This window comes from Acidovorax sp. Leaf78 (assembly GCF_001422735.1).
In the GTDB taxonomy this organism is placed as follows: domain Bacteria; phylum Pseudomonadota; class Gammaproteobacteria; order Burkholderiales; family Burkholderiaceae_C; genus Acidovorax.
The window spans coordinates 338802-452237 of the sequence record NZ_LMLZ01000001.1; the positions used below are offsets into that span (position 1 = coordinate 338802).

The window sequence follows — 113436 nt, forward strand, 5'->3', positions numbered from 1 at the left end:
GCGGCTGGCGGCCGGTTGCGTCGTTTTCGTGATGCTCATGCCTGGCCTCCGCCGCGGGCTGCGCGGTGGATGGCCACCCGGATGCGCGTGTAGGTGCCGCAGCGGCAGATGTTCCCGGACATGGCTGCGTCTATCTCGTCATTCGTGGGCGTCGCGTTCTGGCTGAGCAGCGAGCACGCCGACATGATCTGCCCCGACTGGCAGTAGCCGCACTGCACCACGGATTCATCCAGCCAGGCTTTTTGCACGGCGCGCCCCACGTCAGTGTCGCCAATGCCCTCGATGGTGGTGATGCGCTGGCCGGCCACGGCGGAGATGGGTGTCTGGCAAGAGCGGATGGCCGCGCCGTCCAGGTGGACGGTGCAGGCACCGCAAAGCGCCAGGCCGCAGCCGAACTTGGTGCCTGTCAGCCCTTGCACATCACGCAGTGCCCACAGCAGGGGCATGTCGGCCGGCAAGTCCAGCGCCACGTTGCGGCCGTTCAACTCGAATTCCACCATCGCTCACCCCACCGCAATGGCTTCGACTTCGATCAGCCAGTCCGGGTGGACCAGCCCCACCTGCACCACCGACATCGCCACCTTGTGGTCGCCCAGGTAGCGCTGGCGGATGTCGGCGCCCAGGCGCCAGTCATCGTAGTTGGCCAGCCAGATGGTCAGTTTCGCCAGATTCTTGCGGTTCATGCCGGCGGCCGCGAGTGTGGCCTCGATGTTGGACCAGACCCGGTGGGCTTGTGCTTCGAAGCCCTTCGCCAGACTTCCGTCCGGCTCCAGCCCCATGGTGCCGCTGATGAAAAGCAGGCGGTTCACGGAGATGGCTTCCACGGCCTGGGCGTAGGGGCCGATGGGTGCAAATATGTCGGGTGGGGTATGCGCTATCAACATGGATGTCCTTGACTGGCGGGGTTGCATGAACGTCCATTAGAGGAGCGAATCCGTGATGGCCCGATGCCGAATCACGATCTCATGCCATCTGTTTTTTGCATGGATGACGGCGGCGTGGCGTGCCCATGAGGCCGCGAAAAGCGTCAACGCGTGCGCCCCGGATGGTGTGGCTGAGACGTGGCCAATCTGGGTGGAAGATGCAGCAATCCCACGCGAACATAAGTTGCTTGTGCTGTTTTGCACTGTTATGGTGCAATTTTTGTGGTTTGTGATGCTCGCAAATAGCGGGTTCTACGAACGAACAATCAGGCCAAAAACGCTACCATTGGTTACCGTTGCCACCGCCTGAGGGCGGGCGTCTTTTCCCCCAGGTCCCAGGCCATGCTCAAGCGCATCCAAATCGAACACCTCACCCTGGGCATGTACCTGCACGAGTTCTGCGGCTCGTGGATGGAGCATCCCTTCTGGCGCGCCAAGTTCCTGCTCAAGGACCCCAAGGACCTTGCCCGCATCCAGTCCACCGCCATCCACGAGTGCTGGATCGACACCGACAAGGGCCTGGACGTGGCGCCAGGCACCGCCTCCGTCTCGCGCGAGGAGGCCGACGCCAAGATCGAGACCGACTTCAGCCGCCTGGAAGACCTGCCCACGCTCAAGGTCACGCTGCCGCCCCCACCGCCGCCGCCCCAGCGCGACCGGACCGCCACGGACATGAAAAGCGAGCTCAAGCGGGCCGCCGCCATCTGCACGCAATCCAAGGAGGCGATGGTCTCCATGTTCAACGAGGCGCGCATGGGCCGTGCAGTGGACGCCGCGGGCGCGCAAAGCCTGGTCGAGGAGATCACCGACTCCGTCACCCGCAACCCCGGCGCCCTCATCAGCCTGGCACGCCTGAAAACCGCGGACGACTACACCTACATGCACTCGGTGGCGGTGTGCGCGCTCATGGTGGCGCTGGCCAAGCAGCTCAAGCTCAAGGACGACCAGCAGCGCCTGGCGGGCATGGCGGGGCTCTTGCACGACCTGGGCAAGGCGGCGATCCCGCTGGCGGTGCTCAACAAGCCCGGCAAGCTCACCGACCAGGAGTTCACCGTGGTGCGCAGCCACCCGGTGGAGGGCTACCACATGCTCAAGGAAGGCTCTGGCGTGCCCGAGGCGGTGATGGACGCCTGCCTGCACCACCACGAAAAGGTGGACGGCACGGGCTACCCGGACAAGCTCAAGGGCGACGGCATCAGCATCATCGCGCGCATGACGGCGATCTGCGACGTGTACGACGCCGTGACGTCCGACCGGCCGTACAAGCGCGGCTGGGACCCGGCCGAATCGCTGCGGCGCATGGCGGAGTGGACGAACGACCACTTTGATGCGCGGCTGTTCCAGGCCTTCGTCAAGAGCATCGGCATCTACCCCGTAGGCTCGCTCGTGCGGCTGACCTCCGGGCGCATCGGGGTAGTGACGGAGCAGGCGCCGGCAGCGCTCACCACACCGATCGTGAAGGTGTTCTTCAGCACCAAGTCCGATCTGCGCATTCCGCCGGAGCTGGTGGACCTGGCAGCACCAGGGTGCACCGAAAAGATCGTGGCGCGGGAGGACCCGGACAAGTGGCGGTTCCCGGATTTGAACGAGCTGTGGTCGGGGTCCATCGACAAGGTCTGGTGAGGCACTGGCATGAAGCTGCCCGCCCCCGCCGCTGCATACACCGGCCTGCGTGCATGAACCGTCGCGGCTTGGCACCACTGCGCCCATGAAGAGTTGGCTCCACCCGATGTTTCGCACGCGGCTGTCCCTGGCGTTTGCGGCGCTGCTGGCACTGGTGTGCGTGCAGGCCGCTTTCGTCTACTGGGGTGCCTACCGCGTGAACGACTACGCGCGCCACAGCCGCCTTACCAGCGACATCCTGTCGGAGCTGCTGGACCTGTCGGCCAACAAGCAGCGGCTGCGTGTGTGGGCCATGCAGCGCCTGATGAACGCCGACGCCGTGCCCGAGGTGCGCGAGCGGCTGATCGAAAACATGCAGCGCAGTGCCACCGCGTTGGAATCACTGGCCGTGCAGGACGCGGCACTCTGGCGTGAACTGGCCGAGCGCGACGGCATCGCGGTGCCGCAGGAGGTGCACCAGCTCGTGGGCGTCTCCGAGCTGCTCAAGGACAACATAAAGGCCGTCGATGCGCGGCTGAAACCTTTGAACCCCCTGGAGCCAGGCGCCGAGTTTGCTGTACTGTGGGGCGAGATCAACCAGGTGTTCGACATGGCCAAGGGCCGTGACCTGCGCGAAGTCCTCAACGGTGCCATCGACCGCCAGCGGCTCACCGTGCCCGTGGCGCGGGCCGCGACAGAGCGCGCGCTGGCCGCCCTGCGCGAAAAAGCCATCGCCATGGCACTCATCACCCTGGCGGCTGCGATCGTCATGGCCTTGAGCCTGAGCCGCCGCCTGCAGCAGCCGCTGGACCGCCTGCTCGCCGGCACCCAGGCCCTGCAGGCGGGCGCGCTGGATCACCGCATCGCCACCGAGTCGCGCGACGAGTTCGACCACGTGGCGCAGAGCTTCAACGCCATGGCGCAGGAGCTGCAAAGCCACCGGTCTGCAGCCGATGCGGCGCGGCACGACCTGGAGGTGGCGGTGCACGACAGGACGCGGGAGCTCAGCGCCGCGCACGACACCCTCAAGCAACTGGACGAACGGCGCCGGCAGCTGTTTGCCGACCTGGGGCACGAGCTGCGCACCCCCGCTACCGCGATCCGCGGCGAGGCCGAGATCGCGCTGCGCGGCAAGGACAAACCCACTGCCGAATACCGGCAGGCACTGGGCCGCGTGATCAGCGGCATCGACCAGATGACCGGCCTGATCCATGACCTGATGCTGATCGCCAAGGCCGAGGCGGACCAGCTCGTCATGAAGCCGACCACCACCGACATGCCTGCGCTGCTGGCCGAGGCGGTGGACCAGGCCCGAACCCTGGGCGCCGACCGCCGGGTCGATGTGCAGCTGGATCTGGGCGGTGCGGCGGCAGGCCCGGTGCGCGTGCATGCCGATGCGAACAGGCTGGTCCAGGCGGTCATGATCGTCCTCGACAACGCCGTGCGGTACTCTCCCGAAGGCGCCACGGTGGCGGTCGCGCTGCGCAGCGATCCGTCGGTGGCGACCGTCGTCGTGAGCGATGCAGGAATCGGCATCGACGAGGACGAACTGCCGCATATTTTCGAGCGCTTCGTGCGCGGCCAGCGGGCCCGTGCGCACCGGGCTGACGGCACCGGCATCGGCTTGTCGATAGCCCAGTCCATCGTGCACGCGCATGCCGGGCAGATCGATGTGCACAGCGTCGCCTTGCGCGGCACCACCGTTCGCATCTCCTTGCCGGTCATTGCGGCCGACGCGCCTGAATGGGCCTTGTGACCTTATGAACATCCTGGTGGTAGAAGACGATGCCCGTGTCGCGGACTTCCTGCTGCGCGGTCTGCGCGCCGAAGGCTACCGCGTCGAGCTGGCGCGCAACGGTACCGACGGCCTGGCCATGGCGCGCACCACCGAGCCCGCCATCCTGATCCTGGACCTGATGCTGCCGGGTCTGAGCGGCCTGGAGCTGTGCCAGACGCTGCGTGCTGAAGGGCACCACGTACCGGTGCTGATCCTGAGCGCGCTGGGCAACACGGCGGACAAGGTGCAGGGCCTGCGCCTGGGCGCGGACGACTATCTGACCAAGCCTTTCGCCTTCGACGAACTGATCGCGCGCATCGAAGCGCTGATGCGCCGGGGTCGCGAGCAAAAGCCGCGCTCCACCCTGCTGCATGTGGCAGACCTGACCCTGGACCTGGAGCGGATGAGCGCCAGCCGTGCCGGCCAGACCATCACGCTCACGGCCAAGGAGCTGGCGCTGCTGGAGTTGCTCATGAATTCGCCAGGCCGCGTGTACAGCCGCGAGCGCATTTTGTCCAACGTGTGGGGCACCAGCCAGGACCCGCTGACCAATGTGGTGGATGTCTACGTGCGGCGCCTGCGTGCCAAGATCGACGAAGGCCAGCCGCTCGCCCTCATCAAGACGGTGCGGGGCTTTGGCTACCGGCTGGACGACCTGCCGGAGTGAAGCGTCTGGCATCTGGCGTTGGCGCCGGATTCAAGCCCGTCAGGCCCACGAGCTGCCGGGCAGCGGTGACACGTTGGGCAAGCTCGTCCTCGTTCCTTGAAAGTGTCGAGCCCTTCACCATGAGCGCCCCCTTTCGCCACGCTGAACCTGTGCGCAGAGTAGGAATTGAGTAAAAATGGCACCTACCGCTTGTTGGTAGCCATTTTTTTGCTATCAATTCAATAGTATTGTGCTTGGGCCACTCAGTCGGTAGCGACCGGCTCGGCAAGGCCCGGCAGCACCAGCCTGAATTCCGTCCCGCGCCCCACCTCGCTGTCCACCTCCAGCGTGCCCCCGTGGCGCTGCACCACGGTGTGCACCAGCGCCAGGCCCAGGCCCACGCCGCCCACGGCGGGATGGCTGCGGTCGTGCAGGCGCTGAAAGGGGGCGAACAACCGGCCTCGCAACTGCGGCGCAATGCCAGGCCCCTGGTCCCGCACCGACACCACCCACTGCGTGCCGCGCGGCGCGATCGCGCACTGTACGGTGCTGCCCGCCGGGCTGAACTTGATGGCGTTGTGCAGCACATTGACCAGCGCGCGGACCAGTAGCGACCGGTCTCCCAGCGCAGGGGCCGTATCCGGAGCGGTGGTGATCATCACGTCGACGCCCCCGTCGCGGGCCAGGGCCCAGGTGTCGTCCACGGTTTCCGCGAGCATCGCCACCAGGTCCAGCGGCGCCCTGCGGTACTCCTGCGACTGCGCGCTGGCCAGGTGCACGAAGTTCTCGGCCATGCCCAGCGAGGTGCGCGCATAGCGCCCGATGCGCTGCATCATTTCTTCGTGCGACATGCGACCGGGGTAGGCGCGCTGCATCTCCAGCAGCGTCAGGATGGACGCGTTGGGCGCGCGGATGTCGTGCGAGATGAAGTTCAACGCCTGGTCGCGCTGCTGCTGCGCATGCCGCATCTCGGTCAGGTCGACCAGCGTGATCAGCCAGCCCGCCTTGGCCAGGTCGGTGAAAGGCTTGCACTGCACCAGCAGGCTGCGGCCCCGTGCATCATGCCCCTCACTTTGCTCGGGCATCGTTTTGGAGTGCAGGTTCTCCGCCGTGACCAAGGGCTGGCCGGTGCCGGTGTGGACCAGGTCGTGCAGCAGCTCGGCCACCGACTGGCCCTGCAGCGGCAGTGCGATGTCTCCGCCCACATGCCGGCGCGCAGCCATGTTGGTGAGCAGGATGCGGCCCGCAGGGTCGCACACGATGGTGGGCGAGGGTAGCTGCTGCAGGCTCTCGCTCACGAAGTGGTGCAGGTCACGCAGCTGGCGCGACGCGCGCTCCACGGCGTTGATGCGCTTTTCCAGAAAGTCGCCGGTGTCGCCCGCGCGGGTCGGCAGCCGCAGCGACAGGCCGTCGCGCTGCAGGCGCTCCATCTCCTGCCGCAGAAAATGCGCGGCAGCGCTCAGGCGCCGCCAGCTCCACAGCGGGTAGGCCAGCACCAGCCCCAGCATGGCCGCCGCAGGGGCCAGCTGCAGGCCCAGCCACCAGGGCAGGGCCACGCTCAGCAGCAGGGTTCCCACGGCCAACAGTGCGCTGGTCAGCAGGGCGACGAAAGGGCCGGCCAGCAGCAGCGCCAGCAGCGCGCACGCCACCGGGACCAGATTGAAAAGCGTGTTGGCCACCGCGCCGGCAGGCCGGATGCCGGCGCCCGACAGCCGGCTGTCCAGCACATGCGCCACCACCTCCACGCCGGGCATCAGCCGCGACTGCTGGCTGACCGGCGTGGCGAACATGTCGCCCAGGCCCGATGCCGCAGCGCCGACCAGCACATACTTGCCGCGGAACGCATCTGCCGGCACCTGGCCGCGCAGCACGTCGATGTACGAATGGGTGGGGAAGTGGCCTGGGCCGCCCGCGTAGGCGATGAGCGTGCGGTCGTTGCGCTGCCAGTCGCTGGTGGGGCCTGCGGGGCCGGTGGGGACGGTGCCCGCGGCGGCGGTGGTGTCCACCGGCTTGACCAGCGGGGTGCAGCCTGTGGCACCGGGCTGGCCCACGCAGTGCAGCGCGGTGCCGAAGTGGGGCCAGGGCGCTGCCCCGGGGCCTTCGGTCAGGTAGAAGCTGCGCACCACGCCATCGGTGTCGGGCGCCACGTGCACATGCCCCAGGCGGGCTGCGGCCTGGGCCAGCGGCGGCCACGGCAGGTCGGCCTGGCTGGCAGCAGGTCCGTAGCCACGACGCATCATGGGCAGCACCATGCGGCCGCTGCGCGCCATGGCATCGGCCAGCAGGGCGTCGTCTTCGGGGTAGTCCTGGTCTTCTTCGCCAAAGAGCACATCCATGCCGATGGCGCGGGGCGCCTGCGCCGAGATGCGCGAGATCAGCTCGGCATGCAGTGCACGGCGCCAGGGCCATCGGCCGATGCTGGCGATGCTGCGGTCATCGATGGCGACGATCACGATGTCGGGGCGCGCAGGCCGCGACAGCAAGCGCAAGCCCGCGTCCTGCACCAGATGGTTCACCCGGCCCAGGCTGGCCGGTGGGCTGAGCCAGGCCACCAGCGCGAGCAGGGCCACGGACAGCAGGCTCCATTCCAGGCGCCGCTGTCGGCCGCGGCTGCGTGCAAAGGTCCACATGGATCAGGCCACCCGGTAGACGGGTGGAACACCCTGCCCAGCCGCGCTCAAGGGCGCGCCAGCGGCTGGCCGCTGGATGTGGACACCGGCAGGCCCGCCCCGGTGCGGATACCCGATCCGACGCGGATCTGGCGCGCAGGGGAGAAGTCGCTGCCCAGGCCCGTGGGGTCCAGCACCTGAATGCGGACCAGGTACTCGCCCGCTGGCAGGTCGCTGCCTGTCCACTGCGGCGCATCGAGCACGGTGTCGAGGGTCACAGCGTCGAACGCGGGGTCGGTGGCGGCCGCCAGTTGCAGCCGAAAGCGCTGGCCGGGCTGGGCAGGCCAGTGCAGGTGCACGGACGTGTCACCGTCCTGCGCCTGCAGCGACTGTGCAGACAGCGTGGCAGGCCGCTCGGCCACGGTGAAGGGCTGCGGCGGTGCAAAAGGCCCCTGGTCGGCCTGGCCGCCCGGCAGCTCCAGCAGGCTGGCAACGCGCCAGAGGTACTCCCCCGCTGGAAGGCCCGCAATGGGCAGACGGCATTCGGTCAGGCGCTGCTCGTCGAGCACGGGCTGGCTCCAGGCGCGCTCGCCAGCTGCGGTGGCCGTGCTGGCCGCCACCTGCACGCGGAACCAGCGCGCACCGGGCACCTGCGTGCACCGCAGTTCCGCGGCGCCGCGCGCCACCACGGCGCCGGGCGCGGGGCTTTGGTACAGCGGCGGCACGGGCCGGGTCTTGACGGCAAAGGGCAGCACGGCGGGCACACCAGGGATGCCCGCGTCATCCAGCGCGCGCACCGACAGGTAGTAGCGCCCGTCCTCCAGCGCCTTCCAGCGCAGTTGGCCGTCGGTAAAGCGCCCGTGGCGCACCACCTGGGTGAAGTCAGCGTCCCGCGCGACCTGCGCTTCATAGCGCGCAGCGCCTGCGAGCGGCGGCACGTTGATGGCCAGCAGGCCGGCATCTCCCAGCGTGGTGGGGACGGCCGAGGTGTCGGGTGCGGGCAGCAGGGCGCGCGGTGCGCCCACCGTGCCGTCGGCTGCCACGGCCAGGCCCTGGCCGGGCGATAGCAAGGCCGTGGGGGCCGAGGGGTCGGGCTGGGCGGTGGGCGTGTCGCCCTGGCGCGGCTGCACGGCCACAGACCCATTGAGCACCGACGCCGCGGTGCTACCCGTGTCCGTCATGGCCACGCTGAAGTGGGTGCCGCGCACGCTGGTCACCGCCAGCGGCGTGCGCAGCTCGAACCTCCGAAACGGCTCTGCACTGGGCGGTACCGACGACTCCACCGCGCCGCTTCGCATCTCCAGCACCGACTGCACGCTGCCCGCGCGGCCGCGACGGCGCAGCTGGCGCAGTTGCAGCTCGGAGTGGGCCTGCACGCGCACCACGGTGCCGTCGGCCAGCTTCACGGCCACGAACGCGTCGGGGCCCACCTGCAGCGCAGTGCCCTCTTCGAGCTTGCCGCCCTGGACCACGGCCGTGCGCGCGTCGCCAGCGGGGCCCTGCGCTGTGACCGTGCCGTGCACGAACTCCACCGTGGCCGACTCCGCGGGCTGCAGGCGCACGGGGATCCACACCACCGAGCCCGGTTGCAGTCGCCGTGGGTTGGCGACCTTGTTGCGCGCCTGCAGCAGCGGCCATTGCCGGGGCGCATCCAGGTAGGCGCGGGCCAGGCCCTCCAGCGTGTCGCCGTCCTGCACGGTGTGGGCGATCTCGTCGCCCTGCGGGTGGGGCGTGTCGGCGTGCGCGGCGGGTGCCGCAAAGCCTGCCATGCACAGGGCAAGGCTCAAGGCCGACAGCGGGCGCAGGGCCTGACAGGTGCCGTGCCCCTTGTCACACCGGGTGGCTTGCCCGCTGTCACATCGGCTTTTACGTCGGCTGTCACGTTGGGTGGGGCGGTAAGTGCTGGCCAAATCAAAATCTCCTGGTGTCCGCCGGGTGGGCGGGGCGCGGGCGGCCTCAGGGTAGCTGGCCGCCCATGGCCATGGTCGTGCGCGCCTCAGGCCCTTTTCTGGGCGTCCACCGCTTCAAAGCGGTACCCCACACCGTACACCGCCGAGACGATGAAGCCATTGGCAGGGCGCAGGTCGAGCAGGGTGCGAAGGCGCGAGATGTGGGTGTCCAGCGAGCGCGACATCACATCCGCCACCTGGCCCCAGATGATGTCCTTGAGGTGGTCGCGCGACAGCAGCCGGCCCATGTTCTGGAACAGGAACAGCGCCAGGTCGTACTCGCGGTTCTTGAGCTCGACGGCCACGCCGTCCACCTCGATGGACCGTGTTTCCGGCAGAAAGCGGTAGCGCCCAAACTCCAGGACACCACCGGCATTGTCGGGGTAGGCGCGGCGCAGCAGCGCCCACACGCGCGCGGTCAACTCGCCGATGCGCACGGGCTTGACCATGAAGTCGTCTGCGCCGCTGCCCAGGCCCTCCACGATGTCGCGTTCTTCCTGGCGGTGGGTGACGAACAGAATGGGCAGCTGGGTGCCCACGTTCTTGCGCACCCAGCGCACCACTTCGGGACCGGTGGTGTCGGGCAGGTGCCAATCCACGATCAGCAGGTCAAACGTTTCGCGGCGCAGTTCGCGCAGGAAGTCGGCGCCGTTCAGGTGCGTATGGCACACATGCCCCATGGCCTCGGTGGCCTGCTTGATCAGATCGAGCTGCAGCGCGTCGTCGTCCAGTGCGGCAATTCGCATGGTGTCCCCTGTCCAAAATGTCCAACCTCGGATTATTTGCGAGAACAGGCGCTGCATGCAGGCGTTGCCCGAAGGGCGTCAGCCGGTTGACATTTGTTGACGGTGGGAGGGAGGGCGCAGGCGCATCCTGCGCTATCGGGGGCCGCGCAGACGCCGCCCCGCATTCCGTCCGCGCGCAGGAACAGAGGGCGCTGCGTAGAGGGGAGCGGCCGCAAGCAAGGCTGGGTCAGCGCCGGGCCGGGGCGGGCGCTTCGATCTCGCGCACCAGGCGCATGCCCACCAGCGTGTAGCGTGTCTCCGGGCTGTTCCAGTTGCGGTAGCCGCAGCGCGCATAGAACGACCACGTGTGCCACGAGCCTCCCCGGCGCACGCGCACCGAGCCTTCCGCCGGGCCCTGCGGGTCGTCGGACGGAGACGTTGCGTAGTAGTCGTCCCCATGCCAGTCCGACACCCATTCCCAGGCATTGCCCAGCATATCGTGCAGGCCGAAGGCGTTGGGCGGGTAGCTGCCCACCGGTGCGGTGAACGCGTGGCCGTCGTTGCCCGCCAGGGCGTGCTGCTGCCAGCGGGCCCAGTAGGGTGCCGCGGCTTGGTCGAACACGTTGGCAGACCGCACCAGCGCCTGCGGGTCATCGCCGTGCGGGTAGCGGGTGCGGGTGCCGGCACGGCAGGCGTATTCCCACTCGGCCTCGGTGGGCAGGCGGTAGCGTTGGCCTTCGGTGCGGCTCAGCCAGGCGGCCAGCGCCTGGGCGTCGTTCCAGGTGACGTTGACGACCGGATGGTCGTCGCCCTGCGCAAAGCCGGGGTTGCGCCAGGAATAGCGCGGGTCGCGCCCCTCGAAGGCGTCGCCCCGGCGCGTGGTGGCAGGGTCGTACTGCGCGTTGTAGCCGTAGCCGCCGGTGCCGTCCGCCACCGACTCGGGCACGTAGCCCGAGGCGTCTAGGAAGCGCCGGAACTGCCCCACAGTGACCTCGTGCTGACCCAGGTAGAACGCGCGGCGGATGTGCGCCGTGTGGGCGGGCTGCTCGTCGGCCAGGTCGGTAAAGCGTTTTGCCTCCAGCGTGGGGTAGGCCCGGGCCAGGGTCTCGGGCGGCTCCACGCCCCCCATGGTGAAGCTGCCAGCGGGCACCTGCACGAACACCATGCCCAGGCTGTTGGTCCAGGTGGTGGTCCGGGTGGGGGCGTCGGCCTCTGTCGCTCCCCCGGCGCCGGCCCGCGGTGCGGAGGGTGCGGCACAGCCCGCCAGCACGGTAGCCAGCGCCATGCACCCGAATGCCCGGGCGGACTGGCTCATGGCTGGCCGTTGGGGGATTCACTCACGCATTCAAAGACCAGGCGCGAGCCGTCGTTGCGCAGCAGCTTGGGAAACAGCATGAGCTTTTGGCATTCGCGCGTGGCGGCGCCGTAGGCCGGCGCGGTGTCCGTGCCATAGACCGGCACGCTGAAGGTGCGGTCCCGGCCCGACGCCATGGCCGACGAGGGGTGGTTGGTGGTCGCGTTGCAACCCGCCAGCAGGGTGATCACGCAGAGCGAGGCGGTCAAAAGCTTCATGGCATCTCCAGGTCCAGCGGACAGATGGAGCCAGTTTAAGCACAACACGGTGCGGAATGCCATGGTGTGCAGGCACCGTTGCGGCGCTGCATCTTGGAGCGCTGGCGCAGCAGGGGTGCGTGCGTGGTGCGTCGGCATTGAGCAGTACCAGCACGTGAGCTCTGCTCTCCCTCGTCAAGGGGGCGGTGATGGGAGCGGTGACGGTGGCGCTTTGGGACGAGGGTGGCCGGTCGTGGCAGGAATTGAGGCTTTTCAGGGCCTTCCGCTTGCCAGTCATGCGCTACCAGCTATAAAAAGGAGAGCAAACGAAAAACCCGGCCAGCGGCCGGGTCGGTGTGGGGGCGGTTGGGGATGTCAGGCCGCGGCTGCAGCGTCTGCCAGTGCCTGCAGCGCCGCACTCACGTCGGCCGCCTGCACGCCATCTACCGGGGCCAGGCGCGGGGCCAGGGCCTGCAGGGCGCCTGCGTCCTTTTGCAGCTGGGCGATGGCTTGCCCGGCGTCTTTGGGCGCGTCGAAGCCGGTGCTCTGCAGCAGCAGGCGGCCATCTGCCGCCACCAGCTTGAAGTAGAACTTGCCGTCGGCTTCGCGGTACTGCTTGAACGAGGGCAGGGCGGCTTTGGTGGCCTTCACCGGCTTGGCGGCGGTGGCAGCCTGGGCCAGGCTCCGCAGGCCCACGGCGGAGCGCAGCTCGCGGATGAACGGCGTGGCGAGGCCGCGGGCGCGCTCGGCGCCAGCCAGCAGCGTGGCTTCGATGCGCGCGGGGTTGTGGATGAGGTCTTCGTACTTGGCGCGCATGGGCGCAATCACCTGGTCCACGCGCTCGAACAGGGTGTTCTTCGCGTCTCCCCAGGCAATGCCGTCGGCATAGGCCTTGCGCAGTGTTTCGGTCTCTGCGGGCGTGGCAAAGGCCTGGTAGATCTGGAACAGGGCCGAGCCCTCGACCTCCTTGGGCTCGCCGGGTGCGCGCGAGTCGGTGAGGATGGAGCCGATCAGCTTCTTGAGCTGCTCGCGCGAGCTGAACAGCGGGATGGTGTTGTCGTAGCTCTTGCTCATCTTGCGGCCGTCCAGCCCGGGCAAGGTGGCCACGTGCTCGTCGATGGCCGCCTCGGGCAGCACGAAGTGTTCGCCATACAGATGGTTGAAGCTCGCAGCCATGTCGCGCGCCATCTCGATGTGCTGGATCTGGTCACGGCCCACGGGCACCTTGTGCGCCTTGAACATCAGGATGTCCGCGCCCATGAGCACGGGGTACATGAACAGCCCCGCCGTCACTCCGTCATCGGCCTCGCGCCCGGCCGCCAGGTTCTTGTCCTGCGATGCCTTGTAGGCGTGGGCGCGGTTGAGCACGCCCTTGCCGGTCACACACGAGAGCAGCCAGTTGAGCTCGGGAATCTCGGGGATGTCGGACTGGCGGTAGAAGGTGACGTGGTCGGGGTTCAGGCCCGCCGCCAGCCAACTGGCCGCGATCTCCAGCGTGGAGCGCTGGATGCGCACCGGGTCCTCGCACTTGATCAGCGCGTGGTAGTCGGCCAGGAAGTAGAAGCTCTGCACGTTGGGCGACAGGCTGGCCGCCACCGAAGGGCGTATCGAGCCCACGAAGTTGCCCAGGTGGGGCGTGCCCGTGGTGGTGATGCCGGTGAGAAAGCGCGTGGTGCTCATGGGGACGAAATCAGCAAATGGAGGACAAGGAGACGGTTGGACATTGCACGATGCCAGAGGTGGAGTGCGGCACGCGAGACGGGCGCGGCGCCTGCCAGTGCACCCGTGGAACTGGCTCTGCCAGGCCACCGGGTGCGTCCCCCTCCCGAAGGAGAGGGGGAAGGCGCCACAGGCGACTCAGGGGGTGCGTCATTTCAGCAGGGCTGTGAGCGGCGTGAGCAGAAACTGGATGACGGTATAGCCCACCGACATCAGCGGGCGCAGCCACAGCGCACCCACCACACCCGCCACCACCAGTGCCAGCACGATAAAGAAGCCGTAGGGCTCGATGCGCGAGACCATGTGCGCCTGCTTCCAGGGCAACAGGCCCACCAGAATGCGCCCGCCATCGAGCGGCGGCAGCGGAAACAGGTTGAACGCCCACATCACCAGGTTGACCAGCACGCCGGCGCGCGCCATCTCGATGAAGAAGCGCTCGTCCACGCCCGAGCCCACCAGCGCCACCAGCAGCACCGCCCAGAAGATCGCCTGGAAGAAATTGGACGCCGGCCCGGCCAGGGCCACCCAGATCATGTGCCGCTTGGGGTTGCGCAGGTTGCCGAAGTTGACCGGCACCGGCTTGGCGTAGCCGAACAGGAACGCGCCCGAGGTGGCGAAGTACAAGAGCAGCGGCATCAGGATGGTGCCGACCGGATCGATGTGCTTGAGCGGGTTGAGCGTGATGCGGCCCATCATGTACGCGGTGTTGTCGCCGAAGTGGCGCGCGGCGTAGCCATGGGCTGCCTCGTGCACCGTGATGGCAAACAACACCGGCAGGGCGTAGATCAGAACGGTTTGGATGAGATTGGAGATGTCCACCCGTCGATTGTCTCAGACGCACGGAACACGCTCAGAGGCCAGGGAAAGCGCAGGCCCTCCACGCAGGGTGATGCGGTTGTACGACAGCGTTACACCCTCCGCGCTCAATCGTTGATAGCATGTGGCACGGAGTAACAAAATGCATCGCAGGTTTGGGGTGCTGTTTCTCGTTGCGCTGCGGCCCATACTCATACAAAACACCCTTTCGGAGACATCCCGTGCCCCTGGATCACCTCAAAATCGGAACCCGCCTCGTTCTTGCCTTTGGCGGCATAGCGCTGCTGATGGCGTTGATCATGGGCATGGGTTTGTCGCGCATCAGCCGCGCCGAAGACACCTACCGCAGCGCGGTGTCCACCGCCACGGACGGCGAGCGAACGTCCAAGGCCACCCAGGCGCAAGAGCATTTGTCCAGCGCCCGCTCCTGGATCGTGGGCGGCGGCATTGCGGTGTTTGCGCTGTCTCTGGTGGCCTTTCTGACCCTGCGCAGCGGCATCGTGAGCCCGCTGAACCAGGCCATCCTGATCGCCGAGACCGTGGCCTCGGGTGACCTGAGCCAGGAGTTCAGCTCCGACCTCGAAGGCGACTTTGGACGGCTTCTGGACGGCCTGGGCACCATGGAGGACACCCTGACCGACCTGGTCTCGCGCATCAAGCAAAGCACCGACTCCATCACCGCATCGGCCGCCGACATCGACCGGGGCAACAGCAATTTGTCGCGCCGCGCGGAAGACCAGGTCTCCAGCCTGACCGAAACCGCCGCCAGCATGGAAGAGCTGACCGCCACCGTGCGTCAGAACGCCGAGCGCGCGCATTCGGCCAGCGGCCTGGCCGTCAAGGCATCGGCCATCGCCGAGCAGGGCGGCGCGGTGGTGGGCGAGGTGGTGCAGACCATGCAAGCCATCAGCGGCAGCTCGCGCAAGATCGTGGACATCATCCAGGTGATCGAAGGCATCGCGTTCCAGACCAACATCCTGGCGCTGAACGCCGCGGTGGAAGCGGCCCGTGCGGGCGAGCAGGGCCGCGGTTTTGCCGTGGTGGCCAGCGAAGTGCGCAGCCTGGCGCAGCGCAGCGCCGTGGCCGCACGCGAGATCAAGGCGCTGATCAGCGCATCGGTCGAGCAGGTGGAAAGCGGCGCCGGTCAGGTCGGCAAGGCTGGCAAGACCATGGAAGAGATCGTGGTGGCCGTGGGCCAGGTGAGCACGCTGCTGGGCGAGATCTCGGTGGCCCTGCGCGAGCAGAGCGAAGCCATCAGCCATGTGAACACCGCCGTATCGCACATGGACGGTGCCACGCAGGAGACGGCGGCGCTGGTGCAGAACGCGGTGGCCACGGCCTCGGCACTGTCGGCACAGGCCAGCGACCTGGAGCAGGCGGTCGGCGCATTCAAGTTGTAGCCCCCTGAGCCGCTGCGCGGCTTCCCCCTCAGGGGGACGCCACCCCTGGACTGGCGGAGCCAGATCCACGGTGGCACTGGCCTTGGGCCGCGCCAGTTTTGGGCGCTGCAATCCAAAAAAGGACTCTGAGGCTCAGCACGGTCTTCACAGGCGCAGAGGAGGGGGCCGAGACTTCAGTTCTACAACCCCAGCGCTTGCAGGCTTCCGCGGCCTTCGCGGATGACTTCGGGGTCGCCGCCGGCGCCCATCGGGGTCAGGTCGATCACGGTGGTGGGCTCCAGGGGGCAGGCGCCAGCGTCGACGATGGCGTCGAGCAGTTTTTCGTAGCGCGCGCGGATGTCCTGCGGGTCGTTCAGGGGTTCGGTTTCGCCTGCGGGGATCAACGTGGTGGCCAGCAGCGGGGCGCCGTGCAGCTCCAGCAGCAGTTGCAGGCCCTTGCGGTCGGGCACGCGCAGGCCGATGGTCTTGCGCGAAGGGTGGCTCACGCGGCGCGGCACTTCCTTGGTGGCTTCCAGGATGAAGGTGTAGGGGCCGGGCGTGCCCAGCTTGAGCAGGCGGTACTGCCGGTTGTCCACGCGGGCGTAGTTGGCCAGCTCGGACAGGTCGCGGCACAGCAGCGTGAGGTGGTGCTTGTCGTCCACCTGGCGGATGCGGCGCAGGCGGTCCACCGCGTCCTTGTCGTCCAGGTGGCAGACGAGTGCGTAGCTCGAGTCCGTGGGCACGGCCACGATGCCGCCCTTTTGCAGCAGCAAGGCGGCCTGCTTGAGCAGGCGGGGCTGGGGATTGTCGGGGTGGGCTTCAAAATACTGGGCCATGGTGGGGCGGTCTCAAGGGTTCACAAAAATACGAAGTGCACGGCGCGCAACGGCCGACCCGCTGCAGTCGAGGCCAGTGCACCGCACAGTGCGGTCTCGGCCCTTCGGTCCGCCGACCGGGGCGCACCCCACGCTGCAGACGGCCGGTGGTGCACGCTGCGCCGCGCAGCGGCTGGCTGCGCCAGGGCGGGTTCTATCGCTGGATTTTGTCGGCCAGCAACTCCCACACGGGGGTCAACTGGCCCGGCAACATCGGCAGCGTGCCCAGGTCGGTGTGCGATTCGTCGGGGCTGTGGAAGTCGCTGCCGCGCGAGGCGGCCAGGCCGAACTCCTCGGCCATCGCGGCGTAGGTCACGTATTCGGGCGCGCTGTGGCTGCCGGTGACCACCTCCACGCCGCGCCCGCCGTGCTGCTTGAATTCGGAAAACAGCGCGAACTCTTCATTGGCGCTGAACTTGTAGCGGGCCGGGTGGGCGATCACCGCCATGCCGCCGGCCTCGGTGATCCAGCGCACGGCGTCGCCCAGGGCCGCCCAGCGGTGGGGCACATAGCCGGGCTTGCCTTCGGTGAGGTACTTGCGAAAGACCTCGGGCGTGTCGCGGCAGACGCCGGTTTCCACCAGAAAGCGGGCAAAGTGCGTGCGCGAGATCAGCGCGGGGTTGCCCACGAACTGCAGGGCGCCCTCGTAGGCGTTGTGGATGCCTACCTGCGCCAGCTGGGCCGCCATGTCCTTGGCGCGTTCGCCGCGCCCGCCGCGCGTGGCGGCCAGGCCGTCGACCAACTGGGCGTTGTCGGGGTCGAACCCCAGGCCCACGATGTGGACCGTGGTGTCGGCAAAGGTGACGGAAATCTCGACGCCCGTGAGGTAGGGCATGCCCTGGGCGCGCGCTGCGGCCAGGGCGCGGTGCTGGCCACCGATCTCGTCATGGTCGGTCAACGCCCACAGCTCGACCCCGTTGGCCTTGGCGCGGGCGGCCAGGTCTTCGGGCGTGAGGGTGCCATCGGATACGACGGAGTGGCAGTGCAGGTCGGCGTTGAGAATGGTTGTCACCGGTTCATTTTAGGGCTTGTACCGATAACGCGCGCTGCCGAACCCAGCAACACTGCCAGTAGGGGCATGGACCCATGCTGCGCACCGGTGCCTTCGGCGTCGCCGCAGCGGCAGCGCGGTGATCTGCGCTGCGCCAAGGAGCGAGCATGAAATTCAACGACCTGCGCGTGGCCCACAAGATGTGGAGCGTTGTTCTCGGTCTGCTGGCACTGATGCTGGTGACCACCCTGTGGACCCAGTGGTACGGCCGACAGGTCTCCGCCGCCACCGAGCAGTCGGTCGACAAATACGAGGAAGCGATCACCACCGCCGTGACCTGGCGGGGCCTGGCCGAGGTGGCGGTGACCATGTCGATGGCCAGCTTCGTCACCACCGACCAGGCCCTCAAAGCCGATTTCGATGCGCGCGTGGCGGCGCTGACGGCGCGCATCACGCCAGTGCAGGAGCAGATTGGCAAGACCTCGGTGTCCGCAGCGGACAAGGCCGCATTGGCCAACGTGGCCGCCGCGCGCGCGGACATCCGGGGCCAAACCGACAAGCTCAAGGAGCTGACCGACGCGGGCGATGCCGCCGCCAAACAGGCGTACCTGGCCAGCACCTACCGGCCCAAGGCCGTGGCGTACCTGGAGTCCATCGACAAATTCGTGGCCGCGCAGCAACTGCAGCGCGACGAGGCCGTGAAGGCCGCCCGCGACACACGTGGCAATCTGGTGGTGATCGGACTCACGGCGGCGGTGGGCGTGGTGCTGCTGGGCATGCTGATGGCATCGCTCCTGGTGCGCTCCGTCACGCGGCCGCTGGACCGTGCCGTGCTGCTGGCCGAGGCGATCTCGGCGGGCGACCTGACCCAGAACATCCACGACGACCGCAAGGACGAGCTCGGCACGCTCACCCGCGCGCTGTCGGCCATGTCAGACCGCTTGCGCGGCGTGGTGGGCGAGGTGCGCACGGGCGTGAACTCGGTCTCCTCGGCATCGGTGGAGATCGCCAATGGCAACCACGACCTGTCGGCACGGACCGAACAGACCGCCTCCAACCTGGAAGAGACCGCGGCCAGCATGGAGCAACTGACCGCCACGGTGAGCCAGTCGGCCGACACCGCCCGCCAGGCCAACCAGCTGGCCAGCACCGCAGCCCAGGCTGCAGCGCGCGGCGGCGAAGTGGTGGGCCAAGTGGTGACCAGCATGCAGCAGATCACCGACAGCAGCAAAAAGATCAACGACATCATCGGAGTGATCGACGGCATCGCCTTCCAGACCAACATCCTGGCGCTGAACGCGGCGGTGGAAGCCGCCCGTGCTGGCGAGCAAGGCCGCGGCTTTGCCGTGGTGGCCAGTGAAGTGCGCAGCCTGGCCGGGCGCAGTGCCGAAGCCGCCAAGGAAATTAAGGCGCTGATCGGTGCCTCGGTGCAAAACGTCGAATCGGGCTCGGCCCAGGTGGCACAGGCCGGGCAGACCATGCAGGAGATCGTGGCCAGCGTGCAGCGCGTGAGCGATCTGATCGGCGAAATCACCGCATCGTCCACCGAGCAACGCGACGGCATTGCGCAGGTGAACCAGGCAGTGACGCACCTCGACCAGATGACGCAGCAGAACGCGGCGCTGGTGGAGGAATCGACAGCCGCAGCCACCTCGATGCGCGACCAGGCGCAGCGCCTGGCCGAAGTGGTGTCGGTGTTCAACGTGGGGGCTGTGGCTGTGCGTGCGCCCGCCCCGTCACCCCAGTCCTCCCGGCCCGCCCCTGCGGCAGCACCCCGGCCGGTCTCTGCAGCCACGCCCCGCGTAGCAGGCACCGGAGCCAAACCTGCCGCGTCCGCCTCTACCGCCCGGCCCCCCGCCACCAAGGCCCCGGCAGCGCCGCGGCTGGCGTCTTCCAAGCCCGCCGCGGCATCCAAGGCCGCAGGGACCGCCACCGCGGCTGCGGCCCCATCCAACGCACCGGCACCCCGTGCGACAGCAGGAGGCAGCGACGATGACTGGGAAAGCTTCTGACAGGGCGCCTGATCCTGGGTGGCGGCCTTGGCCGCTCCCGAATTGATAGCTGCTAGCGCATACTAGCCGTGCGGTAGCGGCATTTTTCATCTGAATTCTGACCGCACGCTGCTACCTGCAGGCTTGGTTAGCCGCGTGCAACGCGGGGCCGCGGCCCGTGGGCCTCTGCAGTTTTTAGGGTTTCTGAATGCGGGTTTTTCCCGGTGAATGGCTGGCGCAAGAGGGTGCCTGGCTGGCGTAGGCTATGGGCTGTTGCTGATGTAATCGAATGTTTCCGGGCGAGCCTTGCCTTGCATGAACACACAACAGATCCACCAGGGAAAAACCATGCAATTCGACAATATCCGCGTCTCCCGCAAGCTGTGGGGCGCATTTCTGGGCCTGATGATCGGCATGCTGCTGCTCTCGGGCTTTGCGCAGAACCGGGCCAACACGTCCATGTCTGCCGCCATTGATTCGGTGGTGGAGATCGAGGCACGCATTTCGTCGGCGGTGCGCTGGCGGGGCTCCACCGAAACCGCGGTCACCATGGTCATGGGCGGCGCGGTCACCACCGACGCGGTGCTGGCCGAGCAATACGGCGCCAAGGTCAAAGAGATCATCGGCTCCATCAACAAGGTGCAGGAGTCCATCGTTGCCTCGGCCACCGCGCCGGAAGAAAAGGCGTCGCTCGACAAGGTGCTGGACGCGCGCAAGGCCGTGCTGGCCGCCACCGCCAAGACCTGGGAACTCAAGGGCGCAGGCGATGCTGTGGCGACCCAGAAGTTTGCGGACGACGAGTTCGCGCCCCTGGTCACCAAGTACCTCAAGGCCCAGGACGACTTCGTGGCCACGCTGGAAAAGCGCCGCGATGCCATCCGCGCCGACGCCACCGCGCGCCGCGTGGAGTACGCCATCTGGGGCATCGTCACCTCGCTCGTGCTGATGGCCGTGGGCCTGTTCCTCGCGTGGAAACTGGTGCACTCCATCACCGTGCCGCTGAACCAGGCGGTCGAGAACATCGACGCCATCGCGGCGGGCGACCTGACGCGCGAGATCCAGTCCACCCGCAAGGACGAGTTCGGCCACATGCTGCGCGCGCTGTCGTCCATGTCCGAGCGCCTGCGCGGCGTGGTGGGCGAGGTGCGCACGGGGGTGAATTCGGTCTCCTCGGCATCGGTCGAGATCGCCAACGGCAACCACGATTTGTCGGCCCGCACCGAGCAGACGGCCTCCAACCTGGAAGAGACTGCGGCCAGCATGGAGCAACTGACCGCCACCGTGAGCCAGTCGGCCGACACCGCCCGCCAAGCCAACCAACTGGCCAGCACCGCAGCCCAGGCCGCAGCGCGCGGCGGCGAAGTGGTGGGCCAGGTGGTGACCAGCATGCAGCAGATCACCGACAGCAGCAAAAAGATCAACGACATCATCGGCGTGATCGACGGCATCGCCTTCCAGACCAACATCCTGGCACTGAACGCCGCAGTGGAAGCAGCGCGGGCCGGCGAGCAAGGCCGTGGCTTTGCCGTGGTGGCCAGCGAAGTGCGCAGCCTGGCCGGGCGCAGCGCGGAAGCGGCCAAGGAGATCAAGGCGCTCATCGGCGCTTCGGTGCAGAACGTGGAATCGGGCTCGGCCCAGGTGGCCCAGGCCGGGCAGACCATGCAGGAGATCGTGGCGAGCGTGCAGCGCGTGAGCGATCTGATCGGCGAGATCACCGCATCGTCCACCGAGCAACGCGACGGCATCGCGCAGGTGAACCAGGCAGTGACGCACCTCGACCAGATGACGCAGCAGAACGCAGCGCTGGTGGAGGAATCGACAGCCGCAGCCACCTCGATGCGCGACCAGGCACAGCGATTGGCCGAGGTGGTGTCGGTGTTCAACGTGGGTGCCACGGCAGTGCAGGCCCCCGCCCCGGCACCACGCCCCGCACCCGCCGCGCCCAGGCCTGCCGCCGCGGTCAAGGCCGCCGCGCCTGCCGCACGCGTCGCCGCACCGTCCAAGCCTGCCAGCGCGAACGCCAAGGCCCCAGCCGCGCCCCGGCTTGCATCGTCCGCCGCTCCCGCCGCACTCCCGACAGCCCCGCACGCGCCAGCCCCGTCGCCCGCACCCCGTGCTACGGCCCAGGGCGGAGATGACGACTGGGAAAGCTTCTAAAACGTCCCAAGCTCCGAATGTTTGCGCGAGCTTCAAGAACACACAGACGAAAAAAACAAAGGCAGCCTTGGCTGCCTTTTGCTTTGGTACATCACTGAAAAAAGGATCTGCGCATGCCCCTGGTCAACATCCGCCTCGCCCAACGCGACATCCCCACCACATCCGCCCAGAAGGCCGCCCTGATCGCGGGCGTCACCCGTCTTCTGCAGGAAGTGCTGGACAAAAAACCCGAGACCGTGACCGTCATCATCGATGAGGTCGACCCAGCCAACTGGGGCGTGGGCGGCGAGCAGGTCACCGTAATGCGCCAGCGCAGCCAAGGTCCGCTGCAGGCCTGAATTGCGGATACCGGCACCAGCCCTTGCAACTGTCGCTGCCCCAAGCCAGCGGCAGCCGCGCAAGGGCCGCCCCGCCGCGCCGGCTGCGTCCCCCTTCCCGAATCGCGCAGCGATTCGAGAGAAGGGGGATGGCGCAAAGCGCCTCAGGGGGATGTCACTGAACTTCAGCGCCTTCCACCAAAAACTGCACCCGGCGCTCGCCCTTCCACTCGTTCACATCCAGCCGAAACGCCAGCAGCACCCGCGCCGGCAACTGCTCGGTGTGGCCAAACCATATCGCGTCGATGGGGTTGCCCTGGTGCATGAGCTTGATCGACAAATGGTTCTTGGCCTCGCCCACCAGGCGCTGGCTCACGATCTGCACTTCTTCGCTGAACGTGGGTGGCAGGAAGCCCTGGCCCCAGACCTCGCGGTGCAGCGTGTCCACCATGTCGGCGCGGCAGTATTCCGCCGACAGCGGGCCGTCCGTCTCGATGCGGCGGGTGAGGGTGGAGGCATCCAGCCACTCTTGTGCCACCTGGGCCAGTGCCTGCTCGAAGGTGTCGAACGAGTCCGCATCCACCGTGCAGCCCGCCGCCATGGCGTGGCCGCCGAACTTGAGGATCACGCCCGGATGGCGCTTGGCCACCAGGTCCAGCGCGTCGCGCAGGTGAAAGCCTGGGATGGAGCGGCCCGAGCCCTTGAGCTCGTGCGATTTTCCCGGCGCGCTGCTGGCGGCAAACACGAACGTGGGGCGGTGCAGCTTGTCCTTGATGCGGCTGGCCACGATACCCACCACGCCTTCGTGAAAATCGGGGTCGAACACGCTGATGGCGGGCGGCGGCTCCTCGCTGTCATCGAACAGGCTCTCGGCCATCAGCATCGCCTGCTCGCGCATGCCGCCTTCGATCTCGCGGCGCTCGCGGTTGATGCCGTCGAGCGTGGCGGCCAGCTCGGCGGCGCGGCCCCCGTCGTCGGTCAGCAGGCATTCGATGCCCAGCGTCATGTCGGCCAAGCGGCCTGCGGCGTTGATGCGCGGCCCCAGTGCAAAGCCGAAGTCGAACGTGGTGGCCACGGGTGCCTTGCGGCCCGCGGCGTGGAACAGCGCGGCCACCCCGGCGGGCATCTGGCCTGCGCGGATGCGCTTCAGGCCCTGCGCGACCAGGCGGCGGTTGTTGGCGTCGAGCCGGACGACGTCGGCCACGGTGCCCAGCGCGACCAGCGTGAGCAATGGGTCCAGCTTGGGTTGAGTGGCTGCATCAAAAACACCGCGCGCACGCAACTCGGCCCGCAGCGCCAGCAGCACGTAGAACATCACGCCCACGCCAGCCATGGACTTGCTCTCGAACGTGCAGCCGGGCTGGTTGGGGTTGACGATGGCGTCGGCCGCCGGCAGCGCGGGGCCCGGCAGGTGGTGGTCGGTGACCACCACGGTCAGGCCCAGCGCCTTGGCCTCGGCCACGCCGTCCACGCTGGCGATGCCGTTGTCCACGGTGATCAGCACATCGGCCCCGCGCTCCTTCACGCGGCGCGCAATGCTGGGCGTGAGGCCGTAGCCGTCCGTCACCCGGTCGGGCACCAGGTAGTCCACCTGCTGCGCGCCCAGCATGCGCAGGCCGCGCACACCCACGGCGCAGGCGGTGGCGCCGTCGCAGTCGTAGTCGGCCACGATTACCAGGCGCCGGTTCTGCGCCATGGCGTCGGCCAGCAGACGGGCGGCGTCGCCAATGCCCTTGAGCCCGTGTTCGCCGCTGGGCGGCAGCAGCCGGGCCAGGCCGTCGTCCAGCTCGTCCTTGGCCCGCACGCCACGCGCTGCGTACAGGCGGGCCAGCAGCGGGTGCACGCCGGCCTGCTCCAGCGCCCAGGCGGCACGGGGGGGGATGTCTCTTGCTATTATTTTCATAGCTGGTTGCGCAGGTCCATAAAGCGGGAGGGCTTGAAAAAGCCTTGAATGCGCTGGGTGAGCGTGCGCGGTGCGGAATGAAAGGCCAGGGCGTTGCGCTCGCCGCACAGCGTGAGTTGCACAGCGGTGCCGGCCTCGGCCTGGCGCAGCAGGTCGGCCACAGGGCCTGCGTCGAGTGCGGTCCACGCCGCGCGCCAGGCACGCCAATCGTCGCGCAATGCGGCGTCGCGCAAGGTGGTGGGGTGGGTGGGTGTCACGGCCTTGGATGCGGCCGGGGGCAAAGCCTCTGGCAGCAGGCCGGCGCCATGCACCCAGAACGAGTTGACCACCGGCAGCCCGTGCGCCGTGCGCTCGTCGTTGAAGGCGTGGGTGTACAGCAGCATCTGCATCTCGCTGTGCAGCCGGTGCAGGGTGCGGGCGGCGGGCTCGGCCCGGGCATCGGGCATCCAGGCGCGCACATCGCGCAGCAGCACACGCTCGAGCGATGCGGTGGCGAGCTGCGCAAACAGCGCGCCGCCGGCCAGCCAGCGTGTGGGCTGGTCGTAATGCAGCGTGATGCCGTCTTCGGCAAACCAGGGCGAGACGATGGCCAGCAGCGCGCGCGACGCCGCCTCGTCCAGGCCCAGCGTTTCAGGGTCGCGCAGGGTGACGTGGTCGGTGGTGACCTGCCACTGGCAGGGCGTGAAGAACGCCCACGCCTGTCCGTCGGCGGCCAGGCCCTGCTGGTGGCGGTACCAGGCGGCCCAGGGGATGCGCCCGTCCTGAGCGGGCAGGCCCAGGTCGCGCGCCAGGGCGCGTTCATGGGGCGTGGAAAAGCTGGTGTCTTCGCCGTTGTCGCTCAATGCGGGGAGGGGGCTGAGCCGGGCCAGGAGCCTGTCCAGGTGGGGCAGGGCCAGGTCCTGCAGGGCTTGCTGGCATCCCTCGGAAGCGCTTGCGGCATAGGGAATGAGCAAATGGGTGGTGTCCGACATCCCCCTATTGTCCGGGATGCCACAATCTGCCCCGCCCCGACCAGACATTCCGCGCTGCCGGGGCCTCTTCTTTTTGATCCATGAAAATCCCCTACGAACTGGCCCTGGGCTGGCGCTACACCCGCGCCGGCCGCGCCACCCGGCGCAACGGCTTCATCTCGTTCATCTCGGGCGTGTCCATGCTGGGCATCGCGCTCGGGGTGGCCGCCCTCATCATCGTGCTGTCGGTGATGAACGGCTTTCAGAAGGAAGTGCGCGACCGCATGCTCAGCGTGGTCTCGCACATCGAGATCTTTGCGCCCCAGGGGGCCGCGCTGCCCGACCTGGCGCTCACGCTGGCCGAGGCCAAGAAAAACCCCAATGTGGTGGGCGCCGCGCCGTTCGTCTCGGCCCAGGCGCTGCTGGCGCGCGGCGAGGACATGAAGGGCGCGCTGGTGCGGGGCATCGACCCGGCGCTGGAAGGCGCGGTGACCGACCTGGCGGCCACCAATGAAAAGACGCTCAACCTGCTCGTGCCCGGAGAATTCCGGGTGGTGCTGGGCGGCGAGCTGGCCCGTGCCCTGGGTGTGCGCGCTGGCGATGTGGTCACGCTGATCGCCCCCGCAGGGCAGGTCACCCCGGCGGGCGTGGTGCCGCGCCTCAAGCAGATGACGGTGGCGGGCACGTTCGACTCGGGCCATTACGAATACGACTCGGCCCTGGTGCTGCTGCACCACGAGGACGCACAACGCATCTTCCGGCTGGAAGGCCCCACCGGCGTGCGCCTGAAGCTCAAGGACCTGCACCAGGCCCGCGAAGTGGCGCAGCAACTGGCCAACAGCCTGAGCGGCATGCTGCTGGTGCGCGACTGGACACAGCAAAACCGCACCTGGTTCGCCGCCGTGCAGCTTGAAAAGCGCATGATGTTCATCATCCTCACGCTCATCGTGGCGGTGGCTGCGTTCAACCTGGTCTCCACCCTGGTGATGACAGTGACCGACAAGCGCGCCGACATCGCCATCCTGCGCACCCTGGGCGCCAGTCCCAAAAGCATCATGGGCATCTTCGTGGTGCAGGGCGCCATGGTCGGCGTGATCGGCACTGCGGTGGGCCTGCTGCTCGGCCTGGGTATCGCCTTCAACATCGACGTGATCGTCCCGGCCATCGAAAAGGCCCTGAACGCGAGCTTTTTGCCCAAGGACATCTACCTCATCAGCAAGATGCCCAGCGAGCCGCAAAGCAGCGACATCGTGCCCATCGGGCTCATCTCCCTGGTGCTGGCCTTCGTGGCCACCCTGTACCCCAGCTGGCGCGCCAGCCGTGTGAACCCTGCCGAGGCGCTGCGCTATGAGTGACAAGAACAACAACAACGACAACGGCCACGCCGCCCCTGCTGCGGGCGCCGTGGTTCTGGAAGCCAAGGGCCTGACCAAGCGCTTCACCGAAGGCCGGCTCGACGTGACCGTGCTCAAGGGCGTCGACCTGCAGATCCGCGCGGGCGAGACCGTGGCCATCGTCGGCGCATCGGGCTCGGGCAAGAGCACCTTGCTGCATTTGCTGGGCGGCCTTGACGCGCCCACCGCGGGCAGCGTGCGCCTGAAGGGCGAGGCGATGTCGTCGCTGTCGGCCGAGCGCCAGGGCCAGCTGCGCAATCAGCACCTGGGCTTCATCTACCAGTTCCACCACCTGCTGCCCGAGTTCAGCGCGCTGGACAACGTGGCCATGCCCCTGCGCATCCGCCGCATGCCCGACGCCCAGGCCCACGAGCAGGCCGCCCAGGTGCTCGCGTCGGTGGGCCTCAAGGACCGTGTGCACCACCGCCCGGCCGAACTCTCCGGCGGCGAGCGCCAGCGTGTCGCCATCGCGCGGGCCCTGGTCACCCGGCCCGCCTGCGTGCTGGCCGACGAGCCCACAGGCAACCTCGACAGGTCGACCGCCGATGGCGTGTTCGAGCTGATGCTGCAGCTCGCACGCGACCATGGGACCGCGTTTGTGATGGTCACCCACGACGAGTCGCTGGCCGCGCGCTGTGGGCGGGTGGTGAGGCTGGTGTCGGGGGTTTTGGGGTAATAGGGCGGCAGGGGCCGGGGTCGATGAGCAGTCGATGGCGGCCTCCAGTTGGGAGGCGGATTGCCGATGCCAGGCAATCGAAGTTAGGGAGCGAAAAGAGAAGGGCGCATGCAGCACAGGGTGGTTGCCTTTTCCCCATGTCATGCGAGTCCTCAGCCCTCAGTTTTAGAGTCTAGTCAAACGCGCGCCGTGTGGGTGCTTCAAAAAAAATAGCATCCAGCGCAGGTCAATCAAGCGGTACCTGCCGAAATTGGGTCACAAAATCCGCCCGTACCACCACACCGACAACCCTGCCGCCAGCAAAGCCAGTACGGCCCCCACCAGCGCCAGCAGAGACGATACCTCCGTCTCCTTTTTCTCGACCGTCAGGCGCGAGCTCAGCGTCTCATACACCTTCTTCAAATCCGCAGCGGTCGCTGCGTGGAAGTACTCCGCATTGGTGCGCGTGGCCACGGCTTTCAGGGTTTCTTCGTCGAGCCGCACGCGCATCGACCAGCCTTCGAACCCGATGGTCTCGCCCTGCACCGTGCCCACCCCCACCGTGTACACGCGCACGCCGCGGTCGGCGGCCCACTTGGCGGCTTCGAGCGGGTCCACGCCGGTGGTGCGCTGGCCGTCGGTCAGCATGATGATGGCGGCCGAGTTGTACGAGCCGGGTGCCACGGGCGTGAAGGGCTTGGCCGGGTCCTGCTTGCCGATCTCGTCGATGGGCTTGGGGCGCATGGCCTGGCGGCCGCCCAGGGCGGAGATGTCGATGCCTGCGTCCGGGAACAGCGTGGCCAGCGACAGCATGATGCCGTTGCCCGTGGCCGTGCCGCGCTGCAGTTGAAAGCTGTCGATGGCCTTGACCAGGTCTTCGCGGCTTTGCGTAGGCAACTGGGCCAGTTGGGCGCTGCCGGCAAATGCCACGATGCCCACGCGCACGTGCCGGGGCAGTTCGGCAATGAAGGCTTTGGCTGCGTTCTGTGCGGCGGTGATGCGGTCGGGCTCCACGTCGGAGGCGCGCATGCTGCCCGACACGTCCATGGCCAGCATGATGGTCTGGTTCTGCGAGGGCAGGGTGATGACGGCCATGGGCCGTGCGGCGGCGATCAGCAGCGCAATCAGTGCCAGCAGAAAGAGGGCCGGCGGAATGTGGCGGCGCAGACGCTGGCCCGGGCCCATGGCTTCGCGCACCAGCGACAGGCTGGAGTAGCTCAGCGCGGTCTTCTTGCGCCGGTGCAGCAGCCACCAGTACAGCAGCACCAAGAGGGGCGCAACCAGCAACAGCCAGAGCAGGGTGGGCCAGAGAAAAACCATGGTGCAGGTCCTTGATGGCGGCTTGGGTCAGGCGGCGGCAGGCACACCTGCCCCCAGGGCCGAGGGCGATGATGGTGAAGGCGACGACGATGACACGCTGCGCGGCGTGCGCACGCGGCGCTGGCGCATGTCCATGAAGCGCAGCAGCGCATCGACCAGGTCATCGTCGGTGCACAGCTCGAGCGTGTCGGCACCGGCGCGCGCCAGGCCTTCGCGCAGCACCGCCTCGCGTTCGGCAGCCAGGTTGGCAAAGCGGCGGCGAAAGGCCGCGTCGTGCGTGTCCACCTGCAGCTGCTCGCCGGTTTCGGCATCGCGCAGGGTGATCAGGCCGACGTCGGGCAGCTCCATCTCCAGCGGGTCGAGCAGGCGCACGGCCACGACGTCGTGCCGCTGTGCGAGTTGTGCCAGGGGCTTTTCCCAGCCGGGTGCGCTGATGAAGTCGGACACGACGAACACGGTGGAGCGCCGGCGCAGGTTGGACAGCCCGGCGTGCAGCAGCCGGTGCAGTTCGGTGGCAGCGATTGCGCCCTTTGCGCCCATTGCGCCTTTCGCTCTCGTGGAGCCGTTGGCGCGCGGTGTTGAAGATGTCGTTGCAGGTGCCAATAACCGATGGACCAGATGCAGCACATGTGCGCGGCTGCTGCGCGGCGGCAGCGTGGCATCCACCGCGCGTTCGGCCTGGCCGCTGGCGCCGCCATACAGCATGGCGCCCACCCGGTTGCCGTGGCGGGTGAGCAGGCGCGAGAGCACCGCCACGAAGCCGGTGAGGATGTCCCGCTTGGAGTGGCCTTCGGGGCCGAAGCTGATGGAGGGGCTCAGGTCCAGCAGGAACCAGGCGGTCATCTCGCGGTCTTCGGTAAACACGCGCACGTGGGGCAGGTTCAGGCGCGCCGTCACGTTCCAGTCGATGTGGCGCACATCGTCGTGAGGCTGGTATTCGCGCAGGTCGGCCAGGTCCAGGCCGCTGCCGCGCATCAGGGTGCGGTAGTCGCCCTGCAGCAGGCCGTCGAGCCGCCGGATGACCTTCCACTCCAGCTCGCGCAGCAGGCGGTCGGCCTGCCCCGGCTGGGTCGGCAGCGCATGCACCGTTGCGGAAGAGGTGTCGGGCGGCGTTTTGGCCATGGTGGAGCTCAGGCGGCTTTTTGCTCGTGGTGCAGGGGGCGCGCAGGCGCCGGGATCTTGGCCATGATGCGCTGGATCAGCGCGTCGGCGTCAAGCCCTTCGGACAGTGCTTCGTACGACAGCGCCACGCGGTGGCGCAGCACGTCGGCGGCCAGGTCGGTCATGTCTTCGGGCAGCACGTAGTTGCGGCCGCGCAGCATGGCCAGGGCCTGCGCGCCTTCGGCCAGGGCGATGGTGGCGCGGGGGCTGGCACCGCAGCTGATGTAGGCCGCCAGGTCTTTCAGGCCATGGCGGGAAGGCACGCGGGTGGCGGCCACGAGCTTCACGGCGTACTGCAGCATGGATGGGTCCACATACACGGTGCGGCATTCGGCCTGCAGCGCCGCCAGCTGGGCTGTGGTGGCCACGGGCAGCACCTGCACGGGCAGGTCCAGTGCGCGCTGGGCGATGACGAACTCTTCCTCCTCCGTCGGGTAGTCGAGCAGCACCTTCATCATGAAGCGGTCCACCTGCGCTTCGGGCAGTGCGTAGGTGCCTTCTGTCTCGATGGGGTTCTGCGTGGCCATCACCAGGAAGGGCTCCGGCACCTTGTGTGTCTCGCCGGCAATGGTGACCTGGCGCTCCTGCATCACCTCCAGCAGCGCGCTCTGCACCTTGGCGGGCGCGCGGTTGATTTCATCGGCCAGCAGCAGGTGGGTGAACACGGGGCCCAGCGCGGTGCTGAATTCGCCGGTCTTCTGGTTGTACATGCGGGTGCCCACGAGGTCGGCAGGCACCAGGTCGGGCGTGAACTGAATGCGCTTGAAGCTGCCCTGGATGGTGCTGGCCAGCGTCTTCACCGTGAGCGTCTTGGCCAGTCCCGGCACGCCTTCGACCAGCAGATGGCCCTGGGCGAGCATGGCCACCATCACGCGTTCGAGAAAGCGGTCCTGCCCGACCACCACGCGCTTGACTTCGTAGAGCACCTGCTCCATCAGGGTGGCGGTGTTCGCTGTGGATTCCATGGATGTCTTTCCTTGTCAGTGGTCGAAGATGCGGAGAGTCGCCCAACCCCCAGCTAGAACGGCGGCATGCCCACGGCAGCAGCAGCGTTCTCAATGGGCACGGCAAAACCGATGCCGATGAAGGTGCGCGCGGAGGTCGGGTTCAGGATGGCGGTGACGATGCCCACGACCTCGCCGTCGAGCGTGACCAGCGGCCCGCCGGAGTTGCCCGGATTGGCGGCAGCGTCGAACTGGATCAGGTTGCTGAGCTGGCGTTTGCCTTCAGGCGAGGTGAATTCGCGCTTGAGACCCGACACCACGCCGGCCGAGGCCGACGGTCCGATGCCGAACGGAAAACCCACGGCCACCACATGGTCGCCGGGGCGCAGGTCTTGCGTGGAGCGCAGGGGCGCGGCTTCGAGGTCGTCGGGAACCTTGTGCGCCTGCAGCACGGCCAGATCGTTTTCAGGCTGCGCGCCGGTGATGCTGGCCGTGGTCTCCAGGCCGTCGTGGAAGGTGATGGCAATGCGGTCAGCGCCCGCCACCACGTGCAGGTTGGTCAGGATGACGCCCTTGTCGACGATGACGACGCCCGTGCCCACACCGCGCTCGATCTCTTCCTTGCCGTTTTTGCTGCGGCTGTAGCCCACCACGCGCACCACCGATGGCGCAATGGCCTCCACCGCGCGTGCGGCGGCCGAGGGCGGGGTGGTGGTCTCCAGCGTGCGCAGCACGGCGGCGTCGATGTCTTCCTGGGTGATCCTGTGCGGGGCAGGGCGCTGCTGCACCCACAGGCTGACGGCGAGCAAGGCCGAGAGCAGCGCGATCACGGCCCACAGGCTGTGCAGGTGGCGCCGCGACAGCGCCACGGCCGAAGCGGCGGGCGTGGGTGGGATGGTCGCAGAGGCGCCATCGTCCCCCTGCGGCAGCGCGCCAGGCGCCGCAGAATCCACCGGTGCAGAGGAGGATCTGTCGGAGGGTGCCGCCGCGGCCCCGTCCAGAGGGCGGCGGGCCGGGCGGGAGCTGCTGTAGAGGGCGGGCCGAGGCATCCTGTCACCTTTTCTACTGCGCCGCAAAAAAGCGCATGGTTTTGACGTTAGCACGTATCGATGCCAGATGCACATCCAAGGTTTCGTGCACCGTTGGCTGGCTACGAAGCCGGGGCCCTGGTTCTTGGGGCATCATGCCCGGATGACTGTCTGGATCGACACCCACTGCCACCTGGACGCCCCGGAATTCGACCCTGACCGCGATGCGGTCCGCGCAACTGCCCGCGCACAGGGCGTGGCGCACTGCGTGATCCCGGCGGTGGAGCGCAGCAACTGGGCCACCGTGCGGGAGCTGGCGCACCACCATGGGGACAGCTACGCGCTGGGCATCCACCCGCTGTACACCGGTCGTGCCGACGACGGCGACCTGGAGCTCCTTGAGGCTGAGCTAACGCAGCACCACGCCGACCCGCGCCTGGTCGCCATTGGTGAGATCGGGCTGGATTATTTTGTGAGCGGGCTGGACCCGGTGCGGCAGGAGCGGTTTTACCGGGCCCAATTGCAATTGGCGCGCCAATTCGACCTGCCGGTGATCTTGCATGTGCGCCGATCGGCCGACAAGCTCCTCAAAGGCCTGCGCGAGCTGCCGGTTTGCGGCGGCATCGCGCATGCCTTCAACGGCAGCCAACAGCAGGCCGACGCTTTCATCGGGATGGGGTTCAAACTGGGCTTCGGGGGCGCCATGACCTATGACCGCGCCCTGCAGCTGCGCCGCCTGGCCACCGAGTTGCCCGAGGACGTGCTGGTGCTGGAGACCGACGCGCCGGACATCCAGCCGCACTGGCTCTACACCACGGCTGCACAGCGTGCCGAAGGCCAGCCCCAGGGCCGCAATGCTCCTGCAGAGCTGCCGCGCATCGCCGAGGTGCTGGCGCAACTGCGGGGCCAGCCCGTGCAGGCACTGGCCGCGGCCACCACACGCAACGCGCTGGCAGCGCTGCCCCGGCTGGCGGCGCTGGTGCGGTAGCGCCTGCGTGCCGAGGGCAGGCGCTTGATGACGGAGACCTGCTGCCAGCCCGGTGGCAGGCTGCCGTTGTCTACCCCTGAAACAAGGAGCCACTGAGGAGTTTTGCGCAACGTGGCGCTCGGTTTGCAGCTATCTTTTTTTGTGGGCGCGCAAAGCGCTGTTGCGGTTTCGGCCAGAATCAGTCCATGCCTCTCGTCCCCGCGCCCAGCCCCGCACCATCCCTGGCCGCCACCCGGTGGCAGGGACTGCCGCCCGTGGCGTCTGCCGAGACCGTGGTGCTGGTACTGGGCAGCTTTCCAGGCGCGGCCTCACTGCGGCTTCGCCAGTATTACGCCCACCCGCAAAACCATTTCTGGAAGATTCTGCAGGCGCTGTGGCCCCAGCATCCGCTGCCGCCTGCCGGGGCTGATGACCACTATGCGCGGCGCTGCGAATGGCTGCTGGCGCGCCGGCTGGGGCTGTGGGATGTGTATGAAAGCTGCGAGCGCGAAGGCAGCCTGGACACCGCCATCCGCAACGCCCAGGTGAACGACTTTGCGCGCCTGCACGGACACTGCCCGCGTCTGGCCGCGCTGGCCCACAACGGTGCCGAGAGCTTTCGGCACGCGCCCGCAGCGCTGGCCAGCCTGGAATCGGCGCACCCGACCCGGATAGACGCCGTGCGGCTGCCCTCGACCAGCCCCGCCAATGCCTCCTGGAGCTTTGACCGAAAATTGGCGGCCTGGGGCGAGCTGATGGCTGCCCACGGACTGCTTTGACTGCCTTCCACCCCATCCGAATGACGCGAAAAAAGAATACGACCCCCGAACTGCCCGAAGTCAGCGTCTCCGACGACGGCGAGGTGCGGCACCTTCACCTGGGCACGCCCTGGATCCAGGGCTCCATGCGCGTGGCCGAGCCGTTCGTGCTGGAGCTGGAGTACGTGCAGCGCATGATGGCCTGGCTGTTGTTTGCCGACCCTGCGCAGGTCTCCAAGGGGCACGCCATGCAACTGGGCCTGGGCGCGGGAGCCATCACCAAGTTTTGCCACAAGAAGCTGCGCATCTGCAGCACGGCCATCGAGCTCAACCCCCAGGTGGTGGCGGTGTGCCGGCAGTGGTTCAAGCTGCCGCCCGACGGCCCCAAGCTGCGCGTGGTGCTGGCCGATGCGGCCCAGGAAATCCGCAACCCGATGTGGCTGGGCACCGTGGATGCGCTGGCGGTGGACCTGTATGACCACGATGCGGCAGCGCCAGTGCTCGACAGTCCGGACTTCTATGCCGACTGCCGCGCACTGCTGACGGATACTGGCAGCATGACCGTCAACCTGTTTGGCCGTGCCTTCAGCTACGACCGCAGCCTGCAGAGCATGGCGCAGGCCTTCGGCGAAGACGCGCTGTGGTCCTTCAAGCCGACGCGTGAGGGCAACACCGTGGTGCTGGCCCAGCGCACCCCGACGCGCCCCAAACGCACCGAACTGGCCTTGCGGGCCGAGGCCATCCAGGCGCGCTGGGACCTGCCGACGACGAAATGGCTGCGGGCTTTCAAACCCGTGGCGGGCTGAACGGCGCGGCGTTCATGCAGGGCATGGCAGAGCGCGAGCAGCGCAGACAGCGTAGATGGCGCTGAGAACGTGTACGCACACTGAAAGGTCTCCGATGACGAAGGTTGCAGAAGTTTCCACCGAGCGCGCAGCCGCAGCGCCCTACGTCGGCCCCCTGGATTGGCGGCGCATGGTGCAGTGGCTGAGTGAGGACAAGGTCATCACCCGCGAGGAAGCCCAGCGCACCATCGCCCGCTGCTCGCAGGCCGAGAGCTCCCAGCATGCGCTGGTGCGCCTGGCCAACGTGGCCATGGAACGTGCGTCAGACGGCAAGCCGCTCGACATCGAGGCGCTGTCCGAATACCTGGCGCGGCGTGCCGGGCTGCCCTATCTGCGCATCGACCCGCTCAAGGTGGACGTGGGCCGCGTGGCCGACACCATGAGCGCGACCTATGCCGAACGCCACAAGGTGCTGCCGGTTCAGGTGACATCCAAGGAAGTGGTGGTGGCCACGGCCGAGCCCTTCATTGACGACTGGGTGGCCGAGGTGGAGCGCCAGTCGCGGCGGACGGTGCGCCGGGTGGTGTCCAACCCTGCCGACATCCATCGGTTCACCGCCGAGTTTTTTGCACTGGCCAAGTCCGTGCGCGCAGCCCAGAAGGCTGGCGGGGCCGGCGGCGGCAGCAGCTTCGAGCAACTGGTCGAGCTGGGCAAGAGCAACAAGCAGCTCGATGCCAACGACCAGGGCGTGGTCAAGGTGGTGGACTGGCTCTGGCAGTACGCGTTCGACCAGCGCGCCAGCGACATCCACCTGGAGCCCCGCCGCGAGCAGGGCGTGATCCGCTTTCGCATCGACGGCGTGCTGCACCCCGTCTACCAGATGCCCATGGGCGTGCACAACGCCATGATCTCGCGCATCAAGCTGCTGGGCCGCATCGACGTGGTGGAAAAGCGCCGCCCGCAGGATGGCCGCATCAAGACGCGCAACCAGCGCGGCGACGAAGTGGAAATGCGCCTGTCGACGCTGCCCACCGCGTTTGGCGAAAAGATGGTCATGCGGATCTTCGACCCCGACAACGCGGTCAAGGACCTGGACGCACTGGGTTTTGCGCCGCACGACGCCCAGCGGTGGGAGGACCTGGTCAAGCGACCGCACGGCATTATCTTGGTGACCGGGCCCACCGGCTCGGGCAAGACCACCACGCTGTACTCCACGCTCAAGCGCGTGGCCACCGAAGAAGTCAACGTCAGCACGGTGGAGGACCCGATCGAAATGATCGAGCCCAGTTTCAACCAGACCCAGGTGCAGCCGCAGCTCGACTTCAACTTCGCCGAAGGACTGCGCGCCCTGATGCGCCAGGACCCGGACATCATCATGGTGGGCGAAATCCGCGATCTGGAGACGGCCGAAATGGCGGTGCAGGCGGCGCTCACCGGTCACCTGGTGTTCTCCACGCTGCACACCAACGACGCGCCCTCGGCCATCACGCGGCTGATGGAGCTGGGTGTGCCGCCGTACCTGCTCAACGCCACCATCCTGGGGGTGCTCGCCCAGCGACTGGTGCGCACGCTGTGCAAGCAGTGCAAGCAAAAGGACGATACGACGGACCGCGAAGTCCTGATGGGCGCCGTCAAGCCCTGGAAGCTCAGCGGCGGCTACCAGCCCTACAAGCCCGTGGGCTGCGTGGATTGCCGCATGAGCGGCTTCCGCGGGCGCATGGGCCTTTACGAGCTGCTCACGGTGAGCGAGGCCCTGAAGGAAAAGATCAACCAGGCGCCTTCCATCGACATGCTGCGCCGCCAGGCCGTGCAGGACGGCATGCGCCCGCTGCGCCTGGCCGGTGCGCTGCGGGTGGCCGAAGGGCTCACCACGCTCGAAGAGGTGCTCACCGCCACGCCTCCGCTGGAGTAGGGGCACCAGGTCTCCTGGGCGACTGCCACGCCGCTGGTCCCATTAATGGTGTGCAGTGCGTTACCGGATGTAGGTGGAATCCACATCCGCACGGGGCGCTCTTGGACTGACAATCGCGCAGTCAAGATTTCCGCCTAGGAGACAAATGTGAAAATCAAGAGTCAAAAAGACTTCTTTGCCGGCCTCATGTTCATGGGGATCGGCGTGGCGTTTGCGTGGGGAGCCACCACGTACAACGTCGGCAACGGCGCACGCATGGGCCCGGGCTACTTCCCGCTGCTGCTGGGGATTTTGCTGGCCCTCATCGGGTCTGCCATCACCTTCAAAGCCACCACGGTGGAAACGCAGGACGGCGACAAGATCGGCAAGTGGGCCTGGAAGCCGCTGTTCTTCATCCTCGCTGCCAACTTCGCCTTCGGCATCCTGCTCGGCGGCCTGCCCAGCCTGGGCATCCCGGCGATGGGCCTCATCGTGGGCATCTATGCGCTGACCTTCATCTCCAGCCTGGCTGGCAATGAGTTCAACGCCAAGGCTGTGTTCGTGCTGGCCACCGTGCTTGCCGTCGGCAGCTACGTGGCATTCGTCTGGGCGCTCAAGCTGCAGTTCCCTGTGTGGCCGAGTTTCATCACGGGTTGAGCAGGAGCACCGACCATGGATTTGATCAACAACCTCTCGCTGGGTTTTGGCGTGGCTTTCACGTTCCAGAACCTCATCTACTGCTTTGTCGGCTGCCTGCTGGGCACGCTGATCGGCGTTCTGCCTGGCATCGGCCCCGTGGCCACCATTGCCATGCTGCTGCCTGCCACCTACGCACTGCCCCCCGTGGCCGCGCTGATCATGCTGGCCGGTATCTATTACGGCGCGCAATACGGTGGCTCCACCACCGCCATTCTGGTCAACCTGCCAGGTGAATCGTCCTCGGTGGTGACCGTGATCGACGGCTACCAGATGGCCCGAAAAGGCCGAGCGGGGCCGGCGCTGGCGGCGGCGGGCCTCGGCTCGTTCTTCGCCGGTTGCGTGGGCACGCTGATCCTGGCGGCCTTTGCGCCTCCGCTGACCGAAGTGGCCTTCAAGTTCGGCCCTGCCGAATACTTCTCGCTGATGGTGCTGGGCCTGATCGGCGCCGTGGTGCTGGCCTCGGGCTCGCTGCTCAAGGCGGTGGCCATGATCGTGCTGGGCCTGCTGATGGGCCTGGTGGGTACCGACGTGAACTCGGGCGTGGCCCGTTTCAGCTTCGACATCCCTGAGCTGACCGACGGCATCGGCTTCGTGACCATCGCCATGGGCGTGTTCGGCTACGGGGAAATCATCGCCAACCTGGCCCGTCCCGACGACGACCGCGAAGTGTTCACGGCCAAGGTGCATGGCCTGTTCCCGACGAAGGAAGACTTCAAGCGCATGGTGCCCGCGGTGCTGCGTGGTACGGCCTTGGGCGCTGCCCTGGGTATCTTGCCCGGCGGTGGTGCACTGCTGGCTGCGTTCGCTGCCTACACGGTCGAGAAGAAGACCAAGCTCAAGCCCGGCGAAGTGCCGTTCGGCCAAGGCAACATCCGCGGCGTGGCGGCTCCAGAGTCGGCCAACAACGCAGGTTCGCAAACCTCGTTCATCCCGCTGCTGACGCTGGGCATTCCACCCAACGCCGTGATGGCGCTGATGGTGGGTGCGATGACGATCCACAACATCCAGCCTGGTCCCCAGGTGATGACCAGCAACCCGGAACTCTTCTGGGGCCTGATCGCTTCGATGTGGATCGGCAACGCCATGCTCGTGATCCTGAACCTGCCGCTGATCGGCATCTGGATCAAGCTGCTTACGGTGCCTTACCGCTGGCTGTACCCCTCCATCGTGCTGTTCTGCGCGGTGGGTGTGTACTCGACCAACAACAACACCTTCGACATCTGGATGGTGGGTATCTTCGGTCTGGTGGGCTACATCTTCCACAAGCTGGGCACGGAACCTGCGCCTTTGCTGCTGGGATTCATCCTGGGCCCGATGATGGAAGAAAACCTTCGCCGTGCGCTGCTGCTGTCGCGTGGCGACTGGAGCGTGTTCGTCACGCGTCCGCTGTCGGCCGGCCTGCTGGCTGCCGCGGCCCTGCTGCTCATCATCGTGCTGCTGCCCGCCGTGAAGAACAAGCGCGAAGAAGCGTTCGTGGAAGACTGACCACCGTCCTCTTCTCATCGACTCCATGACGACGGCACCTTCGGGTGCCGTTGTTTTTTGGCGAGCCGTCACCGGGGCTGGCGCTGCGGACCAGCACAATCGGGGCAGAGGTCCGCACGCATGCCCACACCACTGCACGTCACACAGCACCCCCACCGGGCGTTGCTGCACAACGAGATTCACGCCCGCCCGCCCGAGTCCATGACGGCTCCGCTGGCCATTGCGCACATCGTGATGCTGGCCGATGCCGTCGGCCGCGAGGCCAGCCGTGCCCATGTGGCAGCCCTGCTGCGCGACCACCACCTGGCACCCCCCGGCGAGCACACCACCCACCTGCGGATCGACCTGGGGGCCTACCGCCTGCGGTGGGAGATGCACACCGAGTTCGTCTCCTGGACCTTCACGGTGCCCACGGCCATCGACGCCTTTGGCGAGCGGGAGCCCGCCAGCGCCGCCGATGCCGTGCCGCAGGACTGGCTGGCGGCGCTGCCCGGGCAATGCCTGTGCAGCCTGAACCTGTGGGTGCTGCCCACGCATGCCTTCGGCTCGGGCTCGCTCGTCAAGCACGTGCTGCACGAAGACACTTTGGTGGCGTCGACCGTGGCGGACGGCCATGGCGAGGTGTACACCGACTTTGCCATCCATGCCGACGGCTTCTCGCGCATGGTGCTGCTGGCGGGCGGCATGACCCCCCGCCGCCTGGGGCGCCTGGTGCAGCGCCTGCTGGAGATCGAGACCTACCGCATGGCCGCGCTGCTGGGCCTGCCTGCTGCCCGCGAGGCAGCCAACGTGCTGGCCTTTGCCGAGAGCGAGCTGGCCGAACTGGCCAACGCCATCCGCACGGCCAACCGCGACGCAGAGCCCGTGCTGCTGGACCGCCTGACGCGGCTGGCCGGCCAGGTAGAAAGCCAATACGCCGCCACGCATTCGCGGTTTTCGGCCAGCAGCGCGTACTTCGAGCTGCTGGACCGCCGCATCCAGGACATCGCCGAGTCCCGCCTGGCAGGCATGCAGACCATCCGCGAATTCATGGACCGGCGCCTCACGCCCGCACGCAGCACCTGCGAATGGGCGGCCCGCCGGCAGGACGCGCTGTCGCAACGCGTCTCGCGCATGAGCAACCTGCTGCGCACCCGCGTGGAGATCGAGCAGCAGCAAAGCAGCCAGGCGCTGCTGACCACCATGAACCACCGCCAAGACTTGCAGCTCAAGATGCAGTCCACGGTCGAAGGCCTCTCGGTGGCTGCCATCACGTACTACATCGTCGGGCTGGTGAGCTACCTGGCCAAGGGCGCGCAGAAGCTGGGATGGCCCTTGTCTGCGGAGACCACCGCGGCCATTGCGATACCGCTGGTGGCGCTGGCAGTGTGGTGGTCGCTGCGCAGGCTGCACCATCGGATCTTCAAGAAGCACGGGGAGTCGGGGGCTTGATGGCTCGCTGGTGAACGGGTGCGTTCAGCCCGCAGCCGTGGATGGTGCGTTCCAAGGCGGTCACGCTTTCCACAATGGTTCATGCATTCGCCACCGTTCAGGCTGGCTTGTCGACACGCGGATGCAGGCTTCCACGAGCTCAGCCAGAACGGTGATAACGATGTGAAAGGAGGCTTCGTGTCTGTGCGCTGCGCGCGTGCCATGGCAGGCGCCGTTCGGCCCCATCGGCCCATAATGTTCCGATGCCCTTCAGCTACACCCCCTCCTATGCCAGCACCCGCTTGCCGGTGTTTGCGCGCAATGTCGTTTCCACCTCGCACCCGCTGGCAGCGCAGGCGGGGCTGCGGATACTGCAGCAGGGGGGCAACGCGGTCGATGCGGCTGTGGCGGCCGCAGCGGCCATGACCATTTGCGAGCCGGTGAGCAATGGGCTCGGCAGCGATGCGTTCTGCATCCTGTGGGACGGCCAGGCCTTGCACGGGCTCAACGCGTCGGGGCGTGCGCCGGCGGCGTGGACGCCGGAGTACTTTCACCAGCGCTACGGTCAGGGCCAGGCAACGCCACCCACACGCGGCATGGACACCGTCACCGTGCCCGGTGCGGTCAGTGCCTGGGCGGCCTTGTCCGCGCGTTTTGGCAAGCTGCCTTTTGCCGACCTGATGGAGCCGGCCGCCGAGATCGCCGAGCGCGGCTATCTGGTGCCGGTGGTCGTGCAGCACAAGTGGGCGGCGGCAGTGGGCGAACTGCAGTCCCAGCCGGGTTTTGCCCAGAGCTTCATGCCCTGGGGCCGCGCGCCGCAGGTGGGGGAGCTGTTCCAGTTCCAGGCCGCGGCCCGTGCGCTGCGTGCCATCGGCGCGACGCGCGGCCAGGCGTTCTACACGGGTGAGATTGCGCAGGCCCTGGTGGCTTTCTCGCAGGCCCACGGCGGCAGCCACACGCTGGCAGACTTCGCCGCGCACCAGCCGGAGTGGGTCACGCCCATCGCACGCAACTACCGAGGCCACACGCTGCACGAGATTCCGCCCAACGGGCAGGGCATCGCCGCGCTGATCGCGCTGGGCATCCTCGACCAGTTCGATGTGGCCAGCCTGCCGGTGGACAGCGCCGCATCCCAGCACCTGCAGATCGAGGCGATGAAGCTGGCGTTTGCCGACGTCTACCGCTACGTGGCCGAGCCATCGTCGATGGAGGTGACGCCCGCGCAGATGCTCGATGACGCTTACCTCGCGTCCCGTGCCAGACTGATCGACATGAACAGGGCGCAGGACTTCGGTGCGGGTAACCCGTTCAAGGGCGGCACGATCTACCTCACGGCAGCGGACGAGAACGGCATGATGGTCAGCTTCATCCAGAGCAACTACATGGGGTTCGGGTCGGGCTGCGTCGAACCCACGTTCGGCGTCAGCCTGCAAAACCGCGGCCAGGCCTTCAGCACCGACCGCACCGCCGCCAACTCGGCAAACGTGGTGGCGCCGGGCAAGCGGCCGTTTCACACCATCATCCCGGCCTTTCTGACCAAAGACGGCCAGCCGGTGATGAGCTACGGCGTGATGGGCGCCAACATGCAGCCTCAGGGCCATCTGCAGACGCTGGTGCGCATGCTCGACTACGGCCAGAACCCCCAAGCCGCGTGCGATGCGCCGCGTTGGCGCTTCAATGCGGGCCTGGGCATCAATGTGGAGCCGGACATGCCCGCCGCCACAGTACAGGGGCTCAAAGGCCTGGGGCACCGCCTGGAGGCGATGCAGGGGTCGTACCAGGACTTCGGCGCCGGCCAGTTCATCTGGCGCATGGGCGACCCGAAGGTGCACGGCTATGTGGCGGCCAGCGACCCGCGGCGCGATGGGCAGGCGGCTGGCTACTGATGAATCACCCCTGGGCCGCCTTGGGCGCCTTCGTGCTCTCTCCCTTTCTGTCACGCTCCGCCAGGCTGCGTCACACACTGCGCGCCATGGGAAGGGGACGCGGCCCGCGGCCTGGCGCAGCCAGTTCTGCGGCCTCCTCGCCTCAGATCGCGCCAGTGCTTGGGCTGTGCTGCCGCGCTGCGCAACGAACAAGTGAATATTGAAAAAAAGTGGCTCTACCGCAATCTGCACAAGCGCAAGCAGCTACAAAAAGTGTAGCAGCCGGCTTCATTCTCGCGCTTCTGGGCTCCATCGCGTTCAGCGGCAAGGCCATCATCGTCAAGCTGGCGTACCGCCATGGTGTCGATGCGGTGACGCTCATCATGTACCGCATGCTGTTCGCGCTGCCCATCTTCGCCGTGATGGCGTGGTGGGCCAGCCGCGGCAAGCCGCCGCTGACGCGCAAGGACTGGCTGGGCGTGCTGGGCCTGGGTTTCACCGGCTACTACCTGGCAAGCTTTCTGGATTTTGCCGGTCTGGCGTACATCAGCGCGAGCCTGGAGCGGCTGATCCTGTACCTCAACCCCACGCTCGTGATGATGCTGGGCTGGGCGCTGTACGGGCGCAGCATCCGCTGGTCGCAGGCGCTGGCCATGCTCATCAGTTACTGCGGGGTGATGCTGGTGTTCGGGTTCGAAGCCAATCTGCAGGGCACCAACGCGGCCTGGGGCGCGCTGTTGGTGTTCCTGAGCGCTGCAAGCTACGCCATCTACCTGGTCTACAGCGGCGAGATGGTGCAGCGCCTGGGCTCGCTGCGCCTGGTGGGCCTGGCCACCACCGTGGCGTGCCTGCTGTGCCTGGTGCAGTTCGCCGCGCTGCGGCCGCTGAGCGCGGCCCTGGTGGCGCCCGATGTGATCTGGCTGTCGGTGCTCAACGCCACGCTGTGCACGGCCGCGCCCGTGCTGATGGTGATGATGGCCATCGAGCGCATCGGCGCCGGTAGTGCGGCGCAGGTAGGCTTGATCGGGCCGCTGTCCACCATCTTCATGGGCATCTGGTTGCTGGGAGAGCCGTTCACGGTGTGGATCGCCGCGGGCACGGTGCTGGTGGTCACGGGCATTTTCATTTTTGGCCGCGCAGCGCGGCGGCCTGCGGCAGACGCCTGAGAGCGGGCAAGGCACCCCCCCCCACAGCTACGCAGAAAGGGGCCGCCCGCGCCCTTTGGGTGGGTGTTGCCAGCCATATGTCGGTCCCACAGCCTCGCTACCTCGGTACGTCGCTGCCCGACAACTCATCGACTCGTCAACCTATCCACTCATCCGCTTATCCACATCCACTGGGTCGATCACGAGACCTTTTTCTTGGGTGGGGGCGCAGGTTTGCGGGCTGGCGCTGCTGCGGGTGCTGCGCTCGGTGTCGCTGCCGCAGCGGCCTTGGGCTTCACGCGCTGGGCTACCGTCATGGGTGCGCCGCCGGCGAAGCTGTCCAGGTTCTTGCCCATGGCCAGCTCCAGTTGTTCCAGGCGCGCCTGTGCGGGCGGGTGGGTGGCCAGGGCCAGGGTGAACATGGGGTTGTCGGGCTTGGCGGTGCGCAGTTGCTGCAGCACGGCCACCAGGCCGTAGGGGTCGAAGCCCGCCCGTGTGGCCAGCGCCACGCCGGTGCGGTCCGCATCGTATTCGTCGGTCTGGTCGAGGCCGCGCGAGTACAGGTTGCGCCCCAGTTCCAGCAACTGCGAGGCCACCAGATTGCCCACCGCGCTGGTCTTGATCTGAGACGCCAAGAACTGCTTGAACAAACCCGACTGCGCGGTCTTGCGCATGGCGTGCAGGTGGTGCTTGGCGGTGACGTGCGTGATCTCGTGCGCCAGGATGCCCGCCAGCTCTGCCTCGTCGGCGCAGCGGTCTATCAAGCCCTTGGTGACGAAGACATATCCGCCCGGCGCTGCAAACGCGTTGTAGCCCGGGTCATCCAGCACGACGAAGGTCCAGGGCAGGTTGGGGCGTTCGGACTGCAGGCTGATCCAGCGGCCGAGCTGGTTCACGTAGCGCTGCAGTGCCATGTCCGGGTGCAGCGGCTTGCTGCCCAGCAGCACGGCGGACAGCTGCCGGCCGATCTCGATCTCGCGGGGCTCGTCGATGCTCTCGACCGAGCTGGACAACAAGCTGATGAGGTCGTCGCCGCGCGGTGCACTGCCGCCGCCGGTCACGGCGCCCAGCAGCATGTTCATGACGTTCTGGCTCTGGCTGGTCGCAGGCAGCAGAGCCAGGGCGACCGCAGCGCAGGCCGCAGCCAGGCGCCGGTGGTTCAGGAGAGAGCTCGATGGCATGGCAAGGCTCCTCAGTTGGGGCTGAAGTTGGGATCGGACGGGTTGGTCGACGAGCCGGTGGCTCCCGTGCCCGAGGTGGGGCGCGCAGGGGCCGCCAGTGCCGGCACCGTGCGCGGCTGCAGCGAGGCCGCGGTGGCGAACTGCCGCGCCTGGTCCGCGTTCACCCGCAGCGCCTCGGCCTGGCCTACCGCTGCAGGGTTGGGCTGGGCATTGGCGATGTCTTCAGCACCCAGGCCGCGGATGCCGACGGTGGAGGTGGCGGTAGTGCTGGAGCCGCTGTTGCCGCCGAACAAACTGCCCACGCCGCGCAGGCCGCTGGTGGCGGCGTTGCTGCTGGCAGTGGCAGACCCGGACTGGGGGCCCAGGTCGAACATGTGCACCCAGCCCGTCGCGCCCTGCTGGGTGCTGACCTTGGTCCACGCGCCCTTGCGCTCGCTGCCGCGGGTCACCACCGCGTTGGCTTCCAGGGGCGCCACGCTGGCACCGGTGTCGGCTGGGGCATCGCGCAATTGGGTGGCACGTTTGACCACGGCGGTGTCTTGCGCATGCGCAACGCCTGTCAAGCTCCATGCGGCCGATGCCAGCCACACGGCAAGGGCTCCGCGGTACAGCCATTTCATGGTGGTGCCTTCCATTTATGATTTGCCGAAGCGTTATGTGTATCAGTATGCAACTGGGAGATTGTTATGGATTTGGGTATTGCAGGCAAATGGGCGCTGGTGTGCGGCGCCAGCAAGGGTTTGGGCTACGGCAGCGCGCTGGCGTTGGTGCAGGAAGGCGTGAACGTGGTCATTAACGCGCGCAACGCGGAGGCTCTGGCGCTGGCTGCTACTCAATTGATAGCTGAAGGCGCACGCGCAACCAGCGCTGGCGGCCAGAAAAGCCCGCAGGTGCTGGCCGTGGCTGCGGACATCACCACGCCGGAGGGCCGCGAGGCCGTGTTCTTGGTGGCCGGTGGGCCGGGCCGGGACTTCGACATCGTGGTGACCAATGCCGGCGGCCCGCCCACGGGCGACTTCCGCGACTGGAACCGCGACGCGTGGATCAAGGCGGTGGACGCCAACATGCTCACACCCATCGAGCTCATCCAGGCCACGGTGGATGGCATGGCGGCCCGCGGCTTCGGGCGCATCGTCAACATCACCTCCAGCGCGGTGAAGGCGCCCATCGACATCCTCGGGCTGTCCAACGGCGCGCGCAGCGGGCTCACGGGGTTTGTGGCGGGTGTCTCGCGCAGCAAGATCGCGGCGCGCGGCGTGACCATCAACAACCTGCTGCCCGGCAAGTTCGACACCGACCGGCTCGCCGCCACGGTGAACGCCGCGGCGACCAAGGCCGGCAAGAGCGTGGACGAATTGCGCACCACGCAGCAGGCGCAGATCCCGGCAGGGCGCTACGGCACGGCGCAGGAGTTCGGCGCCATCTGCGCCTTCCTGTGCAGCCAGCAGGCGGGCTACATGACCGGCCAGAACGTGCTGGCCGACGGTGGCGCCTACCCCGGCACCTTCTGAGTAAAAACTTTACACAGGGTCGGGATGAACTGCAGCAGGACACCTCTGTTGGCAGTGGGGCTTCCTCTCTGTCCATGTACAGCCATGGATTGATATAAACAGGGTGGCAGCCGCCCCAGCGGGTTCGTGGGCGGCACGTGTTGTCTTCGTGGCTTTTTGCCGACAGCCTTTTCGTCAGGTGGAAAAACTTGGTGAAGAATGGCGGCCTATCACTTGCCATGCAATCAAGGCCCTTCCTGACCCATCGTCCTCGCCTTCGCACTGCGCTCTCCAGTCTTGCACTGGCAGCGCTGTGCTGCCTGCCGCAGGCTGGCGCGCAAAGCGCTGCGGCCACCGGTGGCAGCACTGCAGCGCCCTACCGCCTGCGCATCGTCGGGGGGCTGGCGGGCATCAACCAGTACACCCGGCAGGAAGAGCCCTTCTGGAGCAAAGAGCTGTCGCGCCTGAGCGGCGGCCGTTTCGAGGCCGAGATCGTGCCCTTCGACCGCGCAGGGGTTCCGGGCGCCGAGATGCTGCGGCTGCTGCAGCTGGGTGTCGTGCCCTTCGGCACCACGCTCATGAGCTCCTTCACGGCCCAGTACCCCGAGTACACCGCGCCAGACCTGGCGGGGCTGAACCCCGACATTGCCACGCTCAAGTCCACCCTCACAGCGTTTCGCCCTTACCTTGAAAAGGCCCTGCGGGACCAGCACGGCGTCGAGGCGCTGGCGGTGTACGTCTACCCGGCGCAGGTGGTGTTCTGCAAGAAGCCGCTGCGCACCCTGTCTGACCTGGCCGGGCGCCGCACCCGCGTGTCGTCGTCCACCCAGGCCGATTTTGTCGGTGCCCTGGGCGGGGTGCCGGTGCTCACCGGCTTTGCGCAGATCATGCCCAGCCTCACCGCCGGCAACACCGAATGCGCAATCACCGGCACCATGTCCGGCAACACGCTGGGCCTGCCCACGGTCACGTCGCACGTGCATGCCTTGCCCGTGACCTGGGGGCTGGCGATCTTCGGCGCCAATCAGGCCGCGTGGGAGGCTCTGCCGCCCGATCTGCGCGCGCTGCTGCGGCGCGAGCTGCCGCGGCTTGAAGCCGCCATCTGGGACGAGTCCGAACACGAGACCTTGAACGGCATGGCCTGCAACCGCGGCGCGCCGGCCTGCGTGGGCGGCCGCAAGGGCAGCATGGTGGTGGTGCCCGTGTCTCCGCAGGACGAGCGCAGCCGCCAGGAGATCCTCGCGTCCACCGTGCTGCCGCGCTGGGTGCAGCGGTGCGGCGCGCGGTGCGCCCAGGTGTGGAACCAGACCATCGGCCCCGTGCGGGGCCTGACGGCAGCGCCCGCAAAACCATGACCGACTTGCGCCAGAACACGGCTGCCGTCCCGACACCCCTGCCACGGGTGCGGCCCTGCATCCGGGTGGGCGTACGGACTGAATGAGCGAGTCCACCACCCCGCTTCGCATCAAGGCCTTCGTATGGGCCGCAGTGGCGGTGTTCATGGGGGCCGTGGCGCTGGTGTCTGCCGCCCTGGTGTGGAATGCGCGCCAGGTGGCGTTGGACGACAACGCAGGGCAGGCCACCCGCTTCGTCGCCGGGGCCGAGGCGGCACTCAACCGGTCGCTGCTCTCCGTCGACGTGCTGCTGGCCAGCCTGGATGAACTGCTGGGTCTGTCGACCGCCATGAGTGACTGGATCGACCCCGAGGCCGCGAGCCAGCGGCTGCGCAGTTCGGCTCGGCAGAACCTGATGGTGCGCTACGTGGCGCTGATGGATGCCCAGGGCAAGATCATCGCGTCGTCCGACGCCGCGGGCAGTGCGCTGGCGGTGCAGCTGCCCGTGGGGTTCCTGGAATCGGTGCTCCAGCAGCCGGTCTCCACCCTGTTGATCAGCCCACCCGTGGTGAGCTTTGCCACTGCCGAGCGCGTGCTCTACTTTGCGCGCCATCTGCGCATGGCCGACAGCGCCCGCGTGATCGCAATTGCCGAACTGCCGGTCAGCGCGCTCAGCTCCGTGCTGGTGCAGGGCGTGGACATCAGCGGCCTGCAGGTCACGCTGGAGCGCGCGGCCGGCCAACTGCTGCTGAGCGTGCCGTACCGCGAAGAAAACCTCACGCCGACCTTGAGCCCACCGCTGCAGCAGCTGGCTGCCGACGGCCCGTCGTGGAACGCCCCGGCCCGCCTGAGCGGCGAGCCTGCGCTGGTGGTGTACCGCCCCATCCTGTACCAGGACCTGCGCATTTCCGCGAGCGTACCGCGCAGCGACGCGCTGGCGGGCTGGCGCCAGCAGCGCAATGCCATCGGCCTCACGGGCCTGCTGTTTGCCGCGATGATCCTGGCCGCCGGGTGGCTGGCGCTGCGGTACCTGGAGCGCCTGTCGCAGGCGCGCGTTGCCATCGCGCAGTCCAAGGCCACGCTCGACCAGGCGCTCGAGTCCATGGTCAGCGGCTTTTTGCTGCTGGACGCACAGCACCGCGTGGTGCAGTGGAACAGCCGCTTCGAAGAGATCTTCCCGTGGATGCGCAACGTCATGGCGCCCACGGTGCCGTTTCGGCGCGTGATGGAAGAAACCTCCAAACACCACATGCCACGGGCCAGCGACGATGAACGCATGCGCTGGGTGGAGCTGCGCCTGCTCAAGCAGAACCAGCACCTGGAGCCCCACGAGCAGGTGCTGCCCAATGGCCGCACCATCCAGATCACCGAGCGCCCCACGCCCGAGGGCGGCCTCGTGATCACGTACCACGATGTCACGGCGCTGCGCCGGGCCAGCGCCGAGATCGAGAGCCTGGCCTTCTACGATCCGCTGACCAACCTGCCCAACCGCCGCCTGCTCATGGACCGCATGCAGCAGGTCATCGCGGCCAGCGGGCGCAGCGGGCAGTACGGTGCGCTGCTGTTCCTGGACCTGGACCACTTCAAGACCCTGAACGACACGCTGGGCCACGAAGTGGGCGACGTGCTGCTGCGCCAGGTGGCCGAGCGCCTGAAGACCTGTGTGCGGCGCGAGGACACCGTGGCGCGGCTGGGCGGCGACGAGTTCGTGGTCATGCTGCACGAGCTGTCGCTGCACAGCGAAGAGGCCGCGGCCTATGCGCGCCGCGTGGGCCAGAAGATCCTGCGCAAGCTCAACGTGCCGTATTCGCTCAACGGGCACACGCACCACAGCACGCCCAGCATCGGCGCCACCTTGATGGGCGGCACGCTGCAGCCCTCGGTCGACCTGCTCAAGCAGGCCGACATCGCCATGTACCAGGTCAAGTCGCAAGGCCGCAACGCACTGTGCTTTTTCGACCCCCAGATGCAGATCGCCATCAGCGTGCGGGCCCAGCTCGAAAGCGATCTACAGCTGGCGCTGGCGGGGCGCCAGTTCGTGCTGTATTACCAGCCTCAGTTCCACATGGACGGCCGCATCGTGGGTGCCGAAGCGCTGATCCGCTGGCAGCACCCCGAGCGCGGCCTGATCGCGCCGGGCGCCTTCATCAGCGTGGCTGAAGAGAGCGAGCTCATCGTCCCCATGGGCCACTGGGTGCTGCGCACCGCGTGCGAGCAACTTGCCCAGTGGGAGAACGATGCGCGCTTGCGGCACGTGCAGCTGTCGGTCAACGTGAGTGCGCGGCAGTTCCGCCAGCGCGACTTCGTGGCCCGCGTGGTCGAGGTGCTGCGCGAGACCGGCGCGCGGCCCCACCTGCTCAAGCTCGAGCTGACCGAGTCGCTGGTGCTCGACAACGTGGACGACACGGTCGCAAAGATGGGCCTGCTCAAGACCAAGGGCGTGCGCTTTTCGGTGGACGACTTCGGCACCGGCTACTCGTCGCTGGCCTACCTCACGCGGCTGCCGCTCGACCAGCTCAAGATCGACCAGTCGTTCGTGCACAACCTGGGCGTGCGCCACACCGACGACGTGATCGTGCAGACCATCATCGGCATGGCCCGCAACCTGGAGCTGGACGTGATCGCCGAAGGGGTGGAAACACCCGCGCAGAAAGCCTTGCTGGCCGACTACGGTTGCCTGCTGTTTCAGGGCTACCTGCTGGGTATGCCCGGCCCGGTGGCGGACCTGGAGGCGCTGCTGCGCAGTGCGGCGGGCGATGCGCCTGCGGTGCCAGGCCAGGGCGCGTTGCCCGGCCCAGCGGATGGGAGCGCTGCATCGCCTGAAGCGCGCTCCTAGGACGTTTCAGCGGGCATCTTGCTGCTGCGAAAGTAACAACGGCAACGGCAGGGAAACGGCAGGCGCAGCGCGCTAAGCCTTCCGCGAAGAGACGATGATCCCGCCCACGATGAGCGCGAACGCCACGCCGTGAAACACCTGCGGCGTCTCGCCCAGGAACGCGGCCGACAGCATGCCGGCGAACAGCGGCGTGAGGTTGACGAAAAAGCCCGCCACCGCCGGCCCCGCGCGCTGCACTCCCACGCCCCAGAAGCGGTAGGCCAGCACCGCAGGCCCCACCGCAATGAACACCAGCGCCGCCACCAGCGGCCAGCCCCAGGTCGCATGCGTGTGGCCCGTGGCCCATTCCACGCCCGCAAAGCTGCCCGACCACGCCAGGCCGAACACCATCTGCGCCATCAGGAAGGCGGCCCAGTCGCCGCGGATGGGTGCGGGCTCTGTGGTGCGCGACAGCAGCCAGCTGTAGAACGCCCACGAGATGGTGGCCAGAATCATGAAGAGGTCGCCCGGCACCAAGCGGAAGGCCAGCAGCTGCGCCCACTCGCCGCGGCTGAGCACGATCAGCACACCGCAGATCGACAGCAGCGCGCCCAGCACCTGGCGCTGCGTCACGCGCATTCCGAAGAACAGGCTGCCCACCGCCAGCATCCACACCGGCATGCTCGATCCCACCAGCGTCACGTTGATGGGTGTGGACGTTTGCAGCGCCATGTACTGGAACGCGTTGTACAGGCCGATGCCCAGCAGGCCCAGCAGCGCGTAGCGGCGCCAGTGGGGCCACAGCGGGCTGTCCTTGCGCAGCACGCCATGGGCCAGTGGCAGCAGCACGCCAAAAGCCAGCACCCAGCGGATGAAGTTCAGGGCGATGGGAGAAATCAGCTCGTGCACCAGCCGCCCCACCACGGCATTGCCCGCCCACAGCATCGGCGGAATCACCAGCATCGCGGCCGTGCCGGGCGTCAGTTTTTGTGTCATGGGGCAGCACTGTAACGGTGCGCTGCTGGCGGTGCCGCTGGGCGCGCCAATGCCCTTGGCCGGTGGCGGTCGCCCTGGGGCGGCAAGGCGGCAGGTTTCGTGGCAGGATGGCCGCCGTTGTTGTGCATCCCCCATTCCAGGAGACCCAGTCCATGAGCCTTGCCGTCCAGATCCGCCAGCACGGCGGTCCCGAAGAACTTCACCTGGCCGATGTCACCGTGGGCGAACCCGGCCCCGGCGAGATCCGCATCCGCCACCACGCCATCGGCCTGAACTTCATCGACGTGTACCACCGCACGGGCCTGTACCCGCTGCAGATGCCCGCAGGCATCGGCATGGAGGGCGCCGGCGTGGTCGAGGCGGTGGGCGAGGGCGTCACGCACCTGAAGGCGGGCGACCGCGCAGCCTATGCCAGCCAGCCGCCCGGCAGCTACTGCGAAGTGCGCGTGATGCCCGCCAAGACGGTGTGCAAGCTGCCCGACGCCATCAGCTTCGAGACCGGTGCGGCCATGATGCTCAAGGGCCTGACTGCGCAGTACCTGCTGAAGAAAACGCTGCCGGTGGAAGGCCTGCAGGCCGGAGACCACGTGCTGTTCCATGCGGCGGCGGGGGGTGTGGGCCTGATCGCCAGCCAGTGGGCCAAGGCCCTGGGCCTGCAGCTCATCGGCACGGCGGGCTCCGACGCGAAATGCCAGCTGGCCTTGGCCAACGGCGCGGCGCACGCCATCAACTATCAACGGGAAGACTTCGCAGCCCGCGTGAAGGAGATCACCGGCGGCAAGGGCGTGAAGGTGGTCTACGACTCGGTGGGCAAGGACACCTGGGACCAATCGCTCGACTGCCTGCGGCCCTTCGGCCTCATGGCCTGCTTCGGCAATGCCTCGGGCCCCGCGCCTGCGTTTGCGCCCGGCTCGCTCGGTGCCAAGGGCTCGCTCTACGTCACGCGCCAGACGCTGTTCACCCACATCGCCACGCGCGAGAGCACGCAGGCCATGGCCGACGATTTGTTCGCGGTGGTGGCCAGCGGCCAGGTCAAGATCCACATCGACCAGCGCTACCCGCTGGCCGACGTGCAGCAGGCGCACCGCGACCTCGAAGCCCGCAAGACCACCGGCTGCACCATCCTCACGCTGTGAACGCCGCTGTGCAGAACCCGTCGTTCGAGGCGTGGGTTGCGGGCGCGCGGCAGTCCGCCGAGCGCCCGCCCGCGCAGCCACGCCAGCCACTGGTGGTGGCGGGGCAGGTGGTGGGGTCGGTGGCGGAGGGTTTTTTGAATCAAATCAGCCCCTACCGCTTGCTGGAAAAGCGCTATCAGCTATCAAATCAGGAGCATTCGGGGGCCATGGCATGGTGCATCGATGGGCCGGCCGATGCCACCACCGATGCGCTCAACACGCTGGCTGCAGCCCTGCGCGACGCAGCACTGTGCGGCCCCTGGCGCGACGAGCAGCTGGCCGTGTGCAACCCGGCCGGCGAGGTCGTGGGCACGGTGGAGCGCGGCGCCGTGCGCGTGCTGGGCATCACCACCCGCGCGGTCCACTTGGTGGGTCTGGCGCCGGATGGCCGCATGTGGGTGCAAAAGCGCTCCATGACCAAGCCCAACAACCCCGGCCTGTGGGACACGCTGATGGGCGGCATGGTGTCCGCCGCCGACACGCTGCCCCAGGCCCTCGCGCGCGAGACCTGGGAAGAGGCGGGCCTGCAGGTCGGTGCGCTCACGGCGCTGCAGCACGGCGGCCATGTCGACTTCAGCCGCCCCAGCCGCGAGGGTGGCGGCGCGGGCTACATGCTCGAACGCATAGACTGGTTCCGTGCCGAAGTGCCTGCGGGCATGGAGCCTTGCAACCAGGACGGGGAGGTCGAGCGCTTCGACCTGCTGCCGCCGGGCATCGTGCGCGATCAGGTGGCGCAGGGCCAGTTCACGCTGGAAGCCGGGTTGGTGATTGCGGGGTTTCTGGGGCTGTGATGCCCGATGTGGGCTGCTTGGTGGGCTGCCCTGCGGGCTCTGCGGCAGGGGGCAGGCAGCCCAGGCCTTCCAGCGTGGCCTGCACGGCCGCATCGAGCGGCGTGTGGGGCTCGGTGCCCAGCACCGACCGCAGCCGGTCGTTGGCCATGCGCAGCGGCTCGCGCCACAGGTAGCGCATCTCGCGCAGTTCGCGCAGGGTGGCCACGAAGGGCGACGCCAGCGTGATCAGCCACCACGGAAACGCACGCACCTTGGGCGCCGCGCCGCCGCGTGCCGCCACTGCCCGGCCGATGGCGCCCGCCATCTGCTGGCCGTCCGCGTCCCAGTGCCCAGCCATGTGGAACGGGGCGAACGCCGGCAGGTCGGCGCGGCGCGCGATCAACTGCACCATGGTGCGCGCCACGTCGGGCAGGTAGGACCACTGGTGGCCCACACCCGCGCTGCCGGGCAGCGACACCGCCGCCACCGGCTGGCCCGGCTTGACGAGGCCCTGCGCAAACCAGCTGTTGCCCACCTGCGGGCCGAAGTAGTCGCCCGCCCGCACGATGATCACGCGGCAGGTGGCAGGCGTCAGCGGGTGCGCCACGGTGGCCTGCTGCAGCCGCCGCTCCAGCTCCACACGCACGGCGCCCTTGCGGGTCAACGGGCGCTGCGGGTCGTCTTCACGCAGTACCGGAAACGCATCGGGCCCGTAGTTGTAGACCGTGCCGGGCAGCACCACCGTGGCGCCCACGGCGGTGGCGGCGGCGATGGTGTTGTCGATCATCGGCAGCACCAGCTCGCCCCAGCGGCGGTAGCCCGGCGGATTGACGGCGTGCACGATCACGTCGCAGCCCGCGGCGGCGGCCAGCACGTCCTCGCGGCGCATGGCGTCGCCGCGCAGCCAGGCCATGCCGTCACGCTGCTCGCCCGCCGCCGGCGCACTGCGGTGCAGCGCCACCACCTGCCAGCCCGCGTCGCGCAGCTGGCGCGCCACCTCGCCACCGATGCCGCCGGTGGCGCCCAGAACCAGAACCTTGTTGCCGTTTGCCATGCGTGCACTCCAAACCTTGTTGCGATGCAGGGCAGTGTGCGTGTGGGGTGGGCAAAAGGAAATTGCTGAAAATGAGCGTAAGGCTATACATTTATGTATGACTCAAGCACCTTCGTCCGATAGCCCGGTGGGCTGGGAGCTGTACCGCTCGTACCTCGGCGTGCTGCGCGAAGGCTCGCTCTCCGGCGCCGCCCGTGCGCTGGGCGTGACGCAGCCGACCGTGGGCCGCCATATCGCAGCCCTGGAGCAGGCCCTGGGGCTCACGCTCTTCACCCGGTCGCAGCAAGGCCTGCTGCCCACCGAGGCGGCATTGGCGCTGCAGCCGCATGCCGAGGCCATGGGTCATTCGGCCGCCGCCCTGGTGCGCGCCGCCAGCGGCCATGGCGACGGGGTGAGGGGCACCGTGCGCGTCACGGCCAGCGAGGTGATCGGCGTGGAGGTGCTGCCCGCCATCCTGGCGCAGTTGCAGGCCGACCATCCGGCGCTGTGCATAGAGCTCGCGCTGAGCAACAAGGTGCAGGACTTGCTGCACCGCGAGGCCGACATCGCCATCCGCATGACCGAGCCCCGGCAAGAGGCGCTGATCGCCCGGCGCGTCGGCGTGGTGCAGGTGGGGCTCTACGCGCACACCCGCTACCTGCAGGTGCATGGCATGCCAATGTCGTCGGCCGACCTGCAGCAGCACCGGCTTGTCGGGTACGACGAGGAAACCCCCTTTTTGCGCGCCGCCCGCAAGGCCGCGCCCGCCTGGCGTCGCGAGGCCTTTGCCCTGCGCAGCGACAGCGACCTGGCGCAACTGGCCCTGGTGCGCGCGGGGTGCGGCATCGGGGTGTGTCAGATAGGCCTCGCCGCCAAAACGCCCGACATGGTGCGCGTGCTGGCATCGCAGTTCTCGGTGGGGCTCGATACCTGGGTGGTGATGCACGAAGACCTGCGCAGCAGCCCGCGTTGCAAATTCACGTTCGATGCGCTGGCGCAGGGGTTGCAGTGTTACGCAGAGCAGGGCATGGGCTCTGAAGGCACGGACAAGGCGTAAATTCTGCCTGTTCTGGTTGCTCTGTTTTTAATAGCGTAAAAGTGTTTCCTATCCAGCGGTAGGTGGCAGTTTTCCTTGATTTTTACCTGATCGTGGTGGTGCGTTGCGGCCTGATTTCCGGCGACTGGCTCAAGTCAACACGCAAGCTGCCGAAATGAAGGCATTCAGCCGCCCTGCGGGGCACATACCAACAACAAGCACCCCGAGCACACCTTGCGAGTGGGACGGGCCGAGGGATTTGAATGGCGTCCACGATCAACACCAACATCGCCTCGCTCACCGCGCAGCGCAACCTGGGCACCAGCCAAACGTCGCTGAACACGTCCATTCAGCGCCTGTCCTCGGGCCTGCGCATCAACAGCGCCAAGGACGACGCGGCGGGCCTGGCGATTTCCGAGCGTTTCACCAGCCAGATCCGCGGCCTGAACCAGGCAGTTCGCAACGCCAACGACGGTATCTCCCTGGCGCAGACGGCGGAAGGCGCACTGAAGGCTTCGGGCGACATCCTGCAGCGGGTGCGCGAGCTGGCCGTGCAATCGGCCAACGCCACGAACAGCGCGGGCGACCGGCAGGCCCTGCAGCAGGAGGTGGGCCAGCTGGTGTCCGAGCTGGACCGCATATCGCAGACCACGGAGTTCAATGGCGCCAAGTTGCTGGACGGTACCTTCGGTACGCAGCAATTCCAGGTCGGGGCCAACGCCAACCAGACGATTGTTGCCGCCTCGGCCAATCTGCGAACCAATGCCTACGGCAGCAACCAGGTGGTGGCCGTGGGGCCACCCACCAACACCAACAACAACTTCAATGGCGTGACGGCGGGCAGCGTGGCGGTGAATGGTTTTGCGGGGAGCCGCACCGTTTCAGTGGCTTCCAATGCCACGTCGTCCCAGATCGCCGATTCGATCAATGCCGTCAAGGCAGACACCGGCGTGAGCGCCACGGCGCGCACCTCCATGAGCATTGCCTTTGGCAGCACCGGGACCTATGTGCTGGACCTGACGTCGGACAACACGACCCCCAGGAGGCTGTCTTTCACGCTGTCCACCAGCAATACGGCCGATGGCCTGGCGGCAGCCGTCACAGCCATCAATGACCAATCGTCCAAGACGGGGGTGACCGCTGCGTTGAACTCCGACGGCTCCAGGGTGCTTCTGAGCAACACGCGGGGTAACGACATCCTCATCACGGACACCAACACAGCCAACCCCGGCACGGTGTCCGTGCAGAAGCTGGATGCCGATGGCAACAATGCGGGGGCACCGGTCGTGCTGGCTGTGAACACGGCGGTCGACAATGCCAAAGTCAGCGGATATGTCACGCTAGATTCAGAAAAGTCTTTCACGGTCACGCCCACCGGCACCAATGCGGCTGCGGCGGGGGCGTCGTCTGTGAAGAAGGTGTCCGACCTCGATGTCACGACCTTTGACAAGGCGACCGAATCGCTCAAGACGACCGATGCCGCTCTGAGCTTCATCAACGGCGAGCGCGCCAAGCTGGGCGCGCTGCAGTCGCGATTTGAAACCTCGATCAGCAACCTGCAGGTCACGTCGGAGAACCTGTCGGCGTCGCGCTCGCGCATTCTGGATGCCGACTTCGCCGCCGAGACGGCCAACCTCTCGCGCTCGCAGATCCTGCAGCAGGCGGGCACGGCGATGGTGGCGCAGGCCAATCAGCTGCCGCAAGGGGTGCTGGCGCTGCTGCGGTAAGAGCAGCTTACACAACTCATTCTTCTGGCGTCGTGGCTGCGCCCCGCCGTTGAGCGCGCCAGGAATCATCCAGCCGCCCCCGTCAGCCCGCCACAGGCCTTTGCCCCGCCACCGCCTTCACCAGGTCCCACGCGGCCTGCGCGATGGGCGACAGGGCGCGGTTGCGGCGGTGCACCAGCATGACCTCGCGGTCCACGCGCGGCGCCAGCGGGCGCACGGCCAGCCGGGCCAGGCCTTCGGGCGGCAGGGCGAGGGTGGGGATGACGGAGATGCCCAGGCCGGTATCGAGCATGCGAAAGATGGTGGTGGGGTGGCCCACTTCTTGTGCGACGGTGTAGGCCACGCCGTGCTCGGCCAGGGCGCGGTCGATCAGGCGGCGGCTGCCGGAGTCGTGGTCCAGCAGCACCAGCGGCTCGCCCTGCAGGTCGGTCCAGCGCACGGTGCGCTTGCGCGCCAGTCGGTGGCCGGGCGGGCAGGCCAGGCAAAACGGCTCGGTCAGGATGGTCTCGCAGTGCAGCGCATCCTGCTCGCCGGGGTCGATCACCACGCCGAAGTCCACCTCGCCCGACAGCACGCTGGCCAGCACCGCGCTCTGCATGCGGTCCAGCAGCACCAGGTCCAACCCGGGCAGACGGGTGTGGGCCTGGGCGATGCAGTCGGGCAGCAGGTTGGCCGACAGCGTCGGGCTGCTGGCCACCCGCACCCGGCCGCGCCGCTCGGTGGCCATCTCCTGTACGTCCTGCAGGGTGCTTTCCAGCTCTTCCAGCACGCGCGGCAGGCGGGCCGCCAGGCGCTGGCCGGCGTCGGTCAGCGTGACCTCGCGGGTGGTGCGGTTGAGCAATTGCAGCCCCATCTGCGCCTCCAGCTCGGTGATGCAGCGGCTCACGGCGGGTTGCGTCAGGCCCACGGCGTCGCCGGTGCGGCTGAAGTTGCGCGTCGCGGCCACGGACTGGAAGACGTGCAGTTGGCGCAGGGTCACATTCATGCGGCCGAATCATAAATCCATCAGAGAAATCCATTTCTCTTTGGAATGCGCAGCTTGTCCAATAGCGCCATCGCCCGCTGCTGCGCCCCGCCTGGTGCCAGCTTTCGGTTAGATCCGCGTGTTTTTTTCGATGGTATTTCCATGGCCCGTTCCCGATTCCTCCCCGACAACTTCACCCTGGCCCTGCTTTGCACTGTGGCCCTGGCCAGCGTGCTGCCCGCATCGGGCGCTGCCGCGCAGGCGCTGGAGGCCACCACCGTGGCGGCCGTGGCGCTGCTGTTCTTCTTGCACGGCGCCAAGCTCTCGCGCGATGCCATCGTGGCGGGTCTGTCGCACTGGCGGCTGCACCTGGTGGTGGTGGGCACCACGTTCGTGCTGTTCCCGCTGCTGGGCTGGGCGCTGCGGCCGGTGCTGCTGCCGCTCGTCACGCCGCAGCTGTACACCGGGGTGCTCTACCTGTGCGTGCTGCCGGCCACGGTGCAGTCGGCCATTGCGTTCACTGCCGTGGCGCGGGGCAACATGCCGGCAGCGATCTGCAGCGCGTCGGCGTCCACGCTGCTGGGCATCGTGATCACGCCGATGCTGGTGGGACTGCTGCTGCCCGAGGCGCAGGCCCATGGCGCCGCGGCGCAGGACGGCACGCTGGCCAACATCGGCCGCATCATGCTGCAGCTGCTCGTGCCCTTTGTGGCGGGGCACCTGCTGCGGCCCTGGATCGGCGGGTTCGTGCAGCGCCGGGCGGCGGTGCTCAAGGTCGTGGACCAGGGCTCGATCCTGCTGGTGGTCTACACGGCCTTCAGCGCGGCGGTGGTGCAGGGCCTGTGGCGGCAACTGCCGTGGCCCGCGCTGCTGGGCCTGGTGGTGGTGTGCGCGGTGCTGCTGGCGCTGGCCCTCGGCCTGACCACCTGGGCCGCACGGCGCATGGGGCTTTCGACCGAGGACGAGATCACGCTGGTGTTCTGCGGCTCCAAGAAGAGCCTGGCCAGCGGGGTGCCCATGGCCAAGGTGCTGTTCGCCTCCCACGCGGTGGGGGCCATCGTGCTGCCGCTCATGGTGTTTCACCAGATGCAGCTGATGGTGTGCGCGGTGCTGGCCCAGCGCTATGCGCGACGCACCTCGCCGAATGAAGTTGCTATTAAAAATGTGGCTGCCAGCGCTTGATGGACAAGCGCTGGAGGCTCAAAAGGCTCAAGCCTGTTCGTTCATCGTGCGCAGCCGGCTGGGCGCCAGCGCTCCGGCCGATTCCAGGATGGGGTAGGCCACGGAGCACAGCAGCGAGTTGATGCGCTTGAGCTCGCTGATCAGGTCGATGTGCAGCGAGCTGGTCTCGATGCTCTGCACCGTGTTGTCCGACAGGCGCGCCAGGTGGGTGGCCGAGTAGGCATGCTCCAGGTCGCGGAAACGGGCTTTTTCTTCCAGCAGCTTTTGCGCGTCGCGCACGCTGCCGTTGAGGAACACGCTCATCGCCAGCCGCAGGTTGTCGATCAGGCGCGCGTGCAGCTCGGTGATCTCTTCCATGCCGGCTTCGGAGAACTGGCGGCCCTTCTTGATCTTCTTGTCTTCGATGTCGATGAGCACGCGCTCGATGATGTCGCCGATCTGCTCCATGTTGATCGTGAAGCTGATGATGTCCGCCCAGCGCCGGCCCTCGCGCTCGTCCAGCGCCTCGCGCGAGATCTTGGTCATGTAGTACTTGATGGCCGAATACAGCCCGTCCACCTCGTCGTCGAGCTTGCGCAGGTCTTCGGCCAGCTTGATGTCGTCGGTGCGGATCACCTTGTGCAGGCCCAGCAGCATCGACTCGACCACGTCGGCCTGGTGCAGCGCCTCGCGCGCGGCGCACGAGATGGCCAGCGACGGCGTGGCCAGGGCCGAAGGGTCCAGGTGCTGCGGGCGTGCGCCGGCCGCGGCCTGCGTCTTTTCCTGCGGCAGCAGGCGCTGCACCACCCGCGCCACGGTGCCCGTGAGGCCGATGCAGACGATGCCCACCACGACGTTGAACGCCAGGTGGAACAGCACCACCAGCGCGGCGATCTCGGGCACATAGGGCCGCACGTGCTGCAGCCACAGGCCGGTGAGCGGCGTCATGATGACCACGCCGATGATCTTGAAGAACAGGTTGCCCAGCGGCACCTGGCGCGTCTGGACGTTGGCCTTCATGGTCGTCAGCACCGCCAGCACGCCGCTGCCCAGGTTGGCGCCCAGCACCAGGCCCAGCGCCACGTCGGGCGGTATGCCGCCCGAACCCGCCAGCGCCGCGGTGAGCAGCACAGTGGCCAGGCTGGAATACGCCACGATGGCCAGCACCGCGCCGGTGAAGATCTCCAGCAGCAGGTCGCTGGTCAGTGCGCCGAGCAGGGTGCGCACGGTGGGCGACTGGGTGAGCACGGTGGTCGATTCGGTGATGAGGCGCAGCGCCAGCAGCATCAGTCCCAGGCCGATCAGCACGCGCCCCACGCGGCCCGTGGCGGTGTCCTTGCGCGAGATGAACAGCACCACGCCCACGAAGATGAACAGCGGCGACAGCCACGACAGGTCCATCGAGAACACCACCGCCATCACGCTCGTGCCCACGTCGGCACCCAGCATCACCGCCAGCGCGGCGGGCAGGCCCACCAGGCCCTGGCCGACGAACGAGGACACGATGAGCGCCGTGGCCGTGCTGGACTGCACCACCGCCGTCACCCCGATGCCCGAGAGCACGGCGGTGAACCGGCTGCTGACGCTGTGGGCCAGCAACTGCCGCAGGTTGGCGCCGAACACGCGCAGGATGCCGGTGCGCACCAGGTGGGTGCCCCAGATCAGCAGCGACACCGCTGCCAACAGATTCAAGAGATGCTTCATGAGTAAACGCTAACTTTTCTTCTTTTTGTGCCTGCACTGCGCCGCGTGCCATATGCGCTGCCGCTGCCTGGGGGCAGGGCGGGCAGGGCAGCGATGGCACCCTGGGGCAGGCTTGTGGAGTGGCCCGGAGCGGGCGCGGAAAAGCTTTGCGAGCCAGAAAGGCTGTGCCGCTGGAACAACGGCAGAACGCAAACCATGAAAGCGCCCGTTTTAGTCACAAAACTGTCACATTACGGACGCCCTAGCATACCCGTGAATCCATCACGCAGGAACCATGCCCATGACAGGGCAAGGTATGTTGCGCCGGGCGGGGCCGCAGAACGGGCGTTGCACCCCCTGCGGCGGCGACTCAGTCGATCAGCTGGCCGGCCTCGTGGAAGGGGTAGGGCCCCTCGTGCACGCCGCTGGCTGCGGTGTGGCTCACCAGCCGGCCGCCCTCGGGCAGCGCATGCACCGCGAACCCGGGCGGCTCCAGCGTCCAGGCCGACGTGGCGTCGGGCGCCAGGTCCAGGCAGACCTGGTGGGCGGGCGAGGGCGCGGTCATTGCGATGGCGCCGCCAAAGCGCACCTGGATGCTGCGGTGCAGATGGCCGCAGATGACGCGCTCCACGTTCGGGTGGCGGGCCACGAGGGCCTCCAATTCCGCCGCGCCGCTCAGCAGCCCGATGGCGTCCATGTGGCCGATCAGCGTCTGGAACGGCGGGTGGTGCATCGCGATCACCACGGGGCGGTGGCGGTGCGCGTCGAGCGCATCGGCCAGCCAGGCCAGGCGTTCACGGCACAGGCTGCCCTCGCTGGCGCCGGGCACCACGGTATCGAGCGCGATCAGGGTCATGCCGCCCACCGGCACGCAGTACTGCACGAAGCCCTCCGTGCCCAGGTAGGTGTGCTGCGGAAAGCTCTGGCGCAGCTGGGTGCGCTCGTCGTGGTTGCCCGGCAGCAGGTACGTGGGCAGGGGCCCGAGCGGCGCCAGCAGCGCGCGCAGGTGCTCGTACTCGGCAGCGCGGCCAAAGTCCGTCAGGTCGCCGGTGATGACCAGCGCGTCGGCCCGCTGCGGCAGGCGCAGCATGGTCTGCACCGCTTGGGCCAGGTAGGGGGCGGTGTTGATGCGGCCGTAGGCCAGGCGCCCGGGTTCGCGGATGTGCGGGTCGGACAGTTGCAGCAGCAAGGTGGTCATGGGCATGTGTGGCAAGAGTCAGGACGCCTCGTGGCTGGGCATGAGGTGCTCGGAGTGGATGCGGATGGCCACGGGCTGGCCCTGGCGCGCCGGGTGGTCGCGGGCCACGTCGGCCTGCAGCGGTTGCTGGCCGGGCAGCGCCAGGGTGAGCTGCACGCGCTCGCCCAGAAAGCTGCGGCGCGTGACTTCGGCGCGGCCCCAGCCGTCGCTACCTGCAGGGTCCACCTGCACCTCGATGTCCTCGGGCCGCGCCAGCAGCGCGGTGTCGGCGGCGCAGGCCGCAGGGCAGGGCAGCTCGATGCCGCCCAGGGGCAACACGTTGCGCTGGCGGGCTGCCTCGTCGCGCTGCAGCCGGTTGACCCGGCCGAGGAAGGCGGCCACGAACGGGTGGGCCGGCGTGCGGTACAGCGTCTCGCCATCGCCCACCTGCACGATGCGGCCGGCCTGCATCACCGCCAGGCGGTCGGCGATGGCCAGGGCCTCCTGCTGGTCGTGCGTGACGTGGATGGCCGTGATGTGCAGGCGGCGCAGCAACTCGGCCAGTTCGTCGCGCAGGGATTCCTTGAGCTTGGCGTCCAGCGCGGTGAGCGGCTCGTCCAGCAGCAGAACGCGCGGCCGCACGGCCACGGCGCGCGCCAGGGCCACGCGCTGGCGCTGGCCGCCCGACAGCTCTGCAGGGCGCTTGCCCTCCAGCCCGTTCAGGCGCACCAAGTCCACCAGCTCGCCCACTACGCGGCGCTGCTCGGCCGCATCCACGCCGCGGATGCGCAGGCCGTAGCCGATGTTGGCGGCCACCGTCATCTGCGGGAACAGCGCGTAGTGCTGGAACACCATGCCGATGCCGCGTTGTTCGATGGGCAGCTGCGTCACGTCCTGCCCGCCAAAGGCGATGCGGCTGCCCGCGTCGGGCGACTCCAGCCCGGCGATCAGGCGCAGCAGCGTGGTCTTGCCGCAGCCCGAGGGGCCGAGCAGCGCCAGCACTTCGCCGGGCTCCACGGTCAGGTCGGTGGGCTGCAGGCCGCGTGTGCCATCGGCATAGGTTTTGGCGCACTGGACCACGTCCACGCGCGTGCGTTCAAGTTCCATGGTGTTTCTCGATGAAGGTGCCGACGGCCTGCAGGCCCCACAGCACGGGCAGGATGACGATCAAAAAGACCAGCGTGTAGGCGGAGCCGATCTCGATGCGCATGGAGGCATAGCTGTCCGCCAGGCCCACGGGCAGGGTGCGCGTGAGCGGGGTGTGCAGCATCCAGGTGAGGTTGAACTCGCCCACGGAGAGCGTGAACACCATCAGGCTGCCCGCCACGATGGCCGGCAGCACGGCGGGCACCAGCACCCCGAGAAAGCGCTGCGCGAAGCTGGCTCCCAGCGAGCGCGCCGCTTCTTCGAGCGAGCGCAGCTCGTCCTTCTGGAAGGCCGAACCCACGGTGCGCACCATGAAGGGCAGCGTGAACACCATGTGCCCGACGAGGATGAAGGCTAAGCTCTGGCGAAAGCCCGATAGCGTGCCGTAGGCCAGGATCAGCGCCAGCGCGCTGGCCAGCCCGGGCACCGCCACGGGCAGGGTGAGCAGCTCCTCGAAGAGGCGCGCCCAGCGCGAGCGGCTGCGCGCCAGCGCATAGGCGCAGGGCACACCGATGAGCAGGTTGCCCGCCACGCACAGCAGCGCCAGCAGCAGCGATGCGCCCACCGTGCCGCCGTAGTTCTCCCACACCTCGCCGAGCCAGCGCAGCGTGAGCCCGCTTTTGAGGCCCACGCTGTAGTTGTTCACCAGCCCGGCCAGGACCGACAGCGCAATGGGCGCCAGCATGAACAGGGCCACCAGCGCGGTGAGCGCCACCAGGGACCAGGGGGCTTGTCGTGCGTTTCTCATGGTGGATGTATCAGTTATCGATGCCGCCATCGCGTTGCCCACGACGCTTGAAACTGGCGCGGCCAAGGCCAGTGCTCCCGTGCAAGGGCCGCCCCGCCGCACCGGGAGCGTCCCCCTCCCGACTCGCGCAGCGAGGCGAGAGAGGGGGAAGGCGCGAAGCGACTCAGGGGGTGTTTCATTTCAGAAGGCCGCGGTGCCGGATGCGCGGCGCGCCGCCCAGAGCACCAGCCAGGTGATCAGCCCCAGCGTGATCGACAGGCTGGCCGCCAGCGCGAAGTTGGCGTAGTTGGTGAACTCGTTGTAGATGGTGATGGGCAGCACCTCGAACTTGCTGGCCAGCGTGAAGGCCGTGCCGAAGGCGCCCATGGCGGTGGCGAAGACGATGGCCCCGCAGGCCAGCGTGGTGGCGGCCAGCTCGGGCAGCCACACGTCGCGCGCCACGCGCCAGCGCGAGGCACCGAGCGAGCGGGCGGCTTCTTCCAGTGCCGCGTCCATGGCGCCCGCCGCCGCAGTGTAGGTGGCGATGGCGCGCGGCAGCGAGAAATACAGGTAGGCCAGGAACAGGCCGGTGAGCCCGTAGGCGAAGGTGGTGCGGCCCAGGCCCAGGTGGTCCGAGAGGTCGGCGACCAGCCCCTGGCGGCCGCCCAGCAGGATCATGAAGAAGCCCACGATGACACCCGGGAACGACAGTGGCAGCGTGAGCAGCGACATCAGCAGCTGCCGCCCGCGAAAGCGCTGGCGCGCCAGCGTGATGCCCACCAGCGCGCCGAGCACCAGCGTGGCCAGCGTGACGGCGAGCGACAGGCCCAGGGTCTGCAGCAGGCTCTGCAGGTAGCGGGCATTCGTCAGCACGGCGAAGTAGTTGGCCCAGCCCTTGCCGGCCGGCAGCGCCAGCAGCAGGGCCACGGGCAGCAGCCAGAAGGCCGCGAAGAAGGCCACGGCAGGGGCTGCGCAGGCGAGCAGCAGCGCGCGCGAGGGAGCGAAGCCGTGGCGCATGGGGCTCACTTCACTTCTGCGAGGTAGCGGTCCGAGAACGCCTTCTGCACGGCAGCCATGCGGCCGTAGTCCACCGTCTTGGCACGCGCGTAGTCACTGGCGGGCAGGAAGCGCGCCTGCACCTCCTTGGGCATGGCGCTGGCGCGCACCGGGCGCAGGTAGGCATTGGCCCACAGCGCCTGGCCTTCGTCGGACAGCACGAAGTCCAGCACCTTCTTGCCCTCGGCGGCGTGGGGCGCGCCGGCCACCAGGCTCATCACATAGGGCACCACCAGCGTGCCTTCGGCAGGGATCACGAACTGCACGTTGGCCTGGTCCTTGTACTTGGCGCGGTAGGCGTTGAAGTCGTAGTCGAGCAGGATCGCGATCTCGCCCGAGAGCACGCGCGCGTACGAGGTCTGCTTGGGCACGATGGGCTCGTTCTTCTGCAGCGCCTTGAAGTAGTCGATGCCGGGGCCGAAGTTCTCCAGCGTGCCGCCGCGCGCCTGGTTGGCAGCCACAGCGCCCACGTAGCCCACAAAGGCCGAGGCCGGGTCCAGATAGCCGATCAGGCCCTTGTAGTCGGGCTTGAGCAGGTCGGCCCACGACTGCGGCACGGGCTTGCCCTTGAGCGCGTCCACGTTGACCATGAAGCCGAGCGTGCCCGAATGGATGGTGAACCAGTGGCCGGCCGGGTCCTTGAGGCCGTCGGGGATGTCCTTCCACGCGGCGGGCTGGTAGGGCGCGACCAGGCCGTCCTTTTGCGCCTGGATGGCGAAGGTCACGCCGAGATACGTCACGTCGGCCACGGGGCGGGCCTTCTCGGCCGTCATCTGCGCGAGCGACTGGCCGGAGTTCTTGTTGTCCGGCGGCACGGTGACGCCGGTCCTGGCCTTGATGGCCTTGATCTGGCTGCCCCAGTCGGCCCACTCCGGCGGGCAGTTGTAGCAGATGGCTGTTTGTGCCATGGCGGTGCCGGCGGCGGCCAGGCCGAAGGCCAGTGCGGCGGCGCGCATGAAATGGGTGAGCGTGTATTTCATCGAAGACTCCTGTGGGACAAGGGGAGGTGGAGGTGGCGGGGGACGGGGTGAGAACGGGAAGTCATGCGTGCGCGCACGACTCACCGGTGCGAAAGTGGTGGGGCAGGGTCAGCCCTGCATCGGGTGCCAATGGCGTGCCGCTGGCCATGGCCTGCACCAGCAGTTGCACGCTGCAGCGGCCGATGTCGGCATTGGGCTGGGCCACGGTGCTCAACATGGGGGTGAGGTCCTCGCCCAGGGCGATGCCGTCAAAGCCCACCACGCTCAGGTCGCGCGGCACGGCCAGCCCGGCCAGGTGCGCCGCGCGGATGCTGCGGATGGCCAGCAGGTCGTTGGAGCAGACCAGTGCCGTGGGGCGATCAGGGCCCTGCAGCAGAGCGGTGACGTCTTGCACCGCGGTTTCGATGAAGGGCACTTCGAGCACCCGCCCGACGGGAAGGCCGGCGGCTGCCATGCCGCTGTGAAAGCCGCGGCTGCGCTGCTGCGCCCGGTCGGACGCGGCGAGCTGGCCGCTGACCATGGTGATGCGCCGGTGCCCGAGCGAGACCAGGTGCGCCACCCGCTCGGCCACGGCCTGCTCGCCGTCCACCGACACGCAGGGGTGGTCCGGGTGCCGGTTATAGACCAGCACGTAGGGCAGGCCCGCTTCGGCCAGGCGCTGCAGCGCGCTCGACGTGGCCGGGTTGGAGACCACGAGGACCATGCCGTCCACATTGCCGGCCAGGAGCAGGTGCACGGCGCGGTCTTCCTGAGCGATCTGGTAGTCGGTGGCAAACGGCAGGATGGCGTAGCCGGCAGCGACGGCGGCCTGCGCCAGGCCCTGCAGGCATTCGGCGAACACGGGGTTGAGCAGGGTGGGCAGCACCACGCCGATCACGCGGCTGCGCTGGGTGCGCAGGGTGCGCGCGCTGGCGTTGGGCAGGTAGCCCAGCGCCTGGGCGACCTGCTCCACATGCTCGCGCGTGGCCGGCGTCACCTTGTCGGGCAGATTGAAGACCCGCGACACGGTGGCGACCGACACGCCCGCCTGGCGGGCCACGTCCTGAATGCTCATGGAACCTCGTTGCTATGTAAACGTTTACATTGGAACGAGGCCGTGTGACGCCGGTATGACCGGGCGCGGTGCCGGCCATGAAAAACGGCCCTCAATGGGGCCGTTCAGGGAATGCGGGGCAGGGCAGCCGCCCAGCTTCTATTTGGACCGCTTGACCCGCAGCAGCTCGTCCAGGATCAGGCAGGCCGCCCCGATGCTGATGGCCGTATCGGCCAGGTTGAAGGCCGGGAAGTGCCCGCCCGGGAACATGCCCGAGAGGAAGTCCCAGTGGAAGTCCAGGAAGTCCACCACGTAGCCGTGCATCAGCCGGTCCACCACGTTGCCCACGGCGCCGCCGAGGATGCTGGCCAGCGAGAAGCAAAACAGCTTTTGCCCCGGGTGCGCGCGCAGTTGCCACACGATGAAGATCGTGGCCACCACGCCGATGGCAGTGAACAGCCAGCGCTGCCAGCCGCCCGCATTCGCGAGGAACGAGAACGCCGCCCCGGTGTTGTGGGCCCGCACGATGTTGAAGAAGCCGGTGACGAAGGTGGAGTCGCCGAGCCGGTAGTTGTCCAGGATGAAGGTCTTGGTCAACTGGTCGGCCACCAGCAGGACCACGGCCCAGACGAGCCAGGGCCACATGCTGGCGCCGGAGCGGCCGGAGAGTGAGCTGTTGCCGCGCGCCATCACGCGTGCCTCCGGCTTTCGCCAGCGCCGTACAGGTTGCTGGTGCAGCGCCCGCAGATCGTGGGGTGCGCCGCATCGTGGCCCACATCGCTGCGGTAGTGCCAGCAGCGCTCGCACTTGGCATCGGAACTGGCACTCACGCTGATCTGCAGTGCGCTACCAGCTACCAATTCGATAGCAGAGGTGATGAACACGAACTTGAGGTCATCGCCCAGGCTGGCCAGCAACGCATGGTCTTCGGGCGCCGCGGTCAGCACCACGTTGGCCTGCAGGGACGAGCCCACCTGGCCGCCGGCGCGCAGTGCCTCGATCTCCTTGTTCACCACGTCGCGGATCTCGCGCAGGCGGCTCCACTTGGCCAGCAGGCCTTCGTCGGCCCCTGCGATCGAGCCGTAGGTTTCGAGGAAGATGGAGTCGGACGAGCCGAACACCTTCCACGCCTCTTCGGCGGTGAACGACAGGAACGGCGCCATCCAGCGCAGCATGCCGTGGGTGATGTGGTACAGCGCGGTCTGGGCGCTGCGGCGCGCCAGGCTCTTGGGTGCGGTGGTGTAAAGCCGGTCTTTCAGTACATCGAGGTAGAAGCCGCCCAGGTCTTCCGAGCAGTACAGCTGCAGCTTGGCCACCACGGGGTGGAACTCATAGACCTTGTAGTGCGCGAGCACCGTGGCCTGGAACTCGGCCGCACGCGTCAGCGCGTAGCGGTCGATCTCCAGCATCTGGTCGAACGGCACGGCGTCCGCGGCGGGGTCGAAGTCGCTCACATTGGCCAGCAAAAAGCGCAGCGTGTTGCGGATGCGGCGGTAGGCGTCCACCACGCGCGCCAGGATCTTCTCGTCCCCCGCGATGTCGCCCGAGTAGTCGCTGGCGGCCACCCACAGGCGGATGATTTCGGCGCCCAGCTTCTTGTTGATCTCCTGCGGGTCGATGCCGTTGCCCAGCGACTTGCTCATCTTGCGGCCCTGGCTGTCCACGGTGAAGCCGTGGGTCAGCAGACCGCGGTAGGGCGCGCGGCCTTCGAGCGCGCTGGCCAACAGCAGCGAGCTGTGGAACCAGCCGCGGTGCTGGTCGTGGCCTTCCAGGTACAGGTCGGCCTCGGGGCCGGTGTCGTGGTGCACGTTGGGGTGCGTGCCGCGCAGCACGTGGAAGAACGTGGAGCCGGAGTCGAACCATACCTCCAGGATGTCGGTGCTCTTGGTGTAGCAGACAGCGTCTTCGGCACCCAGGATCTCCTCGGGCGTCACGCGGCTCCAGGCCTCGATGCCGCCCTTTTCCACTATGGCGGCGGCCTGGTCCATGATCTCCATGGTGCGCGGGTGCAGCTCGCCCGAGTCCTTGTGCAAGAAGAACGGGATGGGCACGCCCCAGCTGCGCTGGCGCGAGATGCACCAATCGGGCCGGTTGGCGATCATGTCGTGCAGGCGGCCCTTGCCGTTCTCGGGGTAGAAGCTCGTGTGCTCGATGGCTTCGAGGGCCGTCTGGCGCAGCGTCTTTTCGGCCTTGTCCTTGGTGAACACGCCTTCGCCTTCGTCCATGCGGATGAACCATTGCGCCGCGGCGCGGTAGATCACCGGCGTCTTGTGGCGCCAGCAATGCGGGTAGCTGTGGGTGATCTCCTTGGTGGCCATCAGGCGGCCCGCATTGCGCAGCGCCTCGATGACCACGGGCACGGCCTTCCAGATGTGCTGGCCGCCGAACAGCGGGAAGTCAGGCGCGTAAGTGCCATTGCCCTGAACGGGGTTCAGGATGTCGTCCAGCGCCAGGCCGTGGGACACGCAGGAGTTGAAATCCTCCAGCCCGTAGGCGGGCGAGGAGTGCACGATACCCGTACCGTCGTCGGCCGTGGCGTAGTCGGCCAGGTACACGGGCGACAGGCGTCGGTAGCCGTAGCTGCCGTCCTCGCTGGCCACGTCGTACAGCGGGTGTTCGAATTCGAGGCCGCCCAGGTTCTTGCCTAGGGTGGTGGCCAGCACTTGGCCGGTGAGGCCGTAGCGCTCCAGGCACGAGGCCACCAGCGGTTCGGCCACCAGCAGCAGGCGCTCGCCGGCATCGACCAGCGCGTAGCTGATCTCGGGGTTCAGGTTCAGCGCCTGGTTGGCCGGGATGGTCCACGCGGTGGTGGTCCAGATCACCACGAAGGCGTCCTTGGCGAGCGCGGGCACGCCGAAGGCGGCGGCCAGCTTCGCAGGCTCGTGCGCCTTGAAGGCCACGTCCAGCGTGGTGCTCTTCTTGTCGGCGTATTCGATCTCGAACTCGGCCAGCGAGCTGCCGCAGTCGAAGCACCAGTACACGGGCTTCAGGCCCCGGTACACGAAGCCGCGCTCCATCACGCGCTTGAACGCACGGATCTCGCCCGCCTCGTTGGCGAAGTTCATGGTCTTGTAGGGGTTGTCCCATTCGCCGAGCACGCCCAGGCGCTGGAAGTCGCCCATCTGCTGCGCGATCTGCTCGGTGGCGAACGCCCGGCTTTTGGCCTGCATGTCGTCGCGGCTCAGGTTGCGGCCGTGTTTCTTCTCGATGGCGTTCTCGATCGGCAGGCCGTGGCAGTCCCAGCCGGGCACGTACAGCGCGTCGAAGCCTTCGAGCTGGCGCGCCTTGGTGATCATGTCCTTCAGGATCTTGTTGACCGCGTGGCCCATGTGGATCTGGCCATTGGCATAGGGCGGGCCGTCGTGCAGGATGAACTTGGGCGCGCCCCGGCGGGCATCGCGCAGGCGCTTGTAGATGCCTTTGTCGTCCCACTCCTTGACCCAGCCCGGCTCGCGCTTGGGCAGGTCGCCGCGCATGGGGAAGGGGGTGTCGGGCAGGTTCAGGGTGCTGCGGTAGTCCGTGGCGGTGGGGGCGGACGCGGAACTGACGTTGTCGTCGGACATGAAGAGGCCTTAAAAACTGAACATTCCGGGGCGTGCCCGGAAGGGGGGAGGGGGTGCGCGAAAAGGATGTGTGTGCCCGCTCAGGCGGGCGCTGCGGTAAGCAGCCCCCTCAAATTCGGTCGCGCGTGGTCTGGCGCCGGGTCTCGGTGTGCGACGCGATGGCGGCCGTCGCAAAGTAGGCGCGCGCATCGTCGCAGTCCTTGGCGATGCCCGTTGTCAGGGCGTCCAGGCTGTCGTACTTGAGCTCGTCGTGCAGTTTGTGCAGCAGTTCCACCCGCACGATTTTACCGTACGCCCCCTCGGGGTCCAGATCGGCGGGCCATTGCAGGCAGTGGGTTTCGAGCAGCACGCGTCCGCCGTTGACGTCGTTGGGGTCCAGCGAAGGCCGCACGCCCAGGTTGGCCACGCCGTGCAGAGGCACATCGCCCAGGCCATGCACCAGCACCGCGAAGATGCCGCTGGCGGCGGGCTTCCAGTGGGCAAACCGCAGGTTCAGCGTGCGAAATCCGTCGCCGGCCCCCGCGCCGGTGGCGCCCAGCTCGCGCCCCAGCTTGCGGCCATGCACCACGTGGCCCGAGATGGTGTAGGGACGCCCCAGCAGGCGCGCCGCGGATTCCATGTCGCCCCGGCCCAGCGCGTCGCGCACCGCCGAGCTCGACACCCGAAGGCCATGCACCTCGTAGCTGTTCATGCGCGCCACGTCGAAGCCCCGGGCCTGGCCGGCGGCGTCCAGCATGGCGTAGTCGCCCGCGCGCTGGCGGCCGAACCGGAAGTCGTCGCCCACCAGCACATAGCGCGCGTTCAGGCCGCGCATCAGCACCTCGTCGATGAACTCGGCCGGCGACTGGGCGGCCAGTCGCGCATCGAACGGCAGCACCACGGTCTGCTGCACGCCGCACCGCGCCAGCTCGGTGAGCTTGTCGCGCAGCGTACCGATGCGGGCCGGCGCCAGCTCGGGCTTGTTGTGCGCCCCGGCGAAGTAGTCGCGCGGGTGGGGCTCGAAGGTCAGCACGCAGCTTTCGACCCCGCGGTGCGCCGCCTCGCTGTTGAGCAGGGCCAGCATGGCCTGGTGACCTCGGTGCACCCCGTCGAAGTTGCCGATGGTCAGCGCGCACGCGCTGGCGATGCCCCGGTGGTGGAATCCGCGAAAGATCTTCATTGGTTTGTTATCTTTTTGATAGCAGCACGCGCATATCCATCAAGCGCAGGACGCCAATTTGTCATCAAAACGGAGTATATTGTGACCGAGGGGCCTTCCAGAGCAGGGTGGCCCGCGAGACATCCGCGTTCCGATTACTAGGGAGCCTCTGTACGATTCGGGCGGCAAGTGAGCGCTGCGGATCGGGATGGGCTGCAAGGCGCAAAGCGCAGCAATAGCCGTAGCTATTGCGAGCATGAGCAACGCCGCAGACCGCCCGAGACCGCAGATGCACACGGCGCGCCGATTCGTGCAGAGGTTTCCTGGTGTTCATTCTTGTTCCAGGAGGCGTGTTTTGAAGGTCTTGAAGCTGTCGGCCCAAGGGCTGCCCCAATCATGGATTTCGCTCGAACAGGCGGTCATCCACTACGCCGCCGATGAGGTGCGCTGGGAATCAGGCGCCCACATCGCCCGGTTCCGCGGTGGGTACAACGCTGTCACCGGCGAGCAGTCGGTGATCGCGGTGAACAGCATCATCGGGACCAAGGGCGTGCCGGGCATCAACCCGTTCGACCTGAAACCCAGCCTCACCAACAGCAAGCTCTTCGCCCGCGACCGCAACGTCTGCGCCTACTGCGGCGGCCATTTCCACGAAGAAGACCTCACGCGCGAACACATCGTGCCCTTTGCCCGCAACGGGCAGGATCACTGGATGAACGTGGTCACGGCCTGCCGCCCCTGCAACCACCGAAAGGGCCCGCGCACCCCCGAACAGGCCCACATGCCACTGCTGTACGCGCCCTACATCCCCAGCCTGTGGGAAGACTTCATCCTGCGCAACCGGCGCATCCTGGCCGACCAGATGGAGTTTCTGATCGCCCATGTGCCCAAATCGTCGCGGCTGCTGGGATAGTGCAGCGGATGCTTCGTAGAGAAGGCCCGCCCCGCTGAAGAGCAGGGGCCAGAGCTTCGAGTTGCGCTGCGCTGCGGCTGTACGCCTTATGCGGGCTTGTGCGCAGTGACCACAAACCCGTGGACAGGCTGTCCACCCTCATGGCGCAGTACCGTGTCCTCGATCACCACAGCGTCGAATCCGGCACGCTTGCAAAGAGCTTCCACGTGGCTTCGTTTGTGGGTGTAACGCCCCGAGGGCAGCAGCACCAGATCAGCGCCTGTTTCTTCGCCGATCTCGCACGAGAAGATCAGTTCACCGTCCGCGGCAAGCACGCGGAAGGCATTGGGAATGGCTTGCGTCAAGTCGCCGGCATAGATGAATACATCCAGTGCAGCCACCACCTGGTACAGACCTTCCGGTGTGTCTTTCAGCGCATCGTGCAGATTGACGGTGTGGAACCGGTCGTACACGTTGTGGCGAGCCGCCTGTTCCACCATCTTGAGTGAAACGTCCACACCGATCAAGGCACCTTCCAGGCGGCCCAGACACACTCCGAGCAGACCTGTGCCGCAGCCAAGGTCCAGCACGTTGAGCTTCTTGTGCGGATAGCGAGCCAGGATCTGGTCGGCTACTTGCTTGGGCAACTGGTACTTGAGACCGCGGACCATGTGCTGGTCATAAATTTCGGCCATGCCGTCGAACAGCGGACGGGTCAGCTCTGCAGGCTGCTGCGCCGGCGTACGGCCGTTGGCAAGCTCGGCGTAGTACTGGTAGACCGCATCATCCGGCGCCAGAGCCAGCAGTGCCGACGTGTCCTTGGCGGCATCGGCGGCCTTGCCAGCGGCCACGCAGGCCTGCACTCGGCCGACCAGCGATTGCGTGTCGGTAGGGTTGGCTGCGATCAGGGCGTCCCACACGGCAAGTGACTCGTCATGGCGGCCCAGCTCGCTCAGGTCGCGCGCCAGCAGGCGCTGCAGCGTGGCATCGCCGGGCACCAAGACCAGGCCGCGGCGCAGATGGCGGACGGCCATTTCAGCGTGTCCCGAGCGATGGGCGATGTCAACGACACCTGCCAGTACCTGCAGATTCTGGGGTTCCAGTGCAGCCACCTTCTCCGCTGTTTCCACAGCTTCTTGAAACTGGTTCTGGCGGGCCAGGAGCAACGCCAGCTCCAGCAGGCCGGGTCCCCAGGCCGGGGCCAGCGACACTGCCTTGCGCAGCGATTCAAATGCGCCCTTCACATTGCCAGCCTTTTCCGCCAGCAGGCCGCCGAGCATGTGCACGCGCGCATCCTGGGGCCACAGTGCGTTGGCCTTGTTCAGCGTCGCCGCAGCGTTTCTGAGGTCGCCCTTCGTGAGCTGCTCACGGGCTTTGGTCAAGTACTTGAGATTGGGATCGTTCGCTGTGGCGCTCATGGGTGCAGAGGAGTTGCATCAGACCGTCGGTCAGTCAGTCTGAAAGGCTGTCGGTGTCCGGTTGTTCTACCGGGCAAAACCGAGATTATCCAGGATTCGCGCAGACCGCCGCCTTGTGGTGGCCTGCGCGCCTGGCATTGCCAGCGCAGGCCCTCGCCGCATGCCTTGCGCCGTTCACGGATGCGCGGCGTCGGCTCGCGGACGACCGGCGTCTGGCTGTGGTCCCACGCGCTGCGCGCCCAGAGTCAACGTAAAGCACGCCCCCTCCCCAGGCCTGGACTCCACTGTGATGTCACCACCGTGCAGCCGCGCCACGCGGCGCGTCACCCACAGGCCCAGGCCGAAGCCCTTGCTCTGGTCGGTGCGGTCCCCGCGTTCGAACCGCTGGAAGATGCGGTTCATCACCTCCAGCGACATGCCCGAGCCCTCGTCCGCGACGGAAATCTCCAGCAGGCCCGAATCTGCTTTTCGGGCTGCGATGAAGATCTCTCCCGCCGACGCGTACTTCACCGCGTTGTCGACCAGGTTGGACAGCGCAATGCGCACCAGCGTCTCGTCGCACACCCACTCCTCGGGAGCAGACTCGGTGAAAAGGCGCAGGCGGTGGCGGGGGGACCAGTGCACCAGCTGGGCGGCGTGTTCCAGCAGATCGGCCACCCGCACGGGGGAGGCCTGCAGCGTGAATCCCGCCGTGTCCAGCCGCTCGCTGATGAGGCAGCTGTCCACCAGCGAGGTCAATCGCCGGCAGGCGCGGCGCATCTGGGCGGCGCGGTCTTTTTGCACGGTCAGGTCGGGCGAGGGGAACGCCTGCTGCTCGGCCGCAGCGCTGTCCACCACGGCCAGGGGCGTCCTGAACTCATGGCTGATCATGTGAAAGAACTGCCGCTGCTCCAGCCGCAACTCCCGCTCGTTGTCGAGCGCGTGCCCCAACGCCACCTGCGTGTGCGAGAGCTCCGACGTGCGCTGCTCGATGCGCTCTTCCAGCGACTGCTCGGACTGCGCCAGCCGCGCGATGGCCAGGTCCTTGACGCGCTGGATGTCCCGATAGCGCACGACCAGGCCCACGAAGACGGCGCAGGCGATCAGCAGCGTGAAGACGATGATTTCCGCCTGCCACAGCGCGGTGGCATCGATGTTCCAGTGCAGTGCGCCGGTCATGATGATGGTGATCGGAACACCCGCCACCGCATGCAGTCCATAGGCGGCCAGGAGCAGCGTGTGCAGGGCCCGCTTCTCGCGCCGCCGCAGCGCCAGCACGCACAGTGCGATGGCGATCAAATCGCTGGTGATCAGCGACAGCAGATTCACCCAGGCCACCGAGCCATAGAAGCCGAGGGGAACGCTGAGCGAGCCTGCCAGATTGAGGGCGACCAGCCCGATGAGCAGCTTGTCCGTGCGGCGGTAGCGGCTGGTGCGCGACAGCTGCTGGCGGACCTGCCACGCCAGCGTGGCGGCCAGCATGAACGCACCGATGCCCACGGCGTGGCTTGCCATCTGCGTGAGCGCGGCCGGCGCCCACAGGCTGGAGTAGCCCCGCACATTGAAGATGTGGATGAAGCTCACTGTCCCCAGTACGGCCAGGGCCATGAGCGAGCGGGTGCGGAAGATGGCAGCGGCGGCCCACACCGCCAGCAGCAGTGCGGCCATGGCACCAAAGTACAGCCCCATCACGCGCTCCGAGCGGGCCAACGCGGTGGCCAGCGCCTGGGTCCCCAGAATGCTGCCTTGCAACTGCATGGCGCTGGTCGTCTCAATGCGGATGAGCGCGGTCGCGCCGGGCGCCAGCCGAAACAGATGCTGGCGAACCCCCGATTTGTGCGCCGACGGCACATGGTCTCCGCTGATCTGTGCGGACCAGTCCCCACTCGCGCTGCGCTGGTACAGCGTGATGGAATCCAGGTACGTGGGTTGTGCCAGAAGCCACAGTGCACCGGGGTCCGTGCCGGGTGGCAGCGCCGGGACGTCGAAGCGAAGCCAGACCGGATGGCTCAGATATCCCGCGCTGAGCGAGTGCCTCAAGCGCGCGACGCCAGCCTGCGCTTGCGCCGTCGCCACATCATCGGGGCCCAGCCGGTGGTCCGGATCGTCCAGCCGATCCATGGGGAGGTCCCATCCCAGCTGCCATTGAAAGTCCTGCGCCACCGCGTTGGCGTGCGAAAACAACGCTGAAAAAAACAGCCAGCCCATCACCAGCCACAGCCGCAGGCCGCGCGCACCAAAGGTTGCCGCCGGATGGGGGATATGGGTCGTGAGTATTCGTGAGTTCTCGTGCATGGCTCGGTACAAAGGGCACTGCCACAATAGTACGTATCAATCTGTTTCGCGACCTGCAAAGCCCCATTTTTCCCATGTCTGCCGAAGCCACGATCGCAGTTGTCGAAGACGACGAGGACATCCGCAGCAATGTGTGCAGCTTCCTTGCGCGCTCGGGATTCCACGCGTGGGGCGCCGAGTCGGCCGAAGATTTTTACGTGCAGCTGCTGCGCGAACGTGCGGACCTCGTGGTGGTGGACATCGGCTTGCCCGGGGAAGACGGGTTGAGCCTTCTCACCCGGTTGGCCTCGCAAGGGGTCTCCACCGTTCTCATGACCGCCCGTGCAGATCTGGACAGCCGCATCGCAGGCCTGGAGGCCGGGGCGCTGCAGTATTTCGTCAAGCCCGTCGACATGCAGGAGCTGGTGGCCGGTATCCGCTCGCAGCTGCGCAACAAGCGGCTGCAGGGGCCGGGCAGCGGTGACGCCAATGCCGCGGTGCCCTGGCAGCTGGATGCCGCAGCCGCCACGCTGCGCGCACCCAACCAGCAGGTGGTGTCGTTGACCACAAGAGAGCTCGAACTGCTGTCGTGCCTGCTGCACAGCCCGGGCGTGCTGGTGAGCAAGCAAATGCTGGTGCAGGCCGTGGGTGGCCGCAATCTGGACGACGATTTTCATCGCATCGAATCAGCCTTGACCCGGCTGCGCCGCAAAACGATGGACGACACCGGCCTGGCATTGCCAGTGCGAGCGGTTTTTGGAAAAGGGCTCGTGTTTGCAACATGAATTGACACCCCTTTCGCCAGCGGGTTGACGGGGCGACGAACGCCTTAGCAACCGCACCTATTCCCCCCATTTATTTGGTTGTGCATGCCGCAAGGCAGGGCGCAGCCTGGGCCGAACTCGGCCTGCAGGTTTGACAACAGAGACTGGTTCACAGAGGAGATGGCAAATTGATCACCAAGATTTTTCCTTCCGGAATGCGCGAAGGGCCTTCCAGGCTTTTGCGCCACTGGTGCCTGCTGCTGTTGGGCTTGCTGGTCCTTGCGGCCACGGCAGGCTCCGCGCGCGCGGCTTTCGTGAATGGCGGCTTCGAGAACGATCTGGCGAACTGGAACGTCCGGCATCTGCGTGTGCCGATCGCTGGTATCCCTCTGGCCAATTTCCCCCCGGACACCGAAAGTGATCTCGGACTGACATTCAACACCACCTCCACACCGGCGCCGACCGATGCGGTGGGCAACGGCTCGGACACCAACGTCAATGGCCAGGTGCGCTTTCCGCTGTACGGCGCAAAGAGCGCGCGGATCAATTACCTGGGTGCCCAGAACCGCGCTGCGTCCATCGACCAGACGGCCGTGATGACGCTGGGCGACGTGGACCCGTCCGACGGCAAGGCACACGTGCGCTTCGCCATCGCCCCGGTGCTGCAGAACCCCGGGCATCCAGGCGCAGAGCAGCCGTACTTCTTCGTGGAGGTCTACAACATCACGAAGAACAAGCAGCTGTTCTACACCTTCAACTTCTCCGGCCAGTCGGGCGTGCCATGGCAGTCCGTGGGTGGCTTTCAGTACACCAACTGGCAGACCATCGACATCGCGCCAGGTGCGGGTGTGCTCGATGTGGGTGACCAGATCAAGGTCACGGTGATCGCCGCGGGCTGCAGCCAGAGCGGGCACTCCGGTCACATCTACGTGGACTCCGGTGCAGGGCTTACCAATCTGCCCGGTCCTGGCATCAAGGCCGATGCGCCTGAATACGCAGCCGCCGGCAGCAGCGTGGCGTACACGTACTCCTATTCGAACCAGGGTGACGTGCCGCTGACGAGCACGGTGGTGACCATCGTGTCTCCGCAAGACAACACGGCCGGAACTCCCAAGAACCTGCGTGTGGACCCGGCCAGCGTGCCGGGCTCCTGCACGGTCAATACCTCCGGGGCGGCAGGCAACCAGATCGACACCGTGTCGTGCCCGGTCGGAACGCTCAACCCAGGCAGCAGCGGAACCATCCCGCTGTCGTTCATCACACCAGGTACCACCACGGGCCCCATTAACCACGGCAACTACTCCATCGTGGGCGATGCCATCTCGCCCTTGCTGGGGCCGCTGGTGCAAAGCCAGATCACGACGGACCCCCTGGTCGACCTGAGCGTGAGCCTGTCCGATGGGCAAAGCGCCGTGATCTGGGGCCAGGCCCTCACGTACACCATGTCCGTGACCAACCTCGGCCCCACGGCGGTGCCGGCTGGCACCACGATCCAGGAGTCCGCACCCACCTCGTTGACCAACATCACCTGGACCTGTGCTGCCAGCGGCGGCGCAGTCTGCCCGGTGCCTTCGGGCTCCGGCGCGGTGAGCCAGATCCTGCCGGACCCTGTTCCGGTGGGCGGCACCCTCACGTACACGATCTCCGCGCAGGCCGACCCTGCGGGCAGCGGCGCCAGCACCATCCTGCACACCGCCACGGTGACCGCGCCGGTGAGCGTGAAGGACCGCGAAAGCTCCAACAACACCGCCACGGACTCCGACCCCGTGGGTCTGGGCTTGTTCAATCTCGCAGTCAACAAGATCGGCACGGGCACGGTGACGTCGGTGCCTTCGGGCATCACCTGCGGCGCCACCTGCACCACCGACGCGCCGGGTGGCTCGCAGGTCATCCTGTACGCCACCGCGCCCTCGGGCTCGATCTTCTCGGGCTGGAGCGGCGGCGGGTGTTCGGGCACCGCCAGCAGCTGCACCGTGTCCATGGATGCTTCCAAGACCGTGACGGCCAACTTCACGGTGCCTCTGGACGTGACGCCCGTCGTGGGCGCCAACGGCTCGGTCAGCCCTGCCGTCACGCAGCCCGTGGCACCGGGCGGCACCACGTCGTTCACCGTGACGCCCAACGCGGGCTACGCCCCCGTCATCACCGACAACTGCGCAGCCGGCGGCACGCAGACCGGTGGCGCTCTGGTGGGCAGCACCTACACCACCAACGCCATCGCGCAAAACTGCACGGTCAACTTCAGCTTTGTGAATGCCGGCGTGGCCACGGTCACGCCCACCGTCGGCACCGGAGGCTCCATCACGCCCAACGCGCCCAAGACGGTGGTGATCGGTGGTTCTGCCTCCTACGTGGTCACGCCCACCACCGGCTACAGCCGCGGCACGCCCACCGGCACCTGCCCTGCAGGTACCTGGTCCGGCACGACTTACACCATCGCTCCGGTGGCGGCCAACTGCTCGGTGAACTTCGTGTTCATCGGCCCGGTGGCGGTCACGGCCTCCGTGGCCTCGGGCAGCGGCGTGGTCAGCCCTGCGTCGCAGTCGGTGGCCGTGGGCGGCACGGCGGTGATCACGCTCACGCCAGGGGCCGGCCAGCGCGCCACCCTGGCGGCGGGCAGCACCTGCACGGGCGGCAGCTTCAATGCCGACACCACGGTCTACACCATCCCCGCCGTGGCAGGCGCTTGCTCCGCAGCTTTCGCGTTCGTGCCCAACCCGGTGGTGACCGGATCGGTGCTGTCGGGCACCGGCACGGTGTCGCCGGCGTCCCAGTCCGTGGTGCCCGGCGCCAGCGCCGTGTTCACGCTCGCTCCCGGTGCCGGCATGCGTGCGGCGCTGGACGCCTCCAGCACCTGCACGGGCGGCAGCTTCAACGCGGGTTTCACCACCTACACCGTGCCCGCCGTGGCGGCGGACTGCACCGCAGTGTTCCGGTTCGCACCGGCCATGGCGGCAGGCCCTGCGTCCATCCCCACCTTGTCCGAGTGGGGCATGATCATCCTGTCGGCTCTGCTGGCACTGATGGCCTGGGTGCACCGGCGCAGATTCGGCGGCTGACGCAGCCGAAGCCCTCGATCCGAAGTGCACTGGTGCACTTCCGAACCGTGCCAGGGTCCCTGCGTGGGGCTCTGGCACTCTACTTGTCTCGATCCATGAAAAAAATCGCGTTGGCCGTTGCGGCTGTGTCACTGTCGTTCGGCGTCGTCGTGGTGCCGCTCGCCCATGCCGATGCCCTGCCGGTGCGCAAGCCCGGTTTGTGGGAGGTGTCGATCATCGGGGCCGGCCAGTCCGTCATGCGCCAGCAGAAGGTTCTGCAGTGCACGACGAACGACGTGGATGCCGTGACCATGCTCGCCGTGGTGCCTGGCCAGGAGCATTGCCACGAGACTGCGGTCAAGAAGGAGGGCGGCCAGTTCACTGTGCAGACCGTGTGTTTCGTGCACGACAACCGGGTCACCGCGCGCATTCGGCTCAGCGGTGACTTTCAGCAGTCCTACCAGGGCGACTTTGAAGTGGCCTATTCAAAGCCCGTCGCTAACAACGCGCCGGGGGTGACCCAGTTCAGCGGGCGCCGCGTGGGGGACTGCAAGGCGGGCATGAAGCCATCGGACATGGTGCTGCCCAATGGCATCACGGTGAACATCGTCGAGAGCCTCAAGCAGAGCGCAAGCCACGAGGGGCATCGGCACTGAGGCAACAAAGGCATTGATCCGGCGGCACCGACCTGGTTCGTGGCCCTGGGCCTACCGAACGTAAAAAAACCCCACAGGTGCGCCCTGTGGGGTTTTTTTGTTGTGCGCGTCTTTTGCGTTGCTGACGAAGACCGGATGTTACTGGTTGATCTCCAGCATCACCACATGCCCTTGGGCCGCAGGCCAGGTCTGGCCCACCACACGCTCGCCGTTGAACTCGGCGGCGATGGGGCGCTGCCCGCCCGCGGGCTTGATCTTGGCCGACGCGGCGCCGGCACCGGCCGGCACGCCGGCGGGCGGGGCGCCGTCCAGCAGCATCTTGTCGCGTGCAGGGTCCAGGTAGCCGCGGGGGCGGGTCAGGGTGACGATGGCATCGGCGGTTTTGTCCGCGTCGGCGATGCGTTCGGGGCGCAGGTGGATCAGCTCGCTGCTGCGGGGAAAGCCGCTGCGGTAGATGTGGGTCGTGGCGTAGCCGGGCGCGGAGATCACGAACTCCAGGGGCACGCCGGGCTGGGTGGTCAGCGGGCCCCACCGGCCGTCCGTGCCCACGGTCTTCTTCAGCAGAGCGCCACCGGTGCGGGCGCCCGTGGCCGGGTCGGTGGCGTACACCTCCAGTTGGGCGCCGGGCAGGGGCAGGTTGTTGCTGAAGTTGCCGGTCTTCGCATCGGCCGAGTCCACGCCCAGGCCGGTGATCTTGCCGTTCAGCACCACGGATTTTTCGGCCGCGATGTCGGTGCGCGCCGGGGCCTTGCCGGTGATGAAGCGGTAGGTGGCTTCGAATGCGGCGGGCGAGTATGAGGTCTCGCGGTGGTCGATGCGCGGGATCACCACGTTGGTCGCGCCCTTGAGCTCGGGCCCTGCGGCGGTGACATTGGTGGGCGTGCCTTTCTGGCCGATCCACAGGCCGTCGGGCTGCGCGAACTTGTCGTTATTGTCCGAGCGGATGGTCATCCACTTCACCGGGCCGCTCACCTCGTCGCCCGCGGCGTTCTTGGGGGCGTTCAGGGCCTTGAGGAAGGGGCCGGTGCCCGAGAATTCATTGCCTTCGCGAAAGCCCGGCGTAGCCCACACACCGTGGTTGGGCGTGCCGCCCAGGATGGCGTGGCTCACGGTCTTGTCGCCACCGCCGTTGTAGATGTAGTTGCGGATCGCATTGCCGCCGCGCGAATTGCCCATCAGCACGACCTGCCGGGCGCCGGTGGCCTGCAGCACCTTGTCCACTTCGGCCTTCAGGTAGGCCATGTGCTCGGCTGCGGAGGTGCGGCCCGGCTGGGGCTTGGCATCGTCGTCGCGCGAGAGCGGGTAGGGCACGTCGATGGCGTGCAGGCGCTCGCGCGGCCAGCCGTTGGACTCGAAGCGCCACGCGGTGGTCTGCCACAGCGCGGCGGTGTCGCCGTTGCCGTGCACAAAGACGATGGGCGGGGCCTCGGCCATGCCGGAGCTCTGCGTGGCGCAGCCGGCCAGGGCCAGGCTGGCGGCAATGGCCGCGCCCAGCAGCAGGGACCGTCGGGGCAGGAAAAGCGTGTTCATCGAAGGGTCTCCAGAAATAGAAAAATGCCCGTGGACCGGGGAATCCACGAGCATGGCATGCGGGTGTTACGCGCCTGCGTCAGGCAAAGACGCCCGCCGTGTCCTGCATGCGGGCCGAGACCTCGCCCAGGTGGTGCAGCGTGTCGCCGAACGTCATCTCCAGCTGCGTCAGCTTCTTGAAGTAGTGGCTGCCGATGTACTCATCCGTCACGCCGATGCCGCCGTGCAGTTGCACCGACTGCTGCCCCACGAAACGCATCGACTGGCCCAGCTGTACCTTGGCGCGCGCCATGGCGGCGCGGCGCTCGGCGGCGGGCGCGCCGAGTTTCAGGCTGGCGTAGTAGCTCATCGAGCGGGCGAGCTCGAGCTGCATCTTCATGTCGGCCACGCGGTGGCGCAGCGCCTGGAAGCTGGCGATGAACACGCCGAACTGCTTGCGCTGGTTCATGTATTCGACGGTGAGCGCCACCGTCTTGTCCATCACGCCCACGGCTTCGGCGCAGGTGGCGGCAATGCCGGTGTCCACCGCCAGCTCCAGCGCGGCCAGGCCGTCGGTGGTGATGAGCGTGGCGGGCGCGTTGGCCAGCTGCAATTCTGCTGCGCGGCTGCCGTCCTGCGTGACGTAGCCCCGCGTGGTCACGCCAGCGGCCGAGCGCTCGACCAGGAAGAGGGCGATCTTGCCGTCCAGCTGCGCGGGCACGATGAAGGCATCGGCCTGGTCGCCAGCGGCCACTATGCTTTTAGTAGCTGTCAGCGCATACCCGGACTGCGCTGCAGCCGCTTTGGCCTCACACACATCCAGGCGGTAGCGTGCCTTGCGCTCCTGGTAGGCCAGCACCACCAGGGCTTCGCCGCTGGCCACGCGGGGCAGCCAAGCGGCTTGCACGTCGGCCGTGCCGTACTGCGACAGCACGCTGCTGGCGATGAAGGCCTGCGCAATCGGCTCCAGCACCATGCCGCGGCCCAATTCTTCGGCCACCACCATGGCGTCGATGGCGCTCTGGCCCATGCCGTCGTGGGCCTCGGGCACGGTCAGCGCCGTCAGGCCCAGCTCGGCCAGTTCGCCCCAGGCGGCGCGGTCGAAGCCGCCAGCGGCCACGGCAGCGCGGCGGCGCTCGAAGGTGTAGCCCTTGTCCACCCACTTGCGCACGGCATCGCGCAGTTGTTCCTGGTCGTCAGAAAAATCGAAATCCATGTTCTTGTCTCCTTAGCCCAGCACAGTCTGCGCGACGATATTTCTTTGCACTTCATTGCTGCCACCGTAGATCGTGGTCTTGCGCAGGTTGAAGTAGGTGGACGCCAGCGGCGCGTTGGCGGTGACGCCGCCTGGGAAGTTTCCTTGCCATCCGGCCTCCATGGCCTCTTCGATGAAGGGCAGGCTGAACGGGCCGGCGGCCAGCATCATCAGCTCGGCGTAGCGCTGCTGGATCTCGCTGCCGCGGATCTTCAGGAGGCCCGCGATGTCGAGCGAGTTCTTGCCCGACTTCTCGGCCGACAACACGCGCAGCACCAGCATTTCCAGTGCCACGATGTCCACTTCGAGCAGCGCGATCTGGTCACGGAAGCGCTGGTCTTCCCACATGCCTTCGGCCTTGGCGATGCGCTTCAAGCGCTCCAGCTCGCGCTTGCTGCGGTTCACATCGGCGATGTTGGTGCGCTCGTGGGACAGCAGGTGCTTGGCGTAGGTCCAGCCCTTGTTCTCTTCGCCGATCAGGTTCTCGGCAGGCACTTCGACGTTGTCGAAGAACACTTCGTTGACCTCGCACTCGCCATCCAGCAGCTTGATGGGGCGCACGGTCACGCCCTTGGACTTCATGTCCAGCAGCAGGAAGGAGATACCCGTCTGCGGCTTGCCCTCGGTGCTGGTGCGCACCAGGTTGAACATCCAGTCACCGTACTGGCCGAGGGTCGTCCAGGTCTTCTGGCCGTTGACGATGTACTTGTCGCCCACGCGCTCGGCGCGGGTCTTGACCGAGGCCAGGTCCGAGCCGGAGCCCGGTTCGCTGTAGCCCTGGCTCCACCACACCTCTCCGCTGGCGATGCCGGGCAGAAAGCGCTTTTGCTGCTCGGCGTTGCCGAACGCCATGATCACCGGCGCCACCATCACCGGGCCGAAGGGCACGATGCGGGGCGCGCCCGCCAGGGCGCATTCTTCTTCGAACAAATGCTTTTGCACGGCCGTCCAGCCGGGACCGCCGAATTGCTGGGGCCAGCCAAAGCCCAGCCAGCCCTTCTTGCCCAGGATCTTGGCCCAGCCCTGCAGGTCGTCGCGGGTCAGGCGCAGGGCGTTGTGCACCTTGTGCGAAATTTCTTTCGGTAGATTGGCGTGAACCCAGGCGCGAATCTCTTCGCGGAAGGCCTGCTCTTCAGGGGTGAATGCGAGATCCATGCGGTTTGTCTCCAAGTGATCCCGCATTTGTAGCACGGTCGTTCGTTTTAGTCCTGTCCGGGTGGTGACATTTGGTCGGCCATGCCCAGCTCGGCACACAGCCGCTGCACCGTGGCCTGGAGGGCGGCCACCTGGCCTTCGAGGGCGTCCACGCGGGCCTGCAGCGCGGCGGGTGCGCTGCCTCCACTGCTGCTGCTGGCGGCAGGCGCTGCGGCGCTGGTGTCCACCGGGCCGCACAGCAGGTGCGCCCAGCGCTGCTCGCGCGCACCGGGGGCACGCGGCAGCAGCACGACCAGCGGGCCGCCCTTTTCGGCACTGCGCTCCTGCAGCTCGTCCAGAAAGGCCTCGACCGACGAGATATCGGCAAAGCGGTACCAGCGCTCGGAATTGATGCGCAGCTCGCCCGCCGTCTGGGGGCCGCGCAGCACCAACAGGCCCAGCAGCACGGCCGACTGCTCGGGCACGCCCACGCCGCGCTGAAAGTTGTGCTCCCAGCGCGTGGTGCGGTTGCCGCTGCTCTCGAACGCCAGCGTCAGGAGCTTGAGCGAGTCCAGCGCTTCCTGCGCCTCGGCGTCGCTCAGGTTCATCACCGGGTCGCGGCTGGTCTTCTGGTTGCAGCCGGTGACCAGGCCGTTGAGCGACATGGGGTAGCTGTCGGGCACGGTGCGGGCTTTCTCCATCAGGGTGGCCAGCACGCGGGCTTCGGCGGCGGTCAGGGGGCGGGTGGTCGGGTCGAAGGGCATGGCTGGGATAATCCGGTGCAATTTATGAAGAACAGCGTCAAGAACATCGTCATTTTGATCTCAGGCGGCGGCTCCAACATGGCGGCCATCGTGCGCACCGCGCAGCAAGAGAACTGGCAGCAGCGCTACGGCGCCCGCGTGGTGGCCGTCGTCAGCAACAAACCCGAGGCCGCCGGCCTGGCCTTTGCGCGCGAGCAGGGCATTGCCGCCGAGGCGCTGGACCACAAGGGTTTTGCCAGCCGCGAGGCCTTCGATGCCGAGCTGGCCACGTTGATCGACCGGCACGAGCCCGCATTGGTGGTGCTGGCAGGCTTCATGCGCATTCTGACCCCCGGCTTCGTGGAGCGGTATGCGGGGCGGCTGATCAACATCCACCCGTCCCTGCTGCCGGCCTTCACCGGCCTGCATACGCACCAGCGCGCCATCGACGCGGGCTGCAAGGTGGCCGGAGTCACCGTGCACCAGGTGACGGCAGAGCTGGATGTGGGCCCCATCCTGGACCAGGCCGTGGTGCCGGTGCTGCCCGGCGACACGGCGGACACGCTGGCGGCCCGCGTGCTCACCCAGGAGCACGTGATCTACCCCCGCGCCGTGCGGGCGCTGGTGCAGCGGCTGTAGGTGCCGCGTCCGACAGTTTGCTATTGATTTAATAGCTGATGCCGCTTGTCTATCAAGCGGTAGAAGCCATTTTTGCGCTGAGAACACGGCCATGCACTGCCATGGCGGTGCACAGGGCCGCATCAGCCATGGGATGCAGGCGGCACCGATCCCTCTTCGCACTTCACAAAGCGGGGTCGCAGCACGCCGTCCACCAGCACCGGCTCTTCGAACATGGCGGCCGGCCGCACCCACAGGCCGTGCCGGCCATACAGCGCGCGGTACAGCGTCATCGGCTCCAGGGTCTCGCTGTGGCGCACGGTGTCGATCACCTCGTAGAGCATTCCCTTGTAGTGGCGGTACAGGCCGGGCGGGGTGCTGATCAGTTCGGGCAGGTCGTCGTCGTTCATGGGTGCGTCTTGGTGTCTTGGTGATTGGTGGGTGGTTCGTTAGGATGCGGGGTTGTGCCAGCTTCAGCATTTTGTGCGGCGGCGGGGTGGCCCCCTTCCGGCACGGGGTTTGCCAGCGGGCTGCCCGGCACAGAAAAATAAGCAACCATACAGAGGGAGAGGGACACCCGTGGATCAGGCAGATTTTGTGCACCTGGTGCGCATGAGCGAGCATGCCAGTGCCGACAACAGCCGCGCCTACCGACGCAGCGTGGCCGCTTTTGCGGCGCTGGGCTATGCGTGGGTGCTGGGCTGCCTGGCGCTGGCCGTCGGCATCGTGCTGTGGGTGGTGCCCCAGGTCCTGCACGGGCGCTTTCGGCTGGCCATGGTGTGGCTGCTGCTGGGAGCGGTGGGCCTGCTGTGGGTGAGCCTGCGGGCGCTGTGGGTGCGGCTCGAGCCCCCGGGCGGTGTGGAGATCACGGCACTGGAGGCGCCGGAATTGTTCGAGGCACTCGAGCGCATCCGCCGCAAGATCAAGGGGCCGCCCATCCACACGGTGCGGCTCGACAGCGAGTTCAACGCCAGCATCCAGCAGGTGCCCCGCTTTGGACTGCTGGGCGGCGCCGTCAACCACCTGACCATTGGCTTGCCGCTCTTGATGGCGCTGGACCGCCCGCGTTTCCTGGCGGTGCTGGCCCACGAATATGGGCACCTGCGCGGCGACCACGGCCGGTTTGCCGCCTGGATCTACCGCACCCGCCTGTCGTGGATGCGCCTGAACTACAGCCTGTCCGATGACGAGGGCCCGGCCGCAGCGGCCACGCAGGCCTTCATGCGCTGGTACTTTCCGCGGTTTTCGGCCAAGACCTTTGCGCTGGCACGGCAGGACGAGTACGAGGCCGACCGCATCGCCGGCCGCTTGCTGGGCCGCGAGGTGACGGCGGCGGCCTTGGCCGAGATCGAGATCCGCGGCGCCTGGCTGCACGAAGAGTTCTGGGGCCAACACTGGTGCGGCGCCGCAGGCAACCCGCTGCCCGTGGGGCCCTACCGCGGCATGCGACGCCGCCTGGCCGAGCCGCCGGACGCTGCCTTTGCCAACGATGCGATGCGCCAGGCGCTCAAGCGCATCAGCAGCGTGGACGACACCCACCCGGGCCTGCGCGACCGCATCGAGGCACTGGACGCCGCACCCACCGTGCCCGACTGGTCGCGCGGCAACGCGCTGGGCCTGCTGGGCCCCGAGGCCAAGCGCTGGGTGGCGCATTTCGACAAAGAGTGGTGCCGTGACAACGCCACCGAATGGAAGCAGCACCACGCCTGGCTGGAGCGGGTGCGCGCCCGCGCCGAGGCGCTGGGCGCATCCACCGCCCAGAGCAGCGCGGTCGAGCTGGTGGAGCTGGCACGCCTCAAGCGCCACCTGGACCCGCGTGCCAATGTGCGCCCGCTGTACGAGACCGCGCTGGCACGCAGCCCCGAACACCCGGCCGCCTTGCGCGGGCTGGTCACCTGCCTGGCCGACGACGACCGCGACGGCAAGCTGGCGCTGCTGCACCGGCTGTGGGACACCGCCAGCGGCGACCGCTTCTGGGCCGCGCGCACGGCGCTGGCCGAGCTCGAAACCCCCCGCCTGGGCAAGGAGCACGACGCCGCCGCCTTCAAGCAGTGGCGCAAGCGCCTGGAGCGCGCGCAGGAGTCCGAGGACCGGGCGTGGGAGGAGCTGTCGGGCACCTCGTTCTTCAGCCAGATCTCGCGCCACGACCTGAGCGAGTTCGAGCTGGCCGAGCTCAAGGCAGAGCTCGCGCGCTGCGTGCCGCTGGCCCGCTGCTGGCTGGTGCGCAAGAACCTGCGCGAGTACGCACAGCGCCGGGCCTACCTGCTGTTCGTGGAGTTGCCGGGCCTGGACGACGACAGCCGCTACCACCTGTGCCGCGCGCTGGAGCGCAACCTGAGCATCCCCGGGCCCACCCTGGCGCTGTGGGCGGGCGAGTCGCCCACGCTCAAGGAGATTCAGCGCTACGCTTTCGATCCGATCTTCACCAGGTAGATGCATAAGCCCCCCTGAGACGCTTCGCGTCTTCCCCCCAGGGGGACGCCACCGGTGGCCTGGCAAAGCCAGTTCCACGGTGGCACTGGCCTGGCGCGTGCCTGTTTCAGCCTCTGCGCACCGTCTTTGCGCTTGAACCCGGCGCTGCCAAATGCCAGCGGACCCCGCGCAAGGGCCGCCCCGCCGCGATACAGGGGGGCTTCCAGGGTGGGACAATAGAGGGATGCATCCCAAAGTTCTTCTCGACGCCTGCGCCGAACTCGTCCGACTCACCCTCACCTTCGAACACCCCGCCGACGCGGTGGTGTCGCGCTTTTTCCGTGACAACCGGGGCCTGGGGCCCCGCGAGCGGGCCACGCTGGCCGAAACGGTCTACACCGTGCTGCGCAAGAAGCTGCTGTTTGACCACATGGCCCCCTCGGGCTCCGGCCCCAAGGAGCGGCGCCTGGCCATCCTGGGCTTTCACGGCCCGCGCGACTTTCTGAACGGCGCCCTGACCGACCAGGAAAAGAACTGGCTCGACCAATGCGACGCCGTGACGGTGGACGACCTGATGGAGCGCCACCGCCACAACCTGCCCGAATGGCTGGTGCAGCCCCTGAAGGACCAGCTGGGCACGGGCTTCTGGCCGCTGGTGGAGAGTTTGTCGAACGCCGCGCCGCTGGACCTGCGCGTCAACGCCCTGCAGGACAAGCGCGCCGATGTGCAAAAGGAACTCGCCAAGGCCGGCATCAAGGCCGTGCCCACGCCGTACTCGCCCTGGGGCCTGCGCATCGACGGCAAGCCGGCGCTGACCAAGCTCGATGTCTTTACCCGTGGCGCCGTGGAGGTGCAGGACGAGGGCTCCCAACTGCTGGCCCTGCTGCTCGACGCCAAGCGCGGCGAGATGGTGGTGGACTTTTGCGCCGGTGCCGGCGGCAAGACGCTGGCCATCGGTGCCAGCATGCGCAGCACGGGCCGCCTGTATGCGTTCGACGTGTCGGGCCACCGGCTCGATGCCTTGAAGCCCCGCCTGGCCCGCAGCGGGCTGTCCAACGTTCACCCCGCAGCCATCGCCCACGAACGCGATGACCGCGTCAAGCGCCTGGCGGGCAAGATCGACCGCGTGCTGGTCGACGCACCGTGCTCGGGCCTGGGCACGCTGCGCCGCAACCCCGACCTCAAGTGGCGCCAGACGCCCAAGGCGGTGGAAGAACTGGTGGCCAAGCAGACGGCCATCCTGGCCAGCGCCGCGCGCCTGCTCAAGTCCGGCGGCCGGCTGGTGTATGCCACCTGCAGCATCCTGCCGCAGGAGAACGAGGCCATCGCCGAGGCTTTCAGCGCCGCGCACCCCGACTTCGTGCTGGTGGATGCCGGCGAGCTGCTGGCCCAGCTCAAGGTCGAGGGCGCCCCGCAGCTGTGCAGCGGCGGCGAGTCCGGCACTGGATATCTGCGCCTGTGGCCCCATGTGCACCACACCGACGGGTTCTTTGCGGCGGTCTGGACGAGGAAGTAAGCCCCCCCCTGAGCCGCTGCGCGTCTTCCCCCAAGGGGGACGCCACCGGTGGCCCGGCGGAGCCGGTTCCACGGTGGCACTGGCATGGGCCGCGCCGGTTGCGCCGCAAGTGACGAAACGGGCGTGGGAGTTGCGGTTCCGCTCGTTGCGCAGTCCGTTCTGGCGCCCAGTCTGCACGGCCTTGTCGTGAAGGCGACTCAGGGGCCAAGTCACTCTGGGTACTGTGGATAACCTCCAGTCTGAAATGGGGGGCGCGCTTTAAAATTGACAGTCCCGCCACCGCTGGTGCCCGGGTGTTTTGTACGAGGTATTTTTGAATATGCTGTTACCCGACTGGACTGTGCTGAACGCCGCCATCGACTGGCTGGGCCACGGGCTGTGGGACTTGGCCTGGTGGGAGATCGTGCTCTACACGCTGGCGACGACGCACATCACCATTGCGGCCGTCACGATCTTCCTGCACCGCTCGCAGGCGCACCGGTCGGTCGACCTGCATGCGATCCCTTCGCATTTCTTCCGCTTCTGGCTGTGGCTCGGCACCGGCATGGTGACCAAGGAGTGGGTGGCCATCCACCGCAAGCACCACGCCAAGTGCGAAACCGTGGACGACCCGCACAGCCCGCAGACCCGGGGCCTCGATACCGTGATGTGGCGCGGCGCCGAGCTGTACCGCGCCGAGTCGAAGAACCCCGAGACCATGAAGAAGTTCGGCCACGGCACGCCCGATGACTGGATGGAACGCAATGTCTACACCCGCTTTGGCTGGCAGGGCGTGGGCGTGATGCTGGTGCTCAACCTCGCGCTGTTCGGCGCAGCGGGCGCCGCGGTCTGGGCCGTGCAGATGCTGTGGATCCCGTTCTGGGCGGCCGGTGTGGTCAACGGCGTGGGTCACTACTGGGGCTACCGCAACTTCGAGGCGCAGGACGCCAGCACCAACCTCTCGCCCTGGGGCGTGATCATTGGCGGCGAAGAGCTGCACAACAACCACCATACCTATCCCACGTCGGCCAAGTTCTCGGTCAAGCCGTACGAGTTCGACATCGGCTGGGCCTACATCAGCCTGATGAAGAAAGTGGGCTGGGCCACTGTCAAGAAGGTGCCGCCCAAGCTGCAGCTGGGCGACGTGAAGCCCGTGGCCGATGAAAAGACGCTGGAGGCGCTGATCGCCAACCGCTACGAGGTGATGGCCGGCTACGCTCGCGGCGTGCGTCAGGCCTGCAAGGAAGAGATTGCCGCGCTCAAGGCCCGCCAGGCGGACGTCTCGGTACTGACCGCCGCCAAGCGCTGGCTGCACCGCGATGCCGAGAAGGTGCCCGCGGGCGCTCTGCCGCAACTGGCCCAGGCGCGCGCCGCCCACCCGGCGCTCGACAAGATGGTCACCATGCGCGAAGAGCTGCGTCAGCTGTGGCTCAACACGTCCCAGTCGCGCGAGCAACTGACGGCCGACCTGCAAGCCTGGTGCCGCCGCGCGGAAGAAAGCGGCATTGCCGCGCTGCGCGAGTTCTCGCTGCGGCTGCGCGCGGCGCAGGCCTGAAGCGCCCCAGCCCTGGCGTTCAGCGCCCAAGGCCTTGCCATCTGGCAAGGCCTTTTTCTTTGGGCACAACCATGGGTCAGGCAATGTGTCCTTCGCGATCGGCCATCAGCCATCAGTCGTTAGCGCAGCGCGGGCACATTGCCAAACGTGCGGTCCTGGGCGGTTTTGTCGCGGCCTGCAAACGCTGTGCGCAGCAGGTGCCGTGCCTGATGCCAAAGCCCCGGCGCGGGCGCTTGTTCGATGACCTGGATCTCTGCGCGGCCGGGCAGGGCGTTGTCCACCTGCACCCAGGTGGTCTGGGTGCTCGATCCCGAATGCCGATGATCGCCCGCGCCAAGCCGTGCCTGCGGCGGGGTGTGCAGGGCATGTCCGCAGTCTTGTGGCGCAAAGCGCAGCGACACCTCCCCCTGGGTGGTGTGCAGCACGCTGCCGGGCGGCAGGCACAGCCACAGGCTTTGGCCGGAGGTGAGGCCCAGGGTGACTGCGGCCGATGGGGCGGTGGTGTGGGCGGCGGCTGAATTGGCGGACGGCGTGGCGGATTGCGTGGGCGTTGGCATGGTGCGGGCTCCTCAGGAAGTGGCTGCAGTGAGGCTCCAGCGTAAAAAAATCGTTGCCAGTCCGACAGGTACACGGCTGTGCAGGAACAGGTAGAACAGCAGCGATTACTGGCGTGCTGTTATGGTCCTGTCTGCGCGTTCCTGTATCTGTTGCCGCAGCGGGCGCTGGGGCACGATGCACTTCACGGCTGCCGAGCCCGCGCCACCGTTCTGCAGCAGCACCCTTTACCAGTCATGTCCCATTCCACCGACTCGCGGGATGCCCCGCTCTACCGCCAGCTGGCGGCCTTGTATGAACAGGCGATCGCCGCCGGCAGCCTGACGCCCGGCATGCGCATGCCGTCGGTGCGGGAGCTGTGCCAGCGGCACCAGGTGAGTCTGTCCACCGCGCTGCAGGTGCTGCGCCACCTCGAATCTCTGGGTTGCGTCGAGGCGCGCGAGCGGGTGGGCTACTTTGTGCGGGAGCCGGGTGACGTGGCGCTGCCCCGGGCGCGCGAGCCCGAGGTGCACGAACCGCTGGCCCACGACCCGGGTGTTTTCGCTGGCATCAACGAGCGCATTTCCGGCTTTCTCGAAAAAGCCCGCCGCGCGGGCCCGCTGCCGCTGGACCTGGGCAGCGCCATGCCGGCGCCCAGCCTGTTCGATTCCGCGGCGCTCAACCGCCTGGCCCACGCGCTGCTGCGCGAGCAACCCGACATCCTGGTGTACGGCCCGTCGGCGCCCACCACCCACCCGGACTTTCAGCAGGCCATGGCGCGGCATGCGCTCACCTTCGGCGTGTGCATTGCGCCGGGCGACATCGGCGCAACGCTGGGCAACTCCGAGGCGGTGAACCTGGCGCTGGACGCCGTCGCCGAGCCGGGCGACGTGATCGCTGTCGAGTCGCCCACCTTCTTCGGCATCCTGCAGGCCATCGAGGTGCGGGGCCTGCGCGCGCTGGAGATCCCCTGCAGCCCGCACTCCGGCATGTCGCTCGAAGCCCTGGAGCTGGCCGCGCGCAACGAACCGCGGCTCAAGGGCGTGGTGGTGGTGCCCCATCTGCAGATGCCGCAGGGCAGCGTGATGCCCGACGCGCACAAGGAGCGCCTGGTGGCGCTGTGCGTGGAGTACGGCATGGCGCTCATCGAGGACGACATCTACCGGGAGTTCGTGGAGTCGCCGCACGTGCTGCGGCCCGCCAAGGCCTGGGACCGGCAGGGCGATGCAGGGCAGGTGATCTATTGCGCGTCGCTCAGCAAGAGCTTTGCGCCCGGGCTGCGCCAGGGTTGGATGAGCGCGGGGCGCTGGCAGGCCCGCGTGCAGATGATCAAGTTCGCCCGCACGCGCAACATGCAGACCTGGTCGCAGCTGCTGGCCGCACGCAGCGTGGACTCGCCGGCGTACGAGCGGCACATGCGCCGCATGCGGGCGCAGTTGCGCATCCAGCGCGAGCAGGCCGCCCGGGCCGTGGCCCGCTACTTCCCGGCGGGCACGCGCCTGAGCCTGCCGCCCGGCGGGTTGAGCCTGTGGCTGGAGCTGCCAGCGGGCATATCCTCCACGCGCCTGTATGACGATGCGCTGCAAAACGGCATTCGCGTCGCGCCCGGCCCCATGTTCTCCAATACCGGGCGGTACGAGCATTTTCTGCGGCTGAGCTGCGGCATGCCCTTCACGGCGCAGGTGGAAGCGGGCTACCGCACGCTGGGCGCCTTGATGGCTGCGCAGCTGGCCGAGCAGCCTGCTGCGCGCAGGGCGGCATAAGCGGCCAGCAGCAAGGCGAGGCGAGGGGGCAGGGTCCACCACCAGCCCGCATGTTGCAGCCGGCGAGCGGCAATAAAAAAACCGCCCTGAAAAGGGCGGTTTTTTGAAGGAATCCAGCCGAATTACTTCAGCTTGATTTCCTTGTACTCGACGTGCTTGCGAGCTTTGGGATCAAATTTCATGATCAGCATCTTCTCGGGCATCGTCTTCTTGTTCTTGGTCGTGGTGTAGAAGTGACCGGTACCCGCAGTGGATTCCAGCTTGATCTTGTCGCGTCCGCCTTTGCTTGCCATGGTGCTTCTCCTTAGGCTTGACCACGTGCGCGCAGGTCTGCGAGCACCGAGTCGATACCGTTCTTGTCGATCAAACGCAGGGCAGCGCTCGAAACGCGCAGGCGAACCCAGCGGTTTTCGGTCTCGACCCAGAAACGGCGGTATTGCAGGTTCGGCAGGAACCGGCGCTTGGTTTTGTTGTTGGCGTGGGAAACATTGTTCCCCGTCATGGGCTTCTTGCCCGTTACTTCGCAGACGCGTGCCATGAGGACACTCCGATACTTTTTAACGGCCGTTTGCGGGCGCCCTGGGCAATGTTTGCCGAGGGCTCGCTGGCGGCCTCACCTCGCCAGAAGGGTGGCGGTAACCCGATTTTGCTGCCCGAACTCCCGCGCAAAGGCGTAGCCGAATTCAGCAAAGCCACGGATTATAGCCTGAAGCCCGCTTTTTGTCGCCTGGCTGCCCCGAGGCGCACAAATGCATGGCGGGGAGCGGCCCGCGCAGCGCCCAAGCCTGGGGCGCTAAAGCGATCAACTTTCCTGTTCGAGGAAGCGCTGGGCGTCCAGCGCAGCCATGCAGCCCGTGCCGGCGCTGGTGATGGCCTGGCGGTACACATGGTCCTGCACGTCGCCTGCGGCAAACACGCCCGGCACGCTGGTCTGCGTGGCAAAACCCTTGAGGCCGCCCTGGGTGATGATGTAGCCGTTTTCCATCTGCAGCTGGCCCTGGAAGATCTCGGTATTGGGCGCATGGCCGATGGCGATGAAGCAGCCCTGCAGCTGGATGTCTTCCGTACTGCCGTCCTTGGTGCTCTTGATGCGGATGCCGGTCACGCCGGTGTGGTCGCCCAGCACTTCGTCGAGCGTGTTGAACAGCTTGAGCTCGATCTTGCCAGCCGCCACCTTGTCATTGAGCTTGTCCACCAGGATGGGCTCGGCCTTGAACTTGTCGCGGCGATGCACCAACGTGACCTTGCGGGCGATGTTCGACAGGTACAGCGCTTCTTCCACCGCCGTGTTGCCGCCGCCCACCACGCAGACGTCCTGCTCGCGGTAGAAGAAGCCGTCGCAGGTGGCGCAGCCGGACACGCCCTTGCCCATGAAGGCCTCTTCCGAAGGCAGGCCCAGGTACTTGGCCGATGCGCCCGTGGCCAGGATCAGCGCGTCGCAGGTGTAGGTGCCGCTGTCGCCGGTGAGCGTGAAGGGCCGCTGGCTGAAATCGACCTTGTTGATGTGATCAAAGATCACTTGGGTCTTGAAGCGCTCTGCGTGCTCCAGAAAGCGCTGCATCAGCTCGGGGCCCTGCACGCCGTGCACGTCGGCAGGCCAGTTGTCCACCTCGGTCGTGGTCATCAGCTGGCCGCCCTGGGCCATGCCGGTGATGAGCACGGGATTCAGATTGGCGCGTGCTGCATAGACGGCCGCCGTGTAGCCCGCAGGGCCGGAGCCGAGAATCAGAACTTTCGCGTGTTGGGTGGTGGACATGGTAAAAGCCTGTGTTTTGCGCCCGCGACATGGGGCACTGTTGGGGAAAGCTGGGGGTTTGGGCGCCAAGTATCAACCGCTCGGGGTCTCCGCAAGCCGCTCCAATTTCAATCACGGCGATTGTAAGAACCGATTGATAACCCGTTGCGGCGCCGGTGGAGCCGCTCACCAAGAGAGAGAGGATGTTTCCATGTCGACGATGTTGTCCAACCTGGACCTGTTGCGCCGGGTGCCCCTGTTCTCGCTGCTCACCGTGACGCAGGCCGAGGTGATCAGCGGCGCGGTGATCAAGCGCCGCTTCAAGCGCGGCGAGCCACTGGTCGAGCAAGGGCAAAAGTCCGACGCGCTGTTCATTTTGCTCACTGGGCGCGCCCGGGTCATGACGTCCGACAGCCGGGGCCGCGAGGTGATCCTGGCCACCCTGTCGCCGGGCGACTACCTGGGCGAGATGAGCATCATCGACAACGAGCCGCACTCCGCCACTGTGCGCGCCGAGGTGCAGACCGACGTGCTGATGCTCGGCCGCACCGAGTTTGCGCGCTGCCTGACCGAGAACGCCTCGATGTCGCTGGTAGTGATGCGCGGCCTGGTCAAGCGCCTGCGCCATGCCGACCGCAAGATCGAATCGCTGGCCCTGCTGGACGTGTACGGCCGCGTGGCGCACGCACTGCTCGACTTCGCCGTGCCCGATGCGCAGGGCCAGTTGATCATCAAGGACAAGATCTCCCGCCAGGACCTGGCCAAGATGGTGGGCGCCTCCCGCGAGATGGTCAGCCGCGTGATGAAAGACCTGGAAGAACGCGGCTTCATCGAGGCGCTGCCCAGCGGCGCGACGCTGCTCAAGGACCGGCTGAACGCGCTGGGCTGACAGCGCCGACACTGTCGACTGGCGCCGGTCAGGAGTTGCCGCCAGTGCTTGGGGTAAGCTCGCTCGGCACGCATATGACCTATTCCCTCAATACCCTGAACGCATCGTCCGCGGCCAAGTCGCCGCCCCGCACGGGTGCCGCCCGTTTCGGCCATGAGATCGGCCTGATGCTGGGCCTGCTGGCCCTGGTTTTCTGGCTGCTGGCGCTGGTGAGCTACTCCGCGCAGGACGCGGCTTTTTCCAATTCCGGCGCACGGGATGTCCGCATGGTGGCCAACTGGGCGGGGCGTTTTGGCGCCTGGCTGGCCGATGGCAGCTACTTTGCGCTGGGCTTCTCCGTATGGTGGTGCGTGGCGGCGGGCGTGCGCGCCTGGCTTTCGTCGCTGGCGCGCTGGATGCGTGGTGGCGAACAGGTGCCGGGTGCCGCGACCCCGATGCAGCGCCGAGCGCTGTTCTGGGTGGGGCTGGTGGTGCTGCTGTGCGCCAGCACCGCGCTGGAGTGGTCGCGGCTGTATCGCTTCGAAGCACTGCTGCCGGGCGGGCATGCCGGCGGGGTGCTGGGCTATGTCACCGGGCCTGCCAGCGTGAAGTGGCTGGGCTACACCGGCTCGGCCCTGCTGTCGATCGTGCTGGCGGTGCTGGGGGCTGCGCTGGTGTTTCGCTTCTCGTGGGGACACGTGGCCGAGGTGCTGGGGTCGCGCATCGACACCTTGGTGCAGTCGCGCCTGGCCAAGCGGGAAGTCGCCAAGGATGTGGCGGTGGGGCGCAAGGCCGCGCGCGAGCGTGCCGTGGTGGTGCTGGAAGAGCGCACCGAGAGCGAGGTGCACCACCCCGAGCCCATCCAGATCATCGAGCCCATCCTGGTGGATGTGCCGCAAAGCACCCGGGTGGTGAAAGAGCGCCAAAAGCCCCTGTTCACCGAGATGCCCGACAGCAAGCTGCCGCTGGTGGACTTGCTCGACGGCCCGCAGCAGCGCCAGGAAACCGTGGCGCCCGAGACGCTGGAGATGACCAGCCGGCTCATCGAGAAAAAGCTCAAGGACTTTGGCGTGGAGGTGCGTGTGGTGGCGGCCATGCCTGGCCCGGTGATCACGCGCTACGAGATCGAGCCCGCTACGGGCGTGAAGGGCTCGCAGATCGTGGGCCTGGCCAAGGATCTGGCGCGCTCGCTCAGCCTGGTGTCCATCCGCGTGGTGGAGACCATCCCCGGCAAGAATTTCATGGCGCTGGAGCTGCCCAACGCCAAACGCCAGTCGATCCGCCTGTCCGAGATCCTGGGCTCGCAGGTCTACCACGAGGCCAAGAGCATGCTCACCATGGGCCTGGGCAAGGACATCGTGGGCAACCCGGTGGTGGCAGACCTCGCCAAGATGCCACACGTGCTGGTGGCCGGTACCACCGGCTCGGGCAAGTCGGTGGGTATCAACGCGATGATCCTGTCGCTGCTGTACAAGGCCGAGGCGCGCGATGTGCGCCTGTTGATGATCGACCCCAAGATGCTGGAAATGTCGGTCTACGAAGGCATCCCGCACCTGCTGGCACCTGTGGTCACCGACATGAAGCAGGCGGCGCACGGCCTGAACTGGTGCGTGGCCGAGATGGAGCGGCGCTACAAGCTGATGTCCAAGCTGGGGGTGCGCAACCTGGCGGGCTACAACGTCAAGATCGACGAGGCCAAGGCGCGCGAGGAGTTCATCTACAACCCCTTCAGCCTGACGCCCGAAGAGCCCGAGCCACTGCAGCGCCTGCCGCACATCGTGGTCATCATCGACGAGCTGGCCGACCTGATGATGGTGGTGGGCAAGAAGATCGAAGAGCTGATCGCCCGGCTGGCGCAAAAGGCGCGCGCGGCGGGCATCCATCTCATCCTGGCCACTCAGCGCCCCAGCGTGGATGTGATTACCGGCCTGATCAAGGCCAACATCCCCACCCGCATCGCGTTCTCGGTGGGCTCCAAGATCGACAGCCGCACCATCCTCGACCAGATGGGTGCCGAAGCCCTGCTGGGCATGGGCGACATGCTTTACATGGCCAGCGGCACGGGCCTGCCGATCCGGGTGCACGGCGCCTTCGTGTCGGACGAAGAAGTACACCGTGTCGTCAGCTACCTCAAGCAGCAAGGGGAGCCGGACTACATCGACGGCGTGCTCGAAGGCGGAACTGTGGACGGTGAAGGTGATCTGTCAGGGGAGGGCGGCAGCGGCGATGGGGGCGAGAAAGACCCCATGTACGACCAGGCCGTCGAAGTGGTGCTCAAGGACCGCAAGGCGAGCATCTCGTACGTGCAGCGCAAGCTGCGCATTGGCTACAACCGCTCGGCGCGGCTGCTGGAAGACATGGAAAAAGCCGGTCTGGTCAGTGGCCTCACCGCCAGCGGCCAGCGCGAAGTGCTGGTTCCCAACCGCAGCGAATGAATGACCGGCCCGGCGCAAAGCGGGCCTGCACCTCCCAGGAGTTACTGTTGAAAAAGATCGCCACTGCAATTTTGATAGCTGCTGCCGCAAGCGCAGCCAGCGCTGACGGCCTGAAAAGCCTTGAATCCTTCATGAAGGGTACGCAGACGGGCCGCGCAGACTTCAGCCAGGTGGTCACGTCGCCTCCCAAGGACGGGCAGACCGCGCGCACCAAGACGTCGACCGGCAGCTTCGAGTTTCAGCGGCCTGGCCGCTTCAAGTTCGTCTACAAGAAGCCTTTCGAGCAGACCATCGTGGCCGACGGCCAGACCCTGTGGCTGTACGACGTGGACCTGAACCAGGTCACCCAGCGTGCGCAGGCCCAGGCACTGGGCACCACGCCTGCTGCGCTGCTGGCGTCGGCACCGGACCTGTCGGCCCTCAAGGCCGAGTTCACGCTGGAGAACGCCCCGGACCAGGACGGCCTGCAGTGGGTGCTGGCCACCCCCAAGTCCAAGGACGGCCAGCTCAAGAGCGTGCGCGTGGGCTTTGCCAGCGAGCAATTGGCGGCGCTCGACATTCTGGACAGCTTCGGCCAGCGTTCGCTGATCCGCTTCAACGGCATGCAGGCCAATGCGGCCCTGCCAGCGGGCAACTTCCAGTTCAAGCCACCCGCCGGGGCGGATGTGGTGAAGCAATAACTCTTTGCGCCCTGGGTGCTACCGAAATGGTAGCTGCTGGGGCGCATCGGCAAAGCGGTAGCGCCTGTTTTTGGCAGGATTTGAGTGAGTTAGTGCTTGCCGATGCCGAACCCGCGGGCCCGGCGGACCGGTCAGGCCAACAGCAGCAGAGCCAGGCCGATGGCTGCAGGCACCGACTGGATGAACAAAATCTTGCGGCTGGCGGTGGCTGCGCCGTACAGCCCGGCGACCAGCACGCACAGCAGGAAGAACACCTTCACGCCCAGCCCGGCGGCGTCGCCCAGGTACAGGCCCCAGAACAGCCCCGCCGCCAGAAAGCCGTTGTACAGGCCCTGGTTGGCCGCCAGCACCTTGGTGGCTGCGGCCTGTTCGCGCGACTGCCCGAACGCCTTGCGGCCAGCGGGTTTGTCCCACAGGAACATCTCGAGCACGAGGATGTAGACGTGCAGGACGCCGATCAGACCGACGACGATATTGGCGGCAAGGGACATGGTGGACAGGCTCCGAATAGGGGTGTGGACCGAGGCCCAGATACTAGACGCTGCTGCCGCGCAGTGTCTGTCACCTTGGGTCGTTGAACTCCGGGGGCCCCTGGCACAGCCGCTTGCCAGGTGCTGTTGTGGCGGCCGGCCGGTCAGGCTGAAGCCGACGTGCCGCGCATGCCCGCTCTGACGAATGGGCAGGGTGGGATGTGTTGGAATCGGAGCATGACCGTCGCGACCTCTTCGTCCCCCATGCACCAGCCCCTGGCCGAACGCCTGCGCCCACGCACCCTGGGCGATGTCATTGGCCAGCAGCACGTGCTGGGCCCGGGCATGCCGCTGCGCCTGGCGTTCGAGTCCGGCCGGCCGCACAGCTGCATTCTGTGGGGCCCGCCGGGTGTGGGCAAGACCACGATTGCGCGGCTGATGGCCGATGCCTTCGATGCGCAGTTCATCAGCATCAGCGCCGTGCTGGGCGGGGTCAAGGACATCCGCGAGGCGGTGGAGCGGGCCGAGGTGGCGCGCGACGGGCTGATGCAGCAGCGCACCATCGTATTCGTCGATGAGGTGCACCGCTTCAACAAGAGCCAGCAGGATGCCTTTTTGCCGCACGTCGAGTCCGGCCTGTTCACTTTCATCGGCGCCACCACCGAGAACCCGTCGTTCGAGGTCAACTCCGCGCTGCTGTCGCGCGCCGCCGTGTATGTGCTGCAGCCCCTGTCCGAAGACGATTTGAAGCAAATCGTGGACCTGGCGCAGGCAGAGCAAGCGCTACCAGCTATCGAAAACGTAGCAATCGACCGCCTGGTGGCCTACGCCGATGGCGACGCGCGCCGGCTGCTCAATACGCTGGAGACGCTGGCCATGGCCGCCACGCAAGAGAAGCTGGCCGAGATCACCGACGCCTGGCTGCTCAAGGTGCTGGGCGAGCGCATGCGCCGCTACGACAAGGGCGGCGAGCAGTTCTACGACACCATCAGCGCGCTGCACAAATCTGTACGCGGCTCCGACCCCGACGCGGCGCTGTACTGGCTGGTGCGCATGCTCGATGGCGGCGCCGACCCGCGCTACATGGCCCGCCGGTTGGTGCGCATGGCCAGCGAGGACATCGGCCTGGCCGACCCGCGTGCGCTGCGCCTGGCGCTCGATGCCACCGAGGTCTACGAACGCCTGGGCACGCCCGAGGGCGAGCTGGCGCTGGCCGAGTGCGTGGTGTACCTGGCCGTGGCGCCCAAGTCCAACGCGGTCTACAAGGCCTACAACGCCGCCCGCGCCTGGGTGAAGAAGGATGGCACCCGCCCGGTGCCCATGCACCTGCGCAATGCACCGACCAAGCTCATGAAAGAGCTCGACTACGGCAAGGGCTACCGCTACGCGCACGATGAGGAGGGCGGCTTTGCCGCGGGCGAAAACTACCTGCCCGAAGGCATGCCCGAGCCCGGTTTCTACCAGCCGGTGGAGCGGGGGCTGGAAATCAAGATTGCACAGAAACTGCGTGCGCTGCGCGACCGCAATGCATCGGCCGATACCTCGGGCGGGATGGACGACGACGCCTGATGCAGTGCAGCACGGCACTTTATGCCGGGTTATGCTGATTTTGCATCGTGCCGGTAATAAGTTTGCACATCAATATTCCTGCTTGCATCATCCAGGCTTATGAATCGCGTTCCGCGCTGATGGGGCCCAAACCCGAGGGAAAACCCCGCCCGGCTTGGTGGGGGCCGCTTGTGACTACTCGCTACAATCCCGTCCACAAACCCGCACAGCTGCATTTCTGGCGGGTTTTTTGCTAGATGGCAGTCGGGCCCACAAGGCTGTACCGATTCCGGTGCCAAAGCGGTGGGTACGTCACAAACGAAGGACTTCTCTTATGGACATTTTGCTGCAACAGATCATCAACGGTCTGGTTCTCGGCAGCATGTACGCCTTGATAGCCTTGGGCTACACGATGGTGTACGGCATTATTCAACTGATCAATTTCGCCCACGGCGAAGTGCTGATGATCGGTGCACTGACCAGCTGGAGCTGTATAGGAATGATGCAGGGCGCGATGCCCGGCGCCCCTGGCTGGGTCATCCTGCTCCTGGCCACCATCATTGCTTGCGTGGTGGCTGCCGCCCTGAACTTCACGATCGAAAAAGTCGCCTACCGGCCGCTGCGCAGCAGCCCGCGCCTAGCCCCCCTGATCACTGCCATCGGCATGTCCATCCTGCTGCAGACGCTGGCGATGATCATCTGGAAGCCCAACTACAAGCCCTATCCCACGCTGCTGCCCAGCACGCCGTTCCAGATCGGTGGCGCGTTCATCACGCCCACGCAGATCCTGATCCTGGGCGTGACGGCCGTGGCCCTGGCCTCGCTGGTCTACCTGGTCAACCACACCAACCTGGGCCGCGCGATGCGCGCCACCGCAGAAAACCCGCGCGTGGCTTCGCTGATGGGCGTCAAGCCCGACATGGTGATCTCGGCCACCTTCATCATCGGCGCCATTTTGGCGGCCATCGCCGGCATCATGTATGCGTCCAACTACGGCACGGCGCAGCACACGATGGGCTTCCTGCCAGGGCTCAAGGCCTTCACGGCAGCTGTGTTCGGCGGCATCGGCAATCTGGCCGGCGCGGTGGTGGGCGGCATCTTGCTGGGCCTCATCGAAGCCATCGGCTCGGGCTACATCGGCACCCTCACGGGCGGCCTGCTGGGCAGCCACTACACCGACATCTTTGCGTTCATCGTGCTCATCATCATCCTGACGCTGCGCCCTTCGGGCCTGCTGGGTGAGCGTGTGGCGGACCGAGCCTGAGGAGCACCACACCATGAAGAACACCAAAGCCAACTGGATCATCGGCGCGATCGCGCTGCTGGTGCTGCCGCTGATCCTCCAATTCTTCGGCAACGCCTGGGTGCGCATCGCCGACCTGGCCCTGCTGTACGTGATGCTGGCCCTGGGCCTGAACATCGTGGTCGGCTACGCCGGCCTGCTCGACCTGGGCTACGTGGCGTTCTACGCCGTGGGTGCCTATCTGTTCGCACTGATGGCGTCGCCGCACCTGGCCGACACCTTCGCGGCGTTCGCTGCCATGTTCCCCAACGGGCTGCACACCTCGCTGTGGCTGGTGATACCGGCGGCGGCGATATTGGCGGCGTTTTTCGGGGCCTTATTGGGGGCGCCAACGCTCAAGCTGCGCGGGGACTACCTGGCCATCGTGACCCTGGGCTTCGGTGAAATCGTCCGCATCTTCCTGAACAACCTGGACCACCCCGTCAACCTGACCAACGGCCCCAAGGGCCTGGGCCAGATCGACTCGGTCAAGATCTTCGGGCTGGACCTGGGCAAGCGGCTGGAGCTGTTCGGCTTCGACATCAATTCCGTCACGCTGTACTACTACCTGTTCCTGATTCTGGTGGTGATCTCGGTGATCATCTGCTATCGCCTGCAGGACTCGCGCGTCGGCCGTGCCTGGATGGCCATCCGCGAAGATGAAATTGCTGCCAAGGCCATGGGCATCAACACCCGCAACATGAAGCTCTTGGCGTTTGCCATGGGTGCATCGTTCGGTGGCGTGTCGGGTGCGATGTTCGGCGCCTTCCAGGGCTTCGTCTCGCCAGAATCGTTCAGCCTGATGGAGTCGGTCATGATCGTCGCCATGGTGGTTCTGGGCGGTATCGGCCACATCCCCGGCGTGATCCTGGGTGCCGTGCTGCTGTCGGCCCTGCCAGAAGTGCTGCGCTACGTCGCCGGCCCGCTGCAGGCCATGACCGACGGCCGCCTGGACTCGGCCATCCTGCGCCAGCTGCTGATCGCGCTGGCCATGATCATCATCATGCTGCTGCGCCCCCGCGGCCTGTGGCCTTCGCCTGAGCACGGCAAGAGCCTGACGCAGAAGACCTGAAGCCGAACACCACCGAAAGTTAGCAATGACAGAGAAATCCAATGAAGTGGTGCTGAAGGTCGCCGGTATTTCCAAGCGCTTCGGCGGCCTGCAGGCCTTGTCGGACGTGGGCATCACCATCAAGCGTGGCCAGGTGTACGGCCTGATCGGCCCGAACGGCGCTGGCAAGACCACGTTCTTCAACGTGATCACGGGGCTATACACGCCCGACGCAGGTACCTTCGAGCTGGCAGGCAAGCCCTATGAGCCCACCGCCGTGCACGAAGTGGCCAAGGCGGGTATCGCCCGCACCTTCCAGAACATCCGCCTGTTCGCTGAAATGACGGCGCTCGAGAACGTGATGGTGGGCCGCCACATCCGCACCAAGTCCGGCCTGATCGGTGCGGTGTTCCGTACCAAGGGCTTCAAGGACGAAGAGGCCGCCATCAAGAAGCGCGCGCAGGAGCTGCTCGACTATGTGGGCATCGGCAAGTTCGCCGACTACAAGGCGCGCACCCTGAGCTACGGCGACCAGCGCCGCCTGGAGATCGCCCGCGCCCTGGCCACCGACCCGCAGCTCATCGCGCTGGACGAGCCCGCCGCTGGTATGAACGCCACCGAGAAGGTGCAGCTGCGCGAGCTGATCGACCGCATTCGCAACGACAACCGCACCATCTTGCTCATCGAACACGATGTGAAGCTGGTGATGGGCTTGTGCGACCGTGTGACGGTGCTCGACTACGGCAAGCAGATTGCCGAAGGCAACCCTGCCGAAGTGCAGAAGAACGAAAAAGTGATCGAGGCCTATCTGGGCACCGGCGGGCACTGAAGGACAGGACACAACAAATGGCCGAAAAATCCAACAAAGTTTTATTGCAGGTCAAGGGCCTGAAGGTGGCCTACGGCGGTATCCAGGCCGTCAAGGGCGTGGACTTCGAAGTGCGTGAGGGCGAACTGGTGTCGCTCATCGGCTCCAACGGCGCCGGCAAGACCACCACCATGAAGGCCATCACCGGCACCCTGGGCATGAACGATGGCGACATCGAGTACCTGGGCAACAGCATCAAGGGCAAGGGTGCCTGGGACCTGGTCAAGGAGGGCTTGGTGATGGTGCCGGAAGGCCGTGGCGTGTTCGCACGCATGACCATCACCGAGAACTTGCAGATGGGTGCCTACATCCGCAGGGACAAGGCGGGCATCCTCGCCGACATCGAGAAGATGTTCACCATCTTCCCGCGCCTGCGCGAGCGCAAGGACCAGTTGGCCGGCACCATGTCGGGCGGCGAACAGCAGATGCTGGCCATGGGCCGCGCGCTGATGAGTCAGCCCAAGGTGCTACTGCTGGACGAGCCCTCCATGGGGTTGTCGCCCATCATGGTGGACAAGATCTTCGAAGTGGTGCGTGACGTGTACGCGCTGGGCGTGACCATCGTGCTGGTGGAGCAGAACGCCAGCCGGGCGCTGGCGATTGCCGACCGCGGCTATGTCATGGAATCGGGCCTGATCACCATGACCGGCCCGGGCCAGGCCCTGTTGAACGACCCCAAGGTGCGTGCCGCCTACCTGGGCGAGTAATAGGCGGTCCAGCCTGGTACGGTACTCCAGGAGCGTACGCGCAGGCGGCGCGCCCTCGGGGCTGCAGAAACCAACAAAAAGCGCAGCTCTCGGGCTGCGCTTTTTGTTTTGCAGGGCGGTGCCGGTGTACAGGCGCCCGTACCGGGGCCGGTACTTGTGGCTATGCCTGTGGCGGCGGGTCCCTCAGAACTACGGGCGTCAGAAGCGATACTGCACGCCCACGGTGGTCAGGTTCACCGAGTCGTCGCCATCCGAGAACTTGAACTTGTGGCGCTCCCACTCCACCACGGCCGCCCACTGCGGCGTGAAAGCCCAGCGCGCGCCCAGGCCGTACGACAGGCCGAACCCGTCTTCCTTGCCCAGCGCAACGCCGGTGGCTGCCAGGCCCGAGGTGCGCGTGCGACCATAGGTCGTACCGATTTTGCCGAACACGTCGAACTGCTCGCCCAGCGGAGCGCGGCCGACCAGGCTCAGGTTAAAGCCATGGGCCTTGGTGTCGCCGCCCAGGCGGTGCGCGGTGCCGGCGTTCAGGTACCCCAACTCCACACCGGCGTTGCGGTGAAAGAAGCCGCCAGCGTAGATCTTGTAGGCATTGCCCGAATCATCCTGGCTCAGACCAAAGCCTGCGGGGCCGTTGCTCAGGCTGTAGTTCGATCGGCCTCCGTTGATGCCGATGTAGCCGTCCTGGGTATAGGGCAGCACCGAGCCGCGGCCGGAACCCCAGCCAGATGCACTGGATGTGGAGGTTGATGACGACGGCGAGCTGGTCTGTGCCTGCGCGCTCAGCATGGTGCAGGCGGCAAGGGCCAGCGCCAGCGGAACCTGGCGAGAAAAGAAAGTGCGCATGAGGGGTGTCCTTGCTGAAAATCGTGGGTGATGAACGCCCGCTGCACCGCAGTGGCCGTCCGCTTGGGGGCGAAAGTTCAATCTACTGCGCTGTCGGCCTCAGGTTGTGGGAACGTGTGGCGCACCGTTGTAGGAGCATGCCGACCGTCCGTACAACGCTGAGAACATCGCAATCCAGGTGCTATGAATTCAATAGCTGCCGGCGTTGATGGGTGGCGCGATAGAGCTCTTTCTGGCTTGAATATCTGACGGTGCCAGCGGGGTTTCGTCCTCGGCCCCTCGGGCGCCGACTTGGTCTCGCCAGGGTGCAGGCAGGTGCGGCTGACGCGCGCCTGCAACGCAGGGGTTGAAAGAGGGCGGGCGGTTAAACTCCCGGAGTCATCAAAAAGCCATGCCACTGTCATGACTTTGTCTCTTTCAAAAAACCGATCCCCCTGCAGGAGTTCCCATGCTGTTTGCCAAGCTGTTGCCACGCGAAGGCAATTTTTTCGAGATGTTCAACCAGCATGCGGACCGGATCGTCGAGGCGGCCCGGGCGTTTTCGCAGCTGGTGGCCAACTACAACGACCCGCACCTGCGCGACAAGTACAACCAGGACGTGGACAACGCCGAGCGCGCCGCCGACCGGGTGACACACGAGGTGAACAAGTCCATCCACAAGACTTTCATCACCCCCATCGACCGTGAGCAGATCCACACGCTCATCAACACGATGGACGACGTGGCCGACCTGATCCAGGACTCCGCCGAGACCATGGCGCTGTACGACGTGCGCCACATGACGGAAGAGATCACGCGCCTGACCGACCTGAGCCTCAAGTGCTGCGAGCGTGTGCGCGACGCCGTCAAGCTGCTGGAAAAGATCGCCGACCCTGCCGTGGCCGAAGCCGCGCTCAAGACCTGCGAAGAGATCGACAAGCTCGAATCCGACGCCGACCGCGTGATGCGCAGCGCCATGAGCAAGCTGTTCCGTGAGGAGCCCGATGTGCGCGAGGTGATCAAGCTCAAGGCCATCTACGAGCTCTTGGAGACCATCACCGACAAGTGCGAAGACGTGGCCAACTGCATCGAGGGCATCGTCCTCGAGAACTCCTGACCCCGCAGGCTGACCAGCATGGAAACCGTACAGACGGCCCTCTGGGTTGTGGTTCTGCTCGTGGCGCTGGCGATCCTGTTCGACTTCATGAACGGGTTCCACGACGCTGCCAATTCGATCGCCACCGTGGTCTCCACGGGCGTGCTCAAGCCCGCGCAGGCGGTGCTGTTCGCGGCGTTCTTCAACTTCGTCGCGATCTTCATCTTCCACCTGAGCGTGGCGGCCACCGTGGGCAAGGGCATCGTCCAGCCCGGCGTGGTCGACACGCACGTGGTGTTCGGCGCGCTGGTGGGCGCCATCACCTGGAACGTGATCACCTGGTACTACGGCATCCCCAGCAGCTCCTCGCATGCACTGATCGGCGGCATCGTGGGCGCGGTGATCGCCAAGGCAGGGGCTGGCGCGCTCATTTCGGCGGGCATCCTGAAGACCGTGGCGTTTATCTTCGTGTCGCCGCTGCTGGGCTTCGCGCTGGGCTCGCTCATGATGGTGGCCGTGGCCTGGATCTTCCGGCGCGCGCGGCCCAGCAAGGTGGACAAGTGGTTCCGCCGGCTGCAGCTGGTGTCTGCCGGCGCATACAGCCTGGGCCACGGCGGCAACGATGCGCAAAAGACCATCGGCATCATCTGGCTGCTGCTGATCGCCACCGGGTACTCATCGGCCAGCGATGCCGCGCCACCCACCTGGACCATCATCAGCTGCTACGTGGCCATCGGCCTGGGCACCATGTTCGGTGGCTGGCGCATCGTCAAGACCATGGGTCAGAAGATCACCAAGCTCAAGCCCGTGGGCGGCTTCTGCGCCGAGACGGGCGGGGCGATCACGCTGTTTGTGGCGACCACGCTGGGCATTCCGGTGTCTACCACGCACACCATCACGGGTGCGATCGTGGGCGTGGGCTCCACGCAGCGCGCCAGCGCCGTGCGCTGGGGCGTGGCGGGCAACATCATCTGGGCCTGGGTGCTCACCATTCCGGCCAGTGCCTTCGTGGCGGCCGTGGCGTACTGGATCAGCCTGCAGATCTTCTGATCGGTTTGAGGTGCTGCGCTACTGAATCAGTAGCAAAAAACAAGGCTGATTGAGCGCAAACGCCCCGCGGGATGCAAGTCCCGCGGGGCGTTTGGCTTGGTGCCTGCGCGCAATGCGCTCCGACTCCTGTGTCTGACGCTGCTCCAGTCACTGAGATATCTTGCGGGCTTCCTCGATCTGGTATTCGAAGTACCGCTGAAAGCTGAACGCCAGGCTGGCCATCAGCACGGCCGTGCCCACCATCAGCGCAACCACGATGGCGCCGATGGTGATCCACTGTGTCTGGCCCGCTGGCGCATCGTGTGCGGCAGCAGGGTTGTAGCGTGCGTTCCAGGCCTCGGGCGTCTTCAGCGCAAACAGGATGGCTTGCAGCGCGCAGCCCGCAATGGTGAAGCCCAGCAGCGGGATCAGCATCCAGCTCGTGTGGTCGTCCTGTCCCATCTGCTGCACGCGCTGGATGCCGTAGATGCCCAGGGCCGTGGGGATGGGCAGCAGCCAGCCGATGAGGTCCCCCAGGCCGTGCAGGTAAAAGCGGTGCAGGCCCAGCGGCCCGCCGAGGAAGGCGAACCATGCTGCCAGGGTCTTGTTTTTCATGCGGGCCATTGTCATTCCGGCGAGGTACTGTCGCCCGCACCCAGGGATTTTTCCATGAGCACGATGTCGCGCCAGGCGCCGAACTTCCACCCCACCGAACGCATGACGCCTACGTCGGTAAAGCCCAGCGCGCGGTGCACGCCGATAGAGCCTGCGTTGGCCGAATCGCCGATCACGGCCAGCAGCTTGCGCACGCCGGCAGCTTCTGCCTGGGTGGCCAATTCACCGAGCAGCGTGCGGCCCAGGCCCATGCCGCGGGCGTCTTCGGCGATGTAGATCGAGTCTTCTGCCGAGAACCGGTAGGCAGGGCGGGGCTTGAACCAGTTGGCGTAGGCAAAGCCCAACACCTGTCCGTCTTTTTCAGCCACCAGCCAGGGCAGCCCCTTGGCCAGCACGTCGGCGCGGCGGCCTGCCATGTCGGCTTCGGAGGGAGGGTCGATCTCGAAAGTGCCGGTTCCGTGGAGTACGTGGTGTCGGTAAATGGCGGTGATCGCAGGCAGGTCGCTGTCAGCGCTGGGACGAATGGTGGGCATTTGGGAAGAAGTGGATATAATCGCGGGCTTTGCAGCGTGTCGCTGGCCGGGTGGCCATGTCGCGTGTCTCAAGCGTTGCGAATATGGTTGCGAACACAGTGGCTTGCGGCAAATGCCGGAAGTTCACCACCCGAAGGATAAATCATGGTCGTCATTCGACTCTCCCGCGGCGGCTCCAAAGGCCGTCCTTTCTTCAATATCGTCGTTGCTGACAAGCGCGTGCGCCGTGACGGCCGCTTCATCGAGCGCATCGGGTTCTACAACCCCACTGCCAAGGAAACCGAAGAAGGCCTGCGCATCGTGCAAGACCGTCTGACGTACTGGCAAGGTGTGGGCGCCCAGTCCTCGCCTACCGTGGACCGCCTGATCAAGCAAGCCGCCAAGAAGGCTGCTTAAAGCTCCCTGAAAAGGGCGGGTTCCGTCGGCATGCCGAACGGAACCCGCCCTTTTCCTATTCTGGAATCAATCACCGCCATGGCTGCCAACCTCACCCTCGAACCCACAGAGCTTCCCACCGACGCCGTCGAGGTGGGACGCATCACCGATGCCTGGGGCGTGAAGGGCTGGTTCAAGGTGCTGTCGCACAGCAGCAGCCCCGAGGCGCTGTTCTCTGCCAAGCGCTGGTACTTGCAGCCGTCCGAACGCGGAGCCAAGGCATTTGCCGGCACCGTGCTGCTGTCCATCCGCCAGGCCAAGGACCATTCCGACACGGTGGTGGCCTGGGCCGAAGGCATCGATGACCGCGACGCAGCCGAAGCGCTGCGCGGTGCGCGCATTTTTGTGCCGCGCTCGAGCTTTCCGTCCACCACGACGGACGAGTATTACTGGGTCGATTTGATCGGCCTGGCCGTGGTCAACCGCGAGGGCGTGGTGCTGGGCGAAGTGCGCGAACTCATGGCCACAGGGCCGCAGACCGTGCTGGTGCTGGCCTACGAGCAGGACGGCAAGGCCCAAGAGCGCATGATTCCGTTTGTCTCGGCCTATGTCGACAAGGTGGATCTGCCCGAAAAGCGCATCACCGTCGACTGGCAGCCTGACTATTAAGAAGTCCGGCGCCGCTTCGTTCGCTCACCGTCGCATTGCAGCGCCCCGCACCCATGCGCTTTGACGTTATCACCCTGTTTCCCGAGCTGTTCGCGCCGCTCCTGGCCAGCGGCGTGACGCGCCGCGCGTACACCGGCGGACTGGTGGATGTGCGCTTGTGGAACCCGCGCGACCATGCCGAGGGCAACTACCGCAGGGTGGACGACCGCCCGTTCGGCGGTGGCCCGGGCATGGTCATGCTGGCCGAGCCGCTGGCGCGGTGCCTGGCCGCCATCCGTGCGGACCGGGGCGAGGCTGCGGACACGCAGGCGCCGGTGGTGTTGTTTTCGCCTATCGGCGAGCCACTGAACCACGGTGCTGTGGAGCGCTGGTCTGCCAGCGCTGGGGCTGTTCTGCTGTGTGGGCGGTATGAGGGCATCGACCAGCGCTTCATCGACACGCACGTCGATGTGCAGATGAGCCTGGGCGACTTTGTGCTCTCTGGCGGCGAGATCGCTGCCATGGCGCTGCTCGATGCCGTGGCGCGCCTGCAGCCGGGCGTGCTCAACGACGAGGGCAGCCACCAGCTCGACAGCTTCAACCCGGCGCTTGATGGCCTGCTCGACTGCCCGCACTACACGCGCCCCGAAGAGTGGGCGGGACAGCCGGTGCCGCCCGCATTGATGTCCGGCCACCACGCGCAGATCGAGCGCTGGCGGCGCGACCAGCGCCTGTCCATCACCGCCCGCCACCGGCCCGATCTCATCGACGCCGCCCGAAAAGCAGGGCGCTTGGCGCCCGCCGACGAGGCGGTATTGGCCAAGCTGGCTTGACTTGCTATAATCAAAGGCTTTTCGATCCTCTGGCCGGCCGTTTCGACAGGGACTCCCCTTTGAAACACTGAGACGTCAATCCCGACGCAGCCATTTTTGGCGCGGACAAGATCCCAAGGAAACTCACATGAACCTGATCCAGACACTGGAAGCGGAAGAAATCGCCCGCTTGAACAAGACCATCCCCGAATTCGCCCCTGGTGACACCATCATCGTGAGCGTGAATGTGGTGGAAGGTACCCGCAAGCGCGTGCAGGCTTACGAAGGCGTGGTGATTGCCAAGCGCAATCGCGGCCTGAACAGCGGTTTCACCGTGCGCAAGATCTCCAGCGGCGAAGGCGTGGAGCGTACGTTCCAGACCTACAGCCCGCTGATCGCCGGTATCGAAGTCAAGCGCCGCGGTGACGTGCGCCGTGCCAAGCTGTACTACCTGCGTGACCGCAGCGGCAAGTCGGCACGTATCAAGGAAAAGCTGCCACAGCGCGTCAACAAGGCTGCTGTTGCTGCAGCCGCCGCAGCAACTGCTGCTACCGCCGCCTGATCGGACCCATCGGGCAAGGCCCAGTCCTGACAAGCCGCTACAGCGTCTGCCTGTAGCGGCTTTTTGCTTTCAGGACCGCGCGCTCCCCATCCTTCCAGTCATTCATCGTGAACTCCTCGCCACCTCCTGCTGTCTCGTCGGTCATCGTGCCGCTGTCCAGCCTGCCCGATTTCGACCCGCGCCTGGTGCCGGTCGTGGGCGTGGACACGCACCTGCCCGCCGTGCCACTGAAGGACCAGACACCCGAGGCGCTGCGTGCACGCTTTGCGAGCCCGCCGCAGTGGGAGCCCGAGGTGGTGCTGGAGAAGAAGTTCATGAACCGGGAGCCCGCCCACGCCTCGGTGCTGCTGGCGATCATGCTGCGCGAGCAGCCCATGGTGCTCTTGACCGAGCGGACCGCCCACTTGTCCACGCATTCGGGGCAGGTGGCCTTTCCAGGCGGGCGTGCCGACCCTGGAGACGCCACACCGGCCGACACCGCGCTGCGCGAGGCGCAGGAAGAGGTGGGGCTGGCCCGCGAGTTCGTCGAAGTGCTGGGCGCGCTGCCCACGTACGTCACCGGCTCTTCGTTCATCATCACGCCCGTGGTGGCCCTGGTGCGGCCGGACTGCGTGCTCCAGCCCAACCCGTACGAGGTGGCTGATTTGTTCGAAGTGCCGCTGGCTTTTCTGCTCGACCCCGCCAACCACCGGCGCCACGTGTTCGACAGCGATGGCGTGCACCGGGAATGGTTTTCCATGCCCTTTGACGACGGCCGCAAGACCCACCACATCTGGGGCGCCACGGCGGGCATGCTGCGCAACTTCTACCGCTTCATGCGGGCAGAGTGAAGCCTCACCCCTGATTCGCTTGGCGATGTCGCCAGGAGGGGCCGCCTCGGTGCTGTGACGCAGTGCCTTGGGCTGTGTGTGGCGCTGCATTGGCTGAGGCTGCGTCCGTTTCGCAAGCTCGTGATCAGCCCGTTGCCGTGGCTTGGGGATTGCTCGCTGCCCGTCGCTTCACCTGTTCTCTGTGCGGTCAGCGCCGCTATCATTGCTCCCCATGAGTTTCTTCGCCATCCTGTTCGCTTTGCTGATCGAGCAGGCACGCCCGCTGGCACGCAGCAACCCCATCCATGCCGGCCTGCGTGCATGGGCGCTGTCCGTAAGCCGCAATTTCGACGCGGGCAAGCCGCACCACGGCTGGGTGGCCTGGAGCCTGGCAGTGCTGGTGCCGGCACTTATTACGCTGGCGATCCACTGGTTGCTGCTGTGGGGCCTGGGCTGGCCGTTTGCCGTACTGTGGAGCGTGGCGGTTTTGTACGTCACGCTCGGGTTTCGGCAGTTCAGCCACCATTTCACGGGCATACGCGATGCGCTCGAAGAGGGCAACGAAGACGCCGCCCGCGAGCGGCTGGCGCACTGGCAGCAGGTGGACGTCGGGGTGCTGCCGCGCAGCGAGATCGTGCGCCATGTGATCGAGTATTCGGTGCTGGCGGCGCACCGCCATGTGTTCGGCGTGCTGGCGTGGTTCTCCGTGCTGGCCGCGCTGGGCCTGGGGCCTACCGGCGCCGTGCTGTACCGCCTGGCCGAGTTCGTGTCGCGCTACTGGCACTACAAGCAGCGCACCGGCACCCAGCCGGCCAGTGCCTCGTTGCAGCAGGCATCGGCGCAGGCCTGGACGGTGGTCGACTGGCTGCCGGCCCGCATGACGGCGCTGAGCTTCGCTGTGGTGGGCAGCTTCGAAGAGGCCATCGAAGGCTGGCGTTTTCATGCGCAGCGCTTTCCCAATGACAACGATGGCGTGGTGCTGGCCGCCACCGCCGGCGCGATCAATGTGCGCCTGGGTGGCGAGGCGCTGAAGGCGCGCACTGACCTGCATGCCCCCCAGGGCCTGGAGATCGACGCCGACCTGGGCGACAGCGACTCCACACCCGGCCGCGAGCCCGAGGTGGGACATCTGCGCAGCGTGGTGGGCCTGGTGTGGCGGTCCGTGGTGGTGTGGATGCTGCTGCTGGCGCTGCTCACGCTGGCGCGCCTGCTGGGCTAGTAAGCCCCCCTGAGCCGCTTCGCGGCTTCCCCCGAGGGGGACGCACCTGGTGGCCTGGCGAAGCCAGTTCCACGGGTGCGCTGGTGTGGGGCGTGCCTGTGCGAAGGGCGGTGCGCGTCGATGCGTCTGTAGCTCTGTCTCTGGCGCCGTGCAGGCACCAATACCTGTTAGTACCGCGTCAATACCGCCTCAATACCGGGTGTGGCTCAACTCTTCGAACAGATCGCTATATATTTTGTAGCGGGTCGGGCTGATCCCGCCTGCGGTAGGGCCTGCTTTGACCGCTTCCAGCACGCCACAGCCCGGCTCGTGCAGGTGGGTGCAGTTGTAGAACTTGCAGTCCGTCGCGTGCTCGGCGATGTCCGGCATGCACGCGGCCAGTTGCATGGGGGCGATGTGGTGCAGGCCGAATTCCTGAAAGCCTGGCGAGTCAATCAGCGCGGTGGTGCGCTCCTTGTCCATCCAGTACCAGTGCGTGCTGGTGGTGGTGTGCTTGCCGGAGTTCAGAGCCTGCGAAATCTCGCCCGTCAGCACCGTGGCGCCCGGCACCAGCAAATTGATCAGCGTGCTCTTGCCCGAGCCCGAGGGGCCCAGCACCAGCGTGGTCTTGCCCTTCAGGTGCTCCATCAGCAGCGCGCGGTCCACGTCGCTCGACAGG

At 67.0% G+C, this 113436-nt stretch carries 100 protein-coding genes (2 of these 100 running past the window's edge); 51 read left to right on the forward strand and 49 right to left on the reverse strand.

The annotated features are described in order from the left end of the window. The 3 genes in view from ASF16_RS01535 to ASF16_RS01545 are tightly spaced (at most 3 nt apart) and all read right to left on the reverse strand, a layout consistent with a single transcriptional unit that may run on beyond the window. Positions 1-39: the start of a molybdopterin cofactor-binding domain-containing protein gene (locus ASF16_RS01535; RefSeq protein WP_082516678.1), read on the reverse strand. The gene continues 2211 nt to the left of window position 1, outside the view; the window shows 39 of its 2250 coding nt (coding positions 1-39); it begins with the start codon at positions 37-39; the stop codon falls past the left edge of the window. Beyond that, positions 36-500, reverse strand: coding sequence for a (2Fe-2S)-binding protein (locus tag ASF16_RS01540; protein ID WP_056161736.1), 465 nt, complete (start codon positions 498-500; stop codon positions 36-38). The genes ASF16_RS01535 and ASF16_RS01540 overlap by 4 nt, the downstream gene beginning before the upstream one ends. A gap of 3 nt (positions 501-503) precedes the next feature. Continuing rightward, on the reverse strand, positions 504-884 hold the full coding sequence (locus ASF16_RS01545) for a RidA family protein (protein ID WP_056161738.1): 381 nt from the start codon (positions 882-884) through the stop codon (positions 504-506). A gap of 381 nt (positions 885-1265) precedes the next feature. Here ASF16_RS01545 and ASF16_RS01550 point away from each other — a divergent pair, with 381 nt between their 5' ends. The 3 genes from ASF16_RS01550 (at position 1266) to ASF16_RS01560 (ending at position 4969) form a co-directional block, all read left to right on the forward strand. Beyond that, positions 1266-2546, forward strand: coding sequence for an HD-GYP domain-containing protein (locus ASF16_RS01550; protein WP_056161740.1), 1281 nt, complete (start codon positions 1266-1268; stop codon positions 2544-2546). A 106-nt stretch (positions 2547-2652) separates the two neighbouring features. Further along, a complete protein-coding gene (locus tag ASF16_RS01555; protein ID WP_056161742.1) occupies positions 2653-4281 on the forward strand; it encodes an ATP-binding protein in 1629 nt (542 codons plus the stop codon). A gap of 4 nt (positions 4282-4285) precedes the next feature. Beyond that, on the forward strand, positions 4286-4969 hold the full coding sequence (locus ASF16_RS01560; protein ID WP_056161744.1) for a response regulator transcription factor: 684 nt from the start codon (positions 4286-4288) through the stop codon (positions 4967-4969). A gap of 242 nt (positions 4970-5211) precedes the next feature. On the opposite strand, the gene ASF16_RS01565 is transcribed toward ASF16_RS01560, so the two are convergent. The 7 genes from ASF16_RS01565 to ASF16_RS01595 form a co-directional block, all read right to left on the reverse strand. Next, on the reverse strand, positions 5212-7578 hold the full coding sequence (locus tag ASF16_RS01565) for a CHASE2 domain-containing protein (protein WP_056161745.1): 2367 nt from the start codon (positions 7576-7578) through the stop codon (positions 5212-5214). A 47-nt stretch (positions 7579-7625) separates the two neighbouring features. Further along, entirely contained in the window at positions 7626-9344 is a 1719-nt protein-coding gene (locus tag ASF16_RS01570) for a FecR domain-containing protein (RefSeq protein WP_235507220.1), read from the reverse strand. A gap of 209 nt (positions 9345-9553) precedes the next feature. Further along, on the reverse strand, positions 9554-10252 hold the full coding sequence (locus ASF16_RS01575) for a response regulator transcription factor (RefSeq protein ID WP_056161747.1): 699 nt from the start codon (positions 10250-10252) through the stop codon (positions 9554-9556). Positions 10253-10478: 226 nt separating this feature from the next. Beyond that, complete coding sequence (locus tag ASF16_RS01580; RefSeq protein ID WP_056161749.1) at positions 10479-11546, reverse strand: formylglycine-generating enzyme family protein; 1068 nt, start codon at positions 11544-11546, stop codon at positions 10479-10481. After that, complete coding sequence (locus ASF16_RS01585) at positions 11543-11803, reverse strand: hypothetical protein (RefSeq protein ID WP_056161751.1); 261 nt, start codon at positions 11801-11803, stop codon at positions 11543-11545. Before ASF16_RS01585 ends, ASF16_RS01580 begins: the two co-directional genes overlap by 4 nt. A gap of 354 nt (positions 11804-12157) precedes the next feature. Further along, a complete protein-coding gene (locus ASF16_RS01590) occupies positions 12158-13462 on the reverse strand; it encodes a tryptophan--tRNA ligase (RefSeq protein WP_056161753.1) in 1305 nt (434 codons plus the stop codon). A 189-nt stretch (positions 13463-13651) separates the two neighbouring features. Further along, positions 13652-14320, reverse strand: a complete 669-nt coding sequence (locus tag ASF16_RS01595; RefSeq protein WP_056161756.1) for a site-2 protease family protein — start codon at positions 14318-14320, stop codon at positions 13652-13654. A 218-nt stretch (positions 14321-14538) separates the two neighbouring features. Between ASF16_RS01595 and ASF16_RS01600 the strand changes: the two genes are divergently transcribed. Next, positions 14539-15717, forward strand: a complete 1179-nt coding sequence (locus tag ASF16_RS01600) for a methyl-accepting chemotaxis protein (protein ID WP_056161757.1) — start codon at positions 14539-14541, stop codon at positions 15715-15717. 179 nt (positions 15718-15896) lie between these two features. Here the strand turns inward: ASF16_RS01600 and ASF16_RS01605 are convergent, their stop codons facing one another. Further along, positions 15897-16532, reverse strand: a complete 636-nt coding sequence (locus tag ASF16_RS01605) for an L-threonylcarbamoyladenylate synthase (protein ID WP_056161759.1) — start codon at positions 16530-16532, stop codon at positions 15897-15899. A gap of 193 nt (positions 16533-16725) precedes the next feature. Next, positions 16726-17583: a 3',5'-nucleoside bisphosphate phosphatase gene (locus ASF16_RS01610; protein WP_056161763.1), complete on the reverse strand. Its 858-nt coding sequence runs from the start codon at positions 17581-17583 to the stop codon at positions 16726-16728. A gap of 146 nt (positions 17584-17729) precedes the next feature. Here ASF16_RS01610 and ASF16_RS01615 point away from each other — a divergent pair, with 146 nt between their 5' ends. From ASF16_RS01615 to ASF16_RS01625, 3 genes are all read left to right on the forward strand, one after another. Continuing rightward, on the forward strand, positions 17730-19574 hold the full coding sequence (locus ASF16_RS01615) for a methyl-accepting chemotaxis protein (protein ID WP_056161765.1): 1845 nt from the start codon (positions 17730-17732) through the stop codon (positions 19572-19574). A gap of 327 nt (positions 19575-19901) precedes the next feature. Further along, positions 19902-21710 (forward strand): methyl-accepting chemotaxis protein, encoded by a 1809-nt coding sequence (locus ASF16_RS01620; RefSeq protein WP_056162562.1) that lies wholly within the window; start codon positions 19902-19904, stop codon positions 21708-21710. 113 nt (positions 21711-21823) lie between these two features. Beyond that, the gene (locus ASF16_RS01625) at positions 21824-22048 is read left to right on the forward strand and encodes a 4-oxalocrotonate tautomerase family protein (RefSeq protein ID WP_056161766.1); all 225 of its coding nucleotides are present in this window, start codon (positions 21824-21826) and stop codon (positions 22046-22048) included. A gap of 154 nt (positions 22049-22202) precedes the next feature. Here the strand turns inward: ASF16_RS01625 and recJ are convergent, their stop codons facing one another. Further along, positions 22203-23930 carry a single-stranded-DNA-specific exonuclease RecJ gene (gene recJ / locus ASF16_RS01630; protein WP_056161768.1) on the reverse strand — a complete coding sequence of 576 codons (1728 nt, stop codon included), beginning with the start codon at positions 23928-23930 and terminating at the stop codon, positions 22203-22205. Then, positions 23927-24901: a hypothetical protein gene (locus ASF16_RS01635; protein WP_056161770.1), complete on the reverse strand. Its 975-nt coding sequence runs from the start codon at positions 24899-24901 to the stop codon at positions 23927-23929. Before ASF16_RS01635 ends, recJ begins: the two co-directional genes overlap by 4 nt. Positions 24902-24981: 80 nt before the next feature. On the opposite strand from ASF16_RS01635, the gene ASF16_RS01640 reads away from it, so the two are divergent. Then, a complete protein-coding gene (locus ASF16_RS01640) occupies positions 24982-26235 on the forward strand; it encodes a lipoprotein-releasing ABC transporter permease subunit (RefSeq protein WP_056161772.1) in 1254 nt (417 codons plus the stop codon). Further along, positions 26228-26950: a lipoprotein-releasing ABC transporter ATP-binding protein LolD gene (gene lolD, locus ASF16_RS01645; RefSeq protein WP_056161774.1), complete on the forward strand. Its 723-nt coding sequence runs from the start codon at positions 26228-26230 to the stop codon at positions 26948-26950. Before ASF16_RS01640 ends, lolD begins: the two co-directional genes overlap by 8 nt. Before the next feature lie 255 nt (positions 26951-27205). Here lolD and ASF16_RS01650 read toward each other — a convergent pair whose 3' ends face one another. The 4 genes from ASF16_RS01650 to ASF16_RS01665 are packed head-to-tail and all read right to left on the reverse strand — an operon-like array spanning position 27206 to position 31403. Then, positions 27206-28249, reverse strand: a complete 1044-nt coding sequence (locus ASF16_RS01650) for a VWA domain-containing protein (protein WP_056161776.1) — start codon at positions 28247-28249, stop codon at positions 27206-27208. Between the two features lie 27 nt (positions 28250-28276). Further along, the gene (locus ASF16_RS01655; protein ID WP_056161778.1) at positions 28277-29371 is read right to left on the reverse strand and encodes a DUF58 domain-containing protein; all 1095 of its coding nucleotides are present in this window, start codon (positions 29369-29371) and stop codon (positions 28277-28279) included. 8 nt (positions 29372-29379) lie between these two features. After that, positions 29380-30375: a MoxR family ATPase gene (locus tag ASF16_RS01660; RefSeq protein ID WP_056161779.1), complete on the reverse strand. Its 996-nt coding sequence runs from the start codon at positions 30373-30375 to the stop codon at positions 29380-29382. A 53-nt stretch (positions 30376-30428) separates the two neighbouring features. Then, positions 30429-31403 (reverse strand): S1C family serine protease, encoded by a 975-nt coding sequence (locus ASF16_RS01665; protein WP_056161781.1) that lies wholly within the window; start codon positions 31401-31403, stop codon positions 30429-30431. A gap of 142 nt (positions 31404-31545) precedes the next feature. Here ASF16_RS01665 and ASF16_RS01670 point away from each other — a divergent pair, with 142 nt between their 5' ends. The 9 genes from ASF16_RS01670 (at position 31546) to ASF16_RS01710 (ending at position 42408) form a co-directional block, all read left to right on the forward strand. Further along, a complete protein-coding gene (locus ASF16_RS01670) occupies positions 31546-32370 on the forward strand; it encodes a TatD family hydrolase (protein WP_056161783.1) in 825 nt (274 codons plus the stop codon). A 185-nt stretch (positions 32371-32555) separates the two neighbouring features. Beyond that, positions 32556-33128, forward strand: a complete 573-nt coding sequence (locus ASF16_RS01675) for a DNA-deoxyinosine glycosylase (protein WP_056161785.1) — start codon at positions 32556-32558, stop codon at positions 33126-33128. A gap of 20 nt (positions 33129-33148) precedes the next feature. After that, the gene (locus tag ASF16_RS01680; protein WP_056161787.1) at positions 33149-33913 is read left to right on the forward strand and encodes a hypothetical protein; all 765 of its coding nucleotides are present in this window, start codon (positions 33149-33151) and stop codon (positions 33911-33913) included. A 94-nt stretch (positions 33914-34007) separates the two neighbouring features. Then, entirely contained in the window at positions 34008-35804 is a 1797-nt protein-coding gene (locus tag ASF16_RS01685; protein ID WP_056161790.1) for a GspE/PulE family protein, read from the forward strand. A gap of 147 nt (positions 35805-35951) precedes the next feature. Continuing rightward, positions 35952-36440: a tripartite tricarboxylate transporter TctB family protein gene (locus ASF16_RS01690; protein WP_056161792.1), complete on the forward strand. Its 489-nt coding sequence runs from the start codon at positions 35952-35954 to the stop codon at positions 36438-36440. A 15-nt stretch (positions 36441-36455) separates the two neighbouring features. After that, positions 36456-37967: a tripartite tricarboxylate transporter permease gene (locus ASF16_RS01695; RefSeq protein ID WP_056161794.1), complete on the forward strand. Its 1512-nt coding sequence runs from the start codon at positions 36456-36458 to the stop codon at positions 37965-37967. Positions 37968-38087: 120 nt separating this feature from the next. Then, the gene (locus ASF16_RS01700; protein ID WP_056161795.1) at positions 38088-39398 is read left to right on the forward strand and encodes a DUF3422 family protein; all 1311 of its coding nucleotides are present in this window, start codon (positions 38088-38090) and stop codon (positions 39396-39398) included. Positions 39399-39640: 242 nt separating this feature from the next. Continuing rightward, complete coding sequence (locus ASF16_RS01705; protein WP_056161797.1) at positions 39641-41263, forward strand: gamma-glutamyltransferase family protein; 1623 nt, start codon at positions 39641-39643, stop codon at positions 41261-41263. A 209-nt stretch (positions 41264-41472) separates the two neighbouring features. Then, positions 41473-42408: a DMT family transporter gene (locus tag ASF16_RS01710; RefSeq protein WP_056161799.1), complete on the forward strand. Its 936-nt coding sequence runs from the start codon at positions 41473-41475 to the stop codon at positions 42406-42408. Positions 42409-42587: 179 nt separating this feature from the next. Here the strand turns inward: ASF16_RS01710 and ASF16_RS01715 are convergent, their stop codons facing one another. Both ASF16_RS01715 and ASF16_RS01720 read right to left on the reverse strand, forming a co-directional pair. Beyond that, positions 42588-43568 (reverse strand): M48 family metalloprotease, encoded by a 981-nt coding sequence (locus ASF16_RS01715; RefSeq protein ID WP_056161801.1) that lies wholly within the window; start codon positions 43566-43568, stop codon positions 42588-42590. A gap of 11 nt (positions 43569-43579) precedes the next feature. Then, positions 43580-44188 (reverse strand): SH3 domain-containing protein, encoded by a 609-nt coding sequence (locus ASF16_RS01720; protein ID WP_056162563.1) that lies wholly within the window; start codon positions 44186-44188, stop codon positions 43580-43582. Positions 44189-44254: 66 nt separating this feature from the next. Here ASF16_RS01720 and ASF16_RS01725 point away from each other — a divergent pair, with 66 nt between their 5' ends. The 3 genes from ASF16_RS01725 to ASF16_RS01735 all read left to right on the forward strand — a co-directional run bounded on the left by ASF16_RS01725 (position 44255) and on the right by ASF16_RS01735 (position 49228). Beyond that, positions 44255-45079: an SDR family oxidoreductase gene (locus tag ASF16_RS01725; RefSeq protein WP_056161803.1), complete on the forward strand. Its 825-nt coding sequence runs from the start codon at positions 44255-44257 to the stop codon at positions 45077-45079. Positions 45080-45297: 218 nt separating this feature from the next. After that, positions 45298-46413, forward strand: a complete 1116-nt coding sequence (locus tag ASF16_RS01730) for a TRAP transporter substrate-binding protein (RefSeq protein WP_235507221.1) — start codon at positions 45298-45300, stop codon at positions 46411-46413. Between the two features lie 82 nt (positions 46414-46495). Then, on the forward strand, positions 46496-49228 hold the full coding sequence (locus ASF16_RS01735) for an EAL domain-containing protein (protein WP_082516681.1): 2733 nt from the start codon (positions 46496-46498) through the stop codon (positions 49226-49228). Positions 49229-49300: 72 nt separating this feature from the next. On the opposite strand, the gene ASF16_RS01740 is transcribed toward ASF16_RS01735, so the two are convergent. Continuing rightward, a complete protein-coding gene (locus tag ASF16_RS01740; RefSeq protein WP_056161805.1) occupies positions 49301-50203 on the reverse strand; it encodes a DMT family transporter in 903 nt (300 codons plus the stop codon). Positions 50204-50355: 152 nt separating this feature from the next. Between ASF16_RS01740 and ASF16_RS01745 the strand changes: the two genes are divergently transcribed. Then, a complete protein-coding gene (locus ASF16_RS01745) occupies positions 50356-51339 on the forward strand; it encodes a quinone oxidoreductase (protein ID WP_056161806.1) in 984 nt (327 codons plus the stop codon). Continuing rightward, complete coding sequence (locus ASF16_RS01750; RefSeq protein WP_082516682.1) at positions 51336-52169, forward strand: NUDIX domain-containing protein; 834 nt, start codon at positions 51336-51338, stop codon at positions 52167-52169. The genes ASF16_RS01745 and ASF16_RS01750 overlap by 4 nt, the downstream gene beginning before the upstream one ends. Here ASF16_RS01750 and ASF16_RS01755 read toward each other — a convergent pair. Next, on the reverse strand, positions 52123-53202 hold the full coding sequence (locus ASF16_RS01755) for an NAD(P)H-binding protein (RefSeq protein ID WP_056161808.1): 1080 nt from the start codon (positions 53200-53202) through the stop codon (positions 52123-52125). The genes ASF16_RS01750 and ASF16_RS01755 overlap by 47 nt on opposite strands. 97 nt (positions 53203-53299) lie before the next feature. On the opposite strand from ASF16_RS01755, the gene ASF16_RS01760 reads away from it, so the two are divergent. Then, positions 53300-54238 carry a LysR family transcriptional regulator gene (locus tag ASF16_RS01760; protein ID WP_056161810.1) on the forward strand — a complete coding sequence of 313 codons (939 nt, stop codon included), beginning with the start codon at positions 53300-53302 and terminating at the stop codon, positions 54236-54238. Between the two features lie 242 nt (positions 54239-54480). Then, complete coding sequence (locus tag ASF16_RS01765; RefSeq protein ID WP_056161813.1) at positions 54481-55944, forward strand: flagellin; 1464 nt, start codon at positions 54481-54483, stop codon at positions 55942-55944. Positions 55945-56026: 82 nt separating this feature from the next. Here the strand turns inward: ASF16_RS01765 and ASF16_RS01770 are convergent, their stop codons facing one another. Further along, a complete protein-coding gene (locus ASF16_RS01770; protein WP_056161815.1) occupies positions 56027-56929 on the reverse strand; it encodes a LysR family transcriptional regulator in 903 nt (300 codons plus the stop codon). A 141-nt stretch (positions 56930-57070) separates the two neighbouring features. Between ASF16_RS01770 and ASF16_RS01775 the strand changes: the two genes are divergently transcribed. Continuing rightward, on the forward strand, positions 57071-58090 hold the full coding sequence (locus ASF16_RS01775) for a bile acid:sodium symporter family protein (RefSeq protein ID WP_056161817.1): 1020 nt from the start codon (positions 57071-57073) through the stop codon (positions 58088-58090). Positions 58091-58117: 27 nt separating this feature from the next. Here ASF16_RS01775 and ASF16_RS01780 read toward each other — a convergent pair whose 3' ends face one another. The 10 genes from ASF16_RS01780 to ASF16_RS01825 form a co-directional block, all read right to left on the reverse strand. Continuing rightward, positions 58118-59773 (reverse strand): Na/Pi cotransporter family protein, encoded by a 1656-nt coding sequence (locus tag ASF16_RS01780; protein WP_056161818.1) that lies wholly within the window; start codon positions 59771-59773, stop codon positions 58118-58120. A 349-nt stretch (positions 59774-60122) separates the two neighbouring features. After that, positions 60123-60950 carry a phosphodiesterase gene (locus tag ASF16_RS01785; protein ID WP_082516710.1) on the reverse strand — a complete coding sequence of 276 codons (828 nt, stop codon included), beginning with the start codon at positions 60948-60950 and terminating at the stop codon, positions 60123-60125. Positions 60951-60968: 18 nt separating this feature from the next. Then, the gene (locus ASF16_RS01790) at positions 60969-62036 is read right to left on the reverse strand and encodes an ABC transporter ATP-binding protein (protein ID WP_056161822.1); all 1068 of its coding nucleotides are present in this window, start codon (positions 62034-62036) and stop codon (positions 60969-60971) included. Next, entirely contained in the window at positions 62026-62823 is a 798-nt protein-coding gene (locus ASF16_RS01795; RefSeq protein WP_056161824.1) for an ABC transporter permease, read from the reverse strand. Before ASF16_RS01795 ends, ASF16_RS01790 begins: the two co-directional genes overlap by 11 nt. A gap of 180 nt (positions 62824-63003) precedes the next feature. Next, a complete protein-coding gene (locus ASF16_RS01800; protein ID WP_056161827.1) occupies positions 63004-63819 on the reverse strand; it encodes an ABC transporter permease in 816 nt (271 codons plus the stop codon). 5 nt (positions 63820-63824) lie between these two features. Then, positions 63825-64838 (reverse strand): ABC transporter substrate-binding protein, encoded by a 1014-nt coding sequence (locus ASF16_RS01805; protein ID WP_056161828.1) that lies wholly within the window; start codon positions 64836-64838, stop codon positions 63825-63827. 61 nt (positions 64839-64899) lie between these two features. Further along, on the reverse strand, positions 64900-65892 hold the full coding sequence (locus ASF16_RS01810; protein ID WP_056161830.1) for a LacI family DNA-binding transcriptional regulator: 993 nt from the start codon (positions 65890-65892) through the stop codon (positions 64900-64902). Between the two features lie 138 nt (positions 65893-66030). Continuing rightward, the gene (gene lspA, locus ASF16_RS01815) at positions 66031-66561 is read right to left on the reverse strand and encodes a signal peptidase II (RefSeq protein ID WP_056161832.1); all 531 of its coding nucleotides are present in this window, start codon (positions 66559-66561) and stop codon (positions 66031-66033) included. After that, positions 66561-69434 (reverse strand): isoleucine--tRNA ligase, encoded by a 2874-nt coding sequence (gene ileS, locus ASF16_RS01820; protein WP_056161834.1) that lies wholly within the window; start codon positions 69432-69434, stop codon positions 66561-66563. The genes lspA and ileS overlap by 1 nt, the downstream gene beginning before the upstream one ends. 109 nt (positions 69435-69543) lie before the next feature. Beyond that, positions 69544-70593 (reverse strand): bifunctional riboflavin kinase/FAD synthetase, encoded by a 1050-nt coding sequence (locus ASF16_RS01825; protein WP_056161836.1) that lies wholly within the window; start codon positions 70591-70593, stop codon positions 69544-69546. A 334-nt stretch (positions 70594-70927) separates the two neighbouring features. On the opposite strand from ASF16_RS01825, the gene ASF16_RS01830 reads away from it, so the two are divergent. Beyond that, positions 70928-71485 carry an HNH endonuclease gene (locus ASF16_RS01830; RefSeq protein ID WP_056161838.1) on the forward strand — a complete coding sequence of 186 codons (558 nt, stop codon included), beginning with the start codon at positions 70928-70930 and terminating at the stop codon, positions 71483-71485. A gap of 86 nt (positions 71486-71571) precedes the next feature. Here the strand turns inward: ASF16_RS01830 and ASF16_RS01835 are convergent, their stop codons facing one another. Beyond that, positions 71572-72882, reverse strand: a complete 1311-nt coding sequence (locus tag ASF16_RS01835; RefSeq protein WP_056161840.1) for a tetratricopeptide repeat protein — start codon at positions 72880-72882, stop codon at positions 71572-71574. Between the two features lie 174 nt (positions 72883-73056). Beyond that, positions 73057-74982 (reverse strand): ATP-binding protein, encoded by a 1926-nt coding sequence (locus tag ASF16_RS01840; RefSeq protein WP_162241044.1) that lies wholly within the window; start codon positions 74980-74982, stop codon positions 73057-73059. 248 nt (positions 74983-75230) lie between these two features. Between ASF16_RS01840 and ASF16_RS01845 the strand changes: the two genes are divergently transcribed. The 3 genes from ASF16_RS01845 to ASF16_RS01855 all read left to right on the forward strand — a co-directional run bounded on the left by ASF16_RS01845 (position 75231) and on the right by ASF16_RS01855 (position 79593). Beyond that, positions 75231-75920: a response regulator transcription factor gene (locus tag ASF16_RS01845; protein WP_235507222.1), complete on the forward strand. Its 690-nt coding sequence runs from the start codon at positions 75231-75233 to the stop codon at positions 75918-75920. A gap of 167 nt (positions 75921-76087) precedes the next feature. Next, positions 76088-78958, forward strand: a complete 2871-nt coding sequence (locus tag ASF16_RS01850) for an IPTL-CTERM sorting domain-containing protein (RefSeq protein WP_156371837.1) — start codon at positions 76088-76090, stop codon at positions 78956-78958. A gap of 95 nt (positions 78959-79053) precedes the next feature. Further along, positions 79054-79593, forward strand: a complete 540-nt coding sequence (locus ASF16_RS01855) for a DUF3617 family protein (RefSeq protein ID WP_056161846.1) — start codon at positions 79054-79056, stop codon at positions 79591-79593. A gap of 138 nt (positions 79594-79731) precedes the next feature. Here the strand turns inward: ASF16_RS01855 and ASF16_RS01860 are convergent, their stop codons facing one another. The 4 genes from ASF16_RS01860 to ASF16_RS01875 all read right to left on the reverse strand — a co-directional run bounded on the left by ASF16_RS01860 (position 79732) and on the right by ASF16_RS01875 (position 84255). After that, a complete protein-coding gene (locus tag ASF16_RS01860) occupies positions 79732-81123 on the reverse strand; it encodes an alpha/beta fold hydrolase (protein WP_056161848.1) in 1392 nt (463 codons plus the stop codon). Between the two features lie 79 nt (positions 81124-81202). Next, positions 81203-82318, reverse strand: coding sequence for an acyl-CoA dehydrogenase family protein (locus ASF16_RS01865; protein WP_056161851.1), 1116 nt, complete (start codon positions 82316-82318; stop codon positions 81203-81205). Positions 82319-82330: 12 nt separating this feature from the next. Beyond that, on the reverse strand, positions 82331-83512 hold the full coding sequence (locus tag ASF16_RS01870) for an acyl-CoA dehydrogenase family protein (RefSeq protein WP_056161853.1): 1182 nt from the start codon (positions 83510-83512) through the stop codon (positions 82331-82333). 47 nt (positions 83513-83559) lie between these two features. Beyond that, a complete protein-coding gene (locus tag ASF16_RS01875) occupies positions 83560-84255 on the reverse strand; it encodes a YceH family protein (RefSeq protein WP_056161855.1) in 696 nt (231 codons plus the stop codon). Positions 84256-84279: 24 nt separating this feature from the next. Here ASF16_RS01875 and purN point away from each other — a divergent pair, with 24 nt between their 5' ends. Beyond that, positions 84280-84873: a phosphoribosylglycinamide formyltransferase gene (gene purN / locus ASF16_RS01880; RefSeq protein ID WP_056161858.1), complete on the forward strand. Its 594-nt coding sequence runs from the start codon at positions 84280-84282 to the stop codon at positions 84871-84873. Positions 84874-84995: 122 nt separating this feature from the next. Here the strand turns inward: purN and ASF16_RS01885 are convergent, their stop codons facing one another. Then, positions 84996-85262 carry a DUF1653 domain-containing protein gene (locus ASF16_RS01885; protein WP_056161860.1) on the reverse strand — a complete coding sequence of 89 codons (267 nt, stop codon included), beginning with the start codon at positions 85260-85262 and terminating at the stop codon, positions 84996-84998. Positions 85263-85431: 169 nt separating this feature from the next. On the opposite strand from ASF16_RS01885, the gene ASF16_RS01890 reads away from it, so the two are divergent. From ASF16_RS01890 to ASF16_RS01900, 3 genes are all read left to right on the forward strand, one after another. After that, positions 85432-87285, forward strand: a complete 1854-nt coding sequence (locus ASF16_RS01890) for a M48 family metallopeptidase (protein ID WP_056161862.1) — start codon at positions 85432-85434, stop codon at positions 87283-87285. A 223-nt stretch (positions 87286-87508) separates the two neighbouring features. After that, positions 87509-88780: an RsmB/NOP family class I SAM-dependent RNA methyltransferase gene (locus ASF16_RS01895; protein ID WP_056161863.1), complete on the forward strand. Its 1272-nt coding sequence runs from the start codon at positions 87509-87511 to the stop codon at positions 88778-88780. Positions 88781-89099: 319 nt separating this feature from the next. Then, positions 89100-90314, forward strand: coding sequence for a fatty acid desaturase (locus ASF16_RS01900; RefSeq protein WP_056161865.1), 1215 nt, complete (start codon positions 89100-89102; stop codon positions 90312-90314). 119 nt (positions 90315-90433) lie between these two features. On the opposite strand, the gene ASF16_RS01905 is transcribed toward ASF16_RS01900, so the two are convergent. Next, positions 90434-90871 carry a hypothetical protein gene (locus ASF16_RS01905; protein ID WP_056161867.1) on the reverse strand — a complete coding sequence of 146 codons (438 nt, stop codon included), beginning with the start codon at positions 90869-90871 and terminating at the stop codon, positions 90434-90436. Positions 90872-91105: 234 nt separating this feature from the next. Here ASF16_RS01905 and ASF16_RS01910 point away from each other — a divergent pair, with 234 nt between their 5' ends. Continuing rightward, the gene (locus ASF16_RS01910) at positions 91106-92611 is read left to right on the forward strand and encodes a PLP-dependent aminotransferase family protein (RefSeq protein WP_056161869.1); all 1506 of its coding nucleotides are present in this window, start codon (positions 91106-91108) and stop codon (positions 92609-92611) included. Positions 92612-92733: 122 nt separating this feature from the next. Here ASF16_RS01910 and rpmG read toward each other — a convergent pair whose 3' ends face one another. From rpmG to trxB, 3 genes are all read right to left on the reverse strand, one after another. Then, positions 92734-92904 carry a 50S ribosomal protein L33 gene (gene rpmG, locus ASF16_RS01915; protein ID WP_007859760.1) on the reverse strand — a complete coding sequence of 57 codons (171 nt, stop codon included), beginning with the start codon at positions 92902-92904 and terminating at the stop codon, positions 92734-92736. Positions 92905-92915: 11 nt separating this feature from the next. After that, entirely contained in the window at positions 92916-93149 is a 234-nt protein-coding gene (gene rpmB, locus ASF16_RS01920) for a 50S ribosomal protein L28 (RefSeq protein ID WP_056161871.1), read from the reverse strand. 264 nt (positions 93150-93413) lie between these two features. Then, on the reverse strand, positions 93414-94367 hold the full coding sequence (trxB, locus tag ASF16_RS01925; RefSeq protein WP_056161873.1) for a thioredoxin-disulfide reductase: 954 nt from the start codon (positions 94365-94367) through the stop codon (positions 93414-93416). Between the two features lie 190 nt (positions 94368-94557). Here trxB and ASF16_RS01930 point away from each other — a divergent pair, with 190 nt between their 5' ends. The 3 genes from ASF16_RS01930 to lolA all read left to right on the forward strand — a co-directional run bounded on the left by ASF16_RS01930 (position 94558) and on the right by lolA (position 98329). Further along, positions 94558-95235 (forward strand): Crp/Fnr family transcriptional regulator, encoded by a 678-nt coding sequence (locus tag ASF16_RS01930; RefSeq protein ID WP_056161875.1) that lies wholly within the window; start codon positions 94558-94560, stop codon positions 95233-95235. Between the two features lie 74 nt (positions 95236-95309). Then, positions 95310-97649, forward strand: a complete 2340-nt coding sequence (locus ASF16_RS01935; protein WP_056161876.1) for a DNA translocase FtsK — start codon at positions 95310-95312, stop codon at positions 97647-97649. 47 nt (positions 97650-97696) lie between these two features. Next, the gene (lolA, locus tag ASF16_RS01940; protein WP_056161878.1) at positions 97697-98329 is read left to right on the forward strand and encodes an outer membrane lipoprotein chaperone LolA; all 633 of its coding nucleotides are present in this window, start codon (positions 97697-97699) and stop codon (positions 98327-98329) included. Positions 98330-98460: 131 nt separating this feature from the next. Here lolA and ASF16_RS01945 read toward each other — a convergent pair whose 3' ends face one another. Then, complete coding sequence (locus ASF16_RS01945) at positions 98461-98820, reverse strand: DUF1304 domain-containing protein (RefSeq protein WP_056161880.1); 360 nt, start codon at positions 98818-98820, stop codon at positions 98461-98463. Positions 98821-99036: 216 nt separating this feature from the next. Between ASF16_RS01945 and ASF16_RS01950 the strand changes: the two genes are divergently transcribed. The 5 genes from ASF16_RS01950 to ASF16_RS01970 all read left to right on the forward strand — a co-directional run bounded on the left by ASF16_RS01950 (position 99037) and on the right by ASF16_RS01970 (position 104255). After that, positions 99037-100368, forward strand: a complete 1332-nt coding sequence (locus ASF16_RS01950; protein WP_156371839.1) for a replication-associated recombination protein A — start codon at positions 99037-99039, stop codon at positions 100366-100368. Between the two features lie 313 nt (positions 100369-100681). Then, positions 100682-101611 (forward strand): branched-chain amino acid ABC transporter permease, encoded by a 930-nt coding sequence (locus ASF16_RS01955; protein ID WP_056161884.1) that lies wholly within the window; start codon positions 100682-100684, stop codon positions 101609-101611. Positions 101612-101624: 13 nt separating this feature from the next. After that, complete coding sequence (locus ASF16_RS01960) at positions 101625-102701, forward strand: ABC transporter ATP-binding protein (RefSeq protein ID WP_056162573.1); 1077 nt, start codon at positions 101625-101627, stop codon at positions 102699-102701. Between the two features lie 25 nt (positions 102702-102726). Continuing rightward, a complete protein-coding gene (locus ASF16_RS01965; RefSeq protein ID WP_056161885.1) occupies positions 102727-103509 on the forward strand; it encodes an ABC transporter ATP-binding protein in 783 nt (260 codons plus the stop codon). A 17-nt stretch (positions 103510-103526) separates the two neighbouring features. Further along, positions 103527-104255 (forward strand): ABC transporter ATP-binding protein, encoded by a 729-nt coding sequence (locus ASF16_RS01970; protein ID WP_056161888.1) that lies wholly within the window; start codon positions 103527-103529, stop codon positions 104253-104255. A gap of 198 nt (positions 104256-104453) precedes the next feature. Here the strand turns inward: ASF16_RS01970 and ASF16_RS01975 are convergent, their stop codons facing one another. Beyond that, a complete protein-coding gene (locus ASF16_RS01975; RefSeq protein WP_056161891.1) occupies positions 104454-105101 on the reverse strand; it encodes a porin family protein in 648 nt (215 codons plus the stop codon). A 448-nt stretch (positions 105102-105549) separates the two neighbouring features. Here ASF16_RS01975 and ASF16_RS01980 point away from each other — a divergent pair, with 448 nt between their 5' ends. After that, complete coding sequence (locus tag ASF16_RS01980; RefSeq protein WP_056161892.1) at positions 105550-106197, forward strand: DUF47 domain-containing protein; 648 nt, start codon at positions 105550-105552, stop codon at positions 106195-106197. Between the two features lie 18 nt (positions 106198-106215). Then, positions 106216-107226: an inorganic phosphate transporter gene (locus ASF16_RS01985; protein WP_056161894.1), complete on the forward strand. Its 1011-nt coding sequence runs from the start codon at positions 106216-106218 to the stop codon at positions 107224-107226. Positions 107227-107373: 147 nt separating this feature from the next. Here ASF16_RS01985 and ASF16_RS01990 read toward each other — a convergent pair whose 3' ends face one another. Both ASF16_RS01990 and ASF16_RS01995 read right to left on the reverse strand, forming a co-directional pair. Continuing rightward, positions 107374-107820, reverse strand: coding sequence for a TM2 domain-containing protein (locus tag ASF16_RS01990; RefSeq protein ID WP_056162576.1), 447 nt, complete (start codon positions 107818-107820; stop codon positions 107374-107376). Positions 107821-107831: 11 nt separating this feature from the next. After that, positions 107832-108353, reverse strand: coding sequence for a GNAT family N-acetyltransferase (locus ASF16_RS01995; protein WP_056161896.1), 522 nt, complete (start codon positions 108351-108353; stop codon positions 107832-107834). Positions 108354-108497: 144 nt separating this feature from the next. Between ASF16_RS01995 and rpsP the strand changes: the two genes are divergently transcribed. The 6 genes from rpsP to ASF16_RS02025 all read left to right on the forward strand — a co-directional run bounded on the left by rpsP (position 108498) and on the right by ASF16_RS02025 (position 112778). Next, positions 108498-108749, forward strand: coding sequence for a 30S ribosomal protein S16 (rpsP, locus tag ASF16_RS02000; protein ID WP_056161899.1), 252 nt, complete (start codon positions 108498-108500; stop codon positions 108747-108749). 78 nt (positions 108750-108827) lie between these two features. Continuing rightward, the gene (rimM, locus tag ASF16_RS02005) at positions 108828-109397 is read left to right on the forward strand and encodes a ribosome maturation factor RimM (protein WP_056161901.1); all 570 of its coding nucleotides are present in this window, start codon (positions 108828-108830) and stop codon (positions 109395-109397) included. 53 nt (positions 109398-109450) lie between these two features. Continuing rightward, positions 109451-110209, forward strand: coding sequence for a tRNA (guanosine(37)-N1)-methyltransferase TrmD (trmD, locus tag ASF16_RS02010; RefSeq protein WP_056161903.1), 759 nt, complete (start codon positions 109451-109453; stop codon positions 110207-110209). A gap of 127 nt (positions 110210-110336) precedes the next feature. Beyond that, positions 110337-110750: a 50S ribosomal protein L19 gene (gene rplS, locus ASF16_RS02015; RefSeq protein ID WP_056161905.1), complete on the forward strand. Its 414-nt coding sequence runs from the start codon at positions 110337-110339 to the stop codon at positions 110748-110750. Between the two features lie 107 nt (positions 110751-110857). Next, positions 110858-111580, forward strand: a complete 723-nt coding sequence (locus ASF16_RS02020; RefSeq protein WP_235507223.1) for a CoA pyrophosphatase — start codon at positions 110858-110860, stop codon at positions 111578-111580. 211 nt (positions 111581-111791) lie between these two features. Further along, a complete protein-coding gene (locus ASF16_RS02025; protein WP_056161907.1) occupies positions 111792-112778 on the forward strand; it encodes a CobD/CbiB family protein in 987 nt (328 codons plus the stop codon). A gap of 189 nt (positions 112779-112967) precedes the next feature. Here the strand turns inward: ASF16_RS02025 and rsgA are convergent, their stop codons facing one another. Further along, positions 112968-113436 carry the 3' portion of a ribosome small subunit-dependent GTPase A gene (rsgA, locus tag ASF16_RS02030; protein ID WP_056161912.1) on the reverse strand. The gene runs 476 nt beyond the window's last position, so only the last 469 of its 945 coding nucleotides appear in the window; the start codon falls outside the window, past its right edge; its stop codon occupies positions 112968-112970.

Coding starts and splice junctions, on each gene's coding strand:
- ASF16_RS01735 (WP_082516681.1), top strand. CDS start 46,496: ATGAGCGAGTCCACCACCCCGCTTCGCATCAAGGCCTTCGTATGGGCC.
- rimM (WP_056161901.1), top strand. CDS start 108,828: ATGGCTGCCAACCTCACCCTCGAACCCACAGAGCTTCCCACCGACGCC.
- ASF16_RS01785 (WP_082516710.1), bottom strand. CDS start 60,950: ATGACCACCTTGCTGCTGCAACTGTCCGACCCGCACATCCGCGAACCC.
- ASF16_RS01625 (WP_056161766.1), top strand. CDS start 21,824: ATGCCCCTGGTCAACATCCGCCTCGCCCAACGCGACATCCCCACCACA.
- ASF16_RS01620 (WP_056162562.1), top strand. CDS start 19,902: ATGCAATTCGACAATATCCGCGTCTCCCGCAAGCTGTGGGGCGCATTT.
- rplS (WP_056161905.1), top strand. CDS start 110,337: ATGAACCTGATCCAGACACTGGAAGCGGAAGAAATCGCCCGCTTGAAC.
- ASF16_RS01780 (WP_056161818.1), bottom strand. CDS start 59,773: ATGAAGCATCTCTTGAATCTGTTGGCAGCGGTGTCGCTGCTGATCTGG.
- ASF16_RS01840 (WP_162241044.1), bottom strand. CDS start 74,982: ATGGATCGGCTGGACGATCCGGACCACCGGCTGGGCCCCGATGATGTG.
- trmD (WP_056161903.1), top strand. CDS start 109,451: ATGCGCTTTGACGTTATCACCCTGTTTCCCGAGCTGTTCGCGCCGCTC.
- ASF16_RS01980 (WP_056161892.1), top strand. CDS start 105,550: ATGCTGTTTGCCAAGCTGTTGCCACGCGAAGGCAATTTTTTCGAGATG.
- ASF16_RS01905 (WP_056161867.1), bottom strand. CDS start 90,871: ATGCCAACGCCCACGCAATCCGCCACGCCGTCCGCCAATTCAGCCGCC.
- ASF16_RS01910 (WP_056161869.1), top strand. CDS start 91,106: ATGTCCCATTCCACCGACTCGCGGGATGCCCCGCTCTACCGCCAGCTG.
- rpmB (WP_056161871.1), bottom strand. CDS start 93,149: ATGGCACGCGTCTGCGAAGTAACGGGCAAGAAGCCCATGACGGGGAAC.
- ASF16_RS01965 (WP_056161885.1), top strand. CDS start 102,727: ATGACAGAGAAATCCAATGAAGTGGTGCTGAAGGTCGCCGGTATTTCC.
- ASF16_RS01945 (WP_056161880.1), bottom strand. CDS start 98,820: ATGTCCCTTGCCGCCAATATCGTCGTCGGTCTGATCGGCGTCCTGCAC.
- ASF16_RS01730 (WP_235507221.1), top strand. CDS start 45,298: ATGCAATCAAGGCCCTTCCTGACCCATCGTCCTCGCCTTCGCACTGCG.
- ASF16_RS01995 (WP_056161896.1), bottom strand. CDS start 108,353: ATGCCCACCATTCGTCCCAGCGCTGACAGCGACCTGCCTGCGATCACC.
- ASF16_RS01670 (WP_056161783.1), top strand. CDS start 31,546: ATGACTGTCTGGATCGACACCCACTGCCACCTGGACGCCCCGGAATTC.
- ASF16_RS01555 (WP_056161742.1), top strand. CDS start 2,653: ATGTTTCGCACGCGGCTGTCCCTGGCGTTTGCGGCGCTGCTGGCACTG.
- ASF16_RS01990 (WP_056162576.1), bottom strand. CDS start 107,820: ATGAAAAACAAGACCCTGGCAGCATGGTTCGCCTTCCTCGGCGGGCCG.
- ASF16_RS01560 (WP_056161744.1), top strand. CDS start 4,286: ATGAACATCCTGGTGGTAGAAGACGATGCCCGTGTCGCGGACTTCCTG.
- ASF16_RS01835 (WP_056161840.1), bottom strand. CDS start 72,882: ATGAGCGCCACAGCGAACGATCCCAATCTCAAGTACTTGACCAAAGCC.
- ASF16_RS01970 (WP_056161888.1), top strand. CDS start 103,527: ATGGCCGAAAAATCCAACAAAGTTTTATTGCAGGTCAAGGGCCTGAAG.
- ASF16_RS01800 (WP_056161827.1), bottom strand. CDS start 63,819: ATGCGCCACGGCTTCGCTCCCTCGCGCGCGCTGCTGCTCGCCTGCGCA.
- ASF16_RS01540 (WP_056161736.1), bottom strand. CDS start 500: ATGGTGGAATTCGAGTTGAACGGCCGCAACGTGGCGCTGGACTTGCCG.
- ASF16_RS01575 (WP_056161747.1), bottom strand. CDS start 10,252: ATGCGAATTGCCGCACTGGACGACGACGCGCTGCAGCTCGATCTGATC.
- ASF16_RS01865 (WP_056161851.1), bottom strand. CDS start 82,318: ATGGATTTCGATTTTTCTGACGACCAGGAACAACTGCGCGATGCCGTG.
- ASF16_RS02025 (WP_056161907.1), top strand. CDS start 111,792: ATGAGTTTCTTCGCCATCCTGTTCGCTTTGCTGATCGAGCAGGCACGC.
- ASF16_RS01930 (WP_056161875.1), top strand. CDS start 94,558: ATGTCGACGATGTTGTCCAACCTGGACCTGTTGCGCCGGGTGCCCCTG.
- ASF16_RS01825 (WP_056161836.1), bottom strand. CDS start 70,593: ATGAAGATCTTTCGCGGATTCCACCACCGGGGCATCGCCAGCGCGTGC.
- ASF16_RS01935 (WP_056161876.1), top strand. CDS start 95,310: ATGACCTATTCCCTCAATACCCTGAACGCATCGTCCGCGGCCAAGTCG.
- ASF16_RS01795 (WP_056161824.1), bottom strand. CDS start 62,823: ATGAGAAACGCACGACAAGCCCCCTGGTCCCTGGTGGCGCTCACCGCG.
- ASF16_RS01985 (WP_056161894.1), top strand. CDS start 106,216: ATGGAAACCGTACAGACGGCCCTCTGGGTTGTGGTTCTGCTCGTGGCG.
- ASF16_RS01585 (WP_056161751.1), bottom strand. CDS start 11,803: ATGAAGCTTTTGACCGCCTCGCTCTGCGTGATCACCCTGCTGGCGGGT.
- ASF16_RS01605 (WP_056161759.1), bottom strand. CDS start 16,532: ATGGCCCAGTATTTTGAAGCCCACCCCGACAATCCCCAGCCCCGCCTG.
- ASF16_RS01790 (WP_056161822.1), bottom strand. CDS start 62,036: ATGGAACTTGAACGCACGCGCGTGGACGTGGTCCAGTGCGCCAAAACC.
- ASF16_RS01955 (WP_056161884.1), top strand. CDS start 100,682: ATGGACATTTTGCTGCAACAGATCATCAACGGTCTGGTTCTCGGCAGC.
- ASF16_RS01770 (WP_056161815.1), bottom strand. CDS start 56,929: ATGAATGTGACCCTGCGCCAACTGCACGTCTTCCAGTCCGTGGCCGCG.
- ASF16_RS01870 (WP_056161853.1), bottom strand. CDS start 83,512: ATGGATCTCGCATTCACCCCTGAAGAGCAGGCCTTCCGCGAAGAGATT.
- ASF16_RS01760 (WP_056161810.1), top strand. CDS start 53,300: ATGACTCAAGCACCTTCGTCCGATAGCCCGGTGGGCTGGGAGCTGTAC.
- ASF16_RS01950 (WP_156371839.1), top strand. CDS start 99,037: ATGACCGTCGCGACCTCTTCGTCCCCCATGCACCAGCCCCTGGCCGAA.
- ileS (WP_056161834.1), bottom strand. CDS start 69,434: ATGTCCGACGACAACGTCAGTTCCGCGTCCGCCCCCACCGCCACGGAC.
- ASF16_RS01695 (WP_056161794.1), top strand. CDS start 36,456: ATGGATTTGATCAACAACCTCTCGCTGGGTTTTGGCGTGGCTTTCACG.
- ASF16_RS01580 (WP_056161749.1), bottom strand. CDS start 11,546: ATGAGCCAGTCCGCCCGGGCATTCGGGTGCATGGCGCTGGCTACCGTG.
- ASF16_RS01700 (WP_056161795.1), top strand. CDS start 38,088: ATGCCCACACCACTGCACGTCACACAGCACCCCCACCGGGCGTTGCTG.
- ASF16_RS01675 (WP_056161785.1), top strand. CDS start 32,556: ATGCCTCTCGTCCCCGCGCCCAGCCCCGCACCATCCCTGGCCGCCACC.
- ASF16_RS01705 (WP_056161797.1), top strand. CDS start 39,641: ATGCCCTTCAGCTACACCCCCTCCTATGCCAGCACCCGCTTGCCGGTG.
- recJ (WP_056161768.1), bottom strand. CDS start 23,930: ATGAAAATAATAGCAAGAGACATCCCCCCCCGTGCCGCCTGGGCGCTG.
- ASF16_RS01755 (WP_056161808.1), bottom strand. CDS start 53,202: ATGGCAAACGGCAACAAGGTTCTGGTTCTGGGCGCCACCGGCGGCATC.
- ASF16_RS01855 (WP_056161846.1), top strand. CDS start 79,054: ATGAAAAAAATCGCGTTGGCCGTTGCGGCTGTGTCACTGTCGTTCGGC.
- ASF16_RS01680 (WP_056161787.1), top strand. CDS start 33,149: ATGACGCGAAAAAAGAATACGACCCCCGAACTGCCCGAAGTCAGCGTC.
- rpsP (WP_056161899.1), top strand. CDS start 108,498: ATGGTCGTCATTCGACTCTCCCGCGGCGGCTCCAAAGGCCGTCCTTTC.
- ASF16_RS01590 (WP_056161753.1), bottom strand. CDS start 13,462: ATGAGCACCACGCGCTTTCTCACCGGCATCACCACCACGGGCACGCCC.
- purN (WP_056161858.1), top strand. CDS start 84,280: ATGAAGAACAGCGTCAAGAACATCGTCATTTTGATCTCAGGCGGCGGC.
- ASF16_RS01640 (WP_056161772.1), top strand. CDS start 24,982: ATGAAAATCCCCTACGAACTGGCCCTGGGCTGGCGCTACACCCGCGCC.
- ASF16_RS01655 (WP_056161778.1), bottom strand. CDS start 29,371: ATGGCCAAAACGCCGCCCGACACCTCTTCCGCAACGGTGCATGCGCTG.
- ASF16_RS01900 (WP_056161865.1), top strand. CDS start 89,100: ATGCTGTTACCCGACTGGACTGTGCTGAACGCCGCCATCGACTGGCTG.
- ASF16_RS01810 (WP_056161830.1), bottom strand. CDS start 65,892: ATGAGCATTCAGGACGTGGCCCGCCAGGCGGGCGTGTCGGTCGCCACC.
- lspA (WP_056161832.1), bottom strand. CDS start 66,561: ATGGCGCGCGGCAACAGCTCACTCTCCGGCCGCTCCGGCGCCAGCATG.
- ASF16_RS01775 (WP_056161817.1), top strand. CDS start 57,071: ATGGCCCGTTCCCGATTCCTCCCCGACAACTTCACCCTGGCCCTGCTT.
- lolD (WP_056161774.1), top strand. CDS start 26,228: ATGAGTGACAAGAACAACAACAACGACAACGGCCACGCCGCCCCTGCT.
- ASF16_RS01725 (WP_056161803.1), top strand. CDS start 44,255: ATGGATTTGGGTATTGCAGGCAAATGGGCGCTGGTGTGCGGCGCCAGC.
- ASF16_RS01765 (WP_056161813.1), top strand. CDS start 54,481: ATGGCGTCCACGATCAACACCAACATCGCCTCGCTCACCGCGCAGCGC.
- ASF16_RS01845 (WP_235507222.1), top strand. CDS start 75,231: ATGTCTGCCGAAGCCACGATCGCAGTTGTCGAAGACGACGAGGACATC.
- ASF16_RS01805 (WP_056161828.1), bottom strand. CDS start 64,838: ATGAAATACACGCTCACCCATTTCATGCGCGCCGCCGCACTGGCCTTC.
- ASF16_RS01550 (WP_056161740.1), top strand. CDS start 1,266: ATGCTCAAGCGCATCCAAATCGAACACCTCACCCTGGGCATGTACCTG.
- ASF16_RS01615 (WP_056161765.1), top strand. CDS start 17,730: ATGAAATTCAACGACCTGCGCGTGGCCCACAAGATGTGGAGCGTTGTT.
- ASF16_RS01875 (WP_056161855.1), bottom strand. CDS start 84,255: ATGCCCTTCGACCCGACCACCCGCCCCCTGACCGCCGCCGAAGCCCGC.
- ASF16_RS01885 (WP_056161860.1), bottom strand. CDS start 85,262: ATGAACGACGACGACCTGCCCGAACTGATCAGCACCCCGCCCGGCCTG.
- ASF16_RS01860 (WP_056161848.1), bottom strand. CDS start 81,123: ATGAACACGCTTTTCCTGCCCCGACGGTCCCTGCTGCTGGGCGCGGCC.
- ASF16_RS01565 (WP_056161745.1), bottom strand. CDS start 7,578: ATGTGGACCTTTGCACGCAGCCGCGGCCGACAGCGGCGCCTGGAATGG.
- ASF16_RS01650 (WP_056161776.1), bottom strand. CDS start 28,249: ATGGTTTTTCTCTGGCCCACCCTGCTCTGGCTGTTGCTGGTTGCGCCC.
- ASF16_RS01715 (WP_056161801.1), bottom strand. CDS start 43,568: ATGCCATCGAGCTCTCTCCTGAACCACCGGCGCCTGGCTGCGGCCTGC.
- ASF16_RS01545 (WP_056161738.1), bottom strand. CDS start 884: ATGTTGATAGCGCATACCCCACCCGACATATTTGCACCCATCGGCCCC.
- ASF16_RS01635 (WP_056161770.1), bottom strand. CDS start 24,901: ATGTCGGACACCACCCATTTGCTCATTCCCTATGCCGCAAGCGCTTCC.
- ASF16_RS01975 (WP_056161891.1), bottom strand. CDS start 105,101: ATGCGCACTTTCTTTTCTCGCCAGGTTCCGCTGGCGCTGGCCCTTGCC.
- ASF16_RS01720 (WP_056162563.1), bottom strand. CDS start 44,188: ATGAAATGGCTGTACCGCGGAGCCCTTGCCGTGTGGCTGGCATCGGCC.
- rpmG (WP_007859760.1), bottom strand. CDS start 92,904: ATGGCAAGCAAAGGCGGACGCGACAAGATCAAGCTGGAATCCACTGCG.
- ASF16_RS01895 (WP_056161863.1), top strand. CDS start 87,509: ATGCATCCCAAAGTTCTTCTCGACGCCTGCGCCGAACTCGTCCGACTC.
- ASF16_RS01685 (WP_056161790.1), top strand. CDS start 34,008: ATGACGAAGGTTGCAGAAGTTTCCACCGAGCGCGCAGCCGCAGCGCCC.
- ASF16_RS01745 (WP_056161806.1), top strand. CDS start 50,356: ATGAGCCTTGCCGTCCAGATCCGCCAGCACGGCGGTCCCGAAGAACTT.
- trxB (WP_056161873.1), bottom strand. CDS start 94,367: ATGTCCACCACCCAACACGCGAAAGTTCTGATTCTCGGCTCCGGCCCT.
- ASF16_RS01960 (WP_056162573.1), top strand. CDS start 101,625: ATGAAGAACACCAAAGCCAACTGGATCATCGGCGCGATCGCGCTGCTG.
- ASF16_RS01660 (WP_056161779.1), bottom strand. CDS start 30,375: ATGGAATCCACAGCGAACACCGCCACCCTGATGGAGCAGGTGCTCTAC.
- ASF16_RS01665 (WP_056161781.1), bottom strand. CDS start 31,403: ATGCCTCGGCCCGCCCTCTACAGCAGCTCCCGCCCGGCCCGCCGCCCT.
- ASF16_RS01740 (WP_056161805.1), bottom strand. CDS start 50,203: ATGACACAAAAACTGACGCCCGGCACGGCCGCGATGCTGGTGATTCCG.